Source organism: Methanoregula sp., assembly GCF_049518935.1.
Lineage (GTDB): Archaea > Halobacteriota > Methanomicrobia > Methanomicrobiales > Methanospirillaceae > Methanoregula.
This window is the reverse complement of sequence record NZ_JBEKRH010000002.1, coordinates 1-112,171: the sequence shown is the minus strand read 5'-3', so window position 1 is coordinate 112,171 and position 112,171 is coordinate 1. Positions and strand designations below refer to the sequence as shown.

Genomic DNA, 112,171 nt, shown 5'->3' with positions numbered 1-112,171 from the left:
GAAAAAATTGTGCATCCGGAAGAATTCGGGCTCATCCATGAACATGCAGAATCAGTGCAGACAAATACCGGTACGGAGGATTTTATCGAGTTCCGCATCATCACCCGCGATGGCCGGACGGTCTGGATCGGGCATGACTGCCGTCCGATCTACACCAGTGACGGGACATACCTGGGCCGGCGCGGGAGCAACCGGGATATTACCGAACGTAAACTGGCAGAAGAGGCGCTGCGCGAGAGCGAGATGAAATACCGGGAGCTGGTCGATCATGTCCCCATCGGCGTCGGGATCGTCACATTCGATGGCCACCCTCTTGCCTTCAATGATGCCCTGTGCCGCATCACAGGCATTTCTCCCGACACGATACGGGAGACGAACACCCTCGATAACTATGCCACTTCGGAAGACCGGACCCGGTTGTTCGAGCGCCTGACACAAGAGCGCGTGATCCGGGACTATGAAGTCAGCATGAAACAGCCGGACGGCACACCTTATTATGCAAATCTCAATCTTGTCCGGTTCCTCTTCAAAGGAGAACCCGTCGCCCTGATCATGATGGAGGATATCTCAGAAAAGAAAAAGGCAGAGGAAGCGCTCCGGCAGAGCGAGACCCGGTTCCGTGCACTCATCCATAACTCGTCTGATATCATACGGATCCTCGATCGCGAGGGCCGTATTGTATACGAGTCACCTTCCGCCGAACGGCTTCTGGGATATCCGCCCGGCTCCCAGATCGGCAGGGATCCCATGGACTATATCCATCCCGATGACCGTGACATTGTCAAAAAGGATCTTCAGGCAGTATATGACCGGGCAAATACCGGTATCCCCACGGAGTTCCGGATCAGAACCGCCGGCGGGGAGTATATCTGGGTTGATGCCCTCGGTGTCAATCTTCTCGATGTTCCCGGGGTGAACGGGGTTGTCATTACCACCCGCCCGATCCAGCAGCGCAAGCAGGCAGAGCAGGAAATCAGTGAGAGCGAGGGGCGGCTCAGGCTGGCGCTCGAAGGTGCCGATGCTGCCTTCTGGGACTGGGATCTTCCCTCCGGCAAAGAGTTCTTCAGTGACCGGTTCTATACCATGCTCGGTTATACTCCCGGTGAATTTCCTGCCACGTACGACGCATGGGTAGCTCTCATGCACCCTGATGACCGGGACCATGTACTTCCGGATCTCCGGCAGCAGATCCAGGAGAAGCGCCCTCTCTGCGAGATCGAATACCGGCTCCTCTCAAAAGAACGGAATTGGATCTGGATTCTCGGGCGGGGAAAGATCGTTGCCATGGATGAGCAGGGAAATCCCGCCCGGTTAACCGGTGTCAATATCGATATCACCAACCGCAGGCTGATGGAGTCGGAGATCCGGTCGCTCAACACCGTCCTTGAACAGCGGGTGAAGGACCGGACCGAAGCCCTCTCAAAGGCAAACGAAGCGCTGGAAGAGGAGAATGCCCAGCGCGTCGAGGCAGAGAGCAGGCTCAAGGCCGCTTATGACGAGAAAGTGATGCTCATCAAGGAGATCCACCACCGGGTCAAGAACAATCTGCAGATCATCATCAGTCTCTTAAACCTCCAGTCCCGCTATATCACGGATGAGGCCACGCTTGCGGCGATCAAGGAGAGCCAGAACCGGGTCCGGGCCATGTCACTCGTCCACGAGAAGCTCTACCAGGCAGATAATGTCTCGAAGATACAGATAAAGGATTATATCCGTTTCCTCGGCAACGGCCTGTTCCAGTTCTACGGTGCAAAATCCCGGGGCGTGCGCCTCACGCTGGATGTCGGTAATGTCGACGCCACCATCAACACCGCAATCCCGCTGGGACTGATCATCAATGAACTGATCTCCAACTCCCTGAAATATGCCTTCCCCGACGGGAGAACCGGAGAGATCACGATCACCGTCAGGAAAGAAGATCAGGCCCTGCACATCCAGTTCAGGGACAATGGCGCAGGGATTCCGGAAACTCTCGACTGGAAAAACACAAAATCCCTGGGGCTCCGGCTGGTCAACACCCTTGTCGACCAGCTGAACGGGACCGTGGAACTCGACCGGAGTGCCGGGACTCAGTTTACGATGGTGCTGCATGAGAAAGAATAAACCGGCCGCGGGAACCCTGTACCTGCAGGGAAAATCTGCCGGAAAGGCCGGTAACAGGAGTCTTCCATGAAGAAAATGGACTTGTCCGGTTTCGGGATAACCGAGAACATCTGGCTGGGTTCGATCCTTGCGTTATCCTTTGTGGTCATCACGTTTACGGTCTGGTGCCTGTCCCATGGAATTACCACCATCTTCCCGAATCTTTACTACATCCTGATCGTCATCATCGCGTACCATTACCGGAAAACGGGTTTTTACCTCGTGCTCCTCCTGAGCCTCGCGTATCTGACCCTTGTCATCCTGTTTACGCACGGCGATACCTCCTCCCTCACAGACGCAGCTGAACGGGCAATTGTCTTCATCATCATCGGCGCATTGATCGCCTACATTTCTGAAACCCTTTCCACGTCATTGGATACCATTCATGACAAATTCCAGATCCAGCAGAGCATCATCCAGAATGCCAATGTCCTGCTCGTGGTGCTGGACCCCCGCGGGCGAATCCTTGAATGGAACAAGGCCGCAGAAGAGATGAGCGGGTATACCGCTCAGGAAGTAGTGGGGCAGAATCTTATCTGGAAATCCCTGTATCCGGATACCATGTACCGGAAGACCATCACCAGCACAATAACACGGGTCATCGGCGCCAACCAGTTCTTTGAAAATTTCGAGACCGTCATCAGGACAAAAAGCGGTGGTCAGAAGACGATCTCCTGGAACACCCGCGCGATCCCCGGGGAACAGGGCAGGCCGTCCGGTTTTGTTGCAATCGGGATTGATGTCACCGCACGGAAAAATCTGGAATCGCAGTTATCCCTGCAGAATGCCCAGATGTCCCTTGCCCAGCGTATGGCGAAGATCGGGTACTGGAGCTACGATGTGTCCAGCGGAATCCCCGTATGGTCCGATGTGATGTTCGTTGTTTTGGGGCAGGATCCCGGGAAAGGTGTTCCCCAATACTCGCAGCACCGGGATTTCATTCACCCTGATGACTGGAAAAAGTTCAAAGATGCAGTCCAGGGAGCGATCTCCGGCACACCCTATGATATCGAAATCCGGGTCATCTTTCCTGACGGGTCGCTCCACTATGTACAGACACAGGGATTCCCCAGAAGAAGTCCCGATAACAGTATTACGGAACTGTTTGGCACATCGCAGGATACAACCGAGCGGAAACTGGCAGAACTCGCGTCCCGGGAGAGCAATGAAAAATATCGTGCGTTCTTCATCACTTCGCGGGATTGTGTTTTCATCAGCACTCCGGAAGGCCGATGGGAGGATTTCAACGATGCCGCGGTCGAATTATTCGGGTATGACAGCAGGGAAGATCTGCTGGCGACCGACATCACTCTTGTGTACGCGAATCCTGCGGACAGGACCGCACATATCCGGTATATCCGGGAAAAAGGATATTCGTTTGAATACCCGGTTGATTTACAGAAGAAAGACGGGACTATCATCAATACTATCATCACTACGGTTGTCCGGAAAGACCCGTCCGGCACTATCATCGGTTTTCAGGGATCAATAAGGGATATCACCGAACGTAAGCGCGTAGAAGAGGCGCTACGGAGGAGTGAGGGGCGCCTGCATACGCTGGTGCAGACGATCCCGGACCTGATCTGGCTGAAAGACAAGGACGGTGTCTATCTCTCCTGTAACCCGATGTTCGAACGCTTTTTCGGGGCCCGGGAAGCAGACATCGTCGGAAAAACCGATTACGACTTTGTAAACAGGGAACTTGCCGATTCCTTCCGGGAGAATGATCGCAAGGCCATGGCGGCGGGCAGACCCACCGGCAACGAAGAATGGATCACCTTCGCTGATGATGGCCATCGTGCCCTGCTGGATACTACAAAGACGCCAATGTATGACAGTACGGGTACACTTATCGGCGTGCTCGGTATCGGGCGCGACATCACCGAGCACAAGCGGGCGGAAGAAGTGCTCCGGCAGAACCAGCTGCAGCTGGCCAATGCCCTGGACCTCGCCCATATCGTGAACTGGGAGTTTGATGTTGCGGACAGGATGTTCACGTTCGACGATCGGTTTTACTCCTTTTTCGGGACGACTGCTGAACGGGAAGGGGGGCACCGGATTTCTGCAGAGACCTATGCCCGCGAATTTGTCCATCCTGACGACATTTCCACGGTCGCGGAGGAGATCCGTAAGATACTGGAAACCAGGGATCCTCTCTACCGGGGCCAGATGGAACACCGGATTATCCGGAGGGGCGGGGAGATTCGTACCATTATTGCGAGGTACGCCCCGGTTATGGATGCGCAGGGAAGGGTAATCCGGACATTTGGTGCAAACCAGGACATTACTGAACGCAAAGTGATGGAAGACGCGCTTTTGGAATCCCGGCAGATCTTCGCAGACATCATCAGTTTCCTGCCAGATCCTACGTTTGTCATTGATGCGGAGGGGAAAGTGCTTGCATGGAACCGGGCGCTCGAACAGCTCAGCGGGGTACCTGCTGCGGAGATTGTCGGGAAAGGGGACTATGAATACAGCCTCTGGATGGACGGAAAACGGCGTCCTATCCTGATCAACCTTGTACAGGATCCGGATAAGGATTATGGCAGGGTCGATTACCGGGGAATCATCGAGGAAGGGCATACGATCATGGCTGAAACAGACGTGATCCACTCCGGGAAGAAGATCACCCTCTCGCTGGTGGCATCCCCCCTCCTGGACCAGGATGGAAAGATCATCGGTGCAATCGAGTCCATGCGGGATATCACGAGGATCAAAGAGACGGAAGCTGAACTCGCCCGTATCAATGCTCACCTGGAAACCCTGGTGAAAGAGAGGACGCACGCGCTTGAAGAGGAAGTAATCCAGCGGCGGAATGCGGAGCAGAAAGTCAAAGACACGCTCCGGCATACGCGGAACGTGATCGAGGCAAATCCCGACCTCATGGTGATTCTCGATGCAAAGGGTATTCTCCAGGATGTGAATGCCACTACCGAACAGATGACCGGTCTCCCCCGCGAAAAACTGATCGGGACCTCGTACAATTTGTACCTCATCGCCAACAACGATGCCGAGACAAATTTCGCCCGGCTCCTCCGCGAGGGGGCATTAAAGGATATTCCCTACGATGTCCGGCACGTTGACGGGAGAATCACACCGATCCTCTCTAACACCCGGGTACAACGGGATGAGACCGGGGCTGTGGAATATATCATCACCGCTGCACACGACATCACGCAGCAGAAGAAAGATGCTGATGTTATAAAGGCGTCACTGGAGGAGAAGATCATCCTTCTCCGCGAAGTCCACCACCGGGTCAAGAACAACCTGCAGATCATCATCAGCCTGAACAATCTCCAGCTCCGCCAGGTGAACGACCCGCAGCTCAAGCAGTTCCTCAACGAGACAAAAAACCGTGTCAGGGCAATGTCGCTTGTCCATGAGAAACTCTACCAGTCAGAGAGCCTCTCCCGCATCGACCTTGCAGAGTATCTCCGGTTCCTCGCGTTCCAGCTCTTCTCTTATTACAGTACCGACACACGCAGGGTGAAGCTCGTGGTGGAGATCAGCAAGGCCACGATCGATATCAACACGGCCATTCCGATCGGCCTGATCGTGAATGAACTCGTATCCAATGCCCTCAAGTATGCGTTTCCCGGGGACCGCAACGGGACCCTCGTAATCTCCGGTGGCCTTGTTGACCAGCTCCTTACCATCTCGGTAAAAGACGACGGTGTCGGCATGCCCCCGGGTTATGACTGGAAGAATGCCACCTCCCTGGGCCTCCGGCTCGTGAATATCCTCGCCGACCAGATCGACGGGACTATCGCTGTATCAGAAGATCAAGGAACAACGTTTATCATCACGGTCCGCGAAAAGCCATGAGTGGGGAACCAGATCGTGACCGGCCCGGCTGTTTTTATTGTGGAGGATGAATCCATTGTGGCAAGCGATATCAGGGATGCATTGCAGCATCTTGGGTACGAAGTCACCGGAATGGCCCGGTCAGGGGAGATCGCCCTGGAGAAGATCGGGGAAGCAAAGCCCGACATCATCCTGATGGACATCCAGCTTGCCGGCAAACTGGATGGGATCGAGACGGCCGCCAGAATCCGGGAAACGCATAATATCCCTGTTGTCTATCTGACAGCGAATTCTGACACACCGGTTCTCGAGCGGGCAAAGGCGACCGAACCCTACGGGTATATCCTGAAACCGTTCGATGAACGGGACCTGAAGTCAACGATCGAGATCGCACTCCACAAGTACCGGATTGATGAACAGGTCCGGGACCAGGAGCAGCTGATCCGGTCGCTCGTGAACACCAATACCGAACCCGTATTCATCGTTGACCGGGACACAAATGTCCTCTTCATCAACGATGCGTTCGTTTCCCAGCGGCCGGCCATGGAACAAGCCCAGTACCGCCAGAAACTCGAACGGTTTGCCTATGCCGGCATCATCTCCGGGAAACTCGTGGGGGTCATCCTCGAGCACTTCTACGACGAGACCCCGTACCGGTTCTCCGAGGAATTCAATGGCAAGTGGCTCGCCCATACCATCTATCCCCTCAAGGATATGCAGAACCGGATCTCCCGCTGCGCAGTCCACAGCTACGATATATCCGACATCAAACAGCGGGAACTCGACCTGACAACCCTGATCGAGCAGCAGGCCAACAAGAACCAGTCCCTCGTCCTGTATGCCGCGATGATCGAATCCATGGACGACATGGTGATTGTAACGGACATGGAGGGCTACATTTTCTATGTGAACCGATCGTTTGTCAAGAGGTTCGGGTACACTCCTGCAGAGATCAAAAAGCAGCATATCCGCATGCTCCAGGACCCCGGAGACCCGTTTTCCATGGATGCCGATGCCTTCTATATAGATAAGAAGAAGGTCTGGAACGGGAGCTTCACCGGTGTCAACAAGTACAAGATGCGGATCAAGACCCTGCTGAAAAGTTCACCGGTGGTGTACGAAGACCAGTCCGTATGCAGGGTCTTTGTCCTGAGGGAACGGCAGACCTGAACAACCGGTCCCCCGGGTCCCGGATCCGACACATTCAGGTCGGCAACGGTGAAGAGACTCATCTCTGTATCTCACATAATCTTCACGTTTTTTCCGGCTGTATTTTTATCCCCAATGATCGTATTCCGGGTCACTATAAAGGGAACAACATTTATTAACCTGTATAGTGACTCATTGTTCGGCTGAATCCGGGAATTGTTCCATGTCAGACGCATCCATCTTCATTGTTGAAGATGAGCTGATCGTAGCGGATGATATACGCCTGACGCTGGAGAACCTGGGTTACACGGTTGCCGGGATAGCACAGACGGGTGAAACTGCTATCCACCAGGTGCCGGCACATTTTACCGACCTCGTCCTGATGGACGTCCAGCTCGCGGGAACCATGGACGGCATTGAGACAGCGGAATGGATCCATACCCATCTCGGGATCCCGGTCATCTTTCTCACTGCCCATGCAGATGACATAAACCTCGACCGGGCAAAGGTGACCGAACCCTATGGTTATCTTGTCAAACCCTATGACGAGCGGGAACTCCACTCCATTATAGAGATGGCCCTGTACAAGCACCGCATGGAGAAGAAGACCCGGGAAAACGAGCGGACAATCAGGGCACTGGCGAACGCAATTCCCGATGCGATCCTTCTCCTCGACCCGGAACAGAGAATCATCGCCCTGAATGAATCCATGGCCCAGCGCCTCGGCCAGAGTCCCGCCGCCCTCATCGGTTCGGATATCCTCTCGCATATCCCGCGGGGGCTTCCTGCCCGGATACGGGAGCATCTCGTGGAAACGATACGACAGTGCCGGACCCTGCAGTACGAAGAGAGCGAAGGCGACCGGTGGTTTGAAGTAGTGCTCTCCCCCCTCCCGGAGCCGGGCCACGCCATTTCCCGGATCATGATCCAGTACCACGATATCACCGATCTCAAGCTGATCGAACAGCGGATGCACGAGCAGGGGATCGCCCAGATCGACCGGAACATGGAGCAGTTCCAGATCCTCAACGACAAGATCCGCAACCCCCTCCAGGCAATCCTGGGGTACATCAATCTCGATTGCGAACAGTCCAAATCCAGGATCGTAGAACAGGTCATGCAGATCGACAACCTCGTCACCCGCCTCGATCACGGGTGGGTGGAATCGGAAAAAGTCCGGCGCTTCCTCTACAGGCATTATCACCACGGCCAGCCTGATGAACCGGATGCGCAAACGGACAAAACACGGGAGGCCTGAACCGTGCCGCAGACCCTCCTGATCATCGATGACGATCCCCCCATCCTTGATACGTTTTCCCGGTTCCTGACAACACAGGGATTTACCGTTCATACTGCCGAAGGAGGAGAGAAGGGTATTGCCCTGCTGGCGACGATCACCCCCGACCTCATTCTCCTCGATCTCATGATGGAGCCCATGGATGGCTGGGAGACGCTCCTTGCTATCCGGGACAATCCAAAGACACGGGCGGTCCCGGTGATGATAGTGACGGCAAAACTTCCGACGCAGGAGGAGATCCAGAAATACGGGGGTGAAACAGACGACTTTGTCATGAAACCGGTGGATCTGCAGATTATCCCCGCATCCGTCCGGCAGGCAATCGAAACGAATGCACGGATGACCGGCGTTGTGGAGGGACTCAGGGGTCGCGGGGCGGACCCGGACCAGATCCGTGAGTATATATCGCTCCAGCGCAAGGTCAGGATCACGCAAAAACTGTCAGGACGTTTCCGTGACCGCCGGGACACCGACACCTGCCTCCCCTCTCAGCTGGAGTCCCGGCTCGCACAACTGGGACAGGAACTGGGTATTGTACTCCCGCCTGCAGCCAGTGACCCGGATCCGGGAGGGAGACACTCCGTGTAAACCCTGATGAACGAGACACCGCCCCGCATGCGTGGCGGCAGAAGAGCGGAATTTCCGGGAAAAACGAGAAGGTGACAGGTGAACAATGGATAAACCAGCGATATTTATTGTGGAAGACGAATCGATTGTTGCAAGCGACATCAAAGAGACTCTCCTGAGTCTTGGGTATGCAGTAACAGGAATTGCCAAATCCGGTGAGACTGCCGTTGAGGAGATCCAGAAGACCCGTCCGGATCTTGTCCTGATGGATATCCATCTGGCCGGCAAGATGGATGGCGTCGAAGCCGCGGGAAAGATCCATGTGCTCTGCGACATCCCGGTGATCTACCTCACGGCCTACGCCGACAAACCGCTGCTCGACCGGGCGAAAGTGACCGAACCGTACGGGTATGTTCTCAAACCCTATGACGAGCGTGAACTGCATTCCGTGATCGAGATGGCACTCTACAAGCACCAGATCGAGCGCGAGATCAGGAAACGGGACGACATCCTTTTTGCGGTCAGTTCTGCTGTAGAATGGCTCCTCCGGGTCACTCGTTCGGATATTCATGATAAAGGGCAGGTCCGGGACTTCAATCCATCCGATTTCCGGGACATTCTTGAACCGATCGGGCTTGCACTGAAAGCCAGCTCTATCGGGATATTCCAGGTTACGGCAGGTTCTGGCGATGCAGTATCGTTCCATATGAAATACGAATGGACAGGTGCAGGAGTATTGCCGAACCTGTACAAAGCCGAACTCCGTGAGGCAACCTTCTCTTCCGCGGGTATCTTACGCTGGCAGGACCTGCTCCACAAAGGCGAGGTGATTACCGTATCCGCCAGGACGTGCGCCGATCCCGAGAAGAAGTTCTTTGCCCTGCTTGGATGCGAATCCGGCGTAATCCTCCCGGTATTCATCCGGGACACCCTCTGGGGTTTCATCGGGTTCTTCAACAATACCGATCAGGAACGGTCCAATGATGAAATCGAGGCATTGCGAATCACGACCAACCTTCTCGGTGCTGCCATGGGATACCGGTAATGCCATGGGGCCCGTCCCGGCAATTTTCCTTGTTGAAGACGAGCTGATCGTGGCAGAGGATCTCCGGCTGACCCTCGAAAGCCTCGGGTATGCGGTTGCAGGGCACGAGAAGACCGGGGAACGTGCCCTGGAGAAGATCCCGTCTGCCCCCCCGGCTCTTATCCTTATGGATATCCACCTTGCCGGCCAGCTTGACGGGATCGAGACTGCTATTGAGGTCCGTTCCCGTTGGAATATACCGGTCATTTTTCTCTCTGCCCACGCGGACAAGGAGCTTTTTGACCGGGCGAAAGTGGCCGAACCGTACGGATACCTCATAAAGCCATACGATGACCGCTCCCTCCAGTCCGCGATCGAGATGGCGCTTTACAAGCACCGGATGGAACAGGCCCTGCAGGAAAGCGAGAAAAGGACGAGTTTACTCATCAACGCAAGCCGGGATGCCCTGTACCTTCTTGACGCCAACGGAAAGCTCCTCTGCGCAAACGATGCCCTGGCAGAAATGACCGGTATGACGATTGAGCAGCTGATCGGTACGAGTGCCTATGAACTGGTCGGCAGGAAGATCTTCACCCCGCTGATGGCCTGCTGGCAGCTGGATCCCCAGGGGAGGACAGGTATCCAGGCCGTGGAGAATCTGCACCGGAACTGGTATGATGTACGTATTTACCCGGTGTATGAACCCTCGGGAACCGTGACCATGTATGCAGCGGGTATCCGGGATATCACGGAGACGAAACAGGCTGACGACCAGCAACTGCACAATGCCGAGTACTTCCGCTCGCTTATCGAGGATACTGCGGAGGTGGTGGCCTTCCTGAACGCGGACGGCACATTCTCCCGCCAGAGCGCATCGCTCCGGCATGCACTGGGGTATTCCCTGAATGTCATTCTCGACAAGACATTGTTTGCATATATTGTCATCACCGATGTGCAGCTGGCAAAACAGGTCTTCTCCGAGGTGCTTGCCCACCCCGGGCAGGTGAAACCGCTACGGATGAAATTTGAGAAGAATGACGGGACCGTCTGCATTATCCGGGGAATTCTGAGCAACCTGTCCGAAAACCCGTTTATCAAAAATATCGTGTTGCACGGCTGGATTGAGTGATCCTGGCGCTCCTTCCTGCGCGAGGGCATCGTTCGGTTTCTCTGATCAGGAAGCAGATTTTTCCCCGGCAAATCCATTTTCCCACTATGGTGCGGTACTGAGAATCACCCGTCGGCAGGCGGCAGCGTACCTGCGAACGCCCGCACTGCAGCTGATGCCCCGGGCCGGAGCGGTACGCCATGCCCCGTGAGAAGGAGGTCAAAGTCAAGACCTCCAATGGCACGGATTGACTGGCGCGAACGGGACAGGTCCATAGTGAACGGTGCCGGCCCTTCGGCAAGAGTCGTCCCGTCATACCTGAGGATGTCGCCGGCAAAGAATGTCCCGGTCGCCTCATCCAGCAGCCCGATGCTGCCGGGTGTATGGCCCGGGATGGCGATGCAGGTGAGTCCGTCGATCCTGTCCCGGTCCTTAAGGAGAAGATCAGGTTTGAAGGCACCCGGTTTCATGACCAGGCCCACGATACGAAGCAGGAGTCCGCGGAATCCCGGGTGAACGGGCAGGGCGAGTGCTCCGGTGACATACCCGGCATCGGCGTCGCCTACCGCGACCTTCACGTCGGGAGCCTCTTTTTTAATCGCTGATACGCCACCGATATGGTCCATGTGGAAATGGGTGATGATGATGGTCCTGATCTCCCGCGGATTGCGGTGCAGCGTTTCCCGGATATAGGCAAGGATCTTCTTCCCGCTCCCCGGAATGCCGGTATCGATTACGGTCAGGCCGTCGCGGACGAGGATGTAACTGTTCCCGTTGACCCCGTCCACCTGGTGGATGCCCGGTACAATCTCCATAGTATCACTGAGAATGTGTAAGGATCTTCCGGATTATCAGGTTTCCCGGTGGCATCTCCCGGGAATCCCCGGGGCCGGCCAGATCTATGGCCGAAGCACCCTGCATATCCCGGGGGGACGGCAGTGATGACAGACCCGGTTCAGTTCCAGTAGTCTCTGACAAAGAGCTCGTGCGTTCTCACGATGGGTGTGAAGATGTACAGTATCGCGGGAACAAGGATCAGGCAGACAATACAGTTCCCCAGCCACCCAGAGATTCTCTCGATCACCGGCATTACGATTGCCGAAACCGGAATCTATGGAAAATGGGCACGGTTCGGGATGACCGTGCCAAAAGGGTGCTACCGGTACGCCACTCAGGCGGGCGTCCCGTCATGAGTATCAACCGGGCTCTCCTGCCCTGCCACTACTGGAACCCGATCATAGCCCCGTACTTTGCATATACTTCTTTTACCAGATCCATGGACTTCGGGTTGCCCCAGTCGTGCATCCACTCCGAGACAAGGGACTCGGTAGTGATGGGAATCACCCCGGCCTGCAGCATCCTCTTGATCCCGTACTTGTGGGCGTCCGGTGTTGAATCCCCGGCTGCGTCGATCAGCCCGTACACTTCATACCCTTCCTTCAGGGCATGGAGTGCGGTGTAGGCAAAGCACATGCTGGTCCAGAGCCCCGAGATGACCACTTTTTTCCTGCCTGTCTTTTTGAATGCATTCCAGGTCTTTTCGTCCTCGAATGCATCGAAACTCGGCACTGTCCGGGCAAACACTTCCTGGCCCGGGAAGATCTTCGTAATGTCTGCCATGAACTCCCCGTTGCGCTGGGGTCCGATTGCAGAGAGTACGACCGGGACGCCAAGGATGCTTGCGGCCTTTGCGGCACATGTTGCCGCGTTCCGGATGATCGTCTTATCTCCCGAGGCGACCCCGGCAAACATCGCGGGCTGGTAGTCCACGAGCACGAGAACACTGTTCTTGTCCGATAACAGTTCAAGTTTTCCGTCTTTCTGGTTTGGCATTCGTTTCCTCCTTCTAATACAGGAATAATCACCCGACCTGTTATATAAAAACAATGATATGGGCAGGACATCACCCCATGACTCCGAAGATATCTGCAAATCTTTTTGCCTATCCCCCCTTGCTGCCCCTGCGCTTTGCGATGCCTGAGGGAATTACCCTTTCGGGAGTTATCGCATTCGGGGTTGCCATAGCAACGGGGACTGCCGAAGGTGGTGAAGAAGATTTTCATCAGAATATTTTTGACTGAGGAACCCCCGGGAGCGTTAATATTTTTAGGATTTCTCAAGGGCAGAAAAAGAGAAACGTCCGGCGGGAATAACGTTACGGGTGAGGAAACCGGCGTTCCTTCACTCTTTCCGTTCCACATGGCTGCCGTCGCAGAACGGCTTGTTGCCGGACTTCCCGCACCGGCAGAGCGTGACCCGGTTCCTGATGGTATACTGCTTCCCGTCGGCGGACTCTACCGGGACCCCGCCCCGGACCCAGAGCGGCCCGTGCTCGCCCCGCGGGGGATATTCGATGACCACGATCGACTTCTCCAGCTCAGGTTCGATTGTTTCCCCGGTCTTCCGGTCCCGGATGACGAGCCGGCCGGATGGGCAGTTGCAGGCTTCCTCAATGGCGGTCTCCCGGGCTTCCGGGATATCCGATTGCCTGGTCAGGTTCCAGATCCCCCCGGCCCGCATGCAGAACCGGGCATGGACGCAGAGATGCTCCACATCTTCCAGTTCCAGTGTCGGGCCGCGAATGATCTCCGGGCGCTGCAGGTAGGCTTCTCTCCCGGCATGTTCGGTCCCGTCGAAGTGAACCGATGCGTGGGTGCCATCGCAGAACGGCTTGTTTTTCGAGTGGCCGCACCGGCAGAGGGCATAGGAATCCGGGACGGGATATCGGACCACTTCCTTCCAGGTCCGGCAGTACCCTTCGTCATCATTGCAGATCTCCTCCCTGATAAGGGGGATGCCCCCGGAGATAAGGTAGGGGCCGTTTTTACTGACAACGATCTTCATCCCGTCATGGGAAGGCGGGGTTGCGGGGGAGTGTTTTTCTGCCATGGTCTGCACGAGCTTGTACCGGGTATTTTCCCTGCCGGGATTAATCGGTTTGGATCGCGGCCGGGTATGGCACAGACCCCTCCCGGATCCTGGGGTGAAAGGATACGGGACATTTTCCGGCCAAGTAGAACTCCAAAAATTCCTGCAGTCAAATAAATCCATATATCCTTACCCGCAGTATAATCTCTTACGCCAGATGTGATCTCAATGAAACACAACACCCTCATTCTCTGCATATGCAGTGTGGTCCTGGTTACGGCCCTGCTCGCTGCCGGCTGCACCTCCGCACCCAAAACCGGCACAACACCTGCCACCCAGGTACCGACACCCGTTGCCCCGGTAACGACGATTGTCACCCCCGGCAACCCTGCCAGTGCCACGTGCGGGTTCACCACGTGTCACGGCTTCGACCTTGCCTGCGGGACAAATGGCCCCCAGATCTGCACCACGGACTACCAGCCGGGCGACAAGTGCCGGCAGTATGCGCAGTGCAGTTCCGGCAGCGACGGCTCCTGCTCGCTCGTCACGAGCCCGCAGTACGATTCCTGCAAGACCTGCGCCCAGAACTGCGAGCTGCGGGCCGGCGCTGACAATCTGGCAGCCGCTTCCTGCGAAGAGCAGTGCTGAAGCAGTTAGATAAGAACCAGCCATTACCCTAACCTTTTTCCGGTAAGTTACCCGAAGCACGGGCACGGCCTCAGCCGTCGGGACAGTCGGCATGTTCCCGTCCAGCGGGCCAGGGGAATATCTATTATTGTCCGGAACGACCGTTATTCCGGTGAAACCATTGGCAAACGAGATCATTATCGTCAGCACACCGTACCTGCCAGGCTATAAGATCACAAAGACCCTCGGGTTCACGTGGGGCCTCATCGTGCGGAGCCGGGGCCTGGGCCGGAATATCACGGCAGGGCTCCGCTCCCTTGTCGGCGGCGAGATCCACGAGTACACGGAACTCTTAAACCAGTCCCGCGAGCAGGCGCTCGACCGGCTCCGCGGCCATGCGAGGGAGCTCGGCGCCAATGCGGTGGTCAGCGTGCAGTTCGACTCCTCCGAGATCGGGCAGACAATGACCGAGCTGCTGGCGTACGGCACGGCTGTGGTTGTGGAGAAAGATGTGGTTCAGGCAAGCCCGGTGAGACTGGGATAGAATTGTGCGGGGGGCAGGCCGGCAACTTCTCCTCATGGACCGGAAATGTTTTGTGATTTGGGTGCCGAACAGTTTCCTCAAGCGCAGGGCCACGTTGGGCGGGATGATGAAAAGGCGCGGGGAGGCGCAGATCTTTCAGGGAGTATTGAACTAAAAAAATCCTGGATGGAGGTGGACCGGGCACAAAGGTGAAATGAACCCTCGGCAAAAAACCGGTGAGCAAAGGGAGAACTTCAGCTGGCCCTGACTGTCCGGGAAAAGATTCCGGGCCGGAAGAACGGGTCGCGGGCGCTATTGAGGGCTCCCGGTAAAAAACCGGTGAACAAAAGGAACGGTGCAGCGGTTCCGGCGGATAAGCCGGACCCCGCGGGACCGGCAACGGGAGAAACACCGGCATCGCCTGCCGATTGCGAATCAGCTTCCGGGGAACCTCCGTCAGAGAGGACGCCAGGATCCCGACCACACCCCCGGAAGGAACCCGATCGCCCGGTACCAGGACGTAAGAGAGACGTTTTCTGAGATGCAGTCAACAGGAGCCATTTCAGCCTCCGATTGCCTCTTCCGGGGGTCCGACAGACAACTTTTCATCGAAAAGCCGCACCCTGATTCCGGGAAACGGCCATTTCAGCCGCGTATTGGCGATCTGAATGCCTTTTTGGGCAGAAAAATGACCACATTTAGCAACGATACAATGGCAGATATCCGGAAATACGGGCTGGAGTTGCGGGTGACCGTTCATCCGACCCGGAGGAGATCCCGGGATCCTGCCCGTCGAAGTTCCGGCCCTGCCAAAAAAACCTGACATTGCCGGTCCGGCGCAGGTGTGGGGGGTATCCCCCACTAGTTCAAAACCAGCTCTCGAGCGTCTTCTGCCCGGCCTTCGCTGAGAATCCTTCAAGCGCCTTGTCCACCCGCTCGGGCGAGAAATCGTACCCGTCGCAGAGCATCCTCTTGAGCCCTTCGACGTCCGGGTGCCCGGCAGTGACCGAATAGTCGTCCATGACATTCGGGTGGAGGAACGTCTCCATCACCGGCGTCGGGTCGAAGTCCGGCAGCTTCTCTTTGAGTTTCTGGGCAAACTCCCCCTTCCGGACGATCTTGAGCCCGGTCTTTGCGCCGACCCCTTCGACCCCCGGGTTGAAGTCCGTGCCGATCAGGATCCCGATCTCGATCAGCTGCTCCCGGGTCAGCTGGAGGCCGGCCAGTGTATCGGCCAGCACGATCCGTTCGGGGCTCACCGTGATCTGCCGGCCCCGGATCTTCCGCTTGCCACTCACGGTCAGGTTGCGGATGAGAAGTGGTGCGCCAAAGAGGAGCGTATCATAATCCTGCGAGACCACGTATTTCGCGTCCCCTTTTGCCACCATGTGCGATGCCTGCGCCTCGCCCTCGCCCGGCGCCTGCACGACCGGTATGCCCATGAGCCGGAGCAGTTCCTTGGAGGTCGCGATGATCCCCGCATCGACCCGGGTGGAAGACCGGGCCTGCTTATAGGCCTCTTCCTCGTCTCCCCGTTCGAGCGCCGCCTGCCACTTCTCTCCGGCAGCATCGCGGATCTTACGGCGCTCGTCAATGGTCGCCTGCTTCAGTTCGGCCGGCTTTCCGTCAAAGACAAAGACCGGCTTGATCCCTTTCTCCATGAAGCTCGAGATCCGGAAGAGGATGCCGGAGAGGTGGGAGGTGACCCGGCCCTTGCGATCCATCAGCGGCGTCCCGTCCGGCTGCCGGATGATGGTCAGGAACTGGTACAGGGTATTGTTCGCATCGATCGCCGCAATACCGGGCAGGGCCTCCCAGGTTACCGGTGTCTTGTACTCAGCGATGATATCCCGTAATGCAACACCCATGGTCCGTCACGTCTCACGATCAGGTATGTGCGCCCGTTATTTGTAGGCACGCCTGGCCATCGCGGCCACGAGCTCGTCGAGGTGGCTGATCGCCAGATCGTACTTGTCCACCATGCGGGTCGAGATCTCCTCGAGATTCGTGCGCAGCATCCGTTCGCGGGTAATCACGCTCTGCTCGAGCCTGCGCATCTTGACCTGGAGCGAGAGGAAGAGCCCCCCGATCGAGAGCATCATCAGGGCGGCGGCAACAGCGATGGTCAGGTCCTGCCAGAACCGGAGGATCAGGACCAGCGTGGACACCACCATTATGACGGTGAGAATGATATCGGGTAAGTACTCGCGTATCTCCATGCTTTTAGATGATGAGAGCACACTAATTAAACTAACTAAAACTGCGCTGATTCCGATCAGCTCACCGGAGATACCCATGGAAACCAAGAACCTCATCCCCCTCCTTGCGATGCCGGCCCTCCTGCTCGCCGTTGAACTCGGGGCACTGCTCCTCTCGCTTCCCGTGCAGGCCTCGGGAATCGTCGCCTTCCAGGACCCCACGTCTATGGCCAACCCGGTCATTTTCATTGCCATCCTTCTCGTTTTCACCGCGTTTCTGCTCGTGCTGATCAAGTACGATCTCAAAAAAGTGATCGGAGCCGTCATCGGGATCTCGATTTTCCTGACCTTCGTCTACATCTTCATGGCGATCGTGTACGCAGTCATGGGCGAGACCACGGTGACAACGCCGGACTGGCTGAATGCCGTGGTACCTGTTGCTGCGGTCTCTTCGTTGACCGCCGAGACACTCGTGTCAACGGCTATCGTGCTGATCCTCTCCGTGCTCGCGACCGTTATATTATACAAATACCCGGAATGGTACGTCATCGACGGCCTCGGGATCCTGATCGGGGCCGGTGTCGCAGCCATCTTCGGGGCCTCGCTCGATGTCTGGCCGGTCGTGATCCTGCTCGCGCTTCTCGCGGTCTACGATGCGATCTCGGTGTACAAGACAAAGCACATGATCACGCTCGCAGAAGGCGTGATCGACCTGAAGACCCCGATCCTCTTTGTTATTCCGAAGCGGAGGGATTATTCGTTCATCAAAGAGGGGATCGGGAAACTGGCTGACGGAGGAGAACGGGCTGCGTTCATCATCGGCATGGGCGACATGATCATGCCCGCGATCCTTGTCGTGTCGGCAAATGTATTCCTGAAAGGCTGGAGGCTTGCGGGTATGATCAACCTCCCGGCAATCGGAGCGATCATCGGCTCGCTCGCCGGACTTGTCGTACTGCTCCACTTCGTTATGTCCGGCAAGCCGCAGGCCGGCCTGCCGCCCCTGTGCGGTGGGACGATCCTCGGGTTCCTGGCCGGGTGGGCGCTGATGTCGGTCGTGGGGTAGGAACGATATCCGTTAAACCACTTTTCATAATTTGTTGGCCTGAACGAATACTGAAAACAAACCCAAATCAATTCCGCGTAAAAAAAAAGATTCCGTTTAGAAAATTTTCTCTGACCGATGATGGGGGCTGATCCCCCCATACTCCCTTTTGCGATGAACGGCCGCCGCCCCGAAGTGCGCCCCGCGGCGGCTCAATATCCGGACCAAAATCCCATCTCACGTTTTGTCTTCTGAAACCTTCGGACGGACTATCGCTATTTGGTGGATGCCGTAGCCCCCAAGAGCGTCTGGAAATTTACTACAATCTGATCATGGCTCATGCTTGCCGAAACGGATCAATTATTGGTCCAAAAAAGCAATGGGAATAACCGTGTAAGATAATCTATTTTATATCATGTTTTTTCCAAATCGTGAGTCCGGAAATATCAGATGATCAACTCCGACAATTTCTACAAAAAAGGTAATTCAGATTCCACCAAATGAGAACCCTACGTCCTCGTCCGGGGCTTCCTTGCTCTCTTGGGCTTCGGTTTCTTTACACGTTCGCCATCCGGCCCTATGTCAGCATATTCGTCCACGACAACCTCTTCGGTCATCTTGGGGAGGGGAGACAGAATATCTGCCGCCCTCGTCCTCTTTTCCGGCACCGGTTTGTGGGTGAGGAGCTCCGCGAGCACCTCGTCGACTCCCGTCCCGTCCGCGGTCGACATCGTGGTATAGCCTTCGGCCGCAACGAGGTCCGACTTGTTGGCCACCACGATCACCGGGACTGACACCATCCCTTTCACTTCTTCGAGCAGGTGCAGCTGCACCTTCATCGGGTACCCGCAGTGCTCGGACGGGTCGAGGATAAAGAGGATGACGCTTGCCACGTTCATGATTGCCGAGAGCGCCTGCTTCTCGATCTGGTTGCGCTCCTCCACGGGGCGATCGAGGATACCGGGGGTATCCACGAACTGGGTCCGGTGCCTGCCGGATTCCCGGTGGCCCACGATGATCCCTTTTGTAGTGAACGGGTACGAAGCCACCTGCGGGTCGGCAGAGGAGACCCGGCGGATGAACGAGGACTTCCCCACGTTCGGGTATCCAGCAATGACGATAGTGAACTCGTCCTCTACGTTGGGGAGATGCCGGAGGACATTGCGCACCTCGTTTAAGAATATAAGGTCCTTGTCGATCTGGTGGACCATTGACGCGAGCCGGGCCACCGCCCGCTTCCTGAGGGAGAGGGTATCCTCGGCCCGGCGGGACTGCACAGCGATCTGGTTGCCGACCATCTTCGTGTGTTTGGCGGCCCAGCCCACCGCGCCCAGTGACTGCTTGATCTTCTCGATACCGAAGAGGATGTCGGCCATTTCGCGGTAGAACGGGGAGAGCTGGTCGAACTCGGGAAATCCCCGGATCACATAGACCAGCCGGTCATGGACAGCAGCGCCCACCGCCCGGACAAACTCCTCGTTTGCCCGCTCCTTGTTGTCCTTCTCCTTCATCTTCTTGGCTGCACGGCGGAAACTCCGGTCAAGGATCTCGTCCGCAGTTGGCACCGTCGGCATCTTTTCAAATTCCACAAATCGCCTACCTAATTATATATTTATTGAACGCCATACGGTTTATCGTTATGGACCTGTCCCTGATCCAGAAAGATATCCTCATTACGTTAATCACCCTCTACCACCGGCAGTCCCACTCCATCAAGGGGGAAGATATTGCCAACATGATCCAGAGGAATCCGGGGACAGTGCGGAACCAGATGCAGGCTTTAAAAGCGGTCGGGCTCGTGGACGGAGTGCCCGGCCCCAAAGGCGGCTACATCCCCACGGGACTTGCCTACAAGGAGCTTAACCTGAACATGGGAGAAGGGGATTACGATGTGAGGATCAGCCGGAACGGGGAGGAGGTCCAGGGGGCAAATGTCCAGGAAGTTGATTTCACCACGCTCTGCCACCCGGATGTCTGCCATGCGCTGATCAAGCTTGTCGGCAGCGCCAAGCTCTTCGAGATCGGCGACCAGGTTACGATCGGTCCTACTCCGGTCAACAAGCTCCTGATCCGGGGCGAGGTCTTCGGCAAGGACGAGTCCAGGCAGGCACTCCTCATCGCCACTTCGGAGATAATCTCCCTGCCCAAAAAACCCATAAGCACTTACATGTCTACCCCGCTCAAGACCCTCCGGAGCCTTGACTCTCTCCACGACGCCCTTGTCCTCTTCAACCGCGAGCACATTCACGGGGCCCCGGTCATCGACAGCGGCCGGCTCAGCGGCATCGTCACGATGAGTGACATTGCCTGTGCAATCGAGAACCGGCTCCCCCTCTCGATGCCGGTCCATGAGGTGATGACCACAACGGTAGAGAAAGTATCATCAGATGTGAAGCTCTTCGAAGTGATCACACGGTTCAAGGAGCGGGAAATTGGCCGGTTGATCGTTATGGAAGACGACAAACCCGTGGGCATCCTGACCCAGTCCGATGTCATCCGGGTCTTTCCCTCGCTGTAAATGCAATAATCTTTAGATATACCAAGCCAAATGGTATGTGAGGAATCAAGGAATCATGACTGAATTATCCCAGGCTGCAGTAGAACGGATCATAAAGAAAGCCGGTGCCGAACGTGTCAGTGCCGATGCCACGGAGACACTTGCCGGGCTGATGGAGGAGTACGGTGCCTTCCTTGCAAAGGAGGCAAAGAAGATGTCCGATCACGCGGGAAGGAAGACCCTGCGGGGTACCGACATCAGAATGGCCGCTGAAATGTTCAAATAACGTTTTTATCTTTTTATTTTTGAAAAACTCTTTTTTCCCGTCAATTCAGAACAATTTAAATATTTATACATCGTCAATTTTTTTATGACTCGTGTATTTGCCCGCAGCCTGTCGAGAAAGAAGATTATGAGCAATGATGGGAAACTTATCGGCACCCTCAAGAACATCCGGGTGGATTTTGACTCCGGCGTGGTCCAGGAGATGATTGTCCACCCTGACCAGACGTTCTCAACCGACGGCTACAATCTTGAGGATGACAAGCTCCTCGTCATCCCGTTTGAGTCCGTCAAGGATATTAAGGACTATATTGTTGTTGATCGCTACCTTGCGCGGAAATAAGAGGAATATTTTTTTACGGCTTCCACAAAGCCGTCACCGTATTGTTTTTCGGCAACATATGCTGCTACTGCCTTTGTTTCCGGATGGGCATTTGCCACTGTAATCCCAATGCCGGCGATTTTGAGCATCTGGATATCGTTCACCGAGTCCCCGATCGCAAGGAATTCTTCCGGGGCGATTCCCAGTTTTCCTGCCAGGTCCACGAGGGCAGTTCCCTTGTTGACCCCCGGTGACTGGAGGTGAATGGCATAGCCGGTGTCGATCACCTGTACCGGAAACTCTTTGAGGATCTCCCGTACTTCCGTGAAAGGCACGGTGCGGGCAAATGCCAGGTCAGCATGGCGGTATGTCGGGCTGAAGAGCTCCAGTTCCTTCCCAAGCCTGCGGTAATGAGCCTGCAGGATCGCAAGGGCTTCCCTGGGGGCCTGCTGGTCCCCGGTCACCTGGAGGGTGCCGGTATACCCGATCCGGTATACTCCCCCGTTCTCGGCAATGAATGTTCCCTGCGTGCCGATCATCTTGGAGATGGCCTCCATGAAGCAGGGAGCATTCCCGCTGGCGAGCACTACAATGATACCCTCATCTACGAGGGACCGGATAGTATCGATGGATCCCGTGTGGATCCTGCGGGACGAATCTGTGATCGTCCCGTCGATATCCGTGAGGAGCGCCTTCAGCACGATTTGAGACCAGCCTCTTCCACCATGAACGGTGCTTCGCCTTCGGGCAGGTTGGGACTGTCCACGAGGCGTGCGATGCGTTTGCCGCCCTTGCTCTTGCGCAGGTAGAGACGGAACGTGGCCGTGTGGCCCACGATGTTGCCCCCGATCGGCTTGGTAGGGTCACCGAAGAAGACCGCGGGGTTGGACATGACCTGGTTGGTGACGAGTCCCACCGCGTTGTGCTCATCGATCAGCTTGAAGAGTTCGTGCATGTGCCGGTTCAGCTTTTGCTGACGGGCGGCAAGCGTTCCCCGGCCTGCGTACTCGGCCCTGAAGTGGGCAGTTAAGGAGTCGATGATGAAGAGCTTGACCGGGGTACCGTTGTCCTTGAGCTCGTTTGCAAGCTCGCGGGAGTTGTCGATTAAGAGCATCTGGTGATCCGAGGTATGGGCCCGTGCAATATGGATATTGTTGAGGAATTCCTGAGTATCAGGAATGTCGTCAAGTCCGAGACCGTTGACCATCTGCTCGATACGCTCGGGCCGGAAGGTATTCTCGGTATCGATATAGATGACGCTGCCATTCAGGCCGCCCTGATCCTCCTGGAGCTGGACGTTCACGGACATCTGGTGGACGATCTGGCTCTTACCGGAACCGAACTCTCCGTACATCTCCGTGATTGCCTGGGATTCCATTCCGCCGCCAAGCAGCGCATCCAGTTCGGGCACCCGGAACGAGAGTTTCCGCACATTTTTTCTCGCCTCGAAGATGTCCTTCCCGGTCTTGAACCCGCCGACATCTGCCGCCTCGCGGGCAGCCTTGATGATCTTCTTTGCGGTGGACTCCGAGATCTCGGAGACTTCAGAGAGTTCGGCAGGTGCTGCCGTTGCGATGCTTTCCACCGAGAGGTATCCGGCTTCGCGGAGTTTCTCAGCAGTGCTCGGGCCTACGCCCGGTAAATCTTCAATATCCAATGGTCCTTCAGCCATTTCTTGTAACACTCCTATGGCACAACAAGATGTTAAAGACTGGGATATAAACCCCCGGACTGTGCGGGGTGAAAGTGTGGATTACGGCCCCGGGCCTTCCGCAAGTTTGTGAATTCGTGCGAGAAGATCGGTGGCGCTGATCTCTACCGGAACGACCTGCTCCGGGATGATGCGGCTCCCGGCAAGGATCCCATTAACCTGCAGTTCCGTTCCCGCGGGGAAGTCGCCATCGATGAGGTACCGGTCCTTCCCGTCATCGATGAAGGTACAGCCCTGCCCCGGCAGGATGGTTCCCCGGAACGTGATCGGCTGCGGGGCATCCTTCGGCACCCGGATCACGCTGCCCCTGCCTACGCCCAGTTCGATATCCCCGGTTCGCCCGGGCTTTGCCGGAGCATGGTAGATCTCGATGGGATCTCCCGGGGCGAGGGGAATAAGTGCGTTCTCCCCCCAGAGCACTACCCTCAGTTCATCGCTGCCATCATGGATCACTGCGTTCCTGACCCATGACTGGGCGCCGTTCCGTGTGGTAAATGACCGGGGCTGCTGCACCAGTTTTACCTCGCCCCTCACGGAATACGTTCCCTGGTCGGCGACAGAATTAAGCGGGGTGAACGGCACGGCAACTGCCGTCTCGGTCGGGGTCACCGTGCTCTTCTCGTCAAGGCTGTAATTGCGCCCTTCCGAGCGGTTGTTGGGCTTCGCGTTCGTGATATGGACTGTGGTGCCCGGCTGCAGGCCGGCCAGCAGTTCCGGGACCCAGGCAACGATCCGGGCCGTCCCTTCTGCATCGCCCAGGATCGCCTCCGCCATCTCGCCGGTCGTCCCATCCCGTTTGGTGAATGTACGGAGGGGTTCGACCGCGACCAGGACTGCATCCAGATCAACGGGATCGGTGGAGAGGCTTGTTGATCCCGTGCCGGCCTGCGCAGTGCAGGAGATCTCGCAGCTCGCTTTCCGGAGGGCAAGCGCGTAGATCTCTCTTGTGCTCTTACCCGGGTGGCGTCCGATCACCTCGAGCACTTCCCCGACTGCGGTATCGAGCACTGCACCGGCCTTCTGGTCCCAGAGCACGACCCGGGTGGTTCCGGTCTCATCGCCAAGGATCAGGGTGGCAACCCAACCTTTCTCCCCGTCAGCCCGGTCGAATTCCTTGGGCTCGGTTTTGTCAACAATTTTCCCGAAAAAAGAGAAGAGGCTGGACTTGGCCGAGAGCCCCCTGATCTTCACATGCTCCCGGCCCAGCTCGCCGACCACCATCATCGCGGCGGTGGGCTCGTCGACGAGGTCCCCGCATTCGTCGATCTTCTCCTCTACGCGTCGTTCGAACTCCTCTTTTGTGATGAGATCATCGACCAGCGCGTAGTGGAAGAGTACCAAGGCTGCCTCCGCTTACATCTGCCAGGCAGGGCGTTCTATCGCGGCCTTGAGATCATCGACAGTTTCGCCCCTGCGCATAAGCGCTACCTGTGTTCCCCTGAGGAGCACCTCGGGGCACCGTGGCCTGCTGTTATATTGCGAGGACATTGCATAGCCATATGCCCCTGCATCGAGGACTGCGATGATGTCCCCTGCCGCGAGCTGCGGGAGTTTCCGGTCCGGTGCAAGGATATCTCCGGTCTCGCAGATCGGGCCGGTGACGGTATACTCCGTAATGAGAGGTTCATCCGCCTTGTTGGCGACAATGACCTCGTGGTACGAATCGTACATCGCAGGCCGGACCAGGATGTTGAACCCTGCGTCTACGTTCGCAAACCGCTTGTGGGCCGATTTCGTGGAGTTGACCCGGGTGAGGAGGACCGTGGAGTCGGCTACGAGCGACCGGCCGGGTTCGACCCAGAGTTCCGGGCTGATCCCGCAGGCCTCTACACCTGCCTTGAAGATCGGGACAACCTTTGCTGCATAGTCCTCGGCAATCGGGGACGGGTCGGTGTCGTGGTGGTAGGGGATGCCAAGGCCGCCCCCGAGATCGATGAACTCGAGTTTGACACCCATCAGGGTGAGTTCCTTTGCGATCCGGATCATCACTTCCGCGGCCCGGGCAAAGGGCTCGATGTCGAGGATCTGGGAGCCGATGTGGCAGTGGATGCCGACCGGAAGGATGTGTCTGCAGGCAAGGGCTTCCCGGTAGGCTGCAGGAATCTCCTTGTGGGGAATGCCGAACTTGCTGGTCGCAAGGCCGGTCGCGATCTTCGGGTGGGTGGGCACCTCGAGCGCCGGGTTCACCCGGAACGAAACCTGTGCGATCTTCCCTGCGGCCTGTGCTGCCGCATCGAGCTGGTGGAGTTCGTCAAGGGAATCGAGCGAGACTTTTACGCCTTTCTCGACTGCGAGCCGGAGATCGGCGGGGGTCTTGGAGCTCCCGTTGAAGAGTAGTCTCTCCGGTGCCATGCCGGCTTCGAGTGCAAGATGGAGCTCACCTGATGAGAAGACATCTGCCCCGGCCCCTTTCTGTGCCAGCGCCCGCAGCAGGGCGAGGTTGCCATTTGCCTTTGCGGCAAAGAGCACCTGCACCTTCGGATAGCGGGCACCGAGGGCTTTTTTGTAGCTCTCGAACTGCTCGATGACCCGGTCCTCGCTCGTCACGTAGAGTGGTGTCCCGTACTTCTCTGCAAGTGCCACGCAGTCCTGCCCGTTGATGTGGAGGTGACCGTTTTTGATCGCGAGGTGGTGGGCGAGCCTCACAGTTTCATCCTCCGCATCCGCCCGATTGCCTCCTGGATCCGTGCTACCGGGCGGGTGATTGCAAACCGCACATAGCCTTCCCCGCTGGCGCCGAAACCGACGCCCGGGGTGGCTACGATACCCGCATCGTTGAGGAGCTGGGCTGAAAATGCCATGCAGTCCTTCACCGGCAGCCAGACATAGAACGTGGCCTTCGGTGTGGGGAGATCGAAGCCGAGGCTCCGAAGTCCCTTGACCAGCACGTCGCGGCGCTCCTGGTAGATCTTACAGGCCTCCGCCACGCAGTCCTGCGGGCCGCTGAGTGCCGTGATCGCCGCGTGCTGGACCGCGTTGAAGACCCCGGAGTCCACGTTCGTCTTGACCCGGCCGAGGCCGGCGAGGATCTCCGCGTTCCCGACTGCCATGCCGATCCGCCAGCCGGTCATGTTGTAGGTCTTGGAGAGCGAGTGCATCTCGATACCGACTTCCATGGCGCCTTTTGTTTCGAGGAACGAGGGAGCGCGGTACCCGTCGTACGCGATCTCGGAGTACGCATTGTCCGAGACCACGACGATATCGTGCTCGTTTGCAAAGTCAACGACTTCCTTGTAAAACCCCGGGGGGGCAACTGCGGCTGTCGGGTTGTTCGGGTAGTTGATATAGAGGATCTTTGCCTCTTTTGCCACTTTTTTCGGGATGTCAGCCAGCATGGGAACGAAATTATTTTCCCGCAGGAGCGGCATCTCGTGCACCCTGCCCTCGGCAAAGAGAGTACCTGTTCGGTACACCGGGTAGCCGGGGCTCGGGGCGAGGACATAGTCGCCCGGGTTGACAAACGCCTCGGCGATATGGGCAATCCCATCCTTGGAGCCCATCAGGGCGAGCACTTCCTTTCCTGCGTCGAGGGTGACACCAAAGCGCTTTTTGTACCAGCCTGCTACGGCGCTCTTGTAGGCCGGCATGCCGGCATAGGAGGGGTAGTGGTGGTTCTCCGGGTCCTGTGCTGCCTTGCAGAGGGCGGCCACGATATGGGGCGGCGTGGGAAGGTCCGGATCCCCTACACCGAGGTCGATGATATCGACGCCTTTTTTCTGCTGCTCCGCTTTCATCTCGTCGATCCGTGCAAAAAGGTACGGCGGGAGACTGTCCATACGTGATGCGTACATAGATACTCTAGTATGGGTGTTGTGTTCTATAGAATTTACCTCCCGGCACCCCAAAGGGGATCACTCCTTTACATACCTCTTGACCCCTCAGGCCGGCATTGGTGATGACTTGCCGGAAGAACCAGGTTTATTATCCGGGAATCCAACATTCATCGTCATGGTGGAAACCGGAAGCCGGGATCCGGGAACGGAGATCTGCGTGATCTTCTCTACGGTCCCCGTATCAAAGTCCAGGGGAATTGCCAGGGCACTCCTTGACCGGCACCTTGTTGCCTGCGTGAACATGACACCTGTCAGGTCCTGGTACCGGTGGAAGGGGGAGTTCTGCGATGATGAAGAACACCTGCTCATTATGAAGACCCGGAAGGAAAATGCAGAGGCGGCAATCCGGGAGCTGAAGGTGCTGCACCCGTACGAGGTGCCGGAGATCATTGTGCTGCCGGTCACGGGCGGGCACCAGCCTTACCTTGCATGGGTGCATGAGGAGACACAGAAATAATGCCGGAAGCGGGCAGCGGGGATGATGTGGTAATGCGCAAGGTTATTTCGTGGAAACAGGTAAAGACTCTGTACCGCATGGCAGGGACTGGTACTCTTGGCAGATGAAACACCACCCCGGATTCCAACGGCACTCCTCGTACTCGGGTGCCCGCAGGTACCGGTGCAGACAAGCATTGCATTCTATCTGATCAGCCGGCTGAAGAAGGCAGGCATCACGCCCGTGGTTGCCGGCAATAAAGCGGCGAACACGCTGCTCGTGGTCTCTGACCCGGACCGGCATTATCTCGGTGAAGTGATCGATCTCGACCGGGCCGTTGGGCTGATCACGGAGAAAAAACGGGATTTCGATCGCTGTTTCGTCTTTATCCACAACGATGCAGGTGTCAGCTATGCCGCCACGATGGGTGCCATCTCCGGGGCGAAACTCTACGCTCTTGTCTATGGCGAGCATTTCGATGAGCAGATCAAAAAGATCGATTTCCCCTGCACGGTTATCGCGGCCAAGGCCGTTCACAACCCCCTGCCGCTCAAGAAGGCGATTGACGAGGTGGCACCATGGGCTGCGTAGAATCGATGAACTATGAGATCGTCCTGCGGGATGCAAGCTTCAAGGAATCCCGTGATTATATCCACAGCAATTTCAAGGAATCCATCGATGTCCAGCCGGGGTTCAAGATCTTTGACGTCTATGTGATAGGCCTGCCACCTATTGCGATCGGGCTTGATGGCGACTTCGTCATCTTCCCGTACACAAAACCGTGCCACGGGACGTTCCTCCTCCGGGTGGAGGACCCGGAAGAAGCGGCACGGTTGCGCAGCTTGAAAAAATGATTGCTTTGTATTTCCTTTGTTTACACACCGTACAGACGTCCGGAATATATCATAGACTATATACCCTAATGGGAATTATTAATTAGTACTACCGGGGTGTGCACATGGCCAGCAAGGGAAAGATCCTCCTTATGGATGACGAACAGATCATCCTTGACGTGACACTCGAGGTACTCCGCTTTCTCGGGTACGACGTGATGTTTGCCAAAGACGGGGGGACGGCAATCGCTCTCTACGAAAAGGAGAAGAATGCCGGTGCGCCGTTCGATGCTGTCATCCTCGATCTTTCCATCCCCGAAGGGATGGGTGGAAAAGAGGCAATAGAGCGCCTCCGGGCGTTCGATCCCTCGGTAAAGGCGATTGTCTCGAGCGGGTACACCCATGATCCCGCGGTCATGGATTTTTCTGCCCACGGTTTCTCGGGCAAACTTGCCAAGCCCTACAAGATCAGTGATATGAAATCGGTGCTGGAACAACTGATTAAAAAATGAGGGAGACCAGATCTCCGGTTGCTGTTTTAGGATCTTACCGTTTTCTCGCTTTTTGCGTCAATCTTTGCGATTGCCTCATCCGCTGCACGGCGCACGTATTCGTCTTTGTCATCCAGCAGTTTCCTGAGGGGTTCGAGGGCGCGTTTGTCACCGATGTTGCCGAGTGCATCTGCAGCGCCCCAGCGGACATACCAGTCCGTGTTTTTCAGGGACTGGATCAGGGAATCAACGGGCGCATCGCTGCCGAGTTTGCCCAGAGCCCATGTAGCCGGGACCTGGACAAACGAGTCGGATTCCTTGAGGGCTTTCCCAAGGCACATCGCTGCCCGCTTGTCGCCGATCTTTCCAAGTGCGTCGGCCGCACTCCAGCGCACGTACCAGTCCTGGTCGTTCACTGACTGGATCAGTGGCTCCACGGCCCGACGGTCCTTGATCTCCCCGAGAGCCCAGATTGCCCTGACCCTGACCCACCAGAGTTGGTCTTTCAGGGCATAGATCAGGTGATCAACGGCAGGTTCCCCGATAAGAGAGAGCGCAAAAGCACTTCGCCACTGGACGTCGCTGTCCTCCTCCCGCAGGGATGCGATGAGAGGCAGTATTGCCGGCTTGCCGATCTCTGCCAGGACCCGGGTCGCATGCCAGCGGGCATCATGATCCTGCTCGGATAATACGCGGATGAGCTGGGGAATCGCTGCCTTTCCAATCCTGCCGAGGGCGAGCCCGGCAAGCCACCGCACATCCTGGTCATTCTCCTTAAGCGCCCGGACCAGGGGTTTGATGGCAGGTTCACCAATATCCCCGAGGGCGAGTGCTGCCCTCCAGCGAATCCCGAGATTAGGATGGCGGATCGCCTTGATCAGGCCGTCCATATCCATGCCGCTAGTCGTGTGCAGGGAATATGCCTTCTTGTCTGCCATCAGGCCATTCGTGTTCATGTGTTTCACCTCCTTTTTTGTGTATGGTTGTGCCGGAACGTCCGGTGTACTGTCGGGTTTGTCCGGATACTGTGGATTCAATAAAACCACGGTATCATCTCACTAATAAGATATGGTACTCTGTATAATGTTGATGAATGTTGTAACCCTATTTGAATATAACTATATGAATAGTCGCAGCGACTGCTTTCCCGTCGTGGTGTGAGCGAAGCTTCATCATCCATTTCCTCAACCCCTCACACTTGTGACATCTCCTTGTGGCGTCATGCCAATCTATATACCTCCCCTGATATGATCAGAACATACGGGGAACCGGAATGAACGACGTATCTGTCCTGGTTGGCGGCAAGGCAGGGGATGGTATCAACAGTGCCGGGGCAATGATTGCCCAGCTCCTCAGCCACATGGGCTATCATATCTATCTGTATTTCGACTACCCCTCCCTGATCCGGGGGGGGCACAATTTTGCCGTGATCCGGGGTGCCGGGACCAGCATCGGAACCTGCCGTGAGAAGGTGGATTTTATCCTGGCCTTAAACCAGGAGACGGTCCAGCGCCACCGGGACCAGATGAACCCTGGCGCTGCTATCATCTTCAACGCGGATCTCGTGAAGAGTGAAGGACAGGGTGTTCCGGTAACGTCTATACTCCACGAAGAACAGGCGCCCGGGATTATGGGCAATTCCGCACTCATCGGCGGGTTTGCAAAGTCGGCGGGTATTCCCTGGGAGACGGTTGAAGCGGTCTTCAGGTCCCATATTCCCAAGGGCATTGACCTGAACCTGAAGGTGGCACGGCGGGTGTACGATCAGCTGGCCACCATCCGGCCAATCGAACGGGGCAGCAGCCCGGGACTGCCACTCCTTTCCGGGAACGAGGCGATCGGTCTCGGTCTTGCAATGGGGGGGCTTGAGGCCTATGTCTCGTACCCAATGACACCCTCGTCGAGCCTGCTCCATTTTCTTGCGGAAGAGAAAGAGAATCTGGGAATTATCGTTGTGCACCCGGAGAACGAGATCTCTGTGGTGCTCATGGCGCTCGGGTTCGCCTATGCCGGTAAACGCTCCGCCGTGGGAACCTCCGGTGGGGGATTCTGTCTCATGACCGAGGGCCTGTCGCTTGCGGGGATGGCAGAACTTCCCCTCGTTTTTGTCGTCTCACAACGGACAGGACCGTCCACCGGGTTGCCGACCTATACCGGCCAGTCTGAGCTCCAGTTTGTGCTGTATGCCGGACAGGGAGAATATCCCCGGTTCGTCGTTGCCCCGGGCGATGCAGGGGAGGCATTGTACTGGTCTGCCGTGGCCATGAACATTGCATGGAAATTCCAGATCCCGGCGTTCATCCTGCCCGATAAGACCCTCTCTGAAGGTACCTACAGCGTCAATAGTGACGCAATACCTCCGGTAAACCGGGAAGATCCCGTTATCGCAGATCAGGGCTCCCGATACAAACGCTATGCCGAGACGCCCGCCGGCATCTCGCCGCTGTCATTTCCGGGAGCGAAGGAGGCCGTGGTCAAGGTGAACAGCTATGCCCACGACGAATCCGGGTACACGACTGAGGAAGCGGATATGGTGGACCGGATGACAAGGAAGCGCCTGCGCAAGTGGGAGGGGCTGATCGCCGGGATGGAGCAGTATCCCCAGGTAAACAGTTCCGGCCCATACGGATCTCCAACAGCCCTGCTCTGCTGGGGCTCCACCAAAGGCGTGTGCCATGAAGTCGCCAGCCAGCTTGGCCTGCGGATGATCCAGCCGGTGGTCCTCTCTCCGTTCCCGATGACCGCACTGAATGCGGCACTCGATGGCGTTAAGACCGTGATCTGCGTTGAGGAGAATGCCACTGCCCAGCTTGCCGCCCTTGCCGGGCTGCACGGGATTACAATCCACAAAAAAGTCCTGAGGTACGACGGCCGGCCGTTCACGTACGAAAGCCTGCTTGCCCGGGTGCAGGAGGCGCTCCTATGACCATCCGCCCGATCATCACGGACAGCCAGAATACCTGGTGCCCGGGATGCGGTAATTTCACTATCCAGCATACCCTCAAGAATATCCTTGCTGACCTGGAGAAGGAGGGAAGATCGCTCGATGACGTTGTCCTGGTCTCGGGCATCGGCTGTCATGCAAAGATTGCCGATTACCTGAACATCAACAGTTTCTACTCGCTCCATGGAAGGACTATCCCCGTAGCGACCGGCATCAAACTGGCAAATCCCCGCCTCACCGTCCTCTGCTGCTGCGGCGACGGTGACTGCTATGCCGAAGGACTGGATCATCTTCTCTTTGCGGCAAAACGCAACCTCGACATTACGGTCATCGTCCACAACAACCGGGTCTACGGGCTCACTACGGGCCAGTACACCCCCACGTCTCCCCTGGGGTTCCGGGGCAAATCCACACCCCTGGGAACGGAGGAGTTCCCGTTCAACCCCCTTGAACTGATGCTTGCGAGCGGGGCCACCTACGTGGCCCGCGGGTATACGAAGAAGATGGACCAGCTTAAAGGCCTGATCCGCGGCGGGATCGATCATCATGGCTTCTCGTTCATCGATGTTCTCCAGATCTGCGCCACGTTCTTCCCGGCTGCGGACTATTACACCCCCCGGGTCTACGATCTGGCCGATCACGACCCGGCACAGTTCATGGACGCCTGCACCCGGGCCCGCGAATGGGATTACAACAAGGATGCAAAGATTCCTCTCGGCACGTTCTACCGGGCCCGTTTCCCGACGTTCGACGACCGTATGGCACAAAAAGGGATGGATCAGGACCAGCGCGACGCGGCAGTCCGGGAGATTGTGGCGACGCGGACGTAAAACCCTTTTTTAACCGATGAAAGACTGACCGTGCATTATACATCGGAAGACGACACACCCGTCCTGTACTGCAACGTGATGCCATGAATAAAAACCCTGATACCGGCCCAGGGAATGTCTCTCCCGCTCAGCCGCCGGCATCCCGCACCCTGGTACTCCGTCTTCTCGTCATCCCGGTCCTTGTCTATGCCATCTGGGTGCTTGAGTGCTTCCTGTTTGGCGGTGCCGTGCATCTCTTTCCTGCACCCGCAGGCCCCGCTCTCGCTCTCTATACGTTTGTAGCGTGCATCCTCACAGGACTGGTCATCCCGGTCTTTCTCCTGCGCAGGGCGTTTGTCTCCGGTGCCGTGACGATGTTTCAGTTCGGGTTCCGGTCCCTGCGCCGGACAGTCCCTGTAACCGCTCTTACCTGCCTGGCGCTGTATGGCTGTGTTCTCCTGTTCAGTCCCCCCGGCACTGGCCGGACCTTGTTCTGGCAGAGTTTCCTTCTCATGCTGCCCACGGGTATCGCTTCAGTCATGATCTGCTGGGTGATGGCGGGAACGCATGTGCAGGCGCTGGTCAGGTCCGGAGGGGCCGCGATCTCCATCCCCGTTGGAGTCGTGGTGACCGGGATCCTCTTCGCGCTGGCCATGCTCCTGCTGGTGCCGGTGCAGCGATCACCCGATCTCCTTTCCCTGTATATTATTGCCGGCATGCTCATGGCACTCTTCTTTTTTGCTGTCCGCGACATCTATGCCACGGGCATTGCCGTAACGGGATGTATGGCCTTCCTGTTCTCCGGCAGTATCCCTCCGTCGGGTATTTTCCCGGTTCTGCCATGGGCATATGCCGCAGCAATCGCGACGGCCGGTGTCCTGGTGGGAATCCACCGCTACCTTTCCCTGCATTTTGTCACGATACAAATCCCCCGGTAGTAACTGAATGATCGCACATAGTGGATAATGCCACGTTCGAATCATATGCTGGGAATAATACAGTAATTTTTATTGTTAATCTGACGTGGCGGATGGGAAAAAAACCTATCCTGGAATAAATAATCTTATACGGGTGCCCGCTGAAAATACTCGTATGAATGAGAACCTCAGGTTTGGAATGTTTCTCTGTCTTCTTATTATTGCCGGTGTGCTTATTGCGGGCTGCTCAGACCAGTCGGACAATTCTGTGACCACGATGGCAACGACCGCAGCTCCCCAGGCAAAATACACGGCAGGTGATATCATCGCGAAGACCTCTGCCGGAGGGGACCAGCTGTATGTTATATTAGGTTACGATTCAGCAACGGATAATTATGAACGGGCCTGGATTTACAAGAATTCAGATGGATCCTGGGGGCACTTCATTAGCAGCACGACTGACAAGAAAGCTGACCGGACTACCGTTGAGAAAACGTACCCGGTTAAGATTGCGCATGTCACCGTCTCGTCAATTCCCGTCGTAACCCCCACCCCGGTGGTTATTGCAAATGTCACGTACGTGGGTGAAGGGCCGTCAATCAGCAGTATCTCCCCGAACAGCACAGGACAGGATGCAACAGTTACGGTCACGATCATCGGAAATAATTTCCAGACCGGTGCGGTTCCCAAGCTGATCCAGCCGGGAAGCGCGGCAATTACCGGCACTGCAACTTCGGTTTCAGCCACTTCCATCACGACGACTTTTAACATGAACCAGCAGGCAGCGGGCGACTACAATGTCATCGTTACCGACCCTGATGGCAGATCGGATATCCTCCAGAACGCGTTCACTATCGGGAATGCAGCGCCGGTGGTGAATACGATTACTCCGGATACCGTGGAACTGAACGATACCGAATCGACATTCACGATCAACGGCCAGAACTTCCAGACCGGGGTATCCGTATCCTTCGTACAGGGATCCCTGACAATCCCCTGCGTAAATCCGCAATATGTTGATGCAACAAAGATCTCCTGCGGCCCGATTGCCTTCCCGTCCGGTGCAACAGCGGGGCTCTATGATGTGAAAGTAGTAAATATCGCCGATTTAACAAGCGGAATCCTGAGCCAGAAGTTCACGGTCACCAATTCGACAGCATAATCCTGAAAACAATCTCCCTTTATTTTCTGTCTTTCCCGGCTATTATCCCGCCGTGACGGTGGTTTTTACACGCGCTGCCCCGTTGGTAATCCTGAAATCCCGGTACTGCCCCACCGCAAACTATTAACTCACCAATCGAAAAACTAGATGAGAATGCCGGACATTGTCATATCTCCCGTTGTTTTTGCCTATGTCATAGTCCCGCTTCTGATCTTCTGTGCCCGCGTCTGTGATATGAGCCTCGATACGATACGGGTTATCTTCATGTCGAAGGGGATCCAGTACCTCCCGGCATTCATCGGGTTCTTCGAGGTGATCATCTGGCTCATTGCCATCGGTCAGGTTATGAACAACCTGACCAATGCGGTTTGCTATATTGCGTACGGGGCAGGGTTTGCGACCGGCACGTTTGTCGGGATGGCAATCGAGGAGAAACTCTCCCTTGGCCTCACCAGCGTCCGCATCATAACGAAGGAAGATCCGGCCGAACTGATGCAGTTCCTGCGATCGCATAACTACGGTGTCACGAGTATCGATGGGGAAGGTGGTACCGGCAGGGTGAAGATGGTCTTCACCATCATCAAGCGGCAGGACCTCAAGCACGTGATCGGGATCATCAAGGATTTCCACCCGAATGCCTTTTACTCCATAGAGGAAGTGAAGTCCGTTGCCGAAGGGGTCTTTCCTGAACGGAACTCACACCGGCTTTTCCGGTGGATCGACTCGTTCAGTTATAACCCGAAAGGAAAATGATCTCTCCCGGATCGTTCCTGGCCCGGGCACTCCTGCAGATCGCACTCTTATTACCTGCAGCTGAGTTGTAACTGTTCCCCGTGCGGTCCCTGAGCAACCAATACATTCTTTTTGTTCAAGGCTAACGATGACGTAAGGAAAGCGTATGCCGATACAGCGGGTTCATGTTGAGAATTTCAAGAGTTTCTCAGAGTTCGACGTTGATCTGTCGCAGTTTAATATTGTGATCGGTTCGAACGCAGCGGGCAAGTCCAATTTCATTGCCGTCTTCAGGTTCCTGCGGGACATCGCCACCCTCGGGATCGTCAATGCTATTGCCCTCCAGGGGGGTGCGGAATATATCCGGAACGCGAAGATCGGCAAAGACCGGGATCTCGTTGTAAGGGTGACATACCTGCCAAACCCCACGATGGAGTTCATCGAGACCGGCCGGGATGATCCCCGGTTTCTTGGCATGAACCCCTGCGAATCCTCATATGAATTTGCACTTCGGTTCACTGGTGAGGGCGACGAGTTTGTCATTGTAAAAGACCAGCTCGTGATCAGCTGCGACGTGACGTCATGCGAATGGTCTGATGGGATTGTGGTCGGGAAGACACCGATTGGCCGGGGTGAGATCAGCATCTCGAATCGGAACGGGGAGATCGGGTATGATATCCGGATTCCTGAGGGGTGTCCGCTCCGGCAGGACGAGCTCGTCCCGGTCTTCTTCCGCAACAAGAGACTGCCGGAGAAGACCCTGCTCCTCGAGACTATCTACGGGTACCCGCTGCCACACCTGGAAAAATTCTTTGACCGGATCGCTGTCTATGATATCGACCCGAAACTCCCGAAAAAAGGTGCCGTGATCACCGGGAAGCAGGAACTCGACGAGAACGGCAGCAACCTTGCCCTCGTGGTGAAGAAGCTCATCGAAGACCCTGAAAAGAAACGGAAATTCTCCAACCTGCTCCGGGATATCCTGCCGTTCGTGGAGGACTTTTCCGTGCAGAAGTTCATGGATGTCTCGCTCATCCTGACCCTTCGGGAGCGGTATGCAAAAAACCGGGATCTCCCTGCCTTCTCCCTGTCCGATGGGACAATTACCATCTTCGGCCTGATCATTGCTCTCTATTTTGAGGAGAAACCGTTTATCATCATCGAGGAGCCGGTCAGCCACATCCACCCGTTCCTTATTGCCCGGGTGATGGGCATGATGAAGGAGGCCTCGCGGAACAAGCAGATCATGGTCACCACCCACAGCACGGAGGTGGTCAAGCATGCATTCCTGGACGATATCCTGTTGATCTCCCGGGACAGCGAGGGTTTCTCCATTGTCTCACGGCCCTCCGACAAGGAGGAGGTCAGGACGTTCCTCGCGAACGAGATTGGTATCGAGGAACTGTATGTCCAGAACCTGCTGGGAATGTAAATGAAACGGCGTCTCTTCATCATGGTCGAAGGACAGGACGATGTGCGGTTCTTCGGCCGCATCATCAAGCCCATCTTTGCGCCACGGTACGATTCCGTGGAGATCATTCCCTATGCCTGCACCAAGCGCGAGAAGGTGAACCGGTTTCTCGAGAGCGTCAGCCAGATGAAGAACGATTACATCTTTGTTGCCGACATAGATTTCGAGCACTCCGTCCGGGACAAAAAACAGATCCTTTATTACCGGTTCAACAGTATCGATGGCAAAAGCATCGTGATCGTCATAAAGGAGATCGAGAGCTGGTATTACGCGGGTATCTCCGGCAACCTGGCACGGGAACTGGGTGTCTCCGACACGTCATCCACCGACGATCTGACAAAAGAAGACTTCAACCGCCTTATCCCCAGAAGATTTGATTCCCGGATCGATTTCATGTTCGAAATCCTCAAGTCGTTCTCGATGGAGACGGCAGCACGCAAGAACCACTCTTTTGACTTTTTTACCAGCAGGTATAATCTGCAGCAACTACCGGAACCCTGATACCGGCATATTGCTGGTGTCCGGTGTCGCCTTACCAGTTGTCATTCCTTTATTATTACAGACCTTTTGTGCCAGTATCGGAACCATTTTTTAATCGCCCTGCCACTCTTGTACTATCCAGATTCCGGACAGGTTGTTGATTCTGATGGTACGGTATGTGTGCAGTATCTGCGGGCATGTATATAATCCGGAGAAGGGAGAACCCCGACAGGACATCCCCCTGGGAATTGATTTTCAGGAACTTCCCGTTGACTTCCCGTACCGTGTATGTTTTGCATTAAAGAATGAATTCTGCAGGGAAGGCTGACCGCAATGGTTTTTCGTGAAATTACAAAAGGGATCTACTGGGTCGGGGCACTCGACTTCGACCGGCGGATCTTTGATGAACTGATTCCTCTTCCGGAAGGGACGAGTTACAACTCGTACCTGGTCCGTGGGAGCACTAAGACTGCATTGATCGATACGGTCGATCCGGCAAAAGAGGAGGACCTGATCCTCAACCTGATCAGGCTTGGCGTGGACCGGCTCGATTACGTTGTCATCAACCATGCCGAGCAGGACCATTCGGGCTCGCTCCCGATGATCCTGGAAATGTTCCCCGGGGCAAAAATCGTAACAAACGAGAAATGCAGGGATCTCCTGGTCGCCCTCCTGCAGATCGATCCCAGGTCCGTACAAGTTATCAGGGACGGGGAGAAACTCTCCCTCGGGGACAGGACGCTCCAGTTCTTGCTGACCCCCTGGACCCACTGGCCCGAGACACAGGTCACGTACCTGGAGGAGGATAAGATCCTCTTCTCCTGCGACCTGTTCGGGTACCATGTGGCTTCGAGCGACCTGTTTGTTACTGATGAAGCAGAATCCCGCCGGGCTGCGAAACGGTATTATGCCGAGATCATGATGCCGTTCCGGAACAGTATCCGTGGGCACGTAGAGAAGATACGGGCCCTCCCGCTGGAGATGATCGCACCCAGTCATGGGCCTGTCCACCGCAACCCCAAATTTATCCTGGATGCCTATGCAGCCTGGGTCTCGGACGACGTGAAAAATGAAGTGGTGATCCCCTATGTATCCATGCACGGGAGTACCCAGAAGATGGTGGATCACCTGACGACCGCCCTCATCGAACGGGGAATCGGTGTCAAGCCGTTCAACCTCACGCACACGGATATCGGGGAACTGGCCCTGGCCCTCGTGGACGCGGCAACGGTTGTTGTCGGGACGCCGACGGTTCTCTTCGGCCCCCACCCCCAGGTGGTCCATGCCACGTATCTGGCCAATGTACTGAAGCCGAAAGTCCGGTTCGCCTCGGTGATCGGGTCCTACGGATGGGGCGGCAAAGCGGTCGAGACCATCGTGAATATGCTGGATCACGTCAAGGTCGAAGTCCTTGAACCCGTCATGATCAAGGGAGCCCCGGACGAGGCGGCCATGGTGGCACTCGACCGGCTCGCGGACGAAATATTGAAGAAGCATAAGGAAAGTAACATCGTGTAAGTACGGAGGAAGTATGACAAAACTGTATGAAGTCTACAAGTGCGGAGTATGCGGGAATACCACCAGAGTGATTCATGCATCGGGCGGCACCATGGTCTGCTGCGGCCAGCCCATGACCCTCATGCCGGAGAAGACCGACGATGCAGGTAAGGAGAAGCATGTGCCGGTTGTTGAAAAGTCGGCAAAAGGTATCATCGTTAAGGTCGGATCCGTTCCCCACCCGATGGAAGAGAAGCACTACATCGAATGGATCGAAGTCAGGTATGGCGGAACCGTCTATTTTCACGAACTCAGGGCCGGCGACAAGCCCGAGGCCGAGTTCTGCGTCCCGGATGCCACCGTCAAGGCACGGGCATACTGCAATGTCCACGGCCTCTGGACGAACAAGGCGTAAGACGCCTCCTTTCCTTTTTTTAATTCCCCTGCTGGCCCGGGCAAACACTATTAGGGGACAAACGGCAACCCAATAGTGATGCGCCGGCTCGAACACGTCTCTACGATCATCGCAGATCTTGGGGATATCTTTGCATTTGTCGCACCGGTCACCGTTGTCCCCCTGTTCGTTGCCGTTCTCTTCTCCGAATGGAACATGCTCCTGCCCATGGCGTTCGTTCCCGGTATATTTTTTATGGCAGGAATGATCCTGCGGAGCTTTCCCCGCAGGCAGCACGGGACACGGCTGTCATCTGCCATGTGCACCGTGGCCCTCTTCTGGCTGACCTGTGCAATGGTGAGTGGCATCCCGTTCATGCTGGGCCTGCACATGGGGTTTACCGATTCGGTCTTCGAAGGTATGGCGGGATGGACTGGGACTTCGTTTTCCATGATCCGCTCCCTTGACACGGCACCGTATACCCTGCTCTTCTGGCGATCCTATATGCAATGGGTAGGCGGGCTCGGGATCATCTCTTTCTCTCTTGCGCTTGCCAGCAGCACAGGCCTGTTCCGGTCCAGGATCTTCCGGAGCGAGAGCAGGGATGAACCCCTGTTACCCACCGTCATTGCTACCGGCCGGAACCTCTGGAAGATTTACGGGGTCCTCACATTCTGTGCAATAGGACTTATCCTCTTCACCGGGCTCTCCCTGTGGGAGTCGGTCAACCTTGCACTGTCGGCGATCTCGACCGGGGGATTCACGCTGCACCCGGGCGGGATCCTTGCTTACCACAGCGTACTGCTCGAACTGATTCTGATCGCGATCATGATTGCCGGGGCATTGCCGTTCAGGCTCTATTATCTCATCCTCGAGAACCGCCGCTGGAGCCTGTTTGGCGACGAGCAGGTAAAACTCTTCTTCCTCTTCCTTGCTATCGGGACCGCTGTCCTGACCTATGACCTGATCTTCTTCGGGAGTCTTGATTTTCTCCCTGCGCTTGAGCAGGGATTCTTCATGGCGACTTCAGCACTTACGACCACCGGGTTCCAGACAACGGATTTCCATATCTGGGCCAGCGTGACGCTGCTTTTCCTTGCTATGCTCACCTTCATCGGTGGGGCTGCAGGTAGCACGGCAGGAGGGATCAAGCTCGACCGGGTCGCCTTTGCCTTCCGGGCCCTCCTCTGGTGGTTCCGGCGGCTCTACGTGAGCGGGAAGGTATTCCTGCCGTTCCGTATCGAGGGCCGCGTCATCCCCCGGGCCACCGCCGAGCTCGAGACTGCAAAGAACATGCTCGTTATCATCCTCTCGGTGATAACGATCTTTATCGCAACCCTTCTTGTCCTCCAGTTCCACATCACAACCTATTCCATCACGGAGATCGTCTTTGAAATTGTCTCGGCGTTCTCCACGTGCGGGATCAATACCGGCTATGTCTCGCCCGATATGCCGGTCATCTCCAAGTGGATCTTTATTGTCGTAATGTGGGTAGGCAGGCTTGAAGTGATCCCGGTCGTGATGCTCTTTCTTGCCCTGCTCCGCGGGCCGGAATAGGTCCGTCTGCCCTCTTTTCCGTGTACCGTGCCGGGAAACAGATCTTCCCCGGGGAAAAGCCATTGCAGGTCAAATCACTCTATTTGCAGGATTGCAGCTGCCTGCTGCCACTCCTCCGCCCAATCAGATCGCCGATATAACCTGGTTGGTGATGACTACGCATGCGAGCCAGACCCCATACGCTCCGGCGAGGCTTGGGAGGAGGGCAAACCTGCCCATCAGGAAATACAGAGCGAGAAGGAAGGCCAGTGTCGGGATGGCAAAATAGAATGCACCTATGACGAGTTGCTGGGTTGTGGCAATTCCCGCCTCTTTATAGGTGAACAGGAACGCGAGCGTTGTGATGATCGGTGCCGCAGCAAGGATGGCCCCGTACCGGGGATTGACCTGCTGCGCAAAGTAGGTTACCCCGACAATGATGCTCCCGCCGGCAACGAACTTGAGAAATGTCTGCACCGCGTCCATTGAAGTACATGATTACTCCTGTCCTCCCAAATAACCTCCGAGCGGGGCAGTGCTCTCCGGCGCCGTTATTGGGCCACCGGAGCGCATCCTGCATCCGGGTCGCATGGGGTCATCAGCACTCATTCAACGCAAGTTTACTTTTGTTAACATCAGGAGATCTAATATAAATTGCCGGTCCATAGGTACGGTAATGAAGCAGATCGCCCTGTACGGTAAAGGTGGCATTGGAAAATCCACCACCTCGGCCAATCTCTCGGCCGCGCTCTCCGCCAGGGGACTCTCGGTCCTCCAGATTGGCTGTGATCCCAAGCGGGACAGCACGAGGATGCTGATGCAGGGCCGGTTCATCCCGACCGTGATGGACCTGGTCAGGACCAGGGGGGATACCAACCTCACCCTGTCGGATATCGTCTTTACCGGGTATAACGGGATCCGGTGCGTGGAGGCGGGAGGGCCTGAGCCCGGCGTTGGCTGTGCCGGCAGGGGGATCATCGCTACGTTCCAGCTGCTGGAGAAGTTCGGAGCCCTCGAGGGCGACGTGATCGTCTACGATGTCCTTGGCGACGTGGTCTGCGGCGGTTTTGCGATGCCTATGCGGCAGGGCTATGCCCAGGAGATTTACCTGGTCACCTCCGGGGAACTGATGTCCCTGTATGCGGCGAACAACATCTGCAAGGCGATCCAGCGCCTCTCCTCCCGGGTGAAGAGCAAGTGCCGGCTGGCCGGCGTGATCTGCAATGCGAGAGGCCAGCCCCGCGAAGAGGAGCTTGTAATGGAGTTCTCACGACGGGTGAACAGCGCGATGGTGCAGTATATTCCCCGTGCCCATGTTGTACAGCAGGCCGAGGTGAACCAGCAGACCGTGATCGAGTACAGCCCGGACTCGGCCCAGGCTGAAGTGTACCGCTCGCTTGCCGGTCGTGTCATGGAGAATACCCGGTTATCGATCCCCACCCCCCTTGAGACCGATGAGCTCGAATCCCTTGCCCGTGAATTCATCTAGGCTTGGCGGATGCACCCTGACGGGAGCACTCTCGGTCACCTCCCGTATCCGCGATGCCGCAACGATCGTGCACGGGCCAAAAGGGTGCAGCCACCATAACTTTTCCCTGCTGCATGCCACCTGGCTCGACAATGACGAGATCCTGCTCCCGGATCTCGTCTCGACCGGGCTCTCCGAACAGGATATTGTTTTCGGCGGTGAGGCAGCCCTCCGCCGGTCGCTGGACAGGGCTGCCGGCCGCAACGTCAAGGCGATTTTTGTCCTCTCTACCTGCATAGTCGAGACGATCGGGGACGATGTCGAGTCGGTCTGTGAACAGGAGTACGGGTTACCGGTCATCCATATCCCCACGGCAGGTTTTCTCGGCGGGACGTTCCAGGATGGGGTGAATAACGCCCTGATCACCCTGGCCGGGACCGTGGACCCCGGCGATAAGGTGCCCGGTGTCAATGTCATCGGAGAGATGAACCTGGAGTACGAAGTGGAGGAAAATTATACCGAGATCGCCCGTCTCCTTGATGGCCTCGGACTGCCCGTTTCACTGAGGTTCGTCCACGACATCCCCTTTGACCGGATTTCCCGGCTGGGGTCTGCACAACTGAACATTCTCCGGAACACCGCTCTTGTGCCGGTCGGGAGGTACCTGGAAGACCGGTTCGGCACGCCGTTCATTCCTTCGTTTCCCCACGGCCTGTCGGATACCCTTGCGTTCCTCGAATCCGTGGCCAGTTGTTGTACGATTGACGGGCGTGATTCACTGGAACGAGAGCGGTCTCTGCAGGCAGAGATGATTGCCGCATTTGGTGACCTCCACGGTTCCCGTGCGGTGTTTGATAACCTTTGGCCGGGCCAGGAAGGTCTTGCGGCTGCGCAGGAACTCGCGGGTGCACTCGGGCTCTCACCGGGTGGCGGGAACGATGCCCGCCTTCCGGTCAGCTCTGCGGTGGGTACAGCCGGTCTGCGGCGGATGCTGCACCGCTGGAGGAGGACAATCCATGCCTGAATGTGATAATCCTCTCTGGCCTTGTGCGATGACCGGCGCAGCAGCGTGTCTTGCCGGGTTTGATGGTATCGCGGTGGTGATCCACGGGTCGAGCGGGTGCTACTATTACCCAACAACTCTCCTTCATGCCCCTCTCCACGGCACTTTCATTCTTGAGAACGAAGTGATCTTTGGATCTGAGGACCGGCTCCGGGAAGTGATCAGCGGCCTTGGAGGGACCGGGAAGCGTATCGCTGTGATCACTACCTGTGTCCCTGCGATTCTTGGTGAGGACATCCAGTCCATGCTCGCTGATCTCGACGTGATCCTTGTCGACAGCCCGGGATTCTCCGGCGATGTGGAAGCCGGTTATACAAATGCGCTTGCACGGCTTGGCCCGCGGATCGATCCGGGCATGACGGGTGTGAATATTGACGGTGCCTGCCTCTTCGACCCATTCTGCAGTGGAAACGTTCAGGAGATCCTGCGCATGTTTGCGATGGCGTCCGTCCAGGCAGGTACGATCTTCTGCCAGGACCGGCTGGAGAAAGTACATAGTGCAGCACCGTGGACGGTTGGCACCAACGCAGACTTCTCCTCCGGCGTTGGGCAGTCCCTTGGAGGTATGCTCGGGTTCGATGCGATCCGGGCTACCTTCCATGAGATTGGAAACCGTGTAGAGGAAGCGGATATCGATCCGGTCTTGGTCGAGCTCCGGCAGCAGGAGGAGCGGGTTGTGCGGGCCTGCGACAAGTACCTGCAGCGGTACGACCCGCCGGCGGCTGTCATCTTCGCCGGGTACTCATACGGTCAGTTTGCAGCTGAAGTGCTGGACCACTATCTCGATGCGGAGATCTGTTGTATCGGCTCCCGGAATGCAGCGGGAGCATCGCGGTTCCCGTTGTCGAGGGCAGACGGGATCTCTCAGGTAAACGACCTCATAAGGGCTCACCATCCCGATCTTGTGATCGGATCTTCGTTCGAGCGGGCGATCTGCAGGGACACCGCGTTTGTAGGAATCATTCCTCCCTTGCGTGGCACGGTGCGGCTCTCGCCCGTCCCCCTGGCCGGTATCAACGGCACCCTCTCCTTCATCGAGTATGTCCTGAATGCCTGTATAGACCGGAAACCGTGAACCATCCGGTTCCCAACCCACCTTTTCACGCTGGAAATTCCAGCAGGGGGGCTCAACGGATTTTACTTTCACCCTGCGCATGCTGACAGGCTATATACCCCCCAGTGCAACGCCAGTATACGACAGAAGGTGGTCGTGTATGATGGAAAAAGCAGGATATCTCCAGCAGACAAGGTGCAGGGCGATCGACAGTGAAGGCATGGAACACGAAGTCGTGGAACTGCACGTGCTCGGGAACCGGTATGCCATCCGGAAAACAGAGCTGCTCAGGGCAGTCTCCGGCAGGGTGTATGTCCAGATCGAGGAACTCACCCGGAACTGGGATTATTATCTCGGCCTGACCCGTGGACTTGCCCATGTCTCTGCTTCCGGTAAGGCGCTGAACGTCGACCTGTTCGAAGCAGGAACGTTCACGCTCTCCCTGACTACGCTCCGTGCAGTGATGTACGGGAAGGAACGCATGGCCGTGATCGTCAGGATCCCCGAATCGCCCGTGGTCCGGATCCGCAGGGTTGTTGAAGGGCAGCAGAAGATCGGTGCCCCGGTCTGAATCTGCATCAGACAAATACCGGCTGGAACCCGGAAAAATCCCTTCCCCCATGACTCTTTTTTTTAACCATATCATATACCATTAATAGTTCGCCAGCAGATGATCTTATGAGAGGGGTAATCCCCGTCAGTCCAAAGAGATGTGCCGGATCATGGCACAGGTATACGTGGTCTGGAATGGATAATGCTGATACAGCCTACCGGGATCTGGTGGAGAACCAGCAGGATCTCATCGTCAGGTTCAATCTTGAAGGCCGGCTTCTTTTTGTCAATACTGCCTATTGTGAAACCGTTGGGAAGGCCCGGGATCACCTCGTCAACAGCGTCTTTATGCCGGTGACCGATGAGCGCTATTCCGATGTGATCGCCACCCAGATGACCAAGCTCTTCCGTCCCCCCTTTGCCTGCACGGTGGAGCAGTGGATACAGACCGGGAAGGGGATGAGGTGCATCAGCTGGTCGGCAAAATCTGTTCTCGGGGATGACAAAACCGTAGTATCCATTGTAGCTACGGGCCGGGACATCACCCCGATAAAGAAGGAGCAGAGGGCGATCCGGAAGCGGGACGAGGAACTGATGCTCCTGCTTGAGTGTGGGAGCCAGATGTATTACACCCACACAACCGACCACACGATGGTGTTTGTCAGCCCGAGAATCCGCGACCTGCTGGGCTGCCGGCCAAAGGACGGGAAACGGACCTGGACCGATTACCTCACCGATCATCCCATGAACGCCTCCGGCCTCGAGCGGACGATCCGTGCCATCGCTTCCGGACGCCGGGAGCCCCCGTACCGGCTCGAGATGGCGACCCGGGACGGCCGGAAGATCTGGATCGAGGTAAATGAGATCCCTGTGGTGAAGAACGGGAAGACCGTGGCGATTGCAGGAGCCATCACCGATGTCACTGACAAGATGGCTGTCGAGGAAGGCCTTGCGGAAGCGGAGTTCCTGATCAAGGACGTCTCCGGTGATAAAAAAGTGAGTGAATACCGCTCCCGGGTGGCATTCCCGCAGGCAAAAAGCGGGCCGCTTGGATATTTCCGGTCCCTTTTCAACCGGTCCTCTGATGATGATGATGAAGAGGATGTGTTTGCCGATGTCCCGACAAATCTCCGGTAACCTCTTTTAAAATATCCTGTGGACCCTAAGTCATCCTTTCTGTATGGCCTCAATCGTTCCGGTTGAATCCAGCCACGTCAATTTCCCAAAAAAATCCCAAGCACATAAATCCGATCACTTCCCAGTACGGATGAAGAATATGACTGAGGAAAATGGTGGGAGTAATGAATCCCATCTCACCAAGGGCAGGCTGGAAGCGCTATCGGACGGCATCTTCGCGTTCGCGATGACGCTCCTTGTCATCGGCCTGGGTGTGCCGGATAAGGCGACACTGGTACTGACAAATGCATATGCACTTCAGGTCCTCCTCGACCTCTATTCCGGTTTCATGCATTATGCTCTCGCGTTTCTTATCCTCGGGGCGTTCTGGCTCAGCCAGCACATGCAGTTCCATTCAGTACGGACCCCCGATAAGATATTCACCTGGATTAACCTCGTGACGCTCATGTTTGTCGCACTCCTCCCCTTTTCAGCGTCCTTTTCCGGCGCTTTTTCCGGTGTCCCGATTGGTGCAATGACGTTTGAGTCGAATCTCCTTCTCATCGGCATAGGCATGTCCCTCCAGTGGTGGTACGCAACGAACGATCACCGGCTGACAGAATCCACACTGAAACCGGCATATATCAGGAAAGTCCGTTTCCGGAACCTCGTTGTCCCCGGGGTCTCCATCGTGGGCATCCTGTTCGCATTGGCCGGAATCACATGGAGTACTGCGATATATATGACGCTACCCATCGTCTATTATAGTGTGGAGTACATCTACGGGTGACGCCAGGAAACGGGGAATCTTGGATCCGGATCAGTATGAAATGTCTGCCGATCCCCTTGGGAACAGTATGTACATGTGATTCCGGTGGAATCGGGAACCGACGTATATTACAAAAGAATTATCTTACCGCGAATCCTTTTTTCATACCATAATGAACCTGATATCACTTCTTACAGCGTTCGTGCCATGGATCGCGTTCACCCTTGTTGCTGAATCTCCCGTGGGAAGTCCCCTGATGTGTCTGACCCTTGCCTTTATTGTCGGTATTGTGCTCACCGTCCTGACAAGTTACCGGCAGCTGCTCAAGGGCTATATCCTATCCATTGTCACGATCGTCTTTTTCGTCGTGTTCTTCATCATGATCGTCGGATTACAGCAGTACTATCTCGCGAACTACATTTCGGTATTCTCGATGCTGATCCTTACGATTGTCTGCTGGGCTACGATGCTGTTCCGGTTCCCCTTCACCCTCCAGTATTCGAGAGAGGGCGTGGAACCCGAGCGTGCCAGGAGCGCGCCATTCATGCGGGTAAATTATATCATCACTGCGGTATGGGGAATTGCATTCACGCTCGGCCTTGTGGTGAACACCGTTCTGCTGGTCCGACCTGACATGCATATAATGTTCTGGGAAAATGTGCAATGGGTCTTCATGGTAATAGCTATCGTCTTTACCGTGTGGTATCCGGCATACGTCCATAAGCAGAGGGCGCTGCAGGTGCTGGCAGATCATCCCGAATTCCTGAAATAAGCGTGATATTTTTCTTTTTTAACTCTTTTTTTACCTGCAACGGTCATCTCTCCTGCATGCGAAGAGCACCGTCTTCTTTCCCCATCGCCTTTACGGGCTCAGGATGAGCAGGATGTTGAATGTGCCGGTGGTGACGGTGGAGCAGCGTCCAACACGAGAGTAAAAAGAGAACTGCTTCAGGGGCCCTTTTAGTGAGAAAGGCCCTGTTCAGAAACGGATTACTTCCCTTTCCGCACGCAGTCGGCTATGTATGAACCGGCCTTCGTGGTCCGGGCGGAACCGCCCATATCCTTTGTCACCACGCCATCCCTGATGCTCTGTTCTATTGCGGAAACAACTGCTGCCGCCGCCTTATGCTCGCCGATATGATCGAGAAGGAGGGAACCGGCCCAGATGGTGGCAATGGGGTTTGCCACGCCCATGCCCTTGTACTTGGGTGCCGATCCGTGGATCGGTTCGAACATTGAGGTACCCTTCGGGTTGATGTTGCCGCCCGGGGCAAGCCCGAGGCCACCCTGGATCATGGCGCCAAGATCGGTGATGATGTCGCCGAACATGTTGGGCGTGACCACGACATCGAACCATTCGGGGTTCTTGACAAACCACATGGTGATCGCGTCCACGAAGTTGAACTCGGTCGTGACATCCGGGTAAGACTTCGCTGTTTCTGTGAACACGTCCCGCCAGAGGCCGTACACGTCCGAGAGCACGTTCGCTTTGTCTACCGAGGTGAGTTTCTTCTTTCGCTGCATGGCAAGATCGAACGCGTAGGTCTGGACCCGGCGTGCCCCTTCACGGGTGATGACCCCGATCTGGTACGCGATCTCCTCGGCATCACTCTCAACGTCGAGGCCGAACTTCACGCTGTAGAGTTCGCGGGCGATCGTGAGTTCGGTCTTCTGGTGCTTCTTGAAGCGCGAACCGATCCCGACATAGAAGTCCTCAGTGTTCTCACGGACTACCACGAAGTCGATGTCCCTTGGACCTTTTCCGGCAAGAGGTGTCTCAACACCATTTAAGAGCCTGATAGGGCGGAGGTTGACATACATGTCGAAATGGAAACGAAGTGAAAGCAGGATCCCCTTTTCCAGGATTCCCGGCTTCACCCGCTCGTCGCCGATGGCGCCAAAATAGATCGCTTTGAACTTCGAGAGTTCCTTGAACTCTTCTTCGGTGACGAGTTTGCCCGAATTGATGTACCGGTCCGCACCGATATCGAAATCTGTCCACTGGATATCGAAGTTATACTTCTCGCCCGCGGCTTCCAGTACTTTCTTTCCCTCGGCCACGATCTCCGGGCCGATCCCATCCCCGCCAATTGACGCTATCTTGTACATACCGGCACCTCCTTCAGGTTCTTTGCAAATTCAACAAGCCCGCCGGCATCAATGATACCCTGCATGAAGACCGGCACGGGCTCGATGGCATATTTCTTCCCGTCCGCTTCAAGGTAACCCTCCTTGATCTTCAGGGAAACTTTTGCCCCGTCTGCAATCTTATCCGCATCCGGGCAGACCACGGGGAGCACGCCGACATTGATCGAGTTCCGGAAGAAGATCCGGGCAAACGATCGTGCCACAACTACTTTCACCCCTGCACCGATCAGGGCAAGCGGGGCGTGTTCGCGTGACGAGCCGCAGCCGAAGTTCCGGCCACCGACGATCACGTCTCCTTCCTTTACCTTCTTTGCAAACTCGTCCCGGGTTCCTTCAAAGGCGTGCTTTGCGAGCTCGTCGGGATTGTTGATGGTGAGGAACCTGCCCGGGATGATTGCGTCGGTGTCAATGTCGTCCCCGAACTTCCAGACCCGCATGTTCTGTGCTGCCCGGGGCTCCCTGATCACCACGCACTTGACCGGTGTCATTTTTTTCGCCGCCATTTTACACCTCCCTTGGGTCGGTGATCTCACCCGTGATTGCGCTTGCCGCCGCCGTTGCCGGGGAGCAGAGGTATACTTTGCCGTCAGTGCTTCCCTGTCTTCCCTTGAAGTTCCGGTTCGAGGTCGAGAGTGAGACCTCCCCGGGAGCAATCAGCCCGAACGCCCCGCCCATGCAGGGGCCGCAGCAGGGTGCCTCGACCAGTGCCCCCGCTTTCACGAATTTCTCGATAAGTCCTGCCTTAAGAGTCTTGAGGTACTCGTCGCGGGATGCCGGGATGATGATGGTCCGGATCTTCGGGCTGAACTTCTTCTTGCCCAGCACCTCTGCCGCTTCCACGAGATCCTCGAAGCGCCCGTTCGTGCAGGAGCCGATGAAGACCTGGTCGACGTGCGTTCCCGCAACCTTACTGACCGGTACGCCCGTATCTACATTGTGCGGGATCGCGACCTGTGGTTCGAGCTCCGAGACGTCGTAGGGCCGTCTCTCCGCAAACTTCGCGTCGGAGTCGCTGTCCAGTTCGAACGGCTTCATCTTCCGCCGGCATTTCATATACTCCCATGTGACCTTGTCCGGGGCGACAATGCCTGCCTTGCCGCCCATCTCGATGGCCATGTTGCAGAGGGTCATCCGGCCTGACATGTCAAGTTTTCTCACGGTCTTTCCGGTAAACTCGATCGCCTTGTAGGTCGCCCCGTCGGCACCGATATCGGCAGCGATCGCGAGGATCAGGTCCTTTGCCCCGACCCTCTTCTGGAACTTACCTGTCACTTCAGCACGGATGGTTTCGGGCACTTTGAAGTAGAGGGCACCGAATTTCAGGGCAAAGCCCATATCGGTGGATCCGATGCCGGTTGCAAACGCGCCTGTCGCCCCGTACATGCAGGTATGGGAGTCTGCTCCAACTACGATCTCGCCCGGGGCCGCCCGGCCTTTCTCGATCGTCACCTGGTGGCAGACGCCCTCGTTGATGTCGTAATTGTGGATGTCCTGTTCCGCAGCGAACTTCCGCATATAGACATGGTTGCTCGCCGCCTCGATGGAATCTGCCGGTATCTGGTGGTCAAAGAGCATGATGACGGCTTTTGGGTCAAAGACCTTTTTTCCGCCCATCTCGTAGAACTTCTGGATGGCAAGCGGGCCGGTAATATCGTGGATCATCGCCCCGTCAAGAGGGGCCATGACCACTTCGCCTGCCCGTATGTCTCTGCCGCATTTCCGTGAGAAGATCTTCTCTACGATTGTTGCTCCCATGCAAATCGTCTCTACTATTGGCCTTCGGAGATATTGTACTTTCTCGTGCACCACTTTTGATAACTGCGACCAGTTTCGCAGTCAAAGTAAGATTTAACCTCATATCGGGACAAGATCATGCGAATACCATGATGCGAAGACTCTCTCTCATATGCGCTATCCTTGCAATCTTCCTGGTGGCGTCAATCGGCAGCGTATCTGCCCAGGACTCATCGACCGATAAAGTGATCCACGCCTCCGGCAGCGGTAACGTGATCGGCACTCCTGACCGGGCACAGATAACGTTCTCCGTCCAGACAGAGAACCCGGATGTGAAGGTTGCCCAGTCGGACAATGCCAATCAGATGGCCAAGGTGATTGATGCGATTGCCGGTGCCGGTATCCCGCGTGATTCACTCAAAACCTCCGGGTACAGTATCAGCCCCGTATACGACGACACAACCGGCGGGATTCTCAACCCCAAGGTAAAGACGTACCAGGTCACAAACACCCTGACGGTCACGCTTGATGATGTGAGCAGGACCGGGGAGATCATTGATATCGCCGTTGCAAACGGTGTCAACCAGGCGGATTCCATCCAGTTCATGCTCTCCGATGTCCAGGCCCAGGCACTCCGTGGCGAGGCTCTGAAAAATGCGGTGGCAAATGCAAGGACTGATGCGGATACTGTTGCGGGAGCTCTCGGGGTCAACATCACCGGTATGGGAACCGTCGACATTACTCAGAGCTTTACTCCGGTGGTATACTCCAACAGCCAGTGGGATGCAGCAGGCGCGGCAAAATCCGTGGCCCCGACTCCTATCCAGCCCGGTGAAATCACCGTGAATGCACAGGTCTCGGTTACGTATACCTACTGATCATTCCCCCCATCCGCACTCTTTTTTCTCGTTCCATGCAATCCCTTCACAATGTTTTTAAAATAGCAGCGTGATCATTTCATAAAATCACGTACACAACCGGTTTTACCGGAAAAATTCTCACTATCCCCGATGAACGTCCCGGACGGCGATGTTCATGCCAAATCTCGAATACCACAAATCAGCGTATACAATAGGATTGATTTTAAAATGGAACGGAATATCGGCTTTAAGGAACGACGGTATATAGAAGAACTGCGCATTCTCACCAAGTCCACTGCCCTCGACTGCGTGATCGACGACCGGTTCGACCGGGTCATCTACGTGATCCGGCCGGGAGACATGGGCCTTGCGATCGGCAAGAAAGGCGAGAATATCCGGCGCCTCCAGAACGTGCTCGGCAAGCGGATCGAGATGGTCGAGTTTGCAGATTCGGTGAGTGCGTTCATTGCAAACATCTTCAAGCCTGCGGAGGTGACCGGGGTCGATGGCTCCGTGGAGGCCGGGCCGGTGAACGTGATCGTCCGCCAGCGAAGTGACCTTGGCATCGCGATCGGGAAGGCGGGCTGCAACATCGAGAAAGCGCGCATCCTCTGCCGGCGCTTTTACGGTATCGAGATCGGCGAAGTCCTGCTCGGGATGGAGGCATAATGGATCCAGACATCGACCCGAACGTGATCGCGGAAATCTGGAGCGTGATTTGCGAGCGGGCGGAGCACCCGAAAGAGTCCTCCTATACCTCCCGCCTCCTCCTTGACGAGAAGGGAATCGACAAGGTACTGGAGAAGGTAGGTGAGGAGTCGACCGAGTTCATCCTTGCCGTAAAGAACGGCGTGGATAAGCGGACGGTCAGTGAAGCAGCAGATCTCCTCTTCCATATCCTTGTTGCCCTGCGGGCGGCAGATATCGATCTTGCCGACGTGATGAAAGAACTTGAGCACCGCAGGAAATAACTCCCCGCCCGTGTACGCATTATTTATTGAGGAATGAGGCGAGGTCGACCATCTTAGGCAGGTCTTCATTTTTCTGTGCTGCTGAAGTGAGTACGCTCTCATCCACAAAGATCGGGACATCGCCCCGGAGTGCCAGGGCAATTCCGTCGCTCGGGCGGCAGTCTATATACTCTTCATGGCCGTCATTCACGAGCACGAGCTGGGCATAATACACCCCGTCTTCGATACTGTCGATCTGCAGGAACCTCACGGTGATGGAGAACCTGGCACACATATCGAGAAAGAGATCATGCGTGAATGGCCGGGGCAGCAACTCATGGTTCTTCGCGCTGTTGATGGACACGGCCTCCCAGATGCCGATGAATATGGGCAGGAGGTGATTGCTTCCGTCGGTGAGTATCACGAGAGGCACGGTTGCCGCATCGCTGATTGCCATGAAGACGCCCTTGACTTCACACCTGACCTGTGTCATACCTGTGCACAGTCATTGCCCCCATCCGATATAAGGGTTGAGGGATTGATCCGGATGGTTTACTCTGCCTTCTTCGCCTCCCGGCGGACGATGATAATGCTCGAGAGGATGCCAAGGGCGATATTGAAGTAATAGAGGACAATACGCCAGATTACAACGAAGATCCCGACCACGGATGCGGGGATGAAGAGGGCGTACATGGAGGTTGCCCCGACTTCCGCGATACCCGAACTGCCCGGCGTGAGCGGCATCATCATCAGGATCGCGAGGATCAGCTGGATCACAAACGATTCGAGGATGAGAGGCGGCTGGCCAAGCCCGACCAGTATGAGGGAGGCAGTGATAATCTCGGATACCCAGTAGAGCAGGGTAAAGAGCATTCCCCAGACAAGCCCGCCCTTGGCGCTCCGCACGAACTTGATTACCGCGTCGTGGAAGTTGTCGATCTCCTTGTCAGCCCGTTTGAGAAGTTCCTCGACCCGGCCGTTCTCCCATGTTTTGGTGAAGAAGAGTGTACAGCGGTTGACCACCCGCTTGACAACGTCGGGCCTACGGATGGCCAGGTAGAAGAGGAACAGGCAGCCAACCACGAAGATCCAGGTAACAAAGACCATGACCTCGGAAACGGCACCGAGGCTCTTCCACTGGTCTGTCAGGACGATCATGGCAAACGCGGCAAGACCTGCTAGTACTATCCCGTCAAGCACCCGCTCCATGATCACGATGGCAGTGGCATCCCCGAGAGGGACGTTTGCCTTGTAGAGCTCATGGATCCTGACCGGTTCCCCGCCAGCCTGGGCCGGCGTGATCGCTGCGGCAAGCAGGTTCGCGAAGACCAGGTTCAGGCTGTAGAAGAATCCGATGGGATAGCCAAGAGAGCCCGACATCTTCTTGACCCGCATCGCCCAGAAGCACATGGTCAGGATATGGGTAAGGAAGGCGAGAAGGAGGAAGAGGGGATTGATCTGTCTGATATACGTGAGGGTATTCTCGTTGATGGTGAGGTACAGGATGATGATGAGAACCGCAAGGGAGAAACCCACGGAAATATACAGCCACTTGACCTGCGATCTCTCCATTATCCAACCCCTCCAGCGCTGCCAGCCTGGCAGATAACTATCTTTACAGGTTATGAGGCATAGTATATACCCTTTTATTCCTTAAACCCGGGCGGGTGAGAGGGATTCCCGCAGTCATCAGACCGTGAAAATCTCCCGGTTGGCAAGCACCCTAAAAAGCCCTGCCTGTACGCCGGCATCAAGCCACCCGTGGCCGTAACTGAAACAGGCAAGTGCATCTTCCCTGTGTCCCCCGGCCAGGCGCAGCCGTCCCCGCTCCCGGTAAGCACCAGCGATACAGAGTACCTGTGAGGCGAACCGGTAGGCCGGGGTGGTGGGGTCCGGGGCACAGGATACGGACCTGAGGGCAGTATCCAGCAACCGCAGGTAACGGGTGGTTTTCTCGTCAAGCTTTTCCTGGTGGACTGCCGGGAGAGATTCAATCACCGAAGTAAACGGACAGCCCGGTGTACCATCGCCTGTTGTTAAAAGGCCCAGGGCAATCCCCCCGTGCATCCAGCCAAAGCCGTACCAGTACGCCGCCAGGGCATTTACCGGATCTCCCGCGGCAAAAAATGCCCTGCCATCGCTCTCGTATGCGGAAACCATGGTGAGGACTGATGCTGCCGTCAGCCCGAGCGCTGTTGTATCAGGAGCGGTGCTACGGGCCGCCGCAAGGGTAACCCTCAGAATGTCCTGGCAGTCCTGGAGTCTCATAAGCCGGCAAACACTTCCAGGTATTCCCGTTCCATATCGTGCAGTTCCGCCGGTATCACAAGTACGTGGAGAGGCGGGCCGAAATCCACGGACCGGATCGCGTCTGCGGTACCGGCGCGCACGAACGGCTCTCCGGAGCCGGCCCTGGCAATTCCCACGTACAGCGGGATCGCTGCCTGATGGTCCGCTGCCATCCGTTCAAGCAGATCCACTGCCTGGGGGACCGTCATAAACCGTTCATCCTGGATATCGAGATAGACCAGGGTATGCAGCCGGAGCGAGAGGTTCTGGAGGATCACGTCGAGAGCCGATGTCGGGAACCAGTTCTTCTGCGGGAACGGCAGGGAGCAGGACTTCCCGAAGCGGTAGTTCTGGAGCCCCGAGAGGCCGCAGACTGCGCTCGAGATGGAAGCCGCGTGGATGATCGCGGTCCTGATGCCCCGTGCAGCTGCCCGCATGCGGAGGTCTGCGTGGGTCGTCGAGACCATCGGGTCTCCTGCACAGAGGAAGACGATATTCTTTCCCTCCGCCTCGGTAAGAAATGCGTCGGGGTGCTGTTCCACATCGTCGCGGAAAAGGGGATGGACAGGCCGGGCGTAATACGCGGACAATTCTTCTATTGTTGTGCCCATGAGGCGGGAGGTGTAACATTCGAGGTAGACTATGTCCGCGGAACGGATGAAGGCCAGTCCTTTTTCCGAGATGTCGGTCTTGTCATACAACCCGAGTCCGATAAAGGTCAGCATAATTTCTCCGTAATATCAGTGCAGAAACGGGATCCTGTCATGGCCGGCAGGGTTAATAGCTGAACTGCGTGATGGAGTCGACCAGTGATTCAAGGACAAAATGCACATCCGATCTCTTTGTTGCAGAGATGGGGAAGAAGGGGATCTCATCACCGATGCCGAGTGCAGTCTTGATCTCCCCGGTTTGTATCCCCTGGGGGAGATCGTGTTTATTGGCCGCGATAACATAGGGTATCCTGCGTTTTACGGTCATCCCGATGAGGTGCTTTGCCCGCGGGAACGTTTCAGGTTTTGTTGCATCAATGACAATGACAACACCCATCGCGTGCTTCAGGTAGGGTGGGAGGAGAGGATCGAACCGGGTATGCCCGGGCGTTCCGTACAGGGTGATATCGAAGTCTTTCCAGCGCAGCCACCCGAAATCCATGGCAACGGTTGTCGGGTCTCCCTCAGGACTACGGCGATCCACCGATTGCCCGTCATCCGAAGCCTGGGTAACAAAGGTGGATTTCCCGGAGTGGGCCGGCCCGGTCACAACGATCCTGGGGATATAGGGAATGATTCTTCCCTCCGTTATGATGAACGGCACGGATCGCGGGGCCACGGGCGACCACGAGGTGTGGACCAGGGTAAAATAATTGAAATGGGGTATCGGCCGGAACGATGACCTGATCGTAATTACGAGATCGAATGAGTATTCACCAATGAAACGTTCGAGCAGTGCTTGTCCTTCGAGGTTGAGGTGTTCCAGGATGAGGGTGGTCTTTGCATCATCACGGGCAGATTCAAGGAGGTGAATCGCCTTTTCAAGCCCGAAATCCTCGTACAGGAGGTCGAAGTAAGCGAAGATCACGTCAACATGGTGGTCCCTGCAGATCTTCCGGATACGGGCCTGCCATTCGCGTTCACGGGTCTCGTCGGACCCGGTGGTCTTCTGGATCCGCTCCCGGTCGATTGTATCCATGAAGACCACGGATCCGGATGCCAGGTTCAGCCGTGCACCGTACATTTTTGCCGCATCGTTCCGGAATGCATCCACGGTAGTGTGTGGAAGGATCACGAGGCAGGAAAGCCCTTTTGCGAGCGCACAGGAGAGCGAGGAGAGCATGAAGAGCTGGCCGTCCACGCCGGGTTCCAGGCTGTAAAGCACCCTGCTGCCCCGGGGGATGCCGCTGCCGAGCATCTCATCGAGACCACTGACCCCCGTCGAGATCATGGGAGTATGGTCACCTTTCCTTTTACCACGGCGAACTTGAGCCATTCGCCGGAAACCCCACGGATTCCCTGGATGCGCAGGTAACTCACGTTCTGTTCGATCTTCACCTCAATGACGCAGTTCATCAGCTGCTTGATCAGGGAGAGGGTCTTCTCATCGAACGACTCGCTGTTGAGGAGATAGATCCCCACTCCCTCAATCTTCTTCAGTTTGGCGGTCAGGACATGCAGGAACTGGTAGAGGACTTCGAGCCTGCGGTACATCAGGAGCGTGGAGATCGAGTTCACGCAGAAACGGATCGGGGGCGGAAACAAACCCGCCTCTCCCTCAGCGAAGGTACCCTCGAAGATCGTCTCGACCATGTTCGAGAACTTGATGCCGATCCCCGTCAGGTCCGTGGGGCTGGAGACGAACATCAGCCGCTGGGTGTCCGCGATACCGGGGGTCGAGCTCTTGGTGATCGCGTCGATGACCCCGGTAAATCGCTTGTCCGCCCCCGCCATCTTGAATGCGTCCACGACTTCAGCGGCCCGTTCATTCGTGGAAAGGACAATGGAATACTCTCCTTCCAGGGGTTTCGTTAAGGCATACGCCAGCTGGTCGGCATAGCTCATCGGGGGTGCAAGAATGAGGATATTCGTTCCTGCCTCGAAACCGCCACTTACCTCGTCAATCTGTGCGATTCCTGTTTTATAACAGTACATTCAGTGGATGATCATTTCACAAGCAGGTTTATAATTGCTCCTATCAGCAGGCCGAGGAAGACTGTATAAACCGGCGTGAGAAACGCGATTTTTGCTCCCAGCTGGCGGTACAGGATGGCGATTGTCGATATGCATGGCACGAAAAGGATGCTGACGATTGCAAACGTGTAGAGCTCTGCCCGGCCATCTCCCGGACCTCGTTCTCCGGGCGTGCCAGTGCTGCTGCAAGCTCCGGGAGGATGGGAACCGCGAGCTGGTTTCAAAGAAGAGCTGGATCGCTTCCCGGTAATCTTCCCGCAGGAATGGCAGCATGATTACATCTCTTTCCCTGTCTGTGCACCCTTCGTGTTATTGGTTTGGGTTTTGGTATATCCCTGCAGATGATCGCTTGCCGGAAATGCTCAAGGATATTTAACCTTGGCAGGCAATAACTTGGCAGCAATGTTATACTGGCTTTATGCCCGCCTGCTCATGCGGCAGATCACGGTCCTCCCGGCGCATGTCTGTTTCATGATCAGCGGGCAGGATCTTGCAGAGGCACCGGCCAGCCTCTATAATGTCACCGCATGGTGTAACGGGATCTCAGCGCAGGTCCCCCGGACGACCCCGGAGTGGACGGGAGGGATACGAAGTCTGGTATTCCATATTGCTACTCCGTCACCGGAGAACCTTGAGCAGTACCTGCCGGAGATCCGGAAGATCGGGACGATTGCCCGCCTGATACTCCACGTAGGGGATCGCGAGGAGGTGACTGGTCAGGGTATGGATGTCGTGGTGGCCATGGGTAAGAGTGGCAGGGAGGAAATTACCGAATGTATACGGAAGATGGCAAAAGATCATGTTGCTCCTGACCGCGTTGATGAGAAACTGCTCGAGTCCTACCTGACGTTCCAGTATACGCCGGATGTCGTGATCAAGAGCGGCGGCGATCACCTCACCGATTTCCTCATCTGGCAATCGGTTTATTCAGAGCTCTTCTTCTCGGATGTGAACTGGAAGTTCTTCCGGCAGGTTGATTTCCTGCGGGTGCTGCGCGATTACCAGTCCCGGATCCGCAGGTTCGGGAAGTGACCGGTTATTTCAGCCGGACATTCATCCAGGAAGGTTCGCCATCCACAATCTTCTCGTTCAAGGCAAACTGGTTCTTGAGGGCCACGGTCAGGGTTTTCCTGTCTGGAGTCTGGGTGATCCTGTGTTCCCGGCACCACCGGGCAAATGCCTGGTAGAGCGCTTCTTTGGTGATCGAGGTGTTCTCCACATCCTCGCGCAGGATCGTTTCCGTTACGAATTTTTTGAGATCGGGGCCGGCCCCCTTCTTTTTGGGTGTCATCTTTCCTGTTTTTGGTTTGGCCGGTTTTACCGGGGGGTCTGACGGTACCGGTGCCGTGCGTTCCTGTGCGGGAACCGGCGTTGCAGCAACCGGTTGTAACGGCGGGGACCTGAATCTCCGTTTTACTGATGTGACTGCGGCCGGGTCATCGGCATTGATGACCGGGTGAAGATGGTCGGCAGATCCGGGAGCGGGTTGTACCGGTGGGATCGTTGGTGGCAGCACCCTGGCGGCAGTATCCCGGGCGACGATGACCGGGTTCCGGGTAGTGCTGTGATCATTCTCCCGCTGATCGTACCCGATCCCCACTGCAGCGGCAAGAGCACGGTTGCATACATCGTTGATATCCACACCCTGCTTCGCTGTCTTTTCAAGAATTTCGGTTCGCACGGGCAGGCTGATCGTGCGCCATTCCCCCTCCTCTGTATTCCTTCCCGTTATAACCCCTCATGTGTTGTTCTGTGCGTACAGGGAAATATAGTAAACGTTTGCGATCCACTTCAGTGCACAGCATCCTGCAGTATTTACTGGTGGGGCTGAGCGGAGAGCCGCTGGTCATAGATACGGATCGCCCGGAGGAGATCGATCTTCCGGAAGAGCGGCCAGTACGGGGCACAGAAATAGACTGCCGATTCATGCCCGTTCGCAAGCCACGGGAGGAAGTTTGAGGTCCGGCACTCGTTGCCGGTCCTGATGATCAGGTCCACGGGAGGGATCTCCTTGCCGCTATGGAGGTGTCTTTCCACCATCTGGACATCGATGATGCCCGGGTCGGCTCCTGTTTTTTCCATCTCTTCAAGGATCTCCCGGGCCGCAAGTGCGATCTCGTTCCTGCCACCGTAGGCAAGTGCGATATTGAGGTAGAACCCGGAATTATCCTTTGTCGCCTCTTCGGCTGCATTGATGGCTTCCAGCAGATCAGAGGGAAGCATGGAACGATCCCCCACTATCTGGACCCGGATCTTATACCTGTTCACGCGCTCGTCGGTAACAACGCTTATGAATTTCTGTTTGAACAAGGCAAACAGGTGGCTCACCTCTTCTTTCTGGCGCGAGAAATTCTCGGTTGAAAAGGTATAGAGTGTGATGTGACGGATCCCGAGTTCCTGAGCCCAGTCAAGCATCTTCTCGGTCTTGTCCGCCCCGGCCCGGTGACCGTCTGCGGTGTCCAGCCCGAAGAGCTTCGCGTACCTCCTGTTACCGTCCTGGATGATCGCAATGTGGTTGGGGACGTGCCGGCACTGCCGGCGCAGGTGCTTCTCGTACAGGGATTCAATAAAGGTCCGGCCGATCACAGGGGCGTCCTCTCCACGATCATGCCCCCGTTGGGGTATCGCTCGATAACATATTTCTCCCCGGAAAGTTCATCAGCGTGCTTTTCCAGAAGCCACCACGCCGTCTCAATCCTGTCCGTGAAGATCCCGAAACTGTCAGGTTCGAACCGCTCTTCCAGGAACTTCGCGATGTCACCGGTATTACCGCTTTCCGGTTCAAAGACGCCGTAGACGATCGTGCCATCATCTGTGATCTCATCAAACGGCCGGGCCGTGTTCTGTGCGATCCGCTTCAGCCGCTCCCGGAGCTGCACGGAGTCCTTGAACCCGGAGGAGCACCAGTGGACCTTGTCATACCGGCACAATTCCTCCGCCCATCCCAGTGCCCCATCGATAGCATTGTGCAGTTCGTCAGCGAGTTCATATCCCCGCTCCCGCATGGCGTACGCGTTGGTCTCGCCCCACTCCAGCTCGTTGATGTTGAGGAAGTCGAGGTACGGCAGGGCCGGGATGAGGTACTCGAGCCCGGGAAGGGCGGGGACTTCGATGCCGATATCAAAGCCCATCTCCTTTGCCCGCTTTGCCGACCGGATAAAATCTGTGTCCAGGATGGTCTTCCAGGATTCGTGAGGCGGGTGGAGCCGGATCTCGTCCACGAGGCCCTTGAGCTGCTCCAGCTCCGCATCCGTGGGAGCTTTTGCTGTATACATGTGGATATGGTGGTCGGCACCGAAGTGCTCCTTGAGGAGCCTGCAGTATTCCGTCACCTTATCAAGGCAGAGGAGCGGTTCTCCCCCGGTAATCCCGGTCCCGAGTGCACTCATGCTCTCCGCCACTTCGATTATCTGGGCAGGGATGTCGACGGGGTACTCGTTGGCAAACACCGTGTCGGTTCCCTTCCGCTCTGATGAGAGCGGGCAGTACCAGCAGGACCGGTGGCAGCGTCCCGTAACAAAGAGCACCATCTTTGCGCCCTGGTAGCAGAGTACGCAGCCTTTTGCAAGAGTCATCTCTTTCCTCTTACTCTGAACCGGAATGGCATTGTCATGAAAAGTAATCCTTATGTTTGGAACCCGGGATTCAAAACCCTTCTTAGGCCCGGTACCCCCTATCCGGATGAGCATACTGGAAACCGGAACTGTTGGGATTATACGGGATCATAGTGAACGGCCGGCAGGACTCTTCAACGGTGCCTTGGAAGGACCATGGATCATACCCCCTTGATCCGATGGGGGGTCATAGTTTGTACCCATGCGACCCCCTCCCATCTGGTGTCATGGCAGGTACGTGCGACCCTTGTGACCTGTGTGACCCCCCCGCGATCCTCCATCCGGATCCGGGCAGCGAGTCCTTTTTTCCTGTCACATACTGCCACGTACTGCCCGGTTCCGGGAAATACCGTAGTAATATCTTTATTAGCCAAGCCATACACGAGTTAATAGATTATGAGAGATGGTAATGCAGGCCGGGAATATGCACTCTCCGAAGTGATCGGGTTTATATTGCTTCTCGGGGTCATTATCACGGCCTTTGCCCTGTGGATGGTGTATGTCGTTCCTGTTAACGGGAGAGAAGCGGAGATCACCCAGATGAACACCGTCAAGGACAAGTTTACCGATTACAAGGTCAGCCTGGATTCCCTCTGGATCAACAGCCCTTACGGGGCATCGTGGAGCCAGAGCGGGGTGACTCTCTCCACGTCAATAAATCTCGGCACCGGCGGGGGTAATACCGAGGCCGGCGGTCTCTTCCTGCCGATGATGAATCCGATTGCATCTTCGGGTACCCTGTCCTTACCGAGTACAACGGATAACATCACCATTACCAGTTTTGGCCCGTCCGGTCCAACCTCAAATACGTATAATATGACAACCCTCCAGTACCAGTCGGCGAACAACTACTGGATCCAGCAGACGTATTATTATCAGGACGGCGGGGTCTTCCTGACCCAGATCAACGGTTCAGTATGTCGTGTCTCACCGCCGATCTCCTTTGTAAACAACTCCGACCAGACGTATACCGTGACAATCATCCCCATTACGCTCAACGGTGTCGGCAGCATGGGGGGCAACGGCCCCGTCCGGGTGGATACCCGGCTCAAGACCCTCCAGCCTCCGATCACGGGTAAGGTATACTGGGTGAACACCTCTGTTTCTGTGTCAAATTATACCGCGGCCCAGATGTGGCTGGGTGTGTTCAACAATACCCGTATTAACGGGCAGATTTTAAATCCGCTCTATTATAGTTTCGGTATCAGTTCCCCGACAACAGTTCCGGGAGCTGCGTTCATGAACATTACTGGTATCTACAATGACGTGATTAATCCGGATGTCAACCTGGCAATACAACCTGTCCAATATGACGTAACCCTGAACAGTATCGTATCGAACCTCAACTGATGAGACAGGATCACCCCGCCATGCCCAAGAACTACAAACTCCATGTCCCCGGTAGTGCAGATTCCGGTGTCTCCGAAGTGATCGGTGCCATCCTGCTGATCTCGGTGGTTATTGCAGCAGTCGCTATTATCGGTGTAATCCTCCTCTCCCAGAATACTCCCCAGGAGATCCCCAATGTTAATTTCATGACCGGCACCGATAACAGCAACCGGCTCTATCTCTTCCATAACGGCGGGGACAGCCTGACAATCGGTAGTTTCTCGGTTCTTGTTGACGGTGTTACGCAAAACAACAACAATATCGCGATCTCCGATGGCAGTACTACCTGGTCACTTGGCAAGAACCTGATCATCTCCGGGATCACTCCCGGCCAGCACAGTGTGGCAATCGTGTATAACACCACGGGAACCGGGCAGGTTGTTATCCGGTCCGGCACGGCAAATATCATTCTACCGGTGACACCGGTTATCAACCCGGATATAATTACGGCTTCAGCGTATCCCCCGGTGATATCAGTCCCGCTGTTGATGGAGAATGTAACGAATAATTCTATCAATTATTACCGGGAGAACGGTACAATCATCCAGTCAGGGTACCTGCAGTTTAATGTTACCGGTATCAATTCCTCCATGTATACATCGACAGGTTTTCTCCAGCTGAACGTAGGTGATACAGTAAATATTGCACCCGATTTGGTATCCCAGGGCATAACCATGTTCGGGGTCGGAAACCAGATTTGTGAACTGACTGCGCAAAAAGCGACCCTGACCATCACCAACAGGAGCAGTAACCCATCCCCGTATACCGGTGCGATAAACCATACATGGATTACCGGATATAAGGATTTCAGGTCAACGCTCGTGTTATCTACTGCTTCCACACCTGGTACGTATTACACAGAGCTGGCCGTGAACAATTATCCCTCGTACACTGGTTATCAATCATTTTCCAGCCAGATTATCAACAGTACAAGCAGTAAAAATATTGTCATCAGTAACGTGAAACCAATGCCGGTCGGCCTGTTTGTGCTTCAGTTCAACAATATATCAAAAAGCACCTATTTTGTTGGAAATATTACAAGTATCTCCATCTCATGATTTTTTAAGGTCCCTTTACCTCTGTATCGTCCTGCCTGACTTGTTATAATCGCATGACTTCCAAAACTGGCATCAGAATCCTTGCAGGTAAGTAGATCCTGTATCCCCGTTTTTTGAGATCTTTTAAAAAACTGATTTATCCCAAATTAGATACCGGAAATGAACAGGATTAGTTCATATAATAGGAAGATCTTTACATGATTGTATCAACGAGTGATCCGGAACCTACCGACTGTATCCATGGATCAGCAGGGATAATTCGTGCCACTGAAACAACGGAACGAGCGCGGAGCCGCGGAGATGATAGGCGTACTTATGCTGATCTCCATATTTGTTGTTGCGGTCGGCGTGCTTGCAGTCACCTATTTCTCAACGCCCCATCCCGATAAAATCCCTGCAGTGGATGTAATTGCCACCAACCAGAGCAGACTAATCAATCTGTATCATGCCGGTGGTGATGCCCTGTCAGCCGACCGGCTCCAGATATTAGTGGATGGGACGGTACGACCCTTCACCGGTTTTGGGAGTGACAATAACTGGTCGCTTGGGGAGACGCTCACTTATACTGCGAGTGCTTCAGATCCGATGCCGTCCAGGGTTGATGTTGTGTACAACCAATCCGCCTCGGTGGGCACGGGGTCATATCTCCTCGCGAGCCTCATTCTTGGGTCCCAGACAAATACCGGGCAGGATGTAACGCTCTACACGATCACTGCTTCAGCCGGGACCGGCGGCACCATAACTCCTTCCGGAGTTATTACGTTACCGGCGGGCGCTTCGCAGTCATTTACCATTACAAACAGCAGTGGATACCTCCTCACCGATGTACTGGTTGATGGAAGTTCTATCGGTCCTCAGGCCACTTACACGTTCAGCAGTGTCAGCTCAGATCATACGATCGTGGCCACCATTGTTCCCGGTGGCGTTTCTACCTACTGGATCAATGTGACTGCCGGCCCCGGCGGAACCATCTCCCCCGGCAACCTTACCGTAACCTCCGGCGCCAACAAGACGTATACCCTCAGCCCCAATCCCGGTTACCTGATCGGGTCAGTCGTGGTGAACGGGACACCAGTGATTCCGGTTCCGTTGTCTACCTACAACTTCGCCAATGTCACCACAAACCAGACCCTCGCCGCCACGTTCGCCTCGAATATGTCACCCGGCTGCATAGCAAACTACTATAGTGACATGGCCTGGACGGTACCGGTGTCAACCAATATAGCACCCCGTATCCATTTTGCTGATCCGACCAGTCTGCCTACCTACACTTCGGATGTAAGCTCGTGGCCGGGCGTGTATACCAACGGCCAGCAGACGCAGATATCGGTCAACTTTACCGGTTTTATTCTGATAAATCAGACCGATGCTTACACATTCTATCTTACTTCTGATGATGGGTCATGGTTGTACATTGATGGAAATTTAGTGATCAATAACGGTAATGAGCAAAGTGCACATCTGGTGAGTAATACCCTCCAGCTGACACCGGGCTATCATTCATTTTTCGTCAAGTATTTCCAGGATCCCGGCCAAGCGGTTGTGTACCTGAATTATTCATCGCCCAATATCACCCAGACCGCCAACATCCCTTACTACCATACCCCCATCACGGTACCGACCGCCAGTTTCACCGCAACGCCCCTTTCCGGCAACGCCCCCCTGAATGTTCAGTTCAATGATACCTCGCTTGACGCAACTACCTGGATATGGAATTTCGGGGACGGGTCCCCAGCCTCATATCTCGAAAACCCGAATCATACCTACTCTTCGATCGGCACCTACAATGTCACCCTCACTGCGGCAAATTCATTCGGTAGCAGCATGGCGACGTATAATAATTACATAACCGTCGGCTCCTATATCCCCGGCTTTATGGCCACCTATTATTACGGGCAGACCTGGACGACTCCGGCGGGCATGCGGACCGATCCGGAGATCCGGTATTCCGATAATGCATCTCAGCCCGGTCAGCCCTCGGATGAAGTAAACTGGGCAATTCCGATGACCGGCGGGACAACCAACTTCAGTGTGACCTGGGATGGCTATCTGCTGATTACCGCAGCAGATTCCTATACATTCTATCTCACATCGGATGACGGTTCGTACATGTGGGTGGATGGCACGGAGCTCATAAACAACGGGGGGCTCCATGCGGCGACGACGGTCACCGGCACAGAGACTCTTGCGCCCGGCTACCATCACATCGTGGTAAATATGTACCAGAACCAGGGGTATGCGGTTGCACGTCTCCAGTATACAAATACCACGATCACTACCCCCACGCAGGTGACAAATGTCTGGCACGTGGCGGTGGTGTATCCCCCGGTGGCGGGATTATCAGCTGCGCCACTTGCCGGCAATGCCCCGCTCCCCGTCTCGTTTACGGACGCCTCCACCAATACACCGACCTCATGGTCCTGGAACTTCGGAGACGGGGATGCAACGAATTCCACAGTGCAGAACCCGGTGCACAGCTATGCGGCAGCCGGTTCCTACAATGTATCCCTGACGGCAACGAATGTCGGGGGGAGCGGATCGATTACAAAGACAAATTACGTGAATGTCAGCCCGGCATTATCCGTGGTAAGTTTCAACGGTACGCCTATCTCCGGGAGCATACCGCTTGTCGTAAACTTTACCGACACATCCACCAATTCTCCCAAATCATGGCTCTGGATCTTCGGGGATGGAGATAACACGAACTCAACGGTGCAGAACCCGGTGCACAAGTACGCATCTGCCGGAATCTATAGCGTATCCCTGACTGTAACCAATGCCGGAGGAATCAATTCGTCGACCCGTACCGGGTATATTTTCGCCAACCCGACGATAACCGCTTCGGCAGGCAGTGGCGGTACCATATCCCCGTCTGGTTCAGTAGTTGTATCGTATGGTACCAACCAGAGTTTCACGATCACGCCGAATACAGGTTATTCCATCAACACGGTTACTGTTGACGGTGTATCGCAGGGAACGATAACCCCCTATACGTTCACAAATGTGACGGCTGCCCATACGATATCTGCAACATTTACCATAAACACCTTTACGATAGCGGCCTCGGCAGGCAGTGGCGGTACCATATCCCCGTCTGGTTCGGTAGTTGTATCGTATGGTACCAACCAGAGTTTCACGATCACGTCGAACACTGGTTATTCCATCAGTACGGTTACTGTTGATGGTATATCGCAGGGCCCGATCACAAGTTACACGTTTACGAATGTCACAGCAATCCACACAATTTCGGCGACGTTTGCGATCAATACGTACACGATCACTCCGACTGCCGGAACCGGCGGAACGATCAGCCCCTCAACAGTACAGACCGTGAATTATGGCGGGAGCCAGACGTTCGCGATCGCACCGAATACAGGTTATTCTATTAGTACAGTTACTGTTGATGGTGTATCGCAGGGCCTGATTACGAGTTACACATTCACGAATGTCACAGCAATCCACACGATTTCGGCAACATTTGCGATTAATACGTATACGATAACTCCGACTGCTGGAACCGGCGGAACGATCAGCCCCTCGACAGTACAAACCGTGAATTACGGAGCTACTCCAACGTTCACCTTCACGCCGAACATCGGATATTATCTGAGTTCGGTTACCGTTGACGGCGTTTCAGTTACCCCTTCAGGAAACAGCTATACATTCCCGGCAGTAACTGCGAATCACAACCTCTTGGCAACATTTGCCGTGTACACGTATACGATAACGCCGTCCGTATCAGGTGGCAATGGAGCGATAAGCCCCAGTACCGTCCAAACCGTAAATTACGGAGCAACGCCAACGTTTACATTCACGCCGAACACCGGGTATGTTGTCAATGCTGTGACTGTAGATGGAACCGCGGTAACTCCCTCCGGAAATACCTACACTTTCCCCGCAGTAACGGCGAATCACGCAATACAGGTTACCTTTAAATGGGCTGCACCAACAGTCACATCAATTTTACCAGTTAATGGCAAACATAACAAAGCAGTTTCGATTACCAATATTGGCGGAACGAATTTCCATACTGGGGCAACGGTAAAATTCTCAACAGATGCTGCCGGTACGCTGAACGTGATGACGCTCAGTTCTCCCACGGTCGTTTCTTCCACACAGATCAGTGGAACTCTGAATATTCCTAATGGACAATCCCAAACTACTTATTATGTCTGGGTGACGAACACGGATTTACAGTCCGGTCATTCTGCCACTGCAATATTCACAGTAAACTAAATCCGAGGGCGAAATGAACAAATCTCCTTTTTCCAATAATCGCACTGATTATTGACAACCTTAACGGGAAAACATTTTTTTCCATTTATTAGTTTTTTCCCTTATTCTGAAGGATCAAGAATGTTTGCGTTTCTTTCTCACGAGCGAGGATTAGCATCCTGTCGCAACCGGAACTTGAACGAAAAACGGGTATTAGTAATGACTCATGAGGATAGCGCTGAAAAGTCTGATTTCAAATTCATCTGGTGGGATGGTACATTTTTCCCATATATGATATCCCTTACACCGTCGTATGGATCTCCACCGTGCCCAGCGGTGCGGAGGTATTGCCGTAGGTGACGAGTGTCCCGTCTTTGTAGACCTGCACCACCATGTTCTTCACGGACCCGTCCCCCTTCTCGATATATCCGTCAATACTCCCGCTGGACATGGATAACTGGTAGAACTGGTCGCCGGAACTGTTCACGTCCTGGCCCAGCCCGTTGGTGGAGATCGTGCCGGTGAAATTGCCCGGGTACGCGACCCTGACCCAGATCCCTGTCGGGGGGACTGCGTGCATGACGATTGATGTATCCGGCGTGGGGGGGACAGCGATGGTCGGAGTTGCAGTAGCAGTCTCCGGCCCGCTCATGATTGCAGGACCTATGGGTGTATCAAGATCGATCGATCCCCATGGCTTTGAAGTGGCGCTTCCTGATACGAGCGTTCCCCCGTTATATATCCCGACATCGAGGATGTTTCCCGAACCGTCCTGCTTTTCAATCGTCCCTTCTATGGTCGTGTCATGGACCGGCAGCTGGTACACCTGTGTCCCGGAGCCGTTCACATCACTTATCCATCCTTCTGCTCCCACGCTTCCGGAAAAATTCCCCGGGTAGGATACCCGGATCCAGATGCCGTCGGCGGGAACTGCACCCGGTGTGAGGGGGACTTCTGTAGGGGGAACGGCTGTAGTTTCCGGCGTCTGGATCAGCGTTGGGGGAACACTCTCCGTGGCCATGGATCCCACGGGTCCCTCACCCTGCACACGATCCGTTGCATTGGCGCTTTCTGATCCAATGATATGCCCGATGATGAGGATGCTTCCGATGCAGAGTCCGGCGATGAGGAGGGCGGCGATGATCAGCACGAGAGGTGAACGTGGCGCCTTCACGTCTTCCGGTTCCTGTTGTCTGGTATACCGGGATGTCTCGAATATTGTCCATTCCGGGGTTGCGGGACGGACATTTTCTCCATCGCTGCCGGTAGCCGACTCATCGCTCCCCCTACGCATCAATGGGGGTGGGGCAGGATGAAGCGCCCCCTCCACGGCAACATTACGGGCTATGAGTGCCGTAAAACATTTATCACGATCCTGGACGTTCAGATCTCCGGCCACGTGGACGAAAATAAGGTCGAGTTGTCGCGTGTTATTGTCAGGTGCAGAGATGGTCAGGGTGATAACCGGCTCGCGCAGGGTATTGAAATACGGAACAGCACGTATTATCGCAGCATATGGCAGATCCTCGCGGATTGTTCCGGACCCGCTTTCCGCAAGGATGAGTCTCCTGTTAGTGAGGATCACCTCGTAACCGGTACCGCTGCTGATGATCTTCTGCGATTGGTAAATGACGGACTCATCGCTTGCCAGGTTCAGGTTGTCCATAGTACCACACGTTATAACACTTTACTGTTCGCCTGCTTTTATATTATTCCGGGTTTCTTCAAAGATCCTCTTCCGGCATCTCAGTCTCCGGCATCCGTATTTCAGTATTCCTGCTCACCAGCAGGTTGTACGCATCATGCTCCTTGTTATACCGCACCAGTACACCCCTCATCTCAAGCACCGCACCGTAGGGTGCCGTGCGGAGGGCCTCGTTCTCCGGCGTAGCATGGTACGACGGGAGTACCGCATAGACCGGGGTCTTTGCCGTCCCATCGCAGATCTTGAAGAGATGGTTCTTTGCATCCCCGAGTTCCCCGCTCATCTTTACGCCGGCAACATTGATCCGCTTGCCAACATGCAGGTGGATTTTTGACAGACGGAGGAATTTTGACCCGGGGCCAATCCGGTATGCCAATTTCCGCAGGCCGTCTTTTCGCAGGAATGCATAACTGTACTTGATATCGGTGTTTACATACCGGTATGGCTCATCGCACCGGGCAAGGTGTTCCATCAGCCGGGTCTTCCGGATATACATGGCGGAAAGAAAACTCCAGCAGCGGGGGGCAGTACAGGGAGTGCCCCAGATGAACGAGCACGGGGAATAAACGGAGAGGCCCTTTTTCTGGAGCTCCGCGGTGAGGGTCCGCATACGGATCGCGTTTTCTTCATCGGCAGGTTCCACGATAAGGATCGTCCCGTCCGGGGACAGCCGTTCTGCGATCCTCTCCACTATCGCCGCCCGGGTATCCATCGAGGCATCCGTCAGTTCGTTGAGCACGTTGGAGAAGATGATCAGGTCAATCTTCTCCGGGAGTGCAGCCGTCTCGGGCCGGGTGATATCGGCTTTGATCGGCGGTTTGATCGAGACGTTTCCCCCGCGGGGTACAAAGGCGTCCCGCAGGAACAGGAACGCCTCGATATGTTCCTCCGAGCGTTCGAGAGAATATACGGCAGCCTGAGCATTATCGAGACGGGACCAGAAATCCGCAATGGCAAGCGGGACAACTCCTGGCCCGGTACCTACGTCAAGAATGGTCATGGATTTTTTCAGGAGGCCGTCACGGGCAAGCTGTGCAAGCAGGTGCTCTGTCTGCATGAAGTAGACCGGGAAATGGTACGCAAGGTAGCCGAGCACACTGTAGCCTTTCGTGTACCGGAGAGAACGCCTGTGTGCAGGCTTCCAGTAGTCATTTTTCTGGTCGACAATGGCCTTCCGGAGCCGTTCGGTGATGAGCGGATCCGTCCATTCCTTTCCCACTTTTTTTGTGATATAGTGCTCAATGTGGTCTTCGAGTACGATCGGCAGGGCCCTGCTGTCAAGGAATGCCGTGAGACGCTTCTCTTCCTCCTCGTTGAGGATATAGGATTGTACAGGGGGGATCCGGGAGATCACGAAGTCTGCCCCTGTCTTTTTTGCCACGAGCCCGAGCCGGGGCAGATCGGCTGAAATGGAACTGAAGAGCTCCCCAATCGTGAGCGTTTCGTGGAGATAGGGAAGTATCTCCGATAAGGAAAAGACCGGCTTTGTCCCGGCTACGTATTTTATCGTGGAAATAAGTTCCCTGTCTGCCATGTTCAGCCTGATATTAGGCGAGCCGGGCTCATACATGTTTGGATAAGACGGTAACGGTCGCATGACCGTTACAGGCTGGAGAAGAACGCGGAAGCGTTCTTCGAGTAGACGCGTGAGAGAGAAGCCGAAGGCCGTTGACAACGAGCAGGTGATACAACCGCTGGCTTCATCTGCCGGAATGCAGACATTCCTGCCGGAGTCACCATGCTCGATCACTGTCCGGGTGCAGCGAACCTGCGCACTCCCACGCTCTCGATCAAGAAATGTCCCCAGTGCGGCGGGGAAGTCGAACTCTTCTCAAACGATCTCTCGGTGAAATGCAGTAACTGCGGTTTTGTTGTCTACAATGACATCGGGTCATGCGTCCAATGGTGTAAGCACGCGAAGGAATGCGTGGGCGAGGAGATGTACAATAAGATCATGGCACAAAAAAAGTAGGTGCTGACGGCTAGATGACACTATCAAAAAAGACCGGCCAGAACGGGTCCTGTGCGGGTATCGCGAGAGGGATTGTCGTGCCGTCCCGCCGCTTCAGGGTCCGGCTCAATGGATCGGCAGTTACGGTCCCGATCACCGATGATCGGATACCGGCCTCTGCAAGCGCTCCGATAATCTTTTCTGAACTGGCCTGGTCCGCGGTAATCAGGAGCGAGCCCTCAGCGATTGCCGCTACGGGATCGATAGCAAACATCTCGCATACCATCCGCACTTCCTCCGGGTACACAAAACGGGACTCGTCGATAACCATCCCGACACCGCTTGCCTCGGCAACCTCGAAGAGGCCGCCGATCACCCCGCCCTCGGTTGCATCGTGCATTGCGGTAACTCCCCCGGCAGCCATTGCTGTGAGTGCATCCTTCACCACGGTCATCTGGTAGCAAAGTGCCTGTGCATCCCGGATCAGCCCTTCCGGGTAGTTCTTCTGCAAGTCTGTTTCGCGCAGGACCGACAGGATGCCCGCTGTCTCGATGGCCGGTCCCTTGGTCAGTATCACATCGTTGCCCGGCCGTGCTCCCGCAGGTGTGACATATGTGTCCTTTCCTGTAATGGCAAAGACCGTAATTCCCCCGATGGTCGGGGCTGAAAAGCCGGGATAGTATCCCGTATGGCCCCCGACAATGGCGATCCCCAGCTCAACGGCCGTCCTGTGGATCGAATCGACAATGGTCCGGAAATCGGTATCGCTTGTCTCCGGGGGAAGGAGGAGCGAATAGGTCATGTACTGCGGTCTGACACCCATGACTGCCACATCGCTTGCGCCGATATGGACGGTATACCAGCCGAACATATCGAGCGGCTGTTTCGGGACGGCAAAGATCGGGTCTTCGGCAATGACCAGTACGTTCCCGTTGCCGATATCCACCACGCCCGCATCGATCCCCGTCATGGGAGGTACAATAACCGACGGGTCGGCTTTCCCGAGGCGGTGTAGGAGGAATTCCGAGAACAGTTCGCGATCGATCTTTCCGATTTTTGCTTTACCTGCGGTCATGGTATAACTTCGCAATAGTGCAGATTTGTCCGACAATCTCAAGCGGGTCCCGGCCGACGAGAACCGAGACCGGTTCTTTCCCTATTGCACCGGTCTCGTAGAAGATCTTCGGCGGTTTGCCCCCCGCTGCCCGCATGGCTTCCTTCACCTTCCACGGCATGGACGCACCTTCCGCCTCTTTGATCTCTTCCGGTTCGTTTCTCCGGTCGATGACACTGAATGCCCACCCGTTCTTCGTGCAGTACCGCTCGAGCCATCGCGCCAGGTCCGGTGTGCTTGCAAAATCGATCCCTGCCCGTACCAATGGATCGTACTTCCGGTACTCGATGATCAGCCGTGCCATGTGGCTGGACGCACCGAACCGTGGTTTTCCCGCAGCATGAGGCATGCCGCCGACTACCGTGATCCTGCCATCTATTGCTAGTACATCCTCGCGGGTCTTTGCATCTTCCCGGGCAAAGACGAGGTTCGACCTCACTTCCGGTATGATCTCTGCGAATTCCCGACAGTGTTCGATCCGGTCGAGTGCGAGAGCCATCTTTCCGTACATCTCTATGAGATCACTGTCAGTCATGGTCAAAACTCCCTGGTGGGAAAACCGGCCTTTCAGATCTCAAGCATCCGCACGATCGCCTTCCGTGCCCGGGCAGCGACATCGTCCGGCACCGTGATCCGGGGCCTGAGCGTCACGAGCGCGTCCCGGACTTTCCCGAGATCTGTCTTTTTCATGTTCCTGCAGATCGCAACAGAAGAGAGCGGAAAACACTGTTTCCCCGGGCAGTCTTTTGTGAGGCGGTGGAGGATCCCGACCTCAGTACCGATGATAAACTCCCGTGCACCCGAGGAGCAGACATGTTTTATGATCCCCGATGTGCTCGCCACGTGGTCCGCGAGATCGATCACTTCCGGCCGGCACTCGGGATGCACCAGCACCTCCGCGCCCGGGTGGGCCTTCCGTGCATTCTGCACATCGGCCGGCGTGATCCGGTCGTGCACTATGCAGAACCCCTCCCAGGGCAAAATCCTCTTTTTTGTGAACCGCTGGGCGTACCGGCCCAGGTTCTGGTCAGGCACGAAGATGATCTCCTCCTCCTCCAGCGAGTTGACGACCTTCACGGCATTTGACGATGTGCAGCAGATGTCACTCTCGGCTTTGACATCGGCCGTGGTATTCACGTAGCAGACCACTGCTGCATCCGGGTGCCGGGATTTGACGAGGCGCAGTTCCTCTGCCGTGATCATCTGCGCCATCGGGCAGCAGGCATCCTCCGCGGGCAGCAGGACGGTCTTCTCCGGCGAGAGGATCGCCGCCGTCTCGGCCATGAAATCCACACCGCAGAAAACGATCACGTCCGCGTCCATCGTGGCCGCTGCCCGGGAGAGCTCAAGGGAGTCCCCCGTCAGGTCGGCGATGTCCTGGATCTCTGCCGGCTGGTAGTTGTGGACGAGAAGGATCGCGTTCCGCTCTTCCCTGAGCCTGTAGATCTCCTCTGTGATCGCTGCCTGGTCCTGCACAAAAACTCCTGTATCCTGTTCTACCCATCGTTTTATCAAACCGTCGCTGTCAGAGTCTACCTCCTGACGGCGGATGCCCGGGATCTCCGTACCGGGATGTTTAAGAAACCTGCTCTCCCATACTCTCTTGGACTATGAAACTCATCCTGCCGGATCGGACGGAACGGGTGATCGCGGGCCGGCCGGTGCCTCTCGACCAGATTCTCCTTGCCGAAGGCATCAATCCCCACGAGGTGATCGTCTCCAGGAACGGGATGCTTATCCCGGAAGATACCGTTGTCGGCGATGACGACGAGATTCGGCTGATCCGGATCGCACACGGGGGGTGAATCATGGGTAATGGCAGCGCTATGGAGGGCCAGCCCCGGTGTTCACTCTGTTCTGAACCTGCAGTATTCTTCGATCGGCTGGCACACTGCCACCTCTGCCGTGTGCATTTTTTTGACCGCATAGAGCAGCGTGTCGCGGATACGATTGCCGCACGGAACCTGATTGTCCCGGGCGACACCGTAGCCGTGGGCCTGAGCGGGGGCAAGGACTCGACTGCGCTTATGATGATTATCTCAAAGCTGCTTCCGTCATGGGAGAATATCCGGCTTGTGGCGGTGACAGTCGATGAGGGGATACGCGGGTACCGCGAAGAGACGATCCAGTCCGCAGATCGCTTTGCCCGCACCCTTGGCGTGGAACACCGTCACGTGACGTTCCCTGATATCTTCGGGGATTCGCTGGACGGGATCATCTCCGGAAGGGAATCCCAGGCCTGCAGCATCTGCGGTATCCTGCGGAAGAAGGCGCTCGCCAGCGCAGCCCGGGAAGCCGGGGCAACAAAACTTGCTACCGGGCACAACCTCGACGACGAGGCCCAGTCGGTGCTGATGAACGTGCTCCGGGGCGACCTGCCGCGGCTCGTGCGGGACAGCAGCACCGACTCCTCGGGCCGGTTCATCCCGCGGATAAAACCTCTCATGGCGGTTTCGGAAAAAGAGATTGCTGCCTATCTTCTGCTCCGAAATGCATGGAATGACCTGCCGGAATGCCCGTACGCCCGGCACGCCCTGCGCAGGGAAGTGCGATCGATGCTCTCGTCCCTCGAATACCGTCACCCGGGAACTATGCTTCGCCTCATGGAGAGCAAGGGGAAGATCGAAAAATCCTGCACAGGTGTCATTGCCACCGATCCCCTCCGCAGCTGCCGGGAATGCGGGGATCCCTGCAGCAGAGAACTCTGCCAGCTCTGCCAGCTGAAACGGGAGCTTGGCAGGGAATTAGCCGGAAACAGATTCTGATCCTGCAATCCGTTCCGGGTGGGTGTAGATGTTCAGCTTCCCGCCCCGGGCAAAACCGATCACAGCAAGCCCCGTCTTCTCCGCGATCTCCACGGCAAGGGTGGTGGTTGCGCCCCGCGAGATAATAACCGGAATGTTTGCAATCAGGCACTTGCGAACCATCTCCGACGAGATCCGCCCGGATACGATCACATAGGAATGCGAAAGATCAATTCCCTTGCGGAGAGCAGTCCCGATCACCCGGTCGAGAGCATTATGCCTGCCGATGTCCTCGGACACCGCAAGGATCTTCTCGTGGTCAAGGAGGGCGACGATATGGATTCCCCCGGTGGTCATGTGGAGCTCGGAGTTGAGGACCGCCTTTGCTGAACTCCAGATCTCCTGCGGGCTGATGACATAATCGGATGTGATCTTCGGCAGCTTCTCCGTATCAATGTAGGATGTGCTCCCCCCACAGCCGGAGAGGATGGTTTTCTTTGGCCCGAGCACCTTGAAGAGGTTCTTCGTGATCACGCTCATCCGGTTCTTGTCGATTTTTATCGACTCGATCTCGTCAACGCCCTTGATGATCTGTTCGGTGAAGAGGTAGCCGGTGACAAATTCCTCAAGCTGCACGGGGCTCATCATCGCGGTCATTGCGTGCCGCCCGTTGACAAAAAGAGCAAGGGGCACCTCTTCGATCACTTCGTGCTGGCCGCTGGTGAACGTCTCGCCATCGACCCGTATGCAGGGGATTTTTTTGAACATGGGATGTCTCGTTTCCGTGAAATGAGCAACGGTCAGTCGTTCAGCACTTCGTCCATACTGCCACTACGGTACCCTTCAAGATCGAGGGTGATATAGGAGAACCCGAGCGATTTGAGGGTACCGGTTATTGCGGCCTGCAGATCCAGTATTCTCTTCATTTCCTCTTTATGTACTTCTATCCGGGCAATGTTGCCGTGCAGGCGCACCCGCAACTGGCCAAATCCCTGTGCAGCAAGGAATGTCTCGGCCTTCTCGATCATCCGGAGTTTTTCTGTGGTGATGCTGTCACCGTACGGGATGCGGGACGAGAGGCAGGCAGCCGAAGGCTTCTGCCAGACCGGAAGCCCGCATGCCTTCGCAATGTCCCGTATGTCCTGCTTGGTGCACCCGGCCTCGATGAACGGGTGGAGGATTCCCTCCTCAGTCGAGGCCGCGAGACCCGGGCGGTGTTCGTCCATGTCCGAGACATTGATGCCGTCGGCAATAGTGGCGATCCCGAGTTCAGCGGCACGTTTCCGCAGGTGGGCTGCCGAGATCTTCTTGCAGTAATAGCAGCGGTTGTCCGGGTTGTTGCAGAACTCCCCGTGTTCCATGTGGGGGACCGGGATAATGTCCAGTGCCAGCCCGAGATCGCGTGCGATCTCCTCTGCCTGCGCAACTGCAGCCCGTGGTACCACCGGGCTGTCGAGAAGGACACAGTGGCTCCTGTCTCCCAGAGCCTCACGTGCCAGAGCAGCGAGGAGCGTGCTGTCGACGCCCCCGGAAAAGGCAACGAGCATCGAGCCATGGTTTCGGAGGTTACGGAGAAGAACCTGCTTTTTCTCTGAATCGCTCATGATGTCACCCTATATAACAAAAAACAGATGAAAGGAGATAGTGGATTTATGAACCGCACCGTTCTTTCGGGGGTACGTCTGAGGAGCCGCCACCGCACTGGGTCTCCTCGCCATCGCGCAGCTGGTGGCAGATGTCACAGATGCGCTTGACAAGGTTCACTTTCCTGCCGTCCCTGAGATCCTGTGCAAGCAGCTCGATGGTCTGTTTTACATCATTCTCAAATTCGATCCTGTACCCGCGTTTTCCTGACAGGTACTGCGATACCGCGGAGGGCGCGATCTCGAGCATTCGCGCTGCTTCCACCTGGGAAACGCCACATTTAACGAGTTCCACCGCGATTGCCGCCCGGATTGCGGGCAGGACATCCCAAACGATCTTCTGACACGGAGCTTCCATCACAACACAACCTTTATGTTGTAACAATCTCGACATAATAGATTGCATTCACAATTGTGAATTTGACCTGACAACTGATATAACTTGCCTGTCCCCCGGCAGTCCTTACGGGATCGTAGCGGACAGGGCAATCACTTCCTGATATTCAAGGAAAGAATAATCAAACGACGAGCCACATATTCTGGTATACGGTGAAGAGCATGGGAGAGAAACGCATCGTTTACATGGACCATTCCGCCACCACGTACGTCCGCAAAGAGGTACTGGACGCGATGATACCCTATCATATCGAATTCTTCGGAAACCCCTCATCGATCTACAGCATCACCCGGGCCACCAAAAAAGCGATCGACACTGCACGGGAGCAGGTGGCTAAGGCACTGGGAGCCGAGCCTGATGAGATCTATTTTACCTCCGGAGGGAGCGAGTCCGATAACTGGGCCATCAAGGGTGTGGCCTCTGCAAACCGGAAGAAAGGCAACCATATCATCACCTCGAAGATCGAGCACCATGCGGTGCTTCATACCTGCGAGTACCTGGAGAAGGAAGGATTCACCGTCACCTACCTCCCGGTCGACCAGTACGGTCTTGTGGATCCCGCAGAGCTCGAGAAGGCGATCACGGACCAGACGATCCTGATCACCATCATGTATGCCAACAACGAAATCGGTACCATCGAGCCTGTCGCGGAACTGGGTGCCATTGCCCGGAAGCACAAGATCCCATTCCATACCGATGCTGTGCAGGTAATCGGGAACGTGCCGGTTGACGTGAAAACCCAGAACATAGATATCCTCTCCCTTTCTGCCCACAAGTTCTACGGCCCTAAAGGTGTCGGCGCCCTCTATATCCGGAAAGGCACCAAGATTGACAACCTGATCCATGGCGGTGGTCAGGAACGAAGGCGCCGGGCAGGCACAGAGAATATTGCCGGGATCGTCGGGCTCGGGAAAGCGATCGAGCTCGCGACTGCTGACATTGAAGGACACAACCGCAGGATCCGGGCACTGCGGGACAGGCTTATGAAGGGGATTCTCGATAAGATTCCGGATGCCCACCTCAACGGGCACCCGGAGAAGAGGCTTGTTGGGAATATCAATATCAGCTTCAAATTCATCGAGGGGGAAGGGATCCTCCTCTGGCTTGACGACGAAGGGATCTGTGCGTCGACCGGCAGTGCCTGCACATCAGGGTCGCTTGAGCCCTCCCATGTCCTGCTTGCGACCGGGCTCCCGGTCGAGATCTCGCATGGTTCGCTGCGGCTCACGCTCGGCAACGTGAATACAGACGCAGATGTGGATTTCGTGCTCGCGGTACTACCGAAGGTTGTATCCCGCTTGAGGGAGATGTCTCCCTTGTACCTGAAGAGCGGAAAGGAAGGAGGCTGCAATGTACAGTGACAAGGTCATGGACCATTTCAAGAACCCGCGTAACGTTGGGGAGATGGAGAATGCGGACGGTATTGGTGAGGTTGGCAACCCGGTCTGCGGCGACATCATGAAGATCTTCCTGAAGATCGAGAACAACATCGTCACCGATGCAAAGTTCAAGACGTTCGGGTGCGGTGCTGCGATTGCATCGAGCAGCATGGCGACCGAGCTTGTCCGGGGCAAGACCCTTGAAGATGCCTGGGCCCTCTCCAACAAGGCGGTGGCAGAAGCGCTCGAAGGGCTCCCGCCAATCAAGATGCACTGCTCGGTGCTGGCCGAAGAGGGCATCCACAAGGCGATCAACGATTACCGGAAGAAACACGGGATGCCCGAGTGGGAAGAGAAGAACCCGCACTCCCACGACCACGAGGAAGACCTGACCTGCCAGCACTGAGGGGGAACCTGCACGGTACCGGGAATCCCCGGGTCCTCATGACAGGATCTCACTGATCGCACGGGATCAGGAAAAATTTGCCGATACATGATTTCATATAAATTCTCCCGCCAATGGTGAAATGAAATGAATTCCGGCCTGCCCGGTGATCCCGTATCATGAAATAACGGGTTTCCAGGTGAGACCCAGGTGAACCATGTTATCCGAGCGTGAACTCGACAGATACAAGCGCCAGATCCTGCTCTTCGGGGAAGAGGGGCAGGAGAAGCTCAAGAAAGCGAAGATCTTCATAGCCGGGGCTGGCGGCCTTGGCTCGCCCATCTCCATTTATCTTGCGGTGGCCGGTGTCGGCACGCTCACGGTTGTCGACATGGACGTAGTCGAACTGACAAACCTCAACCGGCAGATCCTCCACTATGACCGTGATATCGGGAAGAAAAAGACCGCTTCGGCAGGGGAGAAGCTGCGGGAGATCAATCCCGATATCACGGTGAATGTCGTGGATACGACCATCGATGAGACAAATGTGGCAAGGCTCGTCGGTACTTCCAGCGGTATCGTTGATGCGATGGACAATTTTCCGACCCGGTACCTGCTCAACGAGACTGCGGTAAAGAAAAATATCCCGCTCTTTCACGGCGCCATCCGCGGGCTGTATGGGCAGGCAACCACGATCATCCCCGGCGTGACCCCGTGCCTGAAGTGTATCTTCCCGAAGGCCCCGCCAAAGGAGGTCTTCCCGGTTGTCGGTGTCACTCCCGGGCTCATCGGGATGATCCAGGCCACGGAGGTGATCAAGTACCTGATCCACGATGGCAGGTTGCTGACCAACCGGCTCCTTATCTGGGACGGTCTTGAATCCCATGCTGAAGAGATCTGTGTTGAGCGGGACCCGAAGTGCCCCGTCTGCGGCAGCCACACCATTACGAAAACTCCTGCCAAGACCCCAGCGAGGAAGAAGAAATGACAGTAAAAGTACGGTTTTTTGCCCGGTTCCGGGAACTGCTCGGTACCGATATCCTGATTGAGAAGAAGAGCGGTACAGTGCTTGCAACCCTGGTTAAGGACATTGCACAGAAAAAGAAGGAAGGCTACGACGCGATCTTTGACGAGAAGGGTAACTTCCGCGAGTTCGTGATCGTGATGCGAAACGGCAAACGCCTCGAGCTTGCAGAGACGGTAACGGTTAAGGTGGCGGACGGGGACGAGATTGCAGTATTCCCTCCGGTTGCCGGTGGATAACTACGGCTGAATTATCATGATCGCTATCCAGCACGAAGACGTCGACATCAACCGGCTGGTCCACGAGGCGAAATGCCCGGGCACCGGTGCGGTCGTTCTTTTTGACGGGGTTGTAAGGGACGACGATATCCGGGAGATGGAGCTCGAGGCATACGAGGAGGTCGCCCTTCGCGAGCTTGAGAAGATCGCGGAGGACGCCAAAAAACTGCATAACCTCTTCCACGTGGACATCGTCCACCGGATCGGCCGGCTCTCCGTCGGCGAGAATATCCTGATCATTGTCGCCAGTGCCGGCCACCGCCCCGAGGCGTACGCGGGTTCACGCTACATCATTGAAGAGATCAAAAAAGGCGTCCCGATCTGGAAGAAAGAATTCCGGAAGGACGGCGACCGCTGGGTGCCGGGGGAGCATCCTCATGGCTCCGGGAAACCTTCCCGCTGATGTTTCCCCTCCCCCTCCGGAATTATCTCCTTTTTTCAGATTGCTCTTCACCGGTTGCAAAAACGCATGCAGTATAGTTTAATACGACAGATACGGAGTCAAACCCATTATTTCCTCGTGATGGTCAGGTTTACCCGCTCGAGTGCGAGAGCAGCCTGGTTTGCAAACGCGGTCAGGATCCGGGACTGTTCGGGCGTAATCACGCCGTTCGGTTCCGTGGGCCTGACCCCCATGATCCCTACCACGCCCTGGGTACCATGGAGGGGGATGTACCGGAGCCGCGACCCGTGCAGGGTATCGGTATCATACCCGGCAACAGCCCCGTGCTGGAATGCCCAGGTTGCGACAGCGATGTCGTCATCATCGGTGACAAGGCCCGGGCTTGCAGAGTGGACCACGAGACCGTTCTGTTTTGGCAGCAGGAATACCGAATCCCACTCGAAAATTCCATGGATATGGTTACGGACCGCCCCGATGATCGAATCCTTTGTGACTGCCACCGCGAGGTCCTGCGAGAGGGCATACAGCGTCCCCGTCTCCTTCTCGCGGAGGCTGGCCGCGTCCGCATAGTCTTTTGCCCGTGCCACAAGGAGACTGATCATCGATCCCACGATGACCATGCCGGCAAACGTGATCAGGTATTCCGTGTCAGTGAACCTGAAGCTGAAATAGGGCGGCACGAAGAAGAAGTCAAAGGCGAGCACGCCGATGATACTGGTGAAGATGGCAGGCCAGAGACCCCGGCGCCACGCCACCACTACAACGGCCAGCAGGAAAAGCATGGCCTCATTTGTCGGTGAGATGAACCGGTGGATCAGCCATCCGAGAATCGTGACGACCACGACAAGTGCAAGGCTGGCGATGTAATCTTTCGGGGGCGTTGCCGGCAGGAGCGGTTCCATTTTGGCCGGTTTGTCCGGCTCGCCCTTTCCACCGCTGATGACATAGACATCGATTGCACCGCTGTTGTGGATAAGCTGGTCGACGACCGACCCGAACACGAACTCCTGCCACCGTGGGCGCAGGGTCTTACCGATGACGATACGTGTCACGTTGTGCCTGCGGGCGTACTCAATGACGGTGGATGCAACGTTGAGACCGAAGAGTGTGGCTGTTGTGGCACCCAGTTTTTCAGCAAGCTGGAGGGTTCGCCACAGCTGCTCCTTTCCCTCTTTTGAAAGACGGTGGTGTGAAGGGGTCTCGATATATACGGCGCTCCAGGTCGCGTTCATCCGATCGGCCTGACGGCGGGCAGTGCGGACCAGCCGTTCGGACAAGGGGCTTGGGCCGATACAGACCAGCAGGTGCTCGCTCGCTGCCCAGGGGCCGGGTATCGCCCGTGTCTGCATGTACGCAAGCATCTGGTCATCGACCCGTTCAGCAGCCCGACGGAGTGCAAGCTCCCGGAGGGCATAGAGGTTGCCTTCGTTGAAGAACTGCTCGATCGCTGTCCGGGCCATGTCCGGCACGTACACCTTGCCCTCCCTCAGCCGCTGGAGGAGTTCCGGCGGCGCGAGATCCACCACCTCGATCTCGGTGGCCTCGTCGATCACCCGGTCGGGTATGGTCTCCCGGACAATGATGCCGGAGATCTGGGCGACCACGTCGTTGAGGCTCTCCACGTGCTGAATGTTGAGGGTAGTATAGACATCGATCCCCTCGGAGAGCAGTTCCTCGACGTCCTGGTAGCGCTTGGGGTGACGCGATCCCGGGGCATTGGTATGGGCGAGTTCATCGACCAGCACAAGGGAGGGGCTGATTTTCTGGATCGCATCAAGGTCCATTTCCGGGATCACGACGCCCCGGTATTCCACCTGCTTCCTCGGGATATTTGCAAGCCCCGCGACCAGGGCTTCCGTCTCGATCCTGCCATGAGTCTCTATATACCCGATATGGACGTCAACCCCTTCGTCCTTCCGCAGGTGCGCTGCCCTGAGCATCTCGTAGGTCTTACCTACGCCGGCGATATAACCAAGGAAGATCTTCAGCCTTCCCCGGTGCTTCTGCCGCTCCCCTTCCGTGATGTGGACGAGGAGGGTGTCCGGGTCCGGACGGCATTCCTGAGGGTTGGCCATGGGCAGCGTGTCACACTCCGGGCAGCATCAGCAGCATATCAGTGCACTCCAATCAGCACCAGCAGCATATCGATGATCTTTATTCCAATGAATGGGGCAATAAGTCCTCCGACACCATAGATGAGGATGTTGTTGCGCAGCGCATCTTCTGCCGACATGGCCCGGTATTTCACACCATGCAGGGCAAGCGGGATGAGGAGGACGATGATAATGGCATTGAAGATCACCGCTGACAGGATACCATTTTGCAGCCCGAGCACATTGAGACTGGCAAGGGAAGGGTACGTCGAGGCAAACGCGACTGGGATGATGGCGAAGTACTTCGCGATATCGTTTGCAATGGAAAATGTGGTCAGAGCCCCCCGGGTCATGAGGAGCTGCTTTCCGATCTCAACGATCTCGATCAGTTTCGTGGGATTGGAATCGAGATCGATCATGTTTGCCGCTTCCCGGGCCGGCTGGGTACCGGTATTCATCGCCACGGCGACATCTGCCTGGGCGAGCGCGGGGGCATCGTTGGTCCCGTCCCCGGTCATCGCGACCATCCGCCCGCCGGTCTGGTACTCCCGTATAAGCTTGAGCTTGCTCTCGGGCGTGGCCTCTGCAAGGAAATCGTCCACCCCGGCTTCTGCCGCTATGGTGGCTGCCGTGAGACGGTTGTCCCCGGTGATCATGACGGTCTTGATCCCCATCTTCCGGAGCTGGGCAAACCGCTCCTTGATACCCCCTTTGACTATGTCTTTTAAGTGAATGACACCGAGAGCGTTCCCGTTTTTCGTGACGACAAGGGGAGTGCCGCCGGCACGGGCGATGCTGTCCACCACCTGCAGGAGCTGATCAGACACCCCGGATTTGCCGCACTTCCGGATGTGGGCAAACACTGCATCTGCCGCACCCTTGCGGATGCGGAGTTCTCCCTGGTCAACCCCGCTCATCCGCGTCTGGCTCGTGAACGGGATGAACCGGGTATCAATCCCGGCATCGGCAGACACGACCGACCGGCCGCGGAGATTGTATTTTTCCTTGACGAGCACGACAATGCTCCGGCCTTCCGGTGTCTCGTCGGCCAGGGAGGCGAGCTGTGCGGTCTCGGCCAGGTCCATCATGTCGGTGCCGTCAACCGGGATCAGTTCCACGGCCTGGCGGTTGCCCAGCGTAATCGTCCCGGTCTTATCGAGCAGGAGGACATCCACGTCCCCGGCGGCTTCGATGGCCCGACCGGAGGTCGTGATCACGTTGCGCTGGATCAGGCGGTCCATGCCGGCGATGCCGATCGCACTGAGCAGTCCGCCAATTGTTGTTGGGGCGAGGCAAACGAAAAGGGCAATAAGGACCGTGATCGTCACGGTCGTTCCCACACCGGCAGTTGCGACACTGTATTTCGAGAAGGCATAGAGGGTGGCGGACACTAGCATGAAGACGGCGGTCAGGCCGATGAGGAGGATGTTGAGGGCGATCTCGTTGGGAGTCTTCTGTCGTTTTGCCCCTTCAATAAGGCTGATCATGTGATCGAGGAATCCTTCGCCCGGGTTTGCGCTGACCCGGACAACGAGCCAGTCGGAAAGGATGGCTGTTCCTCCGGTCACGGCACTTCTGTCTCCACCGGATTCGCGGATGACCGGTGCACTTTCCCCGGTGATGGCACTCTCATTGACTGAGGCAATCCCCTCGATGATCTCCCCGTCGACAGGGATCGTATCCCCTGCCCGTACATAGAAGAGATCGGACTTGATGAGGGTTGAGGACGAGACTTCGACATAATCGAGGGATGACGGTTCCTTGCCTTTGGTGACTACGTGACCGGGATGCAGTTTTTTTGCCGAGGTGTCCTGCCGCATCTTGCGCAAGGCGTCTGCCTGTGCCTTTCCCCTGCCCTCGGCAAGGGCTTCGGCAAAGTTTGCAAACAGCACGGTGAACCAGAGCCAGGCCGAGACTGCACCGATGAACCCGGCAGGGGCTTCCCCCGCGCCGGTGAGGGCCTGGAGCCAGAGCAGCGTGGTGATAACACTGCCGGCCTCCACCGTGAACATCACGGGGTTCCGGATCAGGGTGCGGGGATCCAGTTTGATGAATGCATCGATCACTGCCCTCCGGTAGAGCCCCGGGGTATCATAGGCATTTTTTGTCTTCCCGTGTTCAGACATGGATCAGCCCTCCTGCAACCATACTCATGTATTCTGCAACAGGCCCCAGCGAGAGGGCAGGCAGGAAACTCAGGCCCCCGATAATAAGGATGACAAACACCAGCCAGACTATGAAGAGCGGGCGATGATCCCGCAGGGTGCCTTCGCTGGCCGGGACGATCTTCTTCGCGACGAGCGAACCGGCAAGGGCAAGGGTCAGAATGATCACGAGGTACCGTCCGACGAACATGGCAAATGCCGTCGTGAGATTATAGAAGAGGCTGTTGGCATTGAGCCCGGCAAAGGCGCTGCCATTGTTCTGGGATGTAGACGAGAATGCGTACAGGATCTCGGAGAACCCGTGCGGTCCCGGGTTGAACGCCCCGGCCTGGCCCGCGGCCGTCATTACCGCAATGGCCGTGAAGGTGAGGATCAGGAAGATCGGAACCAGGATGATGATGGTTGCGAGCTTCATCTCGTTCTGTTCGATCTTCTTGCCATAGAGTTCCGGGGTCCTGCCTACCATAAGGCCGGCAATGAACATGGCGATGATGGCAAAGACGAGCATGCCGTAAAGGCCTGAACCCACGCCGCCATAGACCACCTCCCCAAGCTGTATATCGAACATCTGGACTAACCCGCCAAGCGGCATGTAGGAATCATGCATCGAATCGACGGCCCCGCAAGAGGTGACTGTCGTAACCACTGAGAAAAACGCCGACGGGACGATCCCGAACCGGACTTCCTTGCCCTCCATGTTCCCTCCCGGCTGTGCATGCCCGGGGTCCTGATCGATGCCCAGTGCAGTAAATGCCGGGTTGCCTCCCAGCTCCGAATAGATCGCTATACCGGCAAGCGGCAGGAATATGATGGTCATCGCCATCAGCAGGGCGATCCCTTTGCGCCCCGAGCCGATCATTTTTCCGAACGTGTAACAGAGTGCCGTGGGAATGAAGAGGATCGCGAGTGTCTCGAGGAAGTTGGAGAATGGCGTGGGGTTCTCGAACGGGTGGGCGGAATTGGCATTGTAGAAGCCTCCCCCGTTTGTGCCCAGCTGCTTGATCGCGATCTGGGACGCCACCGGCCCGAGCGGGAGCGTTTGCGTGGTGACAAGATTCCCGTTGCTGTCATTCACCGGGTCGAGGAGCGGGACCGTGACCGGGCCGCTGAACGTCTGGGGTACTCCCTGCCAGACCAGCACGAGTGCAATTGCAAGGCAGATGGGCAGCAGGATCATGACACTCCGGATGAGGAGTACCCAGAAGTTGCCGATGGTGGTGCCCGAACGCCGGGAGAACGCAAGGATGAGTGCGATCAGCACGGCCATGCCTTTTGCAGCCGACATGAAGTTCTGGACGGCGAGCCCGGCCATCTGGGTGAAATAACTGACGGTGACTTCCGGCACATACGCCTGCCAGTTGGTGTTTGTGGCAAAACTGACTGCAGTGTTCAGGGAAAGGTCCCATGGCACCGGCCCGAGCCCGGCGGGATTGAGTGGCAGGAACTGCTGGACGAGCTGGAGGAGGAATACGACAAGGATACAGGGTACGGTAAAGACCATGAGGGCCACGGCAAACTCCTTCCAGTCCATCTCTACATTCCCGTCCACACCTGCCAGAACAAGGAATTTCTGTTCGACAAAGTCAGTAACCGGAGTCATGAAATTGGGTTTACCGGTATAAACCTTTGCCATCCACCCGCCCAGGGGGACAACGCAGAAGGCAATGACGATAATGAAGAGGATCAGCTGGAGCCAGTCCGACATCCGCATACCGAATACGGGAGTCTGGAAGTACATCTGGAGCTGGGCGGACCACGACACCGGCTGGGGAGAGACCGTAATGCGACCCGCACTTAAGTCATCGAGCGCAAGGTTCAGGGACAGGACGTTGACCCGTGGCTCACCGAAGAGTCCGAACTGGCGGGGTTCGATCTGCTGCCCGACCAGTGCGTGGACGTCCTGTTCGCTCAGGTTCCGTTCCCGGGCAATGCGGGGTACCTGGTATTCGGCAGATGCGACAGATATGTCAGGATCGAGGCCGCTTGCGGATGCGGTGACCAGGTCCACGGGAATCGCTTGCATATTCCCGGGATCTGCTGCATGCAGGGCATCGACCCGGGCTTTCACGGCATCGATGAGTGCAGGATTGTTCGGCCCGAGATTCGAGCCGGACGACGCACCGGCATTGTAGGGCACCGGGGAGGTGGCCGAGAGGCGGCCCCAGAAGTACTCCGGGGAATCGAACGGCTGGCCTATCAGTGCCGAGCCTGCAACCTTGCCGTTATGTTCGATCAGGTTCCCGTTGGCCTGTACTGGAAAGATCACTTGTGCGATTCCGGTGACAAACAGGGGATATACGATCCCCGTGACAAGCGTGAGGAGTAAAAAAAGGACGATTGCCGGTTTGATCTGCTTTCTGATCATCGACTTAAGGTTGCCTGTGGTCATAGCGTGACCGCCTTGCTGGTGATTCGCCCCTGATCATGGAGTTTGGGGGCATTCACAGTACCAGCGTGCTGATTTTAAGTATATATGCGCATTGACCCTTGCTGTGGTGCACGTGAACATATCAAATGGAAGAATTATGACGCAAAATGCAGCAGGGATGGAATAATACTTCCAATATACTATATATAAAAACTGTTAAACGCGCGGAAGATCCCGGAGAATATGGATTTGGTTTCTGGAGTGACTGGGGTACAGAACATTGCCTTAACACTGTTACCTATCAGCAGCCGGATAGAAGTCTTAACGATATGAAATATTGATCCATAACTGCTGCCTTATCAGAACCCTGCAGGAATCTTTTGAGGATGCTACTCCTGTCCTCATAATTTTCCTGTCGTCGTCTGCCGGGTATGATACTTCCCTTAAATGGGAATGGGATTGTCCGGAATCCATTTTTATCGTATTCTGCCTGTCAGTGCCGGTATCTTTTTTTGTGCCATACATTCTATCACCATATAGCCGGAATTCAGGCCGTAAACACGATTTTTGTACGTGTTCACCAGTTTTTTATACAACATGCTGACAGGATCATGTATGGCGGACACGGGAAGGCTCACATGGCCGGTTAACCGCGGGGATGATTTCCTCCGTATTGTCGCATATATCACTATTGCAGCGTTACTCATATTTGTCATCGATATCAGCACCCCGCTCGGCGTGATGATCTGGATCCTTTATCTCATACCCCTGTTCCTGACGGTGTACCTCAGCTGGAAATATGCACCATTGGTGTTGACCGGTGTGTTTGTTCTCCTTATGGCTGCGAGTCTTTTCCTGTCCCCGCGTGATATATCGATAGAGTATGCGCTGCTTGACCGGGTCTTCTTCGCGCTGGTGTTAGTCATCGCCTCTTTTTTTATCAAAGATTACGTATCGAATGTCGAGGATTTAGCCTCAAGCGAAGAACGGTACCGCACTCTCATTGAGTGGTTGCCTGAAGGGATTGTTGTATACCGGCAGGAAGGAGGGATCGTGTTTCTGAACCCTGCCGGCAACCGGTTGCTCGGAGGAGATCACGGGGAAGACCTGGCAGGCAGCGATATCCTCAGTATGATCGATCCGGGGTTTCAGGAACTATTTCATCAGCGGATTGCGCAAGCTGCTCTCGGTGCAAGGATGAACCTTGACAAAGTCCGGCTCATCAGGAAGGACGGAAGTGCTGTGACCGTCGATATGTTTCTTGGTAAAATATTCTGGGGTACAGGGATGGCGGTACAGATTGTCATGAGAAATTCCTGAGGCAGCCGGAGGAGACCCTCATCCTTTGAACCTGTAGTATTTTCTCTGGGGCAGGCCGGTCAGGTAGATGGAATCATCGCTGGGATCATACATCCAGCTGGTAATATTCCCCGAGTTCTCCTGGAGCAGGATCAGTCCGTTGTCAGGCCGTGACCAGGTGCCATTTGCAACCCGGTCGCCCTGGCCCAGGTAAAAGCTACGGCTCAGGTACGTCCGGTTTTCAAAAAGGATCACGTGCAGGTCCGAGGCAGGCAGTTCTCCGCCAACCCATTGTCCGATCACCGGGTCCGGTCCGTTCGTGAGAATGTGCACACCGGGTAACTGGATGCAGCCTGCTGCCAGCAGGGTGACTGTAAGGATCAGGATAACTGGAATCCCGGTTCGCATACTTGTGTGTGGATGATTCTGATACGTTTAATCTTTCGATCATTCCGGAGAGTGTGACCGGCCTGTTCATCAGACTTCTTCACAAATCTCCCGGAATGATCATAGTGAAAATTCCAATTCCGTATGAAAGCGGCAAAAATGGTCGAATTATCAGCCTATTTATAAGACCGGTTCCAACATACATAATAGTTCACAATCGTGAACATGGTGAGATACATGAACACAGACCAGACGATCACTGCTGACGAAACGATCCGGTCCGGGTCCCCGGATGGATCGATCCGTGCCTATCCCGGCTATTCCCGGGAGAAGCGTACTGACCTGTTCAGCGGTGTCAGGAGCTCCGGGCAGTATTGTTGTCCCGGAATGCACGCAACCGTCGCACTACAGGAGCGACTGAATCCGACCATGCACCAACTCGGATCAGCGTCTGGTATGCGTTACTAACCACGTCGCCATTAACTTCACGTCCCCGGACACACTTGGTATACCCACGCACCCTGTCTGGTACACCAGAAACTCTATACCCATATAGTATCGCCTCATGCAGAATCGAAGGGTGTGCGCCCCGGGGGACTTGTCCACATCTCCCGGGGTTATCAGATAACCGGTAACACCGGTTTTTCCGTACAGTGTTTTTTTATTTGTTTCTCATACAGCAGGAGAGCGCATCCATTCCAGCACCCGTTTTGCCGTGAAGAGAACCAGCCCCCGGCGACTACCCTACAGGGACTTGTTTCTTAAGAACCATTCATGAGAGCAGTGGCGAACCGGTCGCGGATCTGCTCCGGGCTCAGGGGGATATTCGGGACCGTGCTGTTCCCGGGCAGTATCCGCACGTGAATAAAAGACGGGCCGTTATCTGCAGTGTCCTGCAGTGCTCTCATGAGTTCTTCCGGATCATGGACCGTTGCGATCCTCTCGAACCCCGAGGCCCGGGCCATGAGGGCAAGGTCCGCCGTATCGCAGCCTGGGCGCGGCTGGTTGCCGGTGCTGCCAAAGACCCCGTTGTCGAGGCCGATGATCGTGAGGTTCTTTGGCGCGGTTGCACCGATCACCGGCAGGATCGAGGAACCGAGCAGGCTCCCGTCGCCATCGATCACGATCACCCGCTTATCCGGCCGGACCGTAGCGATCCCAAGGCCAATCGCCGAGACCTGCGTGTAGCTCCCGAGCATGTAGAAGTTCTCCCGCCGGTCTTTTGCTGCATAGAGCTCTTTTGAGGGCACACCGATGTTCGAGACCAGGACTTCGTCCGTGATCCGGGCTGCAATCGCTTTGATCGCATCGAACCGTGTCATTATGGGTGTCTTCCACTCCCGCGTATACGTGAACGTAACCGGGTGGCATACGGTGGTGCCGGTGGCCGGGGAGTCCGGCGAACACCCGGTCTCCTCGAGGCACCCGGGGCGGACCAGGATCACATGCGGGGTCTGTTTCTTATACGCTATAGCAACCGCATCGCCGATCTCCTTTGTCCGATTCCGGTCGGAGACGATCGTGCAGGGGATGCCTGCGGCGGCGAGGATGCGGGGGAGGGGCCGGTTGAACGGGATCTGTGCCGGGATCAGCTCGTTCGTCCCGCCCCTCCAGCTGGCAAGGATCGGGAGCGGGAGTCCGAATGTGGTGGTGAGCGACAGGATCGCGTTGAGCATGTTCCCGAGGCCCGAGCTCTGGAGCGCGATCAGCGGTCGTGCCCCGGCAAGGTACGCCCCCGCCGAGATACCGACTCCGTCCTCCTCCCGGGTCAGGCCGATATGCCGGAACTCCTCCGGGAGTCTGAAGAAAAGCCCTTTTGCCCGGTCGCAGGGTATGGCACTGACGAGGTCGATTCCCTGTGCCTTCAGTTCATCAATGATCTGGTTTTCGTCCATGGTGCCTGATCCACTCCCTGAGCCGGGTGACAAGGGCATCCCGCGGCTCATCCGGTCGGATGACCGCTGCGGGGATGACCGCGTGGAGGGTGAAGTCCTCACGGATCCGCTCGTATCCCCCGCCCGTCAGGTTCAGGAGAATATGATCGCCGGCCCCGATGATATCTTTTTCCACTGCTTCCACGAGCGCCGCGGTTGCGATCGCAGCCGCTGGATCGGGATCAATCCCCACGGTCTCCCGAATCAGCTTCTCCGCTTTTGCTCCCGCAGCGTTCGGGACACTGTACATGCACCCCTGTGTCTCCAGCAGCGCATCGAAGAGTCCCCCGCGGATACCGTACGGCGGGTTCCGGTTCGTCAGCACGTCGGACATGACCTTCCCGATGCTCTCAACCGCATCGGGCATGTCCTCTGCGGGGATGATCTCGCGCCGCCGTGCCGCCCACGCGGAAACCATCGGTGTGAAGGGCTCGTTCTGGGCCAGGTGGAGTTGTGGCAGCCGGTCCCCGTACGAGCCGTCGCGGATGAGTCGCATCGCGGCTTCCCATGCAGCGATCGCCCCGGTACCGCTTCCCACTGCCTGGAAGTAGTGGTCGGGGATCCTGCCGGTGGTCACAGCGGCATCGAGCATCACCGTGCCCATGCCGTCCCGCCGGGCCACGTTCTTTGCCCCGCCTTCCGGGACACACCCGGGCACTCCGGCAAGGGTGTTGCTGAGAACGATTGCATCCAGGTAATCTCCCTTCACGGCGACAAGGAAGATATCATGTGCCGGCTCCGTAGTCCAGAGCCGGGGAATGGCTTTTTCCGGGATCACGATGACGACCGGCCTTTTGCACCGGGCCGAGAGTTCGGCAAAGGCCCTGCCGGTATTGCCGGCCGAGGCGATCACCGGGATCTTCCCGCCCAGCTCCTGCAGCCGCTGCATGGTGGGCGATGCTTCCAGTTCCTTGAAGGAGCCGGTGGAGAGCGTTGCCCCCCTCTCGGGGAAATAGCCGGAGAAGGAGACCGAGAGCCGGGTGAGCCCGAGCTCGCGGGAGAGTTCATCGCTGGTAAAAGTAACCGCCCCCCCGGACGGGAGAAGCGGGGTGGTGACCGGGAGCCATGCAAGGTACCGGTACATCCCCTCATGGGGGGCAAGGTGCAGTTTCCGGCTGCAGTACCCGGTCCGGAGCAGGCTATCGTGGCCATTCGGGCAGGAGAGGAGGGAGATGTCCTCCACAACCTCGCCACCGCCAACGCAACTCAACCGGTACTTGGGTATCATGGCCTCACATGATACGGATGTCTTCGACCCGTACGTGTACTCCGTCCTTTTTCTTTAAAACCATGTTCACGAGCGCCGTGTGCGAGAGGTCGATCATGCAGTATCCCGGGAGGAACCGCTGACGGAGGCCGAGGGTCGGCGGACGGATCACCGTCTCGGCAATGCCTTCGAATGCGTGGACATGGTAGGCCTGCACGTCGTGGACAGGTCCTTTTTCTTTCCGGGCCTCGAGCGGCCCGACCGTGTGGCATTCGAGCACACCGGTGATCGGGTTTGCCGAGAGGACCCTGAGCGCATGGTAGAGCGGGCAGCCGGGACCTGCCGGCCGGCCGAGCACGAGGTGGCCTTTCTGAATGTCCCACTTCTCCACGAGATCTGCCCGGAAGGGGACCACGAACTTGCGGGCCGAGGGCTCGCCGGGGAACGCCCGGATAATAAAGTCGTATTTTGCACCGGTAATGTCGGTACCGGAATACTCGGCCTTGTCCCGGGGTCCCGGCGGTTCGATGGCAAAGAACGTGCAGTCCTCATTGGTCTTCTTCTTCTTTTTCACTGCCTTGACGAAATCATCACAACTCGGGAGACCGCAGGCACCGCAGTCCTTGCCCGGGGGAACCCATGCCATGGTCAGTCACCCCGGTAGATATTATCAGCCTCTTCCAGCGGCCGGATCACACCGAAGTGGTGCTGCCACCCGATGTCCTTCTTACCGACGCAGATGGTGCAGACCCCGAGCGGGGGTGTGCCCCGGAGCGTGATGGTCTTCACATCTTCGATCTCCGGTTGTTTTGCAATTGCCTGGAGGAGGTAACGGAGGCCGGTTCCCTGGACAGCGTTCGTCTCGATGATATCAATAGAGGGGATCACGCTCCGGATGCATTCCCGGAACACTTCTTTCTCGGCCTGCGAGACAAGGTCGGTCTTGGTGACGACCGCCGAATCGGCAAGGGCGATGAGGGGGGCCATCTTCAGGGGCGAGTTCGACCCCGAAACCGCGGGCAGCACGGCGATGCCGTAGGACTGTGTGGTGTAGGGCGTACAGCGCAGACAGAGACCTGCGCTCTCGATAATGAGCATGCCGGCCCCGAGTCCTTCTGCCCACGTGATCGCGTCCTGCAGGATCATGATGCCCATGTGGTCGGGACAGAGGTCGCCGGAGTAGACCTTCCGGGTCGGGATGCCGAACTCCTCGTGGAGTTCCTCGTCTTCAAATGCCCTGACCACGTCGATCTTGAGGTACGCGGGCTTGTCGGTCTTATTGAATTTCTTGATGATCTGGCGGATAACGGCAGTCTTCCCGGCGCTTGGCGGGCCGGCAACGATAATGAGCTTCATGCAGGTACTCCTGCCTTCTTTGCGGTGGTCTTTGCAGTGGGTTGCCGGTCAGAGATCAGCTCGCCGGCACGGATCCTTTCCCGGAGATCCCAGAGGGAGGTGTCCATGCCGGTCACGGTAGCAATGATCCCGCTTTCGCGGCCTTTTGGTTCGAGCACAGCTGATACCGCACCGTTCTTCATGACGATGCGGCGGTCAGTGATCAGGGCGAGGTACGGGTCGTGGGTGACGAAGATCACGGTTTTCTGGTATTCGCGGAGGCAGGTGATCACCCGCTCCTTGTTGATGCCGGCATTCTCGATCTCGTCGAGGAGCAGGATTGGTGTCTGGCCGATCAGGATCGCATCCGCGATGAGGAGCGAGCGGGTCTGGCCGCCAGAGAGGGCGCTCATGCGCACTGATTCCTTGATCTTCTCGCCGGTAAATTCGTTGGCGAGCGCGATCGTGCGGCTGATCAGCTCCCGCGCGTCATTATTCCGCGCCCTGATATGCAGCGCAAGGAACTTCACAACGCTCAGGTCGGCAATGACCCGGGTATTCTGCGTTATCGACGCAATCGGCTTCTTTGCCGGATCGCGCACCATCTCTTCCGGGGCTTCGGCGCCGTTAACAAGGATGTTTCGTCCCGTCACGGTGTCGTCCAGTGCCAGGACCTCGATATCGTTGATGAATGCCGATTTTCCGGAGCCGGTGGGGCCCACTATGGATATGGTGTCGCCGGGACGGATGACAATCCGGTCGAACCCTTCGGTCTCCCCGTCCCGGTTGGTGCCGGGAAGTACCGTTATCTCGTACGCCAGTTCGCTGTGCATCACCGGAATCATAGACCGGGGGGTTGATAAAATCTTCCAAAACAGCAAAAAAATTATCACTTTAGTAACAATTATTATCTCAAAAGTGATACCTAAAGGATAATATGCTCTCAAAGAGGATATTCGAGACGGATTTCACCACGGCGCTGAACGAGGAACTGGACCGGAAGAACCTGTCAGTAAAGGATCTGGCCGATCTGACGGGTATTCCGGTCTCGACACTCTACAAGGTAACCGTAGGTGAACGGGACCCGCGTCTTTCAACCGTGAAGAAGATCGTAGCAATGCTCGAACCGGAACGCGCCCGGTTCATCGCGGTTATTGCAGCAAGGTTCCTGCTTGACACGATCGATACCCGGGAAATGGAATTCAGCGGGCGGAAATTCACGATCAGAGGTTATTCTGCCAACTCTCTGGAAGAATGCATCATTGCGGCATCCCGTGCGGAAAAGGACGGGGCGTCCGGTATCATCTGTGCCCCGGTCCTCGCATCCATCATAGAGAAAATTGTTGATGTCCCGGTTGGTATGCTCCGTCCCGATCTCGCTGTTATCAATGAAGCGATCAGTTCCGTTGTAAAAAAGATAGGCTGAACCATGTCAGAAGAACCCGGGAAACTCAGGATCGGCCACCTCTCCACGATGTACCATACCGCGTTCCTGCTCCGGGGAACAGACCTGCTGGACCGTCAGGGCCTTGCGGCAACCTGGAGGCTCTTCCCCTCGGGACCGGATATCATAAGTGCTATGCAGCGGGGAGACCTCGATCTCGGGTACATAGGTCTCCCCCCGGTGATCATCGGGATCGACCGCGGGCTCTCCCTTGCCTGCATAGCGGGAGGCCACGTGGAAGGGACGGTGATGATCGCGGGTCCCGGGTCCCGGACCCTCGGGGAATCGGGGGACATGAAAGCATTCCTTTCCCAGTTCTCCGGTAAGGCGATCGGTACCCCTCCCCGGGGATCGATCCACGATGTGATCGTGAACGAACTCCTCCGGGAGCACGGGATTACTGATGTTACCGTAAGGAACTATCCCTGGGCCGATTTCCTGTCCGACGCCCTCCAGTCGGGTGAGATCGTTGCCGCCGCAGGGACGCCGGCCCTTGCCGTGACCGCCCGCAGGTACGGGAGCGCGAAACTCGCCGTTCCCCCCGACCATCTCTGGCCGTTCAACCCGAGCTACGGGATTGTCGTGATGCGTGAGATGCTGGAAAAACGGGACCTGCTCACCCGGTTCCTCACCGCCCATGAGGCGGCCTGCGAGATGATCCGGCACGACCCGGCGACCGCGGCAGGTGTCGTGGCAAAGACCACCGGCATGGTGGATGCGGACTTTGTGATGGAGGCCTACCGGATCTCCCCGAAGTACTGTGCAGCCCTGCCCCCGGAGTATGTCAGTTCCACGATGAAGTTTGTCCGGACCCTGCAGGCGCTCGGGTATATCTCCCGGCCTATTGGTGAGGACGAGATCTTCGACCGGTCGCTGATCGAGGCCGTCCACCCGGGGCAGCACCATTATAATGCAGGAATCTCCGATTAGGGAAATCTCTTCTTTAAAAAATCTTAAGGAAAAACGAGGGATTATTCTTCGAGCTGGATCGTGGTCAGCTTCACGGACTCGACACCCTTCTGGGACATGAGCCGCTCGGCAAGCGACTTGAGCTGGGTGCCATCGCCGTGGACAAGGATCACTTCGAGACACCGTTCGTGGGTGACGTGGGAGTGGAGACTTGCCTTGATGATAGAGTTGAACTCGTGCTCGATATCAGTAATGTTTGTCAGGAGGTTGCGCTGGTCATGGTCGTAGACCATCGTGATGACCCCTTCCCGCTCTCCTTTGACGTCGGACATCCACTTATAGTAGGTGATGTACGTGCGGATCGCGTCCCGGATGCCTTCCGACCGGGAGGAATACCCCCGGTAGTTCAGGATTTCGTCGAACCGGTCGAGCAGGTTTTTCGGCAGCGAGATGCCAATCCGGGAGAGGTCGTCGTCCATGGTAGAACCTTTGATCAGACTATCGTACCTGATCGTTTTAAAACGTTTTGAAAAAAAGCTGACAAAGTATTACTCTGTAACATTCTCCATCCGTCCGTTGGGGTCCCGCAGAATGTCCTGTACCCCGGAGATACAGGACGCACCGTTGACCGGGAATTATCCGAGCCGTTCAAGCCGCGTACACGCTTCGGTCAGCGTCCCGTCCTTCTTGGAGAAGGTAAACCGGAGTTTCGTCTCCCCGCCCTTATGGTAGAACGAGCTGCCGGGCACAGCGGCGACACCGACTGTTTCAATGAGGTGGCGGGCAAAGGCCGTGTCGGTCATGCCAAACGAGCTGATATCGGTGAAGATGTAATACGCCCCCTGCGGGAGCTCGCACCAGAACCCTGCCTTCTTCAGCCCGGCAAAGAGGGTACGGCGCTTGCGGTCGTACTCTCCGGCCAGTTCCTTATAGTATGATTCCGGCAGCTGCAGGGCAGCGACGCAGGCCCGCTGGAGGGGGGCCGGGGCGCCGACGGTGAGGAAGTCGTGGATCTTCCGGATCCGTGAGGTGAGGGCAGTATCCGCAAGGGTGTAACCGACCCGCCATCCCGTGACGCTGTAGGTTTTTGAGAACGACCCGATCGTGATTGTCCGGTCCTCCATCCCCGGTAGCGACCCGAGCGAGACGTGACGGTGCCCGTCGTAGACTATATGCTCGTAGATCTCGTCCGTGATCGCAACCGCGTTGTGCTCGATGCAGAGGTCCGCGATGAACGAGAGTTCCTGCTTCGAGAAGACTTTCCCGGTCGGGTTGTTGGGCGAGTTGAGGATCACCGCCCGGGTCTTCTCCGAGAATGCGTCCTTCCACTTCTCCTCGTCGAGCGAGAAGTCGTCTTTCAGCGGGACGAAGTGGGGAGTGGCCCCGGAGATCTGCGCGTCCGGGCCGTAGTTTTCGTAGAAGGGCTCCGGTACGACCACCTCGTCGCCCGGGCTGATGAGGGCGAGCATCGAGGCCATCATTGCCTCGGTTGAGCCGCAGGTGACGGTGATCTCATCCTCAGGATCGAAGCTCATCCCGTTGAACTTCTGCACCCGTGCAGCGAGCGCTTCGCGGAGGTCCTTTGCCCCCCACGTGATCGCGTACTGGTTGATATCCGCATTGATTGCTTCGCAGGCAGCGGCCTTCAGCTCGGGCGGGCAGGGGAAGTCCGGGAAGCCCTGTGCAAGGTTGATCGCATTATGTTTCAGGGCGAGCCGGGTCATCTCGCGGATCACCGATTCGGTGAAGGAGTCGGCCCGTGACGGGTGGGCGGAGAAGAACTGTGCCGGTGGTTCAGGGATACCGGGACCGGGGAGAGTCATGCTGATCTGGTTGGTACCCGGAGAGAAATAATACAGCAGGTTTTGTGCCCGGTCCCGGAGGGGGCAGGTGGCAGGTTGCCGTCGTGTAGTTATGCCCTGCAAAGGTATCCGCCCCCCATCCGTCCTTCTGACAACAAGTTTTATATATAAAGTTGAATATCATTTTTTTAATTGAGGTTATGCTATGACACCATCAACAGGAACACCCCTGAGCAGAATTGTGAAATTCGGCAAGGCGCCGGCGAAGCGCGACTCGCGCAACCTGCAGCTGTCGGCAGTCCTTAAGGCAATAGCAAAACTGCCCGCGGAATACGACTTCGATGTCCAGCACCATGGCATCCCGACACCGATGTTCGGCAATGACTACCACGGTGACTGCGTGATTGCGGGCCGGGCCCACCAGACCCTCCGTTTCGAAGATGCGGAGCAGAAGAAGATCCTGCCCATCACCGATACCGATGTGCTGAACGAGTGGCACAAGGAGAACGGCGGGACCGAGAACGGGCTCTCTGTCCTTGACTCGCTCAAACTCTGGCGCACGAAGGGCTGGAAGGCGGCCGGGAAAACGTACAAAATCAAGCTCTTTGCTGAGATCGACCGGAAAAACCACGACGAGGTCAAAAGGACGGTCTATGCGGACGTAGGCTGCGGCCTGGGGTTTGCCCTGCCGGACTCGGCTCTGCCGGAGTTCCATGCCGGGAAACCATGGACGCAGACCACGGGCCCGGCAAAACAGGAGAACGGGCACTATGTGTACGTACCGGGATACACCGCCACCGGGCCGGTCGGCGTTACCTGGGGCCGGAAACAGCAGATGAGCTGGGCCTTCTTTGAGAAGTACTGCGACGAGGCGTATGCCGTCATCGATGCGGCGGATACGGTCAAGAAACAGCAGCTGCTCAATGAGAAGAAGGTCGATGCGTTCCTTGCCGGGCTGAAGAAGAAGTAAGAGGTCTGGTCACGGCCCGGAGCCGGGTATGCCGGCAGGGGATCATAACGGGGCACACCGGATCCCCCCATCCCGGGTATCTCCCGGGTCTCCCTGCGGACCGGAACCTATGGCATCGCCGGCTTCCAGATGCCGATCGCGTTTCCTTCGCTGTCCTGGATGATTGCCGTGTACCCTACGGACTTGATCTCCATCTTTGGTACCGCGATTTTACCCCCCAGCTTCACTACCTTCGCGAGCACCTTGTCTATGTCATCGACCATGACATAGTTGATGATGGGTTCGGTCATCTGCCGCTTGTAGAGCCCGCCCATGTTCAGGGTGCCGCCCATCGCACCCTGCTGCGGCTCCCCGAGGATGATGTCGTGGTACTGCATCGATGCCGCTTTCGCAGGATCGATCGGGGTCTTCGTGGGTTCGATCTTCCACCCGAGAAGGGCGTGGTAGAAATGCTTTGCCCGGTCCACGTTGTCAGCCGGGATCTCGAAATACGCAATGTTTGCCATGGGCAGTGATCTGGACAGGTTCATATTTAGCGGTTGGGATGGTACCACAGAACACTTTCACCCGCCCCGATCCCGGGTATTAATACCGGCCCATGCAACTGCATGGCTGGCATGAACCGGCAGGCACATCTCGTCATTGGTGGGGGATTATTTCTGGTGTACTTTTACGCAGCGGGTTTGTTTCACGCCGCTGCCGGTGCACTGTTCGTTTTCGGTATTGTGGCCGTGTCAGCCGGTTCCCTGTTCCCGGATATCGTGGAGCCTGCGACGAGCGCACGGCACCGGGGGATCTTCCACAGCCGGCGGGCGCTGAAGGTTGCCGGGGTGCTGTTCCTTATTTCTGCTGTTATTGTCCTGCTTGCACCTGCATCACCCCGGTTACCGGTCGTCTTTGCTGCCTCCTGCTTCTTCCTCGGCTGGGCAGCCCACCTGCTCGCGGATTCGGTGACCCGGGCGGGGCTGCCGGGGTGAGAAGAGGAGCTGCCGGGGCTACCACAGTACTGCCGGACAGATTTTAAAAAGATCAGAATGTCGACTGGACACAGGAATCTGCCCAGAGCTCGGGCACACTAATCCCCTTAGTCTCATGGAACCACTCTGCCACCAGTCCCCGGTGGCAGTGAGTCCGGTCTTTCTCGAAGCAGAGCAGGATAATGTCGTGATCTGCCCCTTCAATATTGAGATCCCGGAGCACCTCATCCGGATCAAGGCCCATGAGAACCTCCTCCCGGTAACCCCGCCGGTATTCCTCCCAGTCGCCGATCTTCAGCATCTCCGGTTTCGGTGCGAGTTTCAGGTAGCGGGAACCCGGGAACCATTTCGGCGGGAACCGGGCGATTGAGACCGCTCCCGGCTCGCGTGCACTCCGGGCAAAGTAACTGGTTTTCAGCATCGCTTCCGGGAAGTTTGGCATGATGAGTAATAAGGAAGGCGTGTTGGTGAGAGACCTCCTGCTGGATTTTTCAATGGATTTGATTCGCTATGGGAATGTTACATGAATGAGCATTCATAATCGGTAGAGAGATGCGTTAGAAATTATATATGCCCCCTTTTTCAATATCAGCCAACCACAATGCCACGCGAATTCAAACACCTCGTGATGACGAAGATCCGGCGGATCATACGCCCGCCGGAATCGGAATGCATCAAGAGGTTACTGCTCATGCAAGTGGTTCTCGTGTGTGTAGCGCATGCTGCACAGAAGACCTGGTATACAAACAAAATGGCCTGCGGAGATCCTGAAATGGATGTGACGGTGCCTGGCGGGTTTTCAACTTCATTTACCCCGGGGACCGAAGGACGCGGGCCGGATTTGTGGCAACCCCGGCACAGGGATCCGTGCATTGTGGGAAAGTATCGCCGGCTTTGGGGAGTATTTTGTCACTCCTCTGGCCGGCCCTGTTTTTCCGGCGGACACCGGCTTGTGCCGGTGACCCCGGGATGATCTCCGGTCTGGTCACTATTGGATACTGATCTGTACCCAACATATCCGGCCGCGAGGTTTCGTGCAGACTATACAATCATGCAGCATCGCTCGGACGAGCGGAGGCTCCGCCGGCACCGCAGCACAACGGAAAAGAAGGAAACCCGAAAAACAAACGCAGAATGAGGAATGGAATATGACAATGTATTGTATCGACCCTGTGGGTCGAGAAGAGCCGGGAGTGTGGACTCCCGGTTCCGATCCCTCAACAGGGATCGGAGAAAGGGCACGAAGAAGCTGTGCGGAGTGTGATGGATGAAGCGGGGACCGAGTATGCCAAAGGGGATCGCGTTTGCAGTCCCGGTTGCGCTCAGGAGGGGGCACGTGATGGTCTTTATCCCGTCACTCCTGAACCTCGCAGAGTTCCTCATCACCGGCAACGGCTGGTTCGTCATGGTCCGGGTCCGGCTGGCCCGTAAGATCTACGCCAGTATCGCCGAGATAGAAGCAGAGTTCAGAGACGCAATCGCCGGTCTCCGTCTTGTTTCCCGGAACGGCCCGGTCTCCTGCGAACTCTGGCTGTACTCCCGGTACGGCACCCTGCGGCACTTCCGCGTGGGAGATGCCGGGCTCGTGGAGATCGACTGCTACGGCACGCTGCCCGGCCAGGTAAACCCGGCGGTGATTGTGATTTCCCCCCGTGGGGAGAACGCTCCTGCGGTGAAGGGACCGGTTGCTGCCGGGCCGGCGGTCCCCGGTACTCCTGATAAACGTAACCCGATCCTCCGCTGGCTGGCAAAACGGAATGCCGCAATGAAGGCGGGTGGAGGAGCAGATCCCTCAGGGAGCACTGAACTGAAAAAAATCCTGGATGCCGGCGGACCGGGCACAAAACCGAAACCGGCCGCCGGCAAAAAACCGGTGAGGAAAGGGGGAACTGCAACCGGCCCGGATGATCCGGGAAAAAATCCCGGTCCGGAAGAACCGGTTTCAGGCGCGAACCCGAAGGCCGGTAAAAAACCGGGGAACCAAAGGACGGGTGCAGCGGTTCCGGCGGATACACCGGATCCGGGGAGACCGGTTCCGGAAGAAACTCCGGCATCGCCGGCCGACAGGGGATCAGTTCCCGGAGAACATCCGTCGGACAGAACGCCCGGATCCCGGGAACATTCCCGGGAGGAACCCGATCCCCCGGTACCGGGGAGGAATGGGGAGGTTTTCTGAGATGCAGTCAACAGGAGCCATTTCAGCCTCCGATTGCCTCTTCCTGGGATCCGACAGACAACTTTTCATCGAAAAGACGCACCCTGATTCCGGGAAACGGCCATTTCAGCCACGTATTGGCGATTTGAATGCCTTTATGGGCAGGGAAATGACCACATTTAGCAACGATACAGCGGCAGATATCCGGAAATACGGGCTGGAGTCCCGGGTGACCGGTCATCCTATCCGGAGGCGATCCCGGGATCCTGCCCGTCGAAGATCCGGCCCTGTCGGAAAACCGGACCCGGCCGCCCCAGCGGGGGCAGAAATGAGAAAGAACAGGAAATTCTTTGGTCAAGAAGAAAAAAATCCGGTACGGGAGAGCTATGAGGAGATGAATCCGTAATGAGTGAATGTGAAGAAGAGCGTGAAAATACAGAAGGCGGTGAGGTCGTGCTCGGCGGGGTCGAGGTTCACGTGAAGTTCACGCGGTACCAGGGCGATCCCGGGATCCAGCTGGACCTTACCGCGCCAGCCGGAGCCGATGGCGCTCCGGAAGGAGTCAAAGATATTAATATGAGACTGGCCGGGCTCTGCCGGGCAACCGTGATGAACATGGACGACCCCGCCCGGCTCCGGCTGCTCGCGCTCGTAGAGCAGGATGGCGGGAACGACCGGTTGCTGTACCGGCTTGTCGTGACGGCGCAGACTGCGGCAGACGGTTCACACGTGACCCGGGTTGATGACCGGATCGATCCGGCATTTGCCCGTATCGACGCCGGGGTAGCCGGCCGGGCGTCCGGGTGCCGGCAGCAGATCGAACACCTGCTGGCGAAAAATGAAGGGGAGGATGAATACAAGTCTGAGGAGATGTTCGAGATCCTGGAGAAGACGAATTATCCGCTGGATATCAAAGAACAGACTGAGGAGGAGGCCCGGCAGGGGATGCTGGAAGGCGAAGAGTTCATGCTCCTCGAGATCCAGGTGATCGGGTTTGTTGAACGACACCGGGGGAACGAATCGCTCGCCTTCGACTACATCGCCGCGATGAGCCAGAAAGCACTTTCATCGGAATGGATGAAGGAGAAGATCCGGCTCATCTCGAAGGTCTGCGAGGATACCGTCATGGGAATCGACAAACAAACGACCCGGCGCCTCTCCGCCTCGATCCTCGGGACAGGAGCCCGGGAACTGTGCCTGTACCGGCTGTCTGTCTGGTGCTCGATGAGAGACGACGGATCTCCGCGGTATAGTGTACGGGACCGGATCGATCCGTGGTTTGAGAAGAATGATCCGGCGGCAGGGAAGAGAGCTGACGAGGCGAGGAGGCTGGCGGGAGTGGTGATGGAAGGGGGGGCGGCGGTGGGGGATCATCCGTGAGTAGACAAAGATGGTCTTCCGGGCGCTCTTTATCGCCACCGCCGGCCTCGTGCTGGCGCAGGTGGTCGACCCGGATACCGCTCAGAAGATTGTCGGGATCATCGCGGGTATCTTCCCGTGATCCCCGGCAGGGGAAATCCCCTGCCATTATTTTTCAATTTAAGCCCTACAATCTTATCTCCGCATCAGGCAATCCGTAGTAAGGACAAGAAGAACTATGGAACAAAACCTCCTCGCACGAAAGGCCTGGGCCGGCGCCGTGTTCCTCCTCATCGCCCTGTGGATCATGCTCTTTCTTCCCGCATGGTCGCTTGGGTTCTGGCAGGCGTGGATCTACTGGGCACTCTTCTCGGTATCCGTTATCCTGATCACCCGGTACTTCCTGAGAACCGATCCGGAACTTATCAAGAGCAGACTCCCGGCAGGGCCGGGTGCCGAACGGGAGCGGAGCCAGAAGATCATCCAGACATGCATGACCGTCGCTTTTATCCTGCTCATGCTCCTGCCGGGGATCGATCACCGGTCCGGGTGGTCGGAGGTCCCGGTATACGCGGTCATTGCCGCGGATATCATTGCCGGAATCGGCTTCTCTGTCGTCTTCCTGACATTCCGGGAGAACCGGTTCACCTCCGCTATCATCGAGGTCGGCAGGGATCAGACCGTAGTCTCGACCGGCCCGTACGCAATCGTCCGCCACCCGATGTATGCCGGGGCATCACTTCTTATCCTTGCTACGCCGTTTGCGCTCGGCTCGTTCCTGGCTATCATTCCCGCACTCCTGATTATCGCAGGGGTTATCGTGAGGCTGATTGAGGAAGAGAAGTTTCTTGCGGTACATCTCCCCGGTTACCGGGAGTACTGCCGGAAGACCCGGTTCCGCCTGGTGCCCTTCGTCTGGTAATCGTTCAGGATTTTCCGGTTCGTTCCCCGTAAGGATGCACGAGATTGTACGCTCATCTCAGATATTCCCGGCCCTTATCCGTCAGCGAATAGATGATCCAGTTCCCGTGGTACTCGCCTTCGATCAGCCCGCTCTCTTTTAAGATATTTAAGTGGTAGGAGAGCTTGGAACCGGCCAAGCGCATGAACCGGTTGATGACGCAGACGCAGAGCGGCTGGTCGCGGAGCAGGTAGAGAATCGTGAGCCGGAGCGGGTCGGCAAGTGCGTGGTAGATACCGCTCTTCTTCTCGAGTTCCGACACGGAGGGAATACGCCCGGCGAGCGCTTCGAATCCCCCGAGCTCTTCGAGTTCCTTCTGGACCTGTTCGGGGATATCCATCTCTTTTTCAGCAGGACCCTTCGTGTTCTTGGTCCCGCAGCAGGACAAGGTTACGCGTTTCACTTCAAAATAATCTGAAATAACAAGATATATAACCTTGCCCTGTTCATGGTAATTCAACAAAATTTGAATTGTGGCACATCATGGAAGTACAGAAACCATCCTGCAGCTGCGGTGCTGAGGGGAAGACCCGGATCATCTACGCCTGCCCGGGTATCGGATCGAATGCCGGTCAGCTTGCCAATGCCGCAGCATGCCAGCTGAGCCGTGAAGGTTATGCCGGTGGCTCCTGTCTTGCGGGTGTTGGCGGCGGTATTGAGAAACTGGTAGATACGGGAAAAGCGGCGGACGAGAGAATAGTTGCAGACGGATGTCCGGTTGCCTGCGCCAAGAAGATTATGGACGACAAGGGGCTCGCCATCGACCACTGCTTCCTGATCACGGACCCCGGGATCGCCAGAACGCCCGGCCCTGCTTTCTCGGAAAGCGATCTGCAGGTGGTTATCGCAGCTGCCCGGGCAGGCGACCGATGAATCTGTATACAGCCCCGGGAGATTGCCATGAATAGCGAAGTAAAACGTCTCTCCTTCATTGACCGCTACCTGACACTCTGGATCTTCCTTGCCATGGCAGTGGGTATCGGGATCGGCTACTTCTCGCCCGCGGTACCGGTACTGATCACCGGCCTCTCGGTCGGCACCACCTCGATCCCGATTGCAATCGGGCTGATCCTGATGATGTACCCGCCACTTGCAAAAGTGAAGTACGAGGAACTGAAAAACGTCTTCCGGGACAAAAAAGTGCTTGGTCTCTCGCTCGTCCAGAACTGGATCGTCGGGCCGGTCCTGATGTTTGCCCTTGCGGTTATCTTCCTCCGGGACCAGCCGATGCTCATGTACGGCCTGATCCTCGTCGGGATCGCCCGGTGCATCGCGATGGTGATCGTCTGGAACGATCTCGCGGGAGGCGATTGTGAGTACTGCGCTGCCATCGTGGGCCTGAACTCGGTCTTCCAGGTCTTCTTCTACGCGGTCTATGCCTGGTTCTTCATCACGTATCTGCCCCCCCTCCTCGGTATCGGGGCCGGTTCTGCGGTCTCGATCACGATCGTGCAGATCGCGGAGAGCGTCTTCATCTACCTCGGCATCCCGTTCATTGCCGGAATGGTCACCCGGTATGCCCTGCTCCGTGTCAGATCGAAGGCTTGGTACGAGCAGGTGTTCATTCCGAAAATATCGCCGATCACCCTGGTTGCCCTGCTCTTCACGATCATCGTGATGTTCTCGCTCAAGGGCGGGTATATCATCAGCGTGCCATTCGATGTAGTGCGGGTAGCGATCCCGCTGCTCTGCTACTTCGTGATCATGTTCTTCGTCAGCTTCTGGATGGCACACCGGCTCGGCATCGATTACGGGAAGTCCGCCTCGCTCTCGTTCACGGCGGCGTCCAACAACTTCGAGCTCGCGATTGCCGTTGCCATCGCGGTGTTTGGTATCGCGTCACCGGCAGCTTTTGCGACGGTGATCGGCCCGCTCGTGGAAGTGCCGGTACTCATCGGGCTCGTTAACGTCTCGCTCTGGCTCAGGGAGAAATGGTATGGCGGGAAGAATGATGGCACGTGCAGCGTGTCGCTTCGGTGAAATAATACTGGTGTTATCATGAAAAAGAAGATCCTGTTTATCTGCACCCATAACTCCGCCCGTTCGCAGATGGCGGAGGGGTATATGAACGCAAAGTACGGTGACCGCTACGAGGTATTCAGCGGCGGAACTGAACCCGGCCGGGTCCACCCGGTGGCAATCGCGGTAATGAACGAGATAGGGATCGATATCTCCGGGCACCGGTCGAAACTGATCGACGAGCACTACGGGAAAGGAATTGAGACTGTTGTCACGGTCTGCGATTCCGCACAGAAGGCGTGTCCATTCTTCCCGGGTGCAAAGGAAGAGATCCACCAGGGGTTTCCGGATCCTTCGGCTTTTACCGGGACGGATGAGGAGATCCGGGCCGGGTTCCGGCGGGTCCGTGACGAGATCATACAGTGGATTGATGCGGCTTTTGGAACTGCCCCGGCGTGACGTGCCCCAGTCCCTCTCGTTTTCTGGCCTTTGATGCCTGCAAAGAAATCTAGAGAAAAGCACTTTATAATTAACATGCTTAACAATATGTGTGCACGCAATCAGCATAGCGGAGTACTAATGGCAGACACCCCGGACATTCTGCAGCTATCGTCCACCTGGATCCGCATCCTCAACAAGATGGATGCGATGGAGAAATGTCCCCGGGACTTCGGCTCCGGCGACCTGCTCCACTGCTCGGAGATCCACACGATGATGGTGATCGGGAAACGCCCGGATATCAACATCACGGATCTCGCAGCATCTCTCGGGATCACCAAGAGTGCCATATCGCAGATGATCAGCCGGCTCGAAGGCAAGAACCTTGTGGAGAAATGCCGCAACCCGGACAATGACAAGGAGATCCTGCTCCGGTTAACCCCGCATGGCACGATCGCATATCTTGGTCATGAGCAGTATCATGCAAAGATCTATGCCCGCATGCAGGAGAAACTCGGTGACATGACTCCCGGGCAGTTCCGGTTCATCGCGACATTCCTCGGAGCCATCGAAGAGACGGCCGATGAGTTCACGCAAGAGCAGCCGTAAATTTTTTTCTCACGGGATATAGTTAAGAAACTTAACAAAAAGGTGAAAGATATGGAAACAAATCCACAGAAACCTGCAGAAAAAAAAGTCTACGGCGATTTCTGCCGATATTCCCCGTGGACCGCACCGTTCTTTGACAACCCGGTCCGGAAGCTGTTCCAGAACCCGGAAAAGATCGTCGGACCATGTATCCGGCCCGGTATGACCGTCATGGATATCGGGTGTGGCCCGGGTTTTTTCACGCTTGCCATGGCACGCATGGTGGAGCCGGAGGGAAAGGTGATCGCTATCGATATGCAGCAGGAGATGCTCGATCTGGTGAAAAAGAAAAGCGACCGGCTTGGCTTATCCGAATGTATCCGGTTCCACCAGTGTAAACCGGATTCCCTCGGGATTGAGGAGAAGGCCGGGTTCATCCTGTCCTTCTATATGGTACACGAAGTCCCTGACCGGGATGCATTGTTCCGGGAAGTCAGCGGGCTCCTGGAATCCGGTGGAAAATACCTTATCGTTGAACCGTTCTTCCACGTGTCAGCGGAAGCATTCGAAGATACCCTCCGTTATGCGGAAAAAGCCGGTCTTGTTACTGAAAAACGACCGAAGGTGCGGCTGAGCCGGGCTGCGGTGTTGAGAAAAGGATAACCCGGGGAAGTATCCGGGAAACTATCCGCTTCCCGAAGACCGCTATTCTGGTTCGCACCCCGATCCGGCAAGGAATGATTTCCTGAAACCACCCGGGGTATCCCGCACAGCCGCGGGAAATGTTCCGGGTAGTGGTCCCCACCTTCTATCGCCCGCGTGTCGCGAGGATCTCTTCCTTTGCCAGCAGGTGCACGTCAAGGCCGGGCATGGCTTCGCCAAGGCTCTTACTGACGTTTGCGATCACCGTGGCATCCGTGAAGTGGTTCACGGACTCGACAATCGCCTTTGCCCGCCGCGCCGGGTTCTCTGACTTGAAGATCCCCGAGCCGACAAAGACGCCGTCGGCACCCAGCTGCATCATAAGCGCTGCATCTGACGGGGTGGCAATACCGCCGGCCGAGAAGTTCACGACCGGCAGCCTGCCCCGTTTCGCGGTCTCGGCGAGGAGCTCGACCGGGGCTTCGATCTCGCGGGCATATGCGACAAGCTCCTGGGGGTCAAGTTTCTGGATCGAACGGATACCGCCCTGGATGGCACGCATGTGGCGCACTGCCTCGACCACGTTGCCGGTCCCGGCCTCGCCTTTCGTACGGATCATGGCCGCACCCTCGTTGATCCGGCGGAGCGCCTCGCCCAGGTTCCGGGCACCGCAGACGAACGGGACGGTGAATTTTGTCTTCTCGATGTGGAATTCCTCGTCGGCAGGTGTCAGGACTTCGCTCTCGTCGATCATGTCTACACCGAGTACCTCCAGTACCTGCGCCTCGACAAAGTGTCCGATCCTCACTTTGCCCATGACCGGGATCGAGACCGCTTCGATGATCTCGGTTACTTTCTCCGGGTCCGCCATGCGGGCAACGCCGCCGGCCTTCCGGATATCGGATGGCACCCGTTCAAGAGACATTACCGCAACGGCACCGGCTTCTTCTGCTATCCGTGCCTGTTCGGCGTTCACGACATCCATGATGACGCCGCCTTTCTGCATGGCGGCAAATCCCCGCTTGAGGAGTTCGGTGCCATGCCTGAGTTCTGATAATTCCATGTAGTTTCACCTGATATGTATCCCGGATTGCCGGATCAGTGGAGCAGGCGGACGCCACCGGAATCCTCTGCTCCTGCATCTGTCCTACGAAGTAGGGCTGGCAAACTGATAACGATAAACATACGTATAAATTTCACCGCAATACGCAGGTTTAAGGTCCGCTGAAAAGGAACACCGGCCCGGTTTTTGCGTACGCTCCCGTACGGCATGGTTCAGAGCTGTCGGTGGTTTCCCCGCTGTTTCACGAACCGGTCCCAGTTGAACGGTTCGTCCAGCACGTTGACCCTCACCTGCTCAATGCCGCTGACACCCAGTGCCCTGCGCTGCACCTGCCCGGAGAGATGGTCGGAGAGCGGGCAGGCCTTGCAGGTAAGGACCATGTCGATCTCCGCGGTGTTTCCCGTCACCCGTATCTCCTTGATGAGGCCGAGGTCGACGATATCGATACCAACTTCGGGATCGATCACTTCCCTGAGTGCATCGCGGATCTGGTTCTCGCAGAAAAAATTCTGCCTGACCGCAGGAGATTCCGGGCCAGGCTGCGCCTGCTCGAAAGTGCGGAGCCGCTCCTCGAGCTGGTTCTGCCGGTCCAGCAGCCGGCTCATCACCCGGAGCATCGGGTCGGGCATGACCTCTTCGATCGTCTCTTCCGGGAAACCCGGCTCCGGGCCGGCGATCCTGCCCGGGACGCCGACAACGGTTGCGCCGGGCGGGACGGACCGGACAACGACTGACCCGGCACCGACCTTTGCACCCTTACCGATCCGGATGGGGCCAAGGACGATGGCGCCGGAGCCAAGAATCACGCCATCCTCGATAGTCGGGTGGCGCTTCACATTCTCGAGCGCCGTGCCCCCCAGTACTACCCCCATGTAGATGAGGACATCATCGCCAATCTCGGAAGTCTCGCCGATAACAACACCCATGCCATGGTCGATGACCACCCGGCGGCCGATCACGGCACCGGGATGGATTTCGACCCCGGTGAGGAACCTGCCCAGGTGGGAGACGAACCGGGCCCAGAACTTCAGGTTATGGGTCCAGAGCCAGTGGGCCCTGCGATGGAACCAGAGGGCGTGGAGCCCCGGGTAGCAGACAAGGACTTCAAGGGTGGAGCGGGCGGCGGGGTCCTTGGAGAAGATTGCCCGTATGTCTTCCCGGAGGCGGTCGAAAACCATTGCAGTCTCACTTATTCCGGAAACAGGTCGGGAATGCTTAAGTAACGTTCGCCCGTGTCTGGCAGGATGACGACAATAGTCTTGCCCTTGTTCTCCGGGCGTGCTGCCACGGCAAGTGCCGCCCAGGTCGCAGCCCCGCTGGAGATCCCGACAAGGATGCCTTCCTCTTTTGCGAGTCTCCGCGTGGTCTCGAACGCATCCTCATTTTTGACGCGGATGATCTCGTCCACGAGCTCGCGCTGGAGTACCGCGGGGACGAAACCTGCGCCGATACCCTGGATGCGGTGCGGCCCGGGAGATCCCCCGGAGAGGACCGGTGACCCATCGGGTTCGACCGCAATTGCGCGGAACGAGGGTTTCTTCTTCTTGATCACGTCGGATATACCGGTGATCGTCCCTCCCGTTCCCACACCGGCAACGAGGATATCGACTTTTCCGTCGGTATCGCGCCAGATCTCCTCGGCAGTGGTCTTCCGGTGTATTTCCGGGTTGGCCAGGTTGTTGAACTGCTGGGGAATGTAGAAGAACTTCGGGTTCTCTGCCGCCATCTTCTCGGCTCTGGCAACAGCCCCTTTCATCCCTTCTGCTCCCGGGGTAAGCACGAGCTCTGCTCCAAATGCTCTTGCAAGTCTCCGCCGCTCGATGCTCATGGTCTCCGGCATCACCAGGGTCAGCTTGTATCCCCGGGCAGCACTCACGAACGCGAGCGCAACACCGGTGTTGCCGCTCGTTGGTTCGAGAATGATCGTATCCTTCTTGATCAAGCCGCGCTTTTCTGCTTCATCGAGCATTGCAACCCCGATCCGGTCCTTGACGCTGCTCAACGGGTTGAATGACTCAAGCTTGGCAAGCACCGTTGCGCCGGCACCGCTGGTGAGGCGGTTCAGCCGCACGAGCGGGGTGTTGCCGATGGTTGCCGTGATATTTTCATAGATCTTTGCCATATAGATTTTCCCTCCATGACTCTGGAATTTCCTGCACATACCGGCGGGATTCCGGAAGTTCACAATTGTTAATTGTCGGGGCCCGATATTATACCTTGGTTCCCGGCAAAACCTGCATGCCCCGGTGATCCTGTGATCTGCATGAGGTACTGGGATTCCGGCAAGATAAAGAATACAGGAGAATTGCGGCAAAACATGACGCGAAATCAGGGTATATGTGCAGACCCCCCCATACCATGTGTTCACAATTGTGAACAGGAAAAGCAGTCATGAACCCATACCATGCGATCACCGCAGAACCCGCGGTCGGTCCCGGATACGACGGAACGGCCGACCGTGCCCATCCCCGCCTTTGGCAGGGTAGGCCCGTGGAACAGTTCAGCGGTATCCGGAGTTCCGGGCGGTATTGTCGCCCAACGGAGCTCACAAGGACAGGCCCGCCCGTGACTGTACGCTGCATAATCCGCAGACGATCTGCTGTCCATGGTATGCGTCCGTGATGATCAAGTCCTGACCCACGTCCTCACACACAATCCGGATATACCATCTCTCATCTATACACCGATAATGGCAGCCGGAAAGATACTATCGCCTCATGCAGACCAGCACGCACCCGCTGTGATGCCCGGGAGGGGATGTCTGCTCCTCCCAAACACTTTTTTCTCCGGTTTGCCGATAACACAAGTATTTTCATTACTTTTATCCATACACTTCACAATTGTGAAAAGAATGCCATGCACCCCCAGGACGGAACCGGCACGACGGGCCGGCCCGGGTCATCATGATCCGGAGCGGGTAGATGGCAGGGTAAGTCCGGCAGGATGGATCCAGCCTCCGCCGGTCTTTCACGGTTGTGAAAACCCGATACTGCAATGGATGACGTGACCTCCCGTGTTCGAGATGATACTTGCATTCCTGATCGCCTGCGGCATCGGGCTCGTTGCTGCTATTATTGGAATGGGGGGAGGATTTCTCTATGTCCCGACGCTCATGCTGATATTCAGCTTTGACCCGAAGATGGCGGTGGGAACCAGTCTTGCGGTGATGGTCTTCTCCTCAGGTACCGCTACGCTTGTGTACTGGCGGCAGAAGAAAGTACTCGTTACGCTCGCTGCGCTTCTGGTCCTGCCCGCCATGATCTTCTCCATGCTCGGCTCTCTCATAACGCTCTATTTCGATGCGAAGATCCTCGTCATCCTGTTTGCCCTGGTACTCATCCTTATGTCCCTGCAGATGCTCATCCCGTCCCTGAGGCTGGTACCGGTGATCACGTGGGGGCCGGCCGTCTCCGTGGAAAATCCCGATTCCG

At 56.5% G+C, this 112,171-nt stretch carries 118 protein-coding genes (1 of these 118 cut by a window edge); 67 read left to right on the top strand and 51 right to left on the bottom strand.

All coding sequences use genetic code 11. The features are described from left to right. The 7 genes from ABSE13_RS02510 to ABSE13_RS02480 form a co-directional block, all read left to right on the top strand. A protein-coding gene (locus tag ABSE13_RS02510) for a PAS domain S-box protein (RefSeq protein WP_424026912.1) crosses the window boundary here: on the top strand, window positions 1–2,103 show its 3' end. The gene continues 2,685 nt to the left of window position 1, outside the view; 2,103 of the gene's 4,788 nt are visible here — the last part of the coding sequence; its start codon lies beyond the left edge, outside the window; it ends in the stop codon at window positions 2,101–2,103. A gap of 66 nt (window positions 2,104–2,169) precedes the next feature. Then, window positions 2,170–5,967, top strand: a complete 3,798-nt coding sequence (locus ABSE13_RS02505; RefSeq protein ID WP_424026911.1) for a PAS domain S-box protein — start codon at window positions 2,170–2,172, stop codon at window positions 5,965–5,967. Beyond that, window positions 5,968–7,116, top strand: a complete 1,149-nt coding sequence (locus ABSE13_RS02500; protein ID WP_424026910.1) for a response regulator — start codon at window positions 5,968–5,970, stop codon at window positions 7,114–7,116. A 202-nt stretch (window positions 7,117–7,318) separates the two neighbouring features. Next, the gene (locus tag ABSE13_RS02495; RefSeq protein ID WP_424026909.1) at window positions 7,319–8,353 is read left to right on the top strand and encodes a response regulator; all 1,035 of its coding nucleotides are present in this window, start codon (window positions 7,319–7,321) and stop codon (window positions 8,351–8,353) included. Window positions 8,354–8,356: 3 nt separating this feature from the next. Then, window positions 8,357–8,980 carry a response regulator gene (locus tag ABSE13_RS02490; RefSeq protein ID WP_424026908.1) on the top strand — a complete coding sequence of 208 codons (624 nt, stop codon included), beginning with the start codon at window positions 8,357–8,359 and terminating at the stop codon, window positions 8,978–8,980. A gap of 85 nt (window positions 8,981–9,065) precedes the next feature. Then, a complete protein-coding gene (locus ABSE13_RS02485) occupies window positions 9,066–10,004 on the top strand; it encodes a response regulator (protein ID WP_424026907.1) in 939 nt (312 codons plus the stop codon). Next, entirely contained in the window at window positions 9,940–11,112 is a 1,173-nt protein-coding gene (locus tag ABSE13_RS02480; RefSeq protein ID WP_424026906.1) for a PAS domain S-box protein, read from the top strand. Before ABSE13_RS02485 ends, ABSE13_RS02480 begins: the two co-directional genes overlap by 65 nt. 104 nt (window positions 11,113–11,216) lie before the next feature. Here ABSE13_RS02480 and ABSE13_RS02475 read toward each other — a convergent pair whose 3' ends face one another. Continuing rightward, window positions 11,217–11,906: an MBL fold metallo-hydrolase gene (locus ABSE13_RS02475; RefSeq protein ID WP_424026905.1), complete on the bottom strand. Its 690-nt coding sequence runs from the start codon at window positions 11,904–11,906 to the stop codon at window positions 11,217–11,219. 195 nt (window positions 11,907–12,101) lie between these two features. On the opposite strand from ABSE13_RS02475, the gene ABSE13_RS02470 reads away from it, so the two are divergent. Further along, window positions 12,102–12,284, top strand: coding sequence for a hypothetical protein (locus ABSE13_RS02470; protein ID WP_424026904.1), 183 nt, complete (start codon window positions 12,102–12,104; stop codon window positions 12,282–12,284). A gap of 28 nt (window positions 12,285–12,312) precedes the next feature. Here ABSE13_RS02470 and ABSE13_RS02465 read toward each other — a convergent pair whose 3' ends face one another. Continuing rightward, on the bottom strand, window positions 12,313–12,924 hold the full coding sequence (locus ABSE13_RS02465) for an isochorismatase family protein (protein WP_424026903.1): 612 nt from the start codon (window positions 12,922–12,924) through the stop codon (window positions 12,313–12,315). Between the two features lie 77 nt (window positions 12,925–13,001). On the opposite strand from ABSE13_RS02465, the gene ABSE13_RS02460 reads away from it, so the two are divergent. After that, the gene (locus ABSE13_RS02460) at window positions 13,002–13,172 is read left to right on the top strand and encodes a hypothetical protein (protein WP_424026902.1); all 171 of its coding nucleotides are present in this window, start codon (window positions 13,002–13,004) and stop codon (window positions 13,170–13,172) included. Window positions 13,173–13,272: 100 nt separating this feature from the next. On the opposite strand, the gene ABSE13_RS02455 is transcribed toward ABSE13_RS02460, so the two are convergent. Continuing rightward, window positions 13,273–13,980 (bottom strand): CDGSH iron-sulfur domain-containing protein, encoded by a 708-nt coding sequence (locus ABSE13_RS02455; RefSeq protein ID WP_424026901.1) that lies wholly within the window; start codon window positions 13,978–13,980, stop codon window positions 13,273–13,275. 207 nt (window positions 13,981–14,187) lie between these two features. Between ABSE13_RS02455 and ABSE13_RS02450 the strand changes: the two genes are divergently transcribed. Both ABSE13_RS02450 and ABSE13_RS02445 read left to right on the top strand, forming a co-directional pair. Then, window positions 14,188–14,607 (top strand): hypothetical protein, encoded by a 420-nt coding sequence (locus ABSE13_RS02450; RefSeq protein ID WP_424026900.1) that lies wholly within the window; start codon window positions 14,188–14,190, stop codon window positions 14,605–14,607. A 151-nt stretch (window positions 14,608–14,758) separates the two neighbouring features. After that, window positions 14,759–15,130 carry a heavy metal-binding domain-containing protein gene (locus ABSE13_RS02445; protein ID WP_424026899.1) on the top strand — a complete coding sequence of 124 codons (372 nt, stop codon included), beginning with the start codon at window positions 14,759–14,761 and terminating at the stop codon, window positions 15,128–15,130. An 845-nt stretch (window positions 15,131–15,975) separates the two neighbouring features. Here the strand turns inward: ABSE13_RS02445 and fen are convergent. Both fen and ABSE13_RS02435 read right to left on the bottom strand, forming a co-directional pair. After that, window positions 15,976–16,977: a flap endonuclease-1 gene (gene fen / locus ABSE13_RS02440; protein ID WP_424026898.1), complete on the bottom strand. Its 1,002-nt coding sequence runs from the start codon at window positions 16,975–16,977 to the stop codon at window positions 15,976–15,978. A 36-nt stretch (window positions 16,978–17,013) separates the two neighbouring features. Next, window positions 17,014–17,328 (bottom strand): hypothetical protein, encoded by a 315-nt coding sequence (locus ABSE13_RS02435; protein ID WP_424026897.1) that lies wholly within the window; start codon window positions 17,326–17,328, stop codon window positions 17,014–17,016. Between the two features lie 76 nt (window positions 17,329–17,404). On the opposite strand from ABSE13_RS02435, the gene ABSE13_RS02430 reads away from it, so the two are divergent. After that, window positions 17,405–18,373: a presenilin family intramembrane aspartyl protease PSH gene (locus tag ABSE13_RS02430; protein ID WP_424026896.1), complete on the top strand. Its 969-nt coding sequence runs from the start codon at window positions 17,405–17,407 to the stop codon at window positions 18,371–18,373. Between the two features lie 488 nt (window positions 18,374–18,861). Here ABSE13_RS02430 and ABSE13_RS02425 read toward each other — a convergent pair whose 3' ends face one another. Next, a complete protein-coding gene (locus ABSE13_RS02425) occupies window positions 18,862–19,926 on the bottom strand; it encodes an NOG1 family protein (RefSeq protein WP_424026895.1) in 1,065 nt (354 codons plus the stop codon). Between the two features lie 65 nt (window positions 19,927–19,991). Here ABSE13_RS02425 and ABSE13_RS02420 point away from each other — a divergent pair, with 65 nt between their 5' ends. The 3 genes from ABSE13_RS02420 to ABSE13_RS02410 all read left to right on the top strand — a co-directional run bounded on the left by ABSE13_RS02420 (window position 19,992) and on the right by ABSE13_RS02410 (window position 21,474). Beyond that, window positions 19,992–20,870, top strand: coding sequence for a CBS domain-containing protein (locus ABSE13_RS02420; RefSeq protein WP_424026894.1), 879 nt, complete (start codon window positions 19,992–19,994; stop codon window positions 20,868–20,870). Between the two features lie 55 nt (window positions 20,871–20,925). Continuing rightward, complete coding sequence (locus ABSE13_RS02415) at window positions 20,926–21,135, top strand: histone family protein (RefSeq protein ID WP_424026893.1); 210 nt, start codon at window positions 20,926–20,928, stop codon at window positions 21,133–21,135. An 84-nt stretch (window positions 21,136–21,219) separates the two neighbouring features. Then, the gene (locus ABSE13_RS02410; protein ID WP_424026892.1) at window positions 21,220–21,474 is read left to right on the top strand and encodes a PRC-barrel domain-containing protein; all 255 of its coding nucleotides are present in this window, start codon (window positions 21,220–21,222) and stop codon (window positions 21,472–21,474) included. Here the strand turns inward: ABSE13_RS02410 and ABSE13_RS02405 are convergent. From ABSE13_RS02405 to ABSE13_RS02385, 5 genes are all read right to left on the bottom strand, one after another. Further along, window positions 21,456–22,154, bottom strand: a complete 699-nt coding sequence (locus ABSE13_RS02405) for a phosphoglycolate phosphatase (protein ID WP_424026891.1) — start codon at window positions 22,152–22,154, stop codon at window positions 21,456–21,458. The two genes, ABSE13_RS02410 and ABSE13_RS02405, sit on opposite strands and share 19 nt — an antisense overlap. Then, window positions 22,148–23,125: a DNA repair and recombination protein RadA gene (radA, locus tag ABSE13_RS02400; RefSeq protein WP_424026890.1), complete on the bottom strand. Its 978-nt coding sequence runs from the start codon at window positions 23,123–23,125 to the stop codon at window positions 22,148–22,150. Before radA ends, ABSE13_RS02405 begins: the two co-directional genes overlap by 7 nt. A gap of 81 nt (window positions 23,126–23,206) precedes the next feature. Next, a complete protein-coding gene (locus ABSE13_RS02395; RefSeq protein ID WP_424026889.1) occupies window positions 23,207–24,505 on the bottom strand; it encodes a nucleic acid-binding protein in 1,299 nt (432 codons plus the stop codon). Window positions 24,506–24,517: 12 nt separating this feature from the next. After that, window positions 24,518–25,810, bottom strand: coding sequence for a diaminopimelate decarboxylase (gene lysA, locus ABSE13_RS02390; protein WP_424026888.1), 1,293 nt, complete (start codon window positions 25,808–25,810; stop codon window positions 24,518–24,520). Beyond that, window positions 25,807–26,955: an LL-diaminopimelate aminotransferase gene (locus tag ABSE13_RS02385; RefSeq protein WP_424026887.1), complete on the bottom strand. Its 1,149-nt coding sequence runs from the start codon at window positions 26,953–26,955 to the stop codon at window positions 25,807–25,809. The genes lysA and ABSE13_RS02385 overlap by 4 nt, the downstream gene beginning before the upstream one ends. A gap of 157 nt (window positions 26,956–27,112) precedes the next feature. Here ABSE13_RS02385 and cutA point away from each other — a divergent pair, with 157 nt between their 5' ends. The 4 genes from cutA to ABSE13_RS02365 all read left to right on the top strand — a co-directional run bounded on the left by cutA (window position 27,113) and on the right by ABSE13_RS02365 (window position 28,778). Further along, window positions 27,113–27,454 carry a divalent-cation tolerance protein CutA gene (cutA, locus tag ABSE13_RS02380; protein ID WP_424026886.1) on the top strand — a complete coding sequence of 114 codons (342 nt, stop codon included), beginning with the start codon at window positions 27,113–27,115 and terminating at the stop codon, window positions 27,452–27,454. A gap of 96 nt (window positions 27,455–27,550) precedes the next feature. Further along, window positions 27,551–28,024, top strand: coding sequence for a DUF1890 domain-containing protein (locus ABSE13_RS02375; protein ID WP_424026885.1), 474 nt, complete (start codon window positions 27,551–27,553; stop codon window positions 28,022–28,024). Then, window positions 28,012–28,287 (top strand): DUF1894 domain-containing protein, encoded by a 276-nt coding sequence (locus tag ABSE13_RS02370; protein ID WP_424026884.1) that lies wholly within the window; start codon window positions 28,012–28,014, stop codon window positions 28,285–28,287. Before ABSE13_RS02375 ends, ABSE13_RS02370 begins: the two co-directional genes overlap by 13 nt. Before the next feature lie 104 nt (window positions 28,288–28,391). Then, window positions 28,392–28,778, top strand: a complete 387-nt coding sequence (locus ABSE13_RS02365; RefSeq protein ID WP_424026883.1) for a response regulator — start codon at window positions 28,392–28,394, stop codon at window positions 28,776–28,778. 26 nt (window positions 28,779–28,804) lie between these two features. Here ABSE13_RS02365 and ABSE13_RS02360 read toward each other — a convergent pair whose 3' ends face one another. Continuing rightward, on the bottom strand, window positions 28,805–29,713 hold the full coding sequence (locus ABSE13_RS02360; protein ID WP_424026882.1) for a HEAT repeat domain-containing protein: 909 nt from the start codon (window positions 29,711–29,713) through the stop codon (window positions 28,805–28,807). A 317-nt stretch (window positions 29,714–30,030) separates the two neighbouring features. Between ABSE13_RS02360 and ABSE13_RS02355 the strand changes: the two genes are divergently transcribed. The 11 genes from ABSE13_RS02355 to ABSE13_RS02305 all read left to right on the top strand — a co-directional run bounded on the left by ABSE13_RS02355 (window position 30,031) and on the right by ABSE13_RS02305 (window position 40,720). Continuing rightward, window positions 30,031–31,683 carry a 2-oxoacid:acceptor oxidoreductase subunit alpha gene (locus ABSE13_RS02355; RefSeq protein ID WP_424026881.1) on the top strand — a complete coding sequence of 551 codons (1,653 nt, stop codon included), beginning with the start codon at window positions 30,031–30,033 and terminating at the stop codon, window positions 31,681–31,683. Beyond that, window positions 31,680–32,531, top strand: a complete 852-nt coding sequence (locus ABSE13_RS02350) for a thiamine pyrophosphate-dependent enzyme (protein WP_424026880.1) — start codon at window positions 31,680–31,682, stop codon at window positions 32,529–32,531. The genes ABSE13_RS02355 and ABSE13_RS02350 overlap by 4 nt, the downstream gene beginning before the upstream one ends. A gap of 83 nt (window positions 32,532–32,614) precedes the next feature. Further along, a complete protein-coding gene (locus tag ABSE13_RS02345; RefSeq protein WP_424026879.1) occupies window positions 32,615–33,448 on the top strand; it encodes a hypothetical protein in 834 nt (277 codons plus the stop codon). A gap of 154 nt (window positions 33,449–33,602) precedes the next feature. Next, entirely contained in the window at window positions 33,603–34,589 is a 987-nt protein-coding gene (locus ABSE13_RS02340; protein ID WP_424026878.1) for an IPT/TIG domain-containing protein, read from the top strand. Between the two features lie 153 nt (window positions 34,590–34,742). Then, window positions 34,743–35,342 (top strand): DUF2179 domain-containing protein, encoded by a 600-nt coding sequence (locus ABSE13_RS02335; protein WP_424026877.1) that lies wholly within the window; start codon window positions 34,743–34,745, stop codon window positions 35,340–35,342. Between the two features lie 145 nt (window positions 35,343–35,487). Continuing rightward, complete coding sequence (locus ABSE13_RS02330; RefSeq protein ID WP_424026876.1) at window positions 35,488–36,753, top strand: AAA family ATPase; 1,266 nt, start codon at window positions 35,488–35,490, stop codon at window positions 36,751–36,753. Next, window positions 36,754–37,293, top strand: a complete 540-nt coding sequence (locus tag ABSE13_RS02325) for a hypothetical protein (RefSeq protein WP_424026875.1) — start codon at window positions 36,754–36,756, stop codon at window positions 37,291–37,293. A gap of 145 nt (window positions 37,294–37,438) precedes the next feature. Further along, window positions 37,439–37,600 (top strand): rubredoxin, encoded by a 162-nt coding sequence (locus ABSE13_RS02320; RefSeq protein WP_424026874.1) that lies wholly within the window; start codon window positions 37,439–37,441, stop codon window positions 37,598–37,600. A 5-nt stretch (window positions 37,601–37,605) separates the two neighbouring features. Further along, window positions 37,606–38,790: an FprA family A-type flavoprotein gene (locus ABSE13_RS02315; RefSeq protein WP_424026873.1), complete on the top strand. Its 1,185-nt coding sequence runs from the start codon at window positions 37,606–37,608 to the stop codon at window positions 38,788–38,790. 13 nt (window positions 38,791–38,803) lie between these two features. Next, on the top strand, window positions 38,804–39,184 hold the full coding sequence (locus ABSE13_RS02310; RefSeq protein ID WP_424026872.1) for a desulfoferrodoxin: 381 nt from the start codon (window positions 38,804–38,806) through the stop codon (window positions 39,182–39,184). Window positions 39,185–39,262: 78 nt separating this feature from the next. Next, on the top strand, window positions 39,263–40,720 hold the full coding sequence (locus ABSE13_RS02305; RefSeq protein ID WP_424026871.1) for a TrkH family potassium uptake protein: 1,458 nt from the start codon (window positions 39,263–39,265) through the stop codon (window positions 40,718–40,720). A 123-nt stretch (window positions 40,721–40,843) separates the two neighbouring features. Here ABSE13_RS02305 and ABSE13_RS02300 read toward each other — a convergent pair whose 3' ends face one another. After that, the gene (locus ABSE13_RS02300; RefSeq protein ID WP_424026870.1) at window positions 40,844–41,185 is read right to left on the bottom strand and encodes a hypothetical protein; all 342 of its coding nucleotides are present in this window, start codon (window positions 41,183–41,185) and stop codon (window positions 40,844–40,846) included. 190 nt (window positions 41,186–41,375) lie between these two features. On the opposite strand from ABSE13_RS02300, the gene cfbC reads away from it, so the two are divergent. From cfbC to ABSE13_RS02265, 7 genes are all read left to right on the top strand, one after another. Further along, on the top strand, window positions 41,376–42,188 hold the full coding sequence (gene cfbC, locus ABSE13_RS02295) for a Ni-sirohydrochlorin a,c-diamide reductive cyclase ATP-dependent reductase subunit (protein ID WP_424026869.1): 813 nt from the start codon (window positions 41,376–41,378) through the stop codon (window positions 42,186–42,188). Continuing rightward, a complete protein-coding gene (locus ABSE13_RS02290; protein ID WP_424026868.1) occupies window positions 42,154–43,191 on the top strand; it encodes a nitrogenase component 1 in 1,038 nt (345 codons plus the stop codon). The genes cfbC and ABSE13_RS02290 overlap by 35 nt, the downstream gene beginning before the upstream one ends. Beyond that, window positions 43,184–44,305: a nitrogenase component 1 gene (locus ABSE13_RS02285; RefSeq protein ID WP_424026867.1), complete on the top strand. Its 1,122-nt coding sequence runs from the start codon at window positions 43,184–43,186 to the stop codon at window positions 44,303–44,305. Before ABSE13_RS02290 ends, ABSE13_RS02285 begins: the two co-directional genes overlap by 8 nt. A gap of 139 nt (window positions 44,306–44,444) precedes the next feature. Further along, window positions 44,445–44,855, top strand: a complete 411-nt coding sequence (locus ABSE13_RS02280) for a hypothetical protein (protein ID WP_424026866.1) — start codon at window positions 44,445–44,447, stop codon at window positions 44,853–44,855. 176 nt (window positions 44,856–45,031) lie between these two features. Further along, window positions 45,032–45,973, top strand: coding sequence for a PAS domain-containing protein (locus ABSE13_RS02275; protein WP_424026865.1), 942 nt, complete (start codon window positions 45,032–45,034; stop codon window positions 45,971–45,973). A 139-nt stretch (window positions 45,974–46,112) separates the two neighbouring features. Beyond that, complete coding sequence (locus tag ABSE13_RS02270; protein ID WP_424026864.1) at window positions 46,113–46,742, top strand: TMEM175 family protein; 630 nt, start codon at window positions 46,113–46,115, stop codon at window positions 46,740–46,742. 151 nt (window positions 46,743–46,893) lie between these two features. Then, complete coding sequence (locus ABSE13_RS02265) at window positions 46,894–47,493, top strand: hypothetical protein (RefSeq protein ID WP_424026863.1); 600 nt, start codon at window positions 46,894–46,896, stop codon at window positions 47,491–47,493. Between the two features lie 218 nt (window positions 47,494–47,711). Here the strand turns inward: ABSE13_RS02265 and ABSE13_RS02260 are convergent, their stop codons facing one another. From ABSE13_RS02260 to ABSE13_RS02250, 3 genes are all read right to left on the bottom strand, one after another. Continuing rightward, complete coding sequence (locus ABSE13_RS02260; protein ID WP_424026862.1) at window positions 47,712–48,830, bottom strand: isocitrate/isopropylmalate dehydrogenase family protein; 1,119 nt, start codon at window positions 48,828–48,830, stop codon at window positions 47,712–47,714. Beyond that, window positions 48,818–49,306 (bottom strand): 3-isopropylmalate dehydratase small subunit, encoded by a 489-nt coding sequence (locus ABSE13_RS02255; protein ID WP_424027054.1) that lies wholly within the window; start codon window positions 49,304–49,306, stop codon window positions 48,818–48,820. Before ABSE13_RS02255 ends, ABSE13_RS02260 begins: the two co-directional genes overlap by 13 nt. Window positions 49,307–49,373: 67 nt before the next feature. Next, complete coding sequence (locus ABSE13_RS02250; protein ID WP_424026861.1) at window positions 49,374–50,624, bottom strand: 3-isopropylmalate dehydratase large subunit; 1,251 nt, start codon at window positions 50,622–50,624, stop codon at window positions 49,374–49,376. Window positions 50,625–50,752: 128 nt separating this feature from the next. Here ABSE13_RS02250 and ABSE13_RS02245 point away from each other — a divergent pair, with 128 nt between their 5' ends. The 3 genes from ABSE13_RS02245 (at window position 50,753) to hisE (ending at window position 52,434) form a co-directional block, all read left to right on the top strand. After that, window positions 50,753–51,481, top strand: a complete 729-nt coding sequence (locus tag ABSE13_RS02245; RefSeq protein ID WP_424026860.1) for an SIMPL domain-containing protein — start codon at window positions 50,753–50,755, stop codon at window positions 51,479–51,481. 210 nt (window positions 51,482–51,691) lie between these two features. Beyond that, a complete protein-coding gene (locus ABSE13_RS02240) occupies window positions 51,692–52,132 on the top strand; it encodes a NusA-like transcription termination signal-binding factor (RefSeq protein WP_424026859.1) in 441 nt (146 codons plus the stop codon). Next, window positions 52,132–52,434: a phosphoribosyl-ATP diphosphatase gene (gene hisE, locus ABSE13_RS02235; protein ID WP_424026858.1), complete on the top strand. Its 303-nt coding sequence runs from the start codon at window positions 52,132–52,134 to the stop codon at window positions 52,432–52,434. Before ABSE13_RS02240 ends, hisE begins: the two co-directional genes overlap by 1 nt. 19 nt (window positions 52,435–52,453) lie before the next feature. Here hisE and ABSE13_RS02230 read toward each other — a convergent pair whose 3' ends face one another. The 7 genes from ABSE13_RS02230 to ABSE13_RS02200 all read right to left on the bottom strand — a co-directional run bounded on the left by ABSE13_RS02230 (window position 52,454) and on the right by ABSE13_RS02200 (window position 57,610). Then, window positions 52,454–52,906 carry a bifunctional nuclease family protein gene (locus ABSE13_RS02230; protein ID WP_424026857.1) on the bottom strand — a complete coding sequence of 151 codons (453 nt, stop codon included), beginning with the start codon at window positions 52,904–52,906 and terminating at the stop codon, window positions 52,454–52,456. 59 nt (window positions 52,907–52,965) lie between these two features. Continuing rightward, a complete protein-coding gene (locus ABSE13_RS02225; protein WP_424026856.1) occupies window positions 52,966–53,985 on the bottom strand; it encodes a lysylphosphatidylglycerol synthase transmembrane domain-containing protein in 1,020 nt (339 codons plus the stop codon). Window positions 53,986–54,102: 117 nt separating this feature from the next. Then, window positions 54,103–54,681, bottom strand: coding sequence for a DUF357 domain-containing protein (locus tag ABSE13_RS02220; RefSeq protein ID WP_424026855.1), 579 nt, complete (start codon window positions 54,679–54,681; stop codon window positions 54,103–54,105). Beyond that, window positions 54,678–55,427, bottom strand: coding sequence for a diphthine synthase (gene dph5, locus ABSE13_RS02215; RefSeq protein ID WP_424026854.1), 750 nt, complete (start codon window positions 55,425–55,427; stop codon window positions 54,678–54,680). Before dph5 ends, ABSE13_RS02220 begins: the two co-directional genes overlap by 4 nt. 52 nt (window positions 55,428–55,479) lie before the next feature. Continuing rightward, window positions 55,480–56,643 (bottom strand): GTP-binding protein, encoded by a 1,164-nt coding sequence (locus ABSE13_RS02210; RefSeq protein WP_424026853.1) that lies wholly within the window; start codon window positions 56,641–56,643, stop codon window positions 55,480–55,482. Beyond that, window positions 56,640–57,347 carry an RAD55 family ATPase gene (locus ABSE13_RS02205; RefSeq protein WP_424026852.1) on the bottom strand — a complete coding sequence of 236 codons (708 nt, stop codon included), beginning with the start codon at window positions 57,345–57,347 and terminating at the stop codon, window positions 56,640–56,642. The genes ABSE13_RS02210 and ABSE13_RS02205 overlap by 4 nt, the downstream gene beginning before the upstream one ends. An 11-nt stretch (window positions 57,348–57,358) precedes the next feature. Continuing rightward, the gene (locus ABSE13_RS02200) at window positions 57,359–57,610 is read right to left on the bottom strand and encodes a hypothetical protein (RefSeq protein ID WP_424026851.1); all 252 of its coding nucleotides are present in this window, start codon (window positions 57,608–57,610) and stop codon (window positions 57,359–57,361) included. A gap of 178 nt (window positions 57,611–57,788) precedes the next feature. On the opposite strand from ABSE13_RS02200, the gene ABSE13_RS02195 reads away from it, so the two are divergent. After that, window positions 57,789–58,418 (top strand): undecaprenyl diphosphate synthase family protein, encoded by a 630-nt coding sequence (locus tag ABSE13_RS02195; protein ID WP_424026850.1) that lies wholly within the window; start codon window positions 57,789–57,791, stop codon window positions 58,416–58,418. A gap of 4 nt (window positions 58,419–58,422) precedes the next feature. Here the strand turns inward: ABSE13_RS02195 and ABSE13_RS02190 are convergent, their stop codons facing one another. The 3 genes from ABSE13_RS02190 to ABSE13_RS02180 all read right to left on the bottom strand — a co-directional run bounded on the left by ABSE13_RS02190 (window position 58,423) and on the right by ABSE13_RS02180 (window position 60,961). Beyond that, window positions 58,423–59,067 carry a hypothetical protein gene (locus ABSE13_RS02190; RefSeq protein ID WP_424026849.1) on the bottom strand — a complete coding sequence of 215 codons (645 nt, stop codon included), beginning with the start codon at window positions 59,065–59,067 and terminating at the stop codon, window positions 58,423–58,425. 134 nt (window positions 59,068–59,201) lie between these two features. Beyond that, window positions 59,202–59,969: a polyprenyl diphosphate synthase gene (gene uppS, locus ABSE13_RS02185; protein WP_424027053.1), complete on the bottom strand. Its 768-nt coding sequence runs from the start codon at window positions 59,967–59,969 to the stop codon at window positions 59,202–59,204. Then, window positions 59,969–60,961: a radical SAM protein gene (locus ABSE13_RS02180; RefSeq protein WP_424026848.1), complete on the bottom strand. Its 993-nt coding sequence runs from the start codon at window positions 60,959–60,961 to the stop codon at window positions 59,969–59,971. The genes uppS and ABSE13_RS02180 overlap by 1 nt, the downstream gene beginning before the upstream one ends. Window positions 60,962–61,396: 435 nt before the next feature. On the opposite strand from ABSE13_RS02180, the gene ABSE13_RS02175 reads away from it, so the two are divergent. From ABSE13_RS02175 to ABSE13_RS02165, 3 genes are all read left to right on the top strand, one after another. After that, window positions 61,397–62,350, top strand: a complete 954-nt coding sequence (locus ABSE13_RS02175) for a hypothetical protein (RefSeq protein ID WP_424026847.1) — start codon at window positions 61,397–61,399, stop codon at window positions 62,348–62,350. Continuing rightward, on the top strand, window positions 62,350–63,447 hold the full coding sequence (locus tag ABSE13_RS02170) for a type IV pilin N-terminal domain-containing protein (RefSeq protein WP_424026846.1): 1,098 nt from the start codon (window positions 62,350–62,352) through the stop codon (window positions 63,445–63,447). Before ABSE13_RS02175 ends, ABSE13_RS02170 begins: the two co-directional genes overlap by 1 nt. Window positions 63,448–63,708: 261 nt before the next feature. Beyond that, window positions 63,709–67,683: a PKD domain-containing protein gene (locus ABSE13_RS02165; RefSeq protein WP_424026845.1), complete on the top strand. Its 3,975-nt coding sequence runs from the start codon at window positions 63,709–63,711 to the stop codon at window positions 67,681–67,683. A 280-nt stretch (window positions 67,684–67,963) separates the two neighbouring features. Here ABSE13_RS02165 and ABSE13_RS02160 read toward each other — a convergent pair whose 3' ends face one another. After that, complete coding sequence (locus tag ABSE13_RS02160; RefSeq protein WP_424026844.1) at window positions 67,964–69,328, bottom strand: hypothetical protein; 1,365 nt, start codon at window positions 69,326–69,328, stop codon at window positions 67,964–67,966. A gap of 58 nt (window positions 69,329–69,386) precedes the next feature. After that, window positions 69,387–71,117: a small ribosomal subunit Rsm22 family protein gene (locus ABSE13_RS02155; RefSeq protein ID WP_424026843.1), complete on the bottom strand. Its 1,731-nt coding sequence runs from the start codon at window positions 71,115–71,117 to the stop codon at window positions 69,387–69,389. Between ABSE13_RS02155 and ABSE13_RS02150 the strand changes: the two genes are divergently transcribed. Continuing rightward, window positions 71,106–71,339 carry a hypothetical protein gene (locus ABSE13_RS02150; protein WP_424026842.1) on the top strand — a complete coding sequence of 78 codons (234 nt, stop codon included), beginning with the start codon at window positions 71,106–71,108 and terminating at the stop codon, window positions 71,337–71,339. The two genes, ABSE13_RS02155 and ABSE13_RS02150, sit on opposite strands and share 12 nt — an antisense overlap. Window positions 71,340–71,349: 10 nt before the next feature. Here ABSE13_RS02150 and ABSE13_RS02145 read toward each other — a convergent pair whose 3' ends face one another. The 3 genes from ABSE13_RS02145 to nadA are packed head-to-tail and all read right to left on the bottom strand — an operon-like array spanning window position 71,350 to window position 73,908. Beyond that, window positions 71,350–72,393 carry an AIR synthase family protein gene (locus ABSE13_RS02145; RefSeq protein WP_424026841.1) on the bottom strand — a complete coding sequence of 348 codons (1,044 nt, stop codon included), beginning with the start codon at window positions 72,391–72,393 and terminating at the stop codon, window positions 71,350–71,352. After that, window positions 72,380–72,967 carry a thiamine-phosphate synthase family protein gene (locus ABSE13_RS02140; RefSeq protein WP_424026840.1) on the bottom strand — a complete coding sequence of 196 codons (588 nt, stop codon included), beginning with the start codon at window positions 72,965–72,967 and terminating at the stop codon, window positions 72,380–72,382. Before ABSE13_RS02140 ends, ABSE13_RS02145 begins: the two co-directional genes overlap by 14 nt. Before the next feature lie 32 nt (window positions 72,968–72,999). After that, window positions 73,000–73,908 carry a quinolinate synthase NadA gene (gene nadA, locus ABSE13_RS02135; RefSeq protein WP_490356170.1) on the bottom strand — a complete coding sequence of 303 codons (909 nt, stop codon included), beginning with the start codon at window positions 73,906–73,908 and terminating at the stop codon, window positions 73,000–73,002. A 134-nt stretch (window positions 73,909–74,042) separates the two neighbouring features. Between nadA and ABSE13_RS02130 the strand changes: the two genes are divergently transcribed. Next, the gene (locus ABSE13_RS02130) at window positions 74,043–74,237 is read left to right on the top strand and encodes a MoaD/ThiS family protein (RefSeq protein ID WP_424026839.1); all 195 of its coding nucleotides are present in this window, start codon (window positions 74,043–74,045) and stop codon (window positions 74,235–74,237) included. Window positions 74,238–74,240: 3 nt separating this feature from the next. Then, window positions 74,241–75,197: a TIGR00269 family protein gene (locus tag ABSE13_RS02125; RefSeq protein ID WP_424026838.1), complete on the top strand. Its 957-nt coding sequence runs from the start codon at window positions 74,241–74,243 to the stop codon at window positions 75,195–75,197. Here ABSE13_RS02125 and fdhD read toward each other — a convergent pair. From fdhD to ABSE13_RS02110, 3 genes are read right to left on the bottom strand one after another with little or no spacing between them, the layout of a single operon-like run. Beyond that, on the bottom strand, window positions 75,177–75,944 hold the full coding sequence (gene fdhD, locus ABSE13_RS02120) for a formate dehydrogenase accessory sulfurtransferase FdhD (protein WP_424026837.1): 768 nt from the start codon (window positions 75,942–75,944) through the stop codon (window positions 75,177–75,179). The two genes, ABSE13_RS02125 and fdhD, sit on opposite strands and share 21 nt — an antisense overlap. Window positions 75,945–75,976: 32 nt before the next feature. After that, window positions 75,977–76,780, bottom strand: coding sequence for an ATP-dependent sacrificial sulfur transferase LarE (gene larE / locus ABSE13_RS02115; protein WP_424026836.1), 804 nt, complete (start codon window positions 76,778–76,780; stop codon window positions 75,977–75,979). A gap of 46 nt (window positions 76,781–76,826) precedes the next feature. Continuing rightward, entirely contained in the window at window positions 76,827–77,177 is a 351-nt protein-coding gene (locus ABSE13_RS02110) for a transcriptional regulator (RefSeq protein ID WP_424026835.1), read from the bottom strand. 200 nt (window positions 77,178–77,377) lie between these two features. On the opposite strand from ABSE13_RS02110, the gene nifS reads away from it, so the two are divergent. The 5 genes from nifS to ABSE13_RS02085 all read left to right on the top strand — a co-directional run bounded on the left by nifS (window position 77,378) and on the right by ABSE13_RS02085 (window position 80,685). Then, window positions 77,378–78,577, top strand: coding sequence for a cysteine desulfurase NifS (nifS, locus tag ABSE13_RS02105; protein WP_424026834.1), 1,200 nt, complete (start codon window positions 77,378–77,380; stop codon window positions 78,575–78,577). Continuing rightward, window positions 78,567–79,001, top strand: coding sequence for a Fe-S cluster assembly scaffold protein NifU (gene nifU, locus ABSE13_RS02100; protein ID WP_424026833.1), 435 nt, complete (start codon window positions 78,567–78,569; stop codon window positions 78,999–79,001). Before nifS ends, nifU begins: the two co-directional genes overlap by 11 nt. A gap of 196 nt (window positions 79,002–79,197) precedes the next feature. Beyond that, window positions 79,198–79,968, top strand: coding sequence for a HesA/MoeB/ThiF family protein (locus tag ABSE13_RS02095; RefSeq protein WP_424026832.1), 771 nt, complete (start codon window positions 79,198–79,200; stop codon window positions 79,966–79,968). Beyond that, window positions 79,965–80,243 (top strand): ubiquitin-like small modifier protein 1, encoded by a 279-nt coding sequence (locus ABSE13_RS02090; protein WP_424026831.1) that lies wholly within the window; start codon window positions 79,965–79,967, stop codon window positions 80,241–80,243. Before ABSE13_RS02095 ends, ABSE13_RS02090 begins: the two co-directional genes overlap by 4 nt. Window positions 80,244–80,259: 16 nt before the next feature. Further along, a complete protein-coding gene (locus ABSE13_RS02085; RefSeq protein ID WP_424026830.1) occupies window positions 80,260–80,685 on the top strand; it encodes a molybdenum cofactor biosynthesis protein MoaE in 426 nt (141 codons plus the stop codon). A 107-nt stretch (window positions 80,686–80,792) separates the two neighbouring features. Here ABSE13_RS02085 and ABSE13_RS02080 read toward each other — a convergent pair whose 3' ends face one another. Genes ABSE13_RS02080 through kdpA form a run of 3 tightly spaced genes read right to left on the bottom strand, consistent with a single transcriptional unit; the run spans window position 80,793 to window position 87,332 of the window. Further along, entirely contained in the window at window positions 80,793–82,760 is a 1,968-nt protein-coding gene (locus ABSE13_RS02080) for a DUF4118 domain-containing protein (protein ID WP_424026829.1), read from the bottom strand. 38 nt (window positions 82,761–82,798) lie between these two features. Continuing rightward, a complete protein-coding gene (gene kdpB, locus ABSE13_RS02075; protein WP_424026828.1) occupies window positions 82,799–84,904 on the bottom strand; it encodes a potassium-transporting ATPase subunit KdpB in 2,106 nt (701 codons plus the stop codon). Further along, window positions 84,897–87,332, bottom strand: a complete 2,436-nt coding sequence (kdpA, locus tag ABSE13_RS02070) for a potassium-transporting ATPase subunit KdpA (protein ID WP_424026827.1) — start codon at window positions 87,330–87,332, stop codon at window positions 84,897–84,899. The genes kdpB and kdpA overlap by 8 nt, the downstream gene beginning before the upstream one ends. Before the next feature lie 594 nt (window positions 87,333–87,926). Here kdpA and ABSE13_RS02065 point away from each other — a divergent pair. Then, a complete protein-coding gene (locus tag ABSE13_RS02065) occupies window positions 87,927–88,631 on the top strand; it encodes a PAS domain S-box protein (protein WP_424026826.1) in 705 nt (234 codons plus the stop codon). 18 nt (window positions 88,632–88,649) lie between these two features. On the opposite strand, the gene ABSE13_RS02060 is transcribed toward ABSE13_RS02065, so the two are convergent. Then, on the bottom strand, window positions 88,650–89,018 hold the full coding sequence (locus ABSE13_RS02060; protein ID WP_424026825.1) for a hypothetical protein: 369 nt from the start codon (window positions 89,016–89,018) through the stop codon (window positions 88,650–88,652). Window positions 89,019–89,234: 216 nt separating this feature from the next. Between ABSE13_RS02060 and ABSE13_RS02055 the strand changes: the two genes are divergently transcribed. Then, a complete protein-coding gene (locus ABSE13_RS02055; protein WP_424026824.1) occupies window positions 89,235–89,465 on the top strand; it encodes a hypothetical protein in 231 nt (76 codons plus the stop codon). A 293-nt stretch (window positions 89,466–89,758) separates the two neighbouring features. Here ABSE13_RS02055 and comE read toward each other — a convergent pair whose 3' ends face one another. Genes comE through ABSE13_RS02030 form a run of 5 tightly spaced genes read right to left on the bottom strand, consistent with a single transcriptional unit; the run spans window position 89,759 to window position 94,306 of the window. Beyond that, the gene (gene comE, locus ABSE13_RS02050; protein ID WP_424026823.1) at window positions 89,759–90,892 is read right to left on the bottom strand and encodes a sulfopyruvate decarboxylase subunit beta; all 1,134 of its coding nucleotides are present in this window, start codon (window positions 90,890–90,892) and stop codon (window positions 89,759–89,761) included. Then, entirely contained in the window at window positions 90,870–92,159 is a 1,290-nt protein-coding gene (locus tag ABSE13_RS02045; protein WP_424026822.1) for a cysteate synthase, read from the bottom strand. The genes comE and ABSE13_RS02045 overlap by 23 nt, the downstream gene beginning before the upstream one ends. A gap of 4 nt (window positions 92,160–92,163) precedes the next feature. Beyond that, the gene (locus tag ABSE13_RS02040; RefSeq protein ID WP_424026821.1) at window positions 92,164–92,784 is read right to left on the bottom strand and encodes a (Fe-S)-binding protein; all 621 of its coding nucleotides are present in this window, start codon (window positions 92,782–92,784) and stop codon (window positions 92,164–92,166) included. Between the two features lie 2 nt (window positions 92,785–92,786). After that, the gene (locus tag ABSE13_RS02035) at window positions 92,787–93,494 is read right to left on the bottom strand and encodes a GTP-binding protein (RefSeq protein ID WP_424026820.1); all 708 of its coding nucleotides are present in this window, start codon (window positions 93,492–93,494) and stop codon (window positions 92,787–92,789) included. Next, window positions 93,491–94,306, bottom strand: a complete 816-nt coding sequence (locus tag ABSE13_RS02030) for an ATP-binding cassette domain-containing protein (RefSeq protein ID WP_424026819.1) — start codon at window positions 94,304–94,306, stop codon at window positions 93,491–93,493. The genes ABSE13_RS02035 and ABSE13_RS02030 overlap by 4 nt, the downstream gene beginning before the upstream one ends. A 104-nt stretch (window positions 94,307–94,410) precedes the next feature. On the opposite strand from ABSE13_RS02030, the gene ABSE13_RS02025 reads away from it, so the two are divergent. Beyond that, window positions 94,411–94,899 (top strand): helix-turn-helix domain-containing protein, encoded by a 489-nt coding sequence (locus ABSE13_RS02025; RefSeq protein ID WP_424026818.1) that lies wholly within the window; start codon window positions 94,411–94,413, stop codon window positions 94,897–94,899. A 3-nt stretch (window positions 94,900–94,902) separates the two neighbouring features. Then, window positions 94,903–95,847 (top strand): ABC transporter substrate-binding protein, encoded by a 945-nt coding sequence (locus tag ABSE13_RS02020; RefSeq protein ID WP_424026817.1) that lies wholly within the window; start codon window positions 94,903–94,905, stop codon window positions 95,845–95,847. A gap of 41 nt (window positions 95,848–95,888) precedes the next feature. On the opposite strand, the gene nikR is transcribed toward ABSE13_RS02020, so the two are convergent. Further along, window positions 95,889–96,305, bottom strand: coding sequence for a nickel-responsive transcriptional regulator NikR (nikR, locus tag ABSE13_RS02015; protein ID WP_424026816.1), 417 nt, complete (start codon window positions 96,303–96,305; stop codon window positions 95,889–95,891). Between the two features lie 156 nt (window positions 96,306–96,461). Beyond that, a complete protein-coding gene (locus ABSE13_RS02010) occupies window positions 96,462–97,649 on the bottom strand; it encodes a pyridoxal phosphate-dependent aminotransferase (protein ID WP_424026815.1) in 1,188 nt (395 codons plus the stop codon). A gap of 184 nt (window positions 97,650–97,833) precedes the next feature. Between ABSE13_RS02010 and ABSE13_RS02005 the strand changes: the two genes are divergently transcribed. After that, a complete protein-coding gene (locus tag ABSE13_RS02005) occupies window positions 97,834–98,598 on the top strand; it encodes a hypothetical protein (RefSeq protein WP_424026814.1) in 765 nt (254 codons plus the stop codon). A gap of 107 nt (window positions 98,599–98,705) precedes the next feature. Here ABSE13_RS02005 and ABSE13_RS02000 read toward each other — a convergent pair whose 3' ends face one another. Continuing rightward, on the bottom strand, window positions 98,706–99,104 hold the full coding sequence (locus ABSE13_RS02000) for a VOC family protein (RefSeq protein ID WP_424026813.1): 399 nt from the start codon (window positions 99,102–99,104) through the stop codon (window positions 98,706–98,708). Between the two features lie 102 nt (window positions 99,105–99,206). Between ABSE13_RS02000 and ABSE13_RS01995 the strand changes: the two genes are divergently transcribed. Beyond that, window positions 99,207–99,575, top strand: coding sequence for a hypothetical protein (locus tag ABSE13_RS01995; RefSeq protein WP_424026812.1), 369 nt, complete (start codon window positions 99,207–99,209; stop codon window positions 99,573–99,575). Between the two features lie 52 nt (window positions 99,576–99,627). Here the strand turns inward: ABSE13_RS01995 and ABSE13_RS01990 are convergent, their stop codons facing one another. Continuing rightward, window positions 99,628–100,017, bottom strand: coding sequence for a DUF488 domain-containing protein (locus tag ABSE13_RS01990; RefSeq protein ID WP_424026811.1), 390 nt, complete (start codon window positions 100,015–100,017; stop codon window positions 99,628–99,630). Window positions 100,018–100,842: 825 nt separating this feature from the next. On the opposite strand from ABSE13_RS01990, the gene ABSE13_RS01985 reads away from it, so the two are divergent. From ABSE13_RS01985 to ABSE13_RS01975, 3 genes are all read left to right on the top strand, one after another. Further along, complete coding sequence (locus ABSE13_RS01985) at window positions 100,843–101,751, top strand: hypothetical protein (protein WP_424026810.1); 909 nt, start codon at window positions 100,843–100,845, stop codon at window positions 101,749–101,751. 384 nt (window positions 101,752–102,135) lie between these two features. Further along, entirely contained in the window at window positions 102,136–103,110 is a 975-nt protein-coding gene (locus ABSE13_RS01980) for a hypothetical protein (protein WP_424026809.1), read from the top strand. 217 nt (window positions 103,111–103,327) lie between these two features. Then, window positions 103,328–104,011, top strand: coding sequence for a methyltransferase family protein (locus tag ABSE13_RS01975; protein WP_424026808.1), 684 nt, complete (start codon window positions 103,328–103,330; stop codon window positions 104,009–104,011). 52 nt (window positions 104,012–104,063) lie between these two features. On the opposite strand, the gene ABSE13_RS01970 is transcribed toward ABSE13_RS01975, so the two are convergent. After that, complete coding sequence (locus ABSE13_RS01970) at window positions 104,064–104,453, bottom strand: ArsR/SmtB family transcription factor (protein ID WP_424026807.1); 390 nt, start codon at window positions 104,451–104,453, stop codon at window positions 104,064–104,066. Between the two features lie 80 nt (window positions 104,454–104,533). On the opposite strand from ABSE13_RS01970, the gene ABSE13_RS01965 reads away from it, so the two are divergent. The 5 genes from ABSE13_RS01965 (at window position 104,534) to ABSE13_RS01945 (ending at window position 107,698) form a co-directional block, all read left to right on the top strand. Continuing rightward, complete coding sequence (locus ABSE13_RS01965; RefSeq protein ID WP_424026806.1) at window positions 104,534–104,923, top strand: putative zinc-binding protein; 390 nt, start codon at window positions 104,534–104,536, stop codon at window positions 104,921–104,923. Window positions 104,924–104,950: 27 nt separating this feature from the next. Beyond that, window positions 104,951–106,030 carry an ACR3 family arsenite efflux transporter gene (gene arsB / locus ABSE13_RS01960; RefSeq protein ID WP_424026805.1) on the top strand — a complete coding sequence of 360 codons (1,080 nt, stop codon included), beginning with the start codon at window positions 104,951–104,953 and terminating at the stop codon, window positions 106,028–106,030. Between the two features lie 18 nt (window positions 106,031–106,048). Beyond that, window positions 106,049–106,468, top strand: a complete 420-nt coding sequence (locus ABSE13_RS01955) for an arsenate reductase ArsC (protein WP_424026804.1) — start codon at window positions 106,049–106,051, stop codon at window positions 106,466–106,468. Window positions 106,469–106,588: 120 nt separating this feature from the next. Further along, window positions 106,589–107,056: a MarR family winged helix-turn-helix transcriptional regulator gene (locus ABSE13_RS01950; RefSeq protein WP_424026803.1), complete on the top strand. Its 468-nt coding sequence runs from the start codon at window positions 106,589–106,591 to the stop codon at window positions 107,054–107,056. 51 nt (window positions 107,057–107,107) lie between these two features. Further along, window positions 107,108–107,698, top strand: coding sequence for a class I SAM-dependent methyltransferase (locus ABSE13_RS01945; protein WP_424026802.1), 591 nt, complete (start codon window positions 107,108–107,110; stop codon window positions 107,696–107,698). 145 nt (window positions 107,699–107,843) lie between these two features. Here ABSE13_RS01945 and pdxS read toward each other — a convergent pair whose 3' ends face one another. The 3 genes from pdxS to cysK all read right to left on the bottom strand — a co-directional run bounded on the left by pdxS (window position 107,844) and on the right by cysK (window position 110,862). Continuing rightward, window positions 107,844–108,740 (bottom strand): pyridoxal 5'-phosphate synthase lyase subunit PdxS, encoded by an 897-nt coding sequence (pdxS, locus tag ABSE13_RS01940; protein WP_424026801.1) that lies wholly within the window; start codon window positions 108,738–108,740, stop codon window positions 107,844–107,846. 212 nt (window positions 108,741–108,952) lie between these two features. Beyond that, window positions 108,953–109,918, bottom strand: a complete 966-nt coding sequence (cysE, locus tag ABSE13_RS01935; RefSeq protein WP_424026800.1) for a serine O-acetyltransferase — start codon at window positions 109,916–109,918, stop codon at window positions 108,953–108,955. Between the two features lie 11 nt (window positions 109,919–109,929). Next, entirely contained in the window at window positions 109,930–110,862 is a 933-nt protein-coding gene (gene cysK / locus ABSE13_RS01930) for a cysteine synthase A (protein ID WP_424026799.1), read from the bottom strand. A gap of 900 nt (window positions 110,863–111,762) precedes the next feature. Between cysK and ABSE13_RS01925 the strand changes: the two genes are divergently transcribed. Then, window positions 111,763–112,171: sulfite exporter TauE/SafE family protein (locus ABSE13_RS01925; RefSeq protein WP_424027051.1), on the top strand; the 409-nt coding region annotated here is incomplete at its 3' end.

What these genes read in the sequence shown, in the direction of transcription:
- ABSE13_RS02505 (WP_424026911.1), top strand. Translation starts at nt 2,170, where the DNA reads ATGAAGAAAATGGACTTGTCCGGTTTCGGGATAACCGAGAACATCTGG.
- ABSE13_RS02495 (WP_424026909.1), top strand. Translation starts at nt 7,319, where the DNA reads ATGTCAGACGCATCCATCTTCATTGTTGAAGATGAGCTGATCGTAGCG.
- ABSE13_RS02485 (WP_424026907.1), top strand. Translation starts at nt 9,066, where the DNA reads ATGGATAAACCAGCGATATTTATTGTGGAAGACGAATCGATTGTTGCA.
- ABSE13_RS02480 (WP_424026906.1), top strand. Translation starts at nt 9,940, where the DNA reads ATGATGAAATCGAGGCATTGCGAATCACGACCAACCTTCTCGGTGCTG.
- ABSE13_RS02475 (WP_424026905.1), bottom strand. Translation starts at nt 11,906, where the DNA reads ATGGAGATTGTACCGGGCATCCACCAGGTGGACGGGGTCAACGGGAAC.
- ABSE13_RS02470 (WP_424026904.1), top strand. Translation starts at nt 12,102, where the DNA reads ATGTACAGTATCGCGGGAACAAGGATCAGGCAGACAATACAGTTCCCC.
- ABSE13_RS02465 (WP_424026903.1), bottom strand. Translation starts at nt 12,924, where the DNA reads ATGCCAAACCAGAAAGACGGAAAACTTGAACTGTTATCGGACAAGAAC.
- ABSE13_RS02460 (WP_424026902.1), top strand. Translation starts at nt 13,002, where the DNA reads ATGACTCCGAAGATATCTGCAAATCTTTTTGCCTATCCCCCCTTGCTG.
- ABSE13_RS02455 (WP_424026901.1), bottom strand. Translation starts at nt 13,980, where the DNA reads ATGGCAGAAAAACACTCCCCCGCAACCCCGCCTTCCCATGACGGGATG.
- ABSE13_RS02450 (WP_424026900.1), top strand. Translation starts at nt 14,188, where the DNA reads ATGAAACACAACACCCTCATTCTCTGCATATGCAGTGTGGTCCTGGTT.
- fen (WP_424026898.1), bottom strand. Translation starts at nt 16,977, where the DNA reads ATGGGTGTTGCATTACGGGATATCATCGCTGAGTACAAGACACCGGTA.
- ABSE13_RS02435 (WP_424026897.1), bottom strand. Translation starts at nt 17,328, where the DNA reads ATGGAGATACGCGAGTACTTACCCGATATCATTCTCACCGTCATAATG.
- ABSE13_RS02430 (WP_424026896.1), top strand. Translation starts at nt 17,405, where the DNA reads ATGGAAACCAAGAACCTCATCCCCCTCCTTGCGATGCCGGCCCTCCTG.
- ABSE13_RS02425 (WP_424026895.1), bottom strand. Translation starts at nt 19,926, where the DNA reads ATGCCGACGGTGCCAACTGCGGACGAGATCCTTGACCGGAGTTTCCGC.
- ABSE13_RS02420 (WP_424026894.1), top strand. Translation starts at nt 19,992, where the DNA reads ATGGACCTGTCCCTGATCCAGAAAGATATCCTCATTACGTTAATCACC.
- ABSE13_RS02415 (WP_424026893.1), top strand. Translation starts at nt 20,926, where the DNA reads ATGACTGAATTATCCCAGGCTGCAGTAGAACGGATCATAAAGAAAGCC.
- ABSE13_RS02410 (WP_424026892.1), top strand. Translation starts at nt 21,220, where the DNA reads ATGACTCGTGTATTTGCCCGCAGCCTGTCGAGAAAGAAGATTATGAGC.
- radA (WP_424026890.1), bottom strand. Translation starts at nt 23,125, where the DNA reads ATGGCTGAAGGACCATTGGATATTGAAGATTTACCGGGCGTAGGCCCG.
- ABSE13_RS02385 (WP_424026887.1), bottom strand. Translation starts at nt 26,955, where the DNA reads ATGTACGCATCACGTATGGACAGTCTCCCGCCGTACCTTTTTGCACGG.
- cutA (WP_424026886.1), top strand. Translation starts at nt 27,113, where the DNA reads ATGGTGGAAACCGGAAGCCGGGATCCGGGAACGGAGATCTGCGTGATC.
- ABSE13_RS02370 (WP_424026884.1), top strand. Translation starts at nt 28,012, where the DNA reads ATGGGCTGCGTAGAATCGATGAACTATGAGATCGTCCTGCGGGATGCA.
- ABSE13_RS02365 (WP_424026883.1), top strand. Translation starts at nt 28,392, where the DNA reads ATGGCCAGCAAGGGAAAGATCCTCCTTATGGATGACGAACAGATCATC.
- ABSE13_RS02360 (WP_424026882.1), bottom strand. Translation starts at nt 29,713, where the DNA reads ATGAACACGAATGGCCTGATGGCAGACAAGAAGGCATATTCCCTGCAC.
- ABSE13_RS02355 (WP_424026881.1), top strand. Translation starts at nt 30,031, where the DNA reads ATGAACGACGTATCTGTCCTGGTTGGCGGCAAGGCAGGGGATGGTATC.
- ABSE13_RS02350 (WP_424026880.1), top strand. Translation starts at nt 31,680, where the DNA reads ATGACCATCCGCCCGATCATCACGGACAGCCAGAATACCTGGTGCCCG.
- ABSE13_RS02345 (WP_424026879.1), top strand. Translation starts at nt 32,615, where the DNA reads ATGAATAAAAACCCTGATACCGGCCCAGGGAATGTCTCTCCCGCTCAG.
- ABSE13_RS02340 (WP_424026878.1), top strand. Translation starts at nt 33,603, where the DNA reads ATGAATGAGAACCTCAGGTTTGGAATGTTTCTCTGTCTTCTTATTATT.
- ABSE13_RS02335 (WP_424026877.1), top strand. Translation starts at nt 34,743, where the DNA reads ATGCCGGACATTGTCATATCTCCCGTTGTTTTTGCCTATGTCATAGTC.
- ABSE13_RS02330 (WP_424026876.1), top strand. Translation starts at nt 35,488, where the DNA reads ATGCCGATACAGCGGGTTCATGTTGAGAATTTCAAGAGTTTCTCAGAG.
- ABSE13_RS02325 (WP_424026875.1), top strand. Translation starts at nt 36,754, where the DNA reads ATGAAACGGCGTCTCTTCATCATGGTCGAAGGACAGGACGATGTGCGG.
- ABSE13_RS02320 (WP_424026874.1), top strand. Translation starts at nt 37,439, where the DNA reads ATGGTACGGTATGTGTGCAGTATCTGCGGGCATGTATATAATCCGGAG.
- ABSE13_RS02315 (WP_424026873.1), top strand. Translation starts at nt 37,606, where the DNA reads ATGGTTTTTCGTGAAATTACAAAAGGGATCTACTGGGTCGGGGCACTC.
- ABSE13_RS02310 (WP_424026872.1), top strand. Translation starts at nt 38,804, where the DNA reads ATGACAAAACTGTATGAAGTCTACAAGTGCGGAGTATGCGGGAATACC.
- ABSE13_RS02305 (WP_424026871.1), top strand. Translation starts at nt 39,263, where the DNA reads ATGCGCCGGCTCGAACACGTCTCTACGATCATCGCAGATCTTGGGGAT.
- ABSE13_RS02300 (WP_424026870.1), bottom strand. Translation starts at nt 41,185, where the DNA reads ATGGACGCGGTGCAGACATTTCTCAAGTTCGTTGCCGGCGGGAGCATC.
- cfbC (WP_424026869.1), top strand. Translation starts at nt 41,376, where the DNA reads ATGAAGCAGATCGCCCTGTACGGTAAAGGTGGCATTGGAAAATCCACC.
- ABSE13_RS02290 (WP_424026868.1), top strand. Translation starts at nt 42,154, where the DNA reads ATGAGCTCGAATCCCTTGCCCGTGAATTCATCTAGGCTTGGCGGATGC.
- ABSE13_RS02285 (WP_424026867.1), top strand. Translation starts at nt 43,184, where the DNA reads ATGCCTGAATGTGATAATCCTCTCTGGCCTTGTGCGATGACCGGCGCA.
- ABSE13_RS02280 (WP_424026866.1), top strand. Translation starts at nt 44,445, where the DNA reads ATGATGGAAAAAGCAGGATATCTCCAGCAGACAAGGTGCAGGGCGATC.
- ABSE13_RS02275 (WP_424026865.1), top strand. Translation starts at nt 45,032, where the DNA reads ATGGATAATGCTGATACAGCCTACCGGGATCTGGTGGAGAACCAGCAG.
- ABSE13_RS02270 (WP_424026864.1), top strand. Translation starts at nt 46,113, where the DNA reads ATGACTGAGGAAAATGGTGGGAGTAATGAATCCCATCTCACCAAGGGC.
- ABSE13_RS02265 (WP_424026863.1), top strand. Translation starts at nt 46,894, where the DNA reads ATGAACCTGATATCACTTCTTACAGCGTTCGTGCCATGGATCGCGTTC.
- ABSE13_RS02260 (WP_424026862.1), bottom strand. Translation starts at nt 48,830, where the DNA reads ATGTACAAGATAGCGTCAATTGGCGGGGATGGGATCGGCCCGGAGATC.
- ABSE13_RS02255 (WP_424027054.1), bottom strand. Translation starts at nt 49,306, where the DNA reads ATGCGGGTCTGGAAGTTCGGGGACGACATTGACACCGACGCAATCATC.
- ABSE13_RS02250 (WP_424026861.1), bottom strand. Translation starts at nt 50,624, where the DNA reads ATGGGAGCAACAATCGTAGAGAAGATCTTCTCACGGAAATGCGGCAGA.
- ABSE13_RS02245 (WP_424026860.1), top strand. Translation starts at nt 50,753, where the DNA reads ATGATGCGAAGACTCTCTCTCATATGCGCTATCCTTGCAATCTTCCTG.
- ABSE13_RS02240 (WP_424026859.1), top strand. Translation starts at nt 51,692, where the DNA reads ATGGAACGGAATATCGGCTTTAAGGAACGACGGTATATAGAAGAACTG.
- hisE (WP_424026858.1), top strand. Translation starts at nt 52,132, where the DNA reads ATGGATCCAGACATCGACCCGAACGTGATCGCGGAAATCTGGAGCGTG.
- ABSE13_RS02230 (WP_424026857.1), bottom strand. Translation starts at nt 52,906, where the DNA reads ATGACACAGGTCAGGTGTGAAGTCAAGGGCGTCTTCATGGCAATCAGC.
- ABSE13_RS02225 (WP_424026856.1), bottom strand. Translation starts at nt 53,985, where the DNA reads ATGGAGAGATCGCAGGTCAAGTGGCTGTATATTTCCGTGGGTTTCTCC.
- ABSE13_RS02220 (WP_424026855.1), bottom strand. Translation starts at nt 54,681, where the DNA reads ATGAGACTCCAGGACTGCCAGGACATTCTGAGGGTTACCCTTGCGGCG.
- dph5 (WP_424026854.1), bottom strand. Translation starts at nt 55,427, where the DNA reads ATGCTGACCTTTATCGGACTCGGGTTGTATGACAAGACCGACATCTCG.
- ABSE13_RS02210 (WP_424026853.1), bottom strand. Translation starts at nt 56,643, where the DNA reads ATGATCTCGACGGGGGTCAGTGGTCTCGATGAGATGCTCGGCAGCGGC.
- ABSE13_RS02205 (WP_424026852.1), bottom strand. Translation starts at nt 57,347, where the DNA reads ATGTACTGTTATAAAACAGGAATCGCACAGATTGACGAGGTAAGTGGC.
- ABSE13_RS02195 (WP_424026850.1), top strand. Translation starts at nt 57,789, where the DNA reads ATGTTATACTGGCTTTATGCCCGCCTGCTCATGCGGCAGATCACGGTC.
- ABSE13_RS02180 (WP_424026848.1), bottom strand. Translation starts at nt 60,961, where the DNA reads ATGACTCTTGCAAAAGGCTGCGTACTCTGCTACCAGGGCGCAAAGATG.
- ABSE13_RS02175 (WP_424026847.1), top strand. Translation starts at nt 61,397, where the DNA reads ATGAGAGATGGTAATGCAGGCCGGGAATATGCACTCTCCGAAGTGATC.
- ABSE13_RS02170 (WP_424026846.1), top strand. Translation starts at nt 62,350, where the DNA reads ATGAGACAGGATCACCCCGCCATGCCCAAGAACTACAAACTCCATGTC.
- ABSE13_RS02160 (WP_424026844.1), bottom strand. Translation starts at nt 69,328, where the DNA reads ATGGACAACCTGAACCTGGCAAGCGATGAGTCCGTCATTTACCAATCG.
- ABSE13_RS02150 (WP_424026842.1), top strand. Translation starts at nt 71,106, where the DNA reads ATGCTCGATCACTGTCCGGGTGCAGCGAACCTGCGCACTCCCACGCTC.
- ABSE13_RS02145 (WP_424026841.1), bottom strand. Translation starts at nt 72,393, where the DNA reads ATGACCGCAGGTAAAGCAAAAATCGGAAAGATCGATCGCGAACTGTTC.
- ABSE13_RS02140 (WP_424026840.1), bottom strand. Translation starts at nt 72,967, where the DNA reads ATGACTGACAGTGATCTCATAGAGATGTACGGAAAGATGGCTCTCGCA.
- ABSE13_RS02130 (WP_424026839.1), top strand. Translation starts at nt 74,043, where the DNA reads ATGAAACTCATCCTGCCGGATCGGACGGAACGGGTGATCGCGGGCCGG.
- ABSE13_RS02125 (WP_424026838.1), top strand. Translation starts at nt 74,241, where the DNA reads ATGGGTAATGGCAGCGCTATGGAGGGCCAGCCCCGGTGTTCACTCTGT.
- fdhD (WP_424026837.1), bottom strand. Translation starts at nt 75,944, where the DNA reads ATGTTCAAAAAAATCCCCTGCATACGGGTCGATGGCGAGACGTTCACC.
- larE (WP_424026836.1), bottom strand. Translation starts at nt 76,780, where the DNA reads ATGAGCGATTCAGAGAAAAAGCAGGTTCTTCTCCGTAACCTCCGAAAC.
- ABSE13_RS02110 (WP_424026835.1), bottom strand. Translation starts at nt 77,177, where the DNA reads ATGGAAGCTCCGTGTCAGAAGATCGTTTGGGATGTCCTGCCCGCAATC.
- nifS (WP_424026834.1), top strand. Translation starts at nt 77,378, where the DNA reads ATGGGAGAGAAACGCATCGTTTACATGGACCATTCCGCCACCACGTAC.
- nifU (WP_424026833.1), top strand. Translation starts at nt 78,567, where the DNA reads ATGTACAGTGACAAGGTCATGGACCATTTCAAGAACCCGCGTAACGTT.
- ABSE13_RS02095 (WP_424026832.1), top strand. Translation starts at nt 79,198, where the DNA reads ATGTTATCCGAGCGTGAACTCGACAGATACAAGCGCCAGATCCTGCTC.
- ABSE13_RS02090 (WP_424026831.1), top strand. Translation starts at nt 79,965, where the DNA reads ATGACAGTAAAAGTACGGTTTTTTGCCCGGTTCCGGGAACTGCTCGGT.
- ABSE13_RS02085 (WP_424026830.1), top strand. Translation starts at nt 80,260, where the DNA reads ATGATCGCTATCCAGCACGAAGACGTCGACATCAACCGGCTGGTCCAC.
- ABSE13_RS02080 (WP_424026829.1), bottom strand. Translation starts at nt 82,760, where the DNA reads ATGGCCAACCCTCAGGAATGCCGTCCGGACCCGGACACCCTCCTCGTC.
- kdpB (WP_424026828.1), bottom strand. Translation starts at nt 84,904, where the DNA reads ATGTCTGAACACGGGAAGACAAAAAATGCCTATGATACCCCGGGGCTC.
- kdpA (WP_424026827.1), bottom strand. Translation starts at nt 87,332, where the DNA reads ATGACCACAGGCAACCTTAAGTCGATGATCAGAAAGCAGATCAAACCG.
- ABSE13_RS02065 (WP_424026826.1), top strand. Translation starts at nt 87,927, where the DNA reads ATGGCGGACACGGGAAGGCTCACATGGCCGGTTAACCGCGGGGATGAT.
- ABSE13_RS02060 (WP_424026825.1), bottom strand. Translation starts at nt 89,018, where the DNA reads ATGCGAACCGGGATTCCAGTTATCCTGATCCTTACAGTCACCCTGCTG.
- ABSE13_RS02055 (WP_424026824.1), top strand. Translation starts at nt 89,235, where the DNA reads ATGAACACAGACCAGACGATCACTGCTGACGAAACGATCCGGTCCGGG.
- comE (WP_424026823.1), bottom strand. Translation starts at nt 90,892, where the DNA reads ATGGACGAAAACCAGATCATTGATGAACTGAAGGCACAGGGAATCGAC.
- ABSE13_RS02045 (WP_424026822.1), bottom strand. Translation starts at nt 92,159, where the DNA reads ATGATACCCAAGTACCGGTTGAGTTGCGTTGGCGGTGGCGAGGTTGTG.
- ABSE13_RS02040 (WP_424026821.1), bottom strand. Translation starts at nt 92,784, where the DNA reads ATGGCATGGGTTCCCCCGGGCAAGGACTGCGGTGCCTGCGGTCTCCCG.
- ABSE13_RS02035 (WP_424026820.1), bottom strand. Translation starts at nt 93,494, where the DNA reads ATGAAGCTCATTATCGTTGCCGGCCCGCCAAGCGCCGGGAAGACTGCC.
- ABSE13_RS02030 (WP_424026819.1), bottom strand. Translation starts at nt 94,306, where the DNA reads ATGCACAGCGAACTGGCGTACGAGATAACGGTACTTCCCGGCACCAAC.
- ABSE13_RS02025 (WP_424026818.1), top strand. Translation starts at nt 94,411, where the DNA reads ATGCTCTCAAAGAGGATATTCGAGACGGATTTCACCACGGCGCTGAAC.
- ABSE13_RS02020 (WP_424026817.1), top strand. Translation starts at nt 94,903, where the DNA reads ATGTCAGAAGAACCCGGGAAACTCAGGATCGGCCACCTCTCCACGATG.
- nikR (WP_424026816.1), bottom strand. Translation starts at nt 96,305, where the DNA reads ATGGACGACGACCTCTCCCGGATTGGCATCTCGCTGCCGAAAAACCTG.
- ABSE13_RS02010 (WP_424026815.1), bottom strand. Translation starts at nt 97,649, where the DNA reads ATGACTCTCCCCGGTCCCGGTATCCCTGAACCACCGGCACAGTTCTTC.
- ABSE13_RS02005 (WP_424026814.1), top strand. Translation starts at nt 97,834, where the DNA reads ATGACACCATCAACAGGAACACCCCTGAGCAGAATTGTGAAATTCGGC.
- ABSE13_RS02000 (WP_424026813.1), bottom strand. Translation starts at nt 99,104, where the DNA reads ATGGCAAACATTGCGTATTTCGAGATCCCGGCTGACAACGTGGACCGG.
- ABSE13_RS01995 (WP_424026812.1), top strand. Translation starts at nt 99,207, where the DNA reads ATGGCTGGCATGAACCGGCAGGCACATCTCGTCATTGGTGGGGGATTA.
- ABSE13_RS01990 (WP_424026811.1), bottom strand. Translation starts at nt 100,017, where the DNA reads ATGCCAAACTTCCCGGAAGCGATGCTGAAAACCAGTTACTTTGCCCGG.
- ABSE13_RS01985 (WP_424026810.1), top strand. Translation starts at nt 100,843, where the DNA reads ATGAAGCGGGGACCGAGTATGCCAAAGGGGATCGCGTTTGCAGTCCCG.
- ABSE13_RS01980 (WP_424026809.1), top strand. Translation starts at nt 102,136, where the DNA reads ATGAGTGAATGTGAAGAAGAGCGTGAAAATACAGAAGGCGGTGAGGTC.
- ABSE13_RS01975 (WP_424026808.1), top strand. Translation starts at nt 103,328, where the DNA reads ATGGAACAAAACCTCCTCGCACGAAAGGCCTGGGCCGGCGCCGTGTTC.
- ABSE13_RS01965 (WP_424026806.1), top strand. Translation starts at nt 104,534, where the DNA reads ATGGAAGTACAGAAACCATCCTGCAGCTGCGGTGCTGAGGGGAAGACC.
- arsB (WP_424026805.1), top strand. Translation starts at nt 104,951, where the DNA reads ATGAATAGCGAAGTAAAACGTCTCTCCTTCATTGACCGCTACCTGACA.
- ABSE13_RS01955 (WP_424026804.1), top strand. Translation starts at nt 106,049, where the DNA reads ATGAAAAAGAAGATCCTGTTTATCTGCACCCATAACTCCGCCCGTTCG.
- ABSE13_RS01950 (WP_424026803.1), top strand. Translation starts at nt 106,589, where the DNA reads ATGGCAGACACCCCGGACATTCTGCAGCTATCGTCCACCTGGATCCGC.
- ABSE13_RS01945 (WP_424026802.1), top strand. Translation starts at nt 107,108, where the DNA reads ATGGAAACAAATCCACAGAAACCTGCAGAAAAAAAAGTCTACGGCGAT.
- pdxS (WP_424026801.1), bottom strand. Translation starts at nt 108,740, where the DNA reads ATGGAATTATCAGAACTCAGGCATGGCACCGAACTCCTCAAGCGGGGA.
- cysE (WP_424026800.1), bottom strand. Translation starts at nt 109,918, where the DNA reads ATGGTTTTCGACCGCCTCCGGGAAGACATACGGGCAATCTTCTCCAAG.
- cysK (WP_424026799.1), bottom strand. Translation starts at nt 110,862, where the DNA reads ATGGCAAAGATCTATGAAAATATCACGGCAACCATCGGCAACACCCCG.